The sequence below is a fragment of the Streptomyces sp. NPDC052396 genome (assembly GCF_044593195.1).
Taxonomy (GTDB): Bacteria; Actinomycetota; Actinomycetes; order Streptomycetales; family Streptomycetaceae; genus Streptomyces.
In genome coordinates, this window is sequence record NZ_JBIUAW010000016.1 from 1 (window position 1) to 102,167 (window position 102,167).

Here is a 102,167-nt window from a genome sequence, read left to right on the forward strand (position 1 = left end):
GCCGGAGTTTATGGTGCCGGCGGCTGTTGTGGTGGTGGATGAGTTCCCGTTGACGGCGAATGGGAAGCTGGATCGGGGTGCTCTTCCGGAGCCGGGGTTTGTGTCCGGTGTGGTGTCGCGGTCGCCGCGGACACCGGTGGAAGAGGTGCTGTGCGGGTTGTTCGCGCAGTTGCTGGACGTGCCTGAAGTGGGTGTGGAGGACAGCTTCTTCGATCTGGGCGGTCATTCTCTTCTCGCCACCCGCCTGATCTCACGTATCCGGTCCGTCTTCCAGGTGGATCTGGGCGTACAGGCGCTGTTCGAGGCACCCACTGCCGCCGGGCTCGCCAAGAAGGTCCTGGGGGCCGACCGCAAGCGTCCGGCGCTGGAGCCGGTGGCACGGCCCGAGCGGCTGCCGCTGTCGTATGCGCAGAACCGGCTGTGGTTCCTCAGCCGGCTGGAAGGCCCGTCGCCCACCTACAACATCCCCTTCGCCATCCGGCTCTCCGGTCCGCTGGACCGGTCCGCCCTGGCTGCGGCGGTGGCGGATGTGGTGGTCCGGCACGAGAGTCTGCGTACCGTTTTCCCCGAACGGAACGGTGCCCCGCACCAGCAGGTCCTCGAAACCACGGCGGCCCGGCCGGAGCTCACCGTGACGGAGATATCCGGGGACGAGAGCGAGGGTGAGGCCGCACTGCGGGAGGCGATAGACGCCGCAGTGGCCCACTCCTTCGACCTGGCCTCCGAACTTCCGCTGCGCGCAGAGCTGTTGGCCGTCTCACCGGATGAGTGCGTGCTGGTCCTGGTCGTCCACCACATCGCGGCCGACGGCTGGTCGCTGGCACCGCTGTGGCGTGATATCGCCACCGCCTATGCCGCCCGGCTGCGGGGGAGCGCTCCGGACTGGCGGGCGCTGCCGGTGCAGTACGCCGACTACACCCTCTGGCAGCGCGAACTGCTGGGCTCTCCGGACCAATCGGAGAGCACCATGGCCCGGCAGCTGGACTACTGGCGGCGGACCCTGGAGGGACTGCCCGAGCGGATCGAACTGCCGACGGACCGGCCGCACCCGGCGGTGGCCACCTACCGGGGCGGCACCTATGCCCACCAATGGAATGCCGAACTGCACCAGGGACTGACCGAGCTGGCGCACACCAGCGGAGCCACGGTGTTCATGGTGGTGCACGCGGCGCTGGTGGCGCTGCTGCACCGTTCCGGCGCGGGTGAGGACATTGCCATCGGCAGTCCGATCGCGGGCCGTACCGATGAGGCCCTGGACGAGCTGGTGGGCTTCTTTGTCAACACCCTGGTGCTGCGTACCGATGTCTCGGGTGACCCGACCTTCCGCGAACTGCTCGCCCGGGTCCGGCAGGTGGACCTGGACGCCTACGCCCACCAGGACATCCCCTTCGAGCACCTGGTGGAGGTGCTCAACCCGGCCCGCACCCTGGCCCACCACCCCCTGATCCAGGTGATGCTTGCCTGGCAGAACAACACCCGCGGCGACCTCGAACTCCCCGGGGTCGAATCGCGCGCCGAATTCGTGGAGATGGGCACCTCGAAGTTCGATGTGTCCTTCTACCTCGACGAGCACGGCGGGGTCGTCGAATACAGCACCGATGTCTTCGACGAGGCCACCATCGCGGCGCTGATGTCCCGCCTCGGCAGGCTGCTGACCGCGGTGATCGGTGACCCGGACCAGCGACTGAGCGGCATCGACCTGCTCTCCGCCGAGGAGCGCGAGCAGGTGACCACCGGCTGGAACAACACCGCACTCGAGCTGCCGCCGGTCACCGTGCCGGAGCTGTTCGAGGCCCAGGCGGCCCGCACTCCCGAGGCGGTGGCCCTGGTCGGTGAGGACACCGAGCTGACCTACGCCCAGCTCAACGCCCGGGCCAACCGGCTGGCCCACTGGCTGATCGAACGGGGCGCCGGGCCGGAGCGCACCGTCGGGCTGAGGCTGCCCCGGTCCGTCGAACTGATCGTGGCCATGCTGGCGGTTCTCAAGACCGGAGCCGCCTATCTGCCCATCGACCCGGCCTACCCGGCCGAACGCATCCGGTTGATGCTGGAGGACACCCGGCCCGTAACGGTCATCGACGGACCGGTGCACACCGAAGGCCGCCCGGAGAACAACCCGGCCGTACCGGCCCGCGACCCGCTGCACCCGGCGTATGTCATCTACACCTCCGGTTCCACCGGCACCCCCAAGGGCGTATGCACCACCCACCACAATGTGGTGGCCCTGGCCCTGGACCCGTGCTTCCGGCCCGAGGCCCGGGAGCGGACGCTGGTGCACTCGCCGCACACCTTCGACGCCGCGACCTTTGAGACCTGGGTGCCGCTGCTGGGCGGCGGCCGCCTGGTACTGGCCCCGGAGGGCGGGCTCACCCCCGCCGGCCTGAGCACGCTGGTCCAACAGCACGGCATCACCGGCACCTGGCTCAGCGCCGGCCTCTTCCATGCCTTCGCGGCCGAGGCCGCCGACTGCTTCACCGGCCTGCGCGAGGTGTGGACCGGTGGCGACGCGGTATCGGCGGCCGCCGTCCGGCGGGTCCTGGAAGCCTGCCCCGGGCTGGTGGTGGTGGACGGCTATGGCCCCACCGAGACCACCACCTTCGCCACCTGCCATCCGGTGCGCTCCGCCGCCGAACTGGGCTCCGTACTGCCCATCGGCGCCCCCCTCACCAACACCCGCGCCTATGTGCTCGACGACCGGCTGCGGCCGGTCGGCGTCGGTGTGACCGGCGAACTGTATATAGCGGGCGCCGGACTGGCCCGGGGCTACACCCGGCGCGCCGCGCTGACCGCGGAACGCTTTGTGGCCTGCCCCTTCGGGACCGGCGAGCGGATGTACCGCACCGGTGACCTGGTGCGCCGGCGCCCCGATGGACGACTGGAGTTCATCGGCCGCGCCGACGGCCAGCTCAAGGTGCGCGGATTCCGGGTGGAACCCGGCGAGATAGAGACCGCGCTGGCCGGCCACCCCGCCGTGGCCAAGGCCGTGGTGGTGCCACGCGCCGACCACGCCGGTGAACTGCGGCTGATCGGCTATGTGGTGGGCGCCGCCGGCGCCGGAACGGAGGAGACCGCCGAACAGGTCGGCGAATGGCAGCAGATCTATGAGGACCTCTACGCCGAATCCGCCTCCGCGGCCTGGGGCGAGAACTTCATCGGCTGGAACAGCAGCTATGACGAACGGCCCATCCCCCTTGAGGAGATGAGGGAGTGGCGGGACGCCACGGTGGAATCCATCCGCTCGCTGCGTCCCCGCCGGGTGCTGGAGATCGGCGTGGGCACCGGCCTGCTGCTCTCCCGGCTCGCCCCGCACTGCGAAAGCTACTGGGGCACCGACTTCTCGGCCGAGGTGATCGCCGCACTGCGCACCCAGCTCACCGACGAGCTGGCCGACCGGGTGGAACTGCGGACCCGGCCCGCCCACGATGTCGAGGGCCTGCCCACCGGCCACTTCGACCTGGTGGTGCTGAACTCGGTGGTGCAGTACTTCCCCAGCGCCGAATACCTGGCCGAAGTGGTGGAATCCGCCCTGAAGTTGCTGGCCCCCGGTGGCGCGGTGTTCATCGGCGACGTCCGCAACCTGCGGCTGGCCCGCACCCTGCACACCGCGGTACGCCTCCACCAGGCCGACGCCGACGGCGATGCCACGGCGATCCGGGCCGCCGTGGAGCGGGCCCTGGTACGGGACAAGGAACTGCTGGTCGCGCCCGAGTTCTTCACCTCCCTCGAAGGCGGCCCGGCGGACGCGGTCGAGGTCCGCGTCAAGCGCGGCCGGTTCCACAATGAACTCTCCCGCCACCGGTATGACGTGGTGCTGCGCAAACAGCCCGCGAGGACGCTGCGGCTCGGCGACATCTCCCGGCTGCGGTGGGGGCAGGAGGTCTCCGGGCTCGATTCCCTGGCCCAGTGGCTGAGCGCCGGGCGGCCCGAGACCGTACGGGTCTGCGGAATCCCCAACGGACGGCTGACCGCCGAAGTGGCCGCCATGCGCCGGCTGGCCGCCGGCGATCCCCTGGCCGCCGTCCAGCGGGTGCTCACCGGCCCAGAACACCCCGGAATCGAACCGGAGGAACTCCACCGGCTCGGCGCCGGCCTGGGCTACCGCACCCTGCTCACCTGGTCACCCGACGCCGAGGACCAGCTGGACGCGGTGTTCGTCACGGCCGCGGCGCATGAGGGCGCCGCCCTGGCCGGACTGTGCCGCCCCACGGCCGGAGCGGACGACCCCGCCTCCTGGACCAACAGTCCCGCCGTCTCCCGTGACCTGGGCTCCTTTGTACGGTCGGTGCGCGAACATGTCCGCGGCCGGTTGCCGGAGTTCATGGTTCCGGCCGCCATCGTGATGGTCGACGAGTTCCCGCTGACCGCCAACGGAAAACTGGACCGGGCCGCGCTGCCCGTTCCGGAGTTCCTGGCCGCCTCGGCCGCCAAGGCTCCCAGGACCCCCGTGGAAGAGCTGCTGTGCGGACTCTTCGCCCAGATCCTGGGCGTGCCCACGGTCGGCGTCGACGACAACTTCTTCGAACTGGGCGGCCACTCCCTGCTCGCCACCCGCCTGGTGTCCAGGGTGCGTTCGGTCTTCGGTGTGGAGCTCGGAGTCCGAGTGCTGTTCGAGGCGCCTACGGTGGCGGCGCTGGGCAGGCTGCTGGCCGGTGCGCAGCGGGCCCGGCTGGCCCTGGAGCCGGGGGAGCGGCCGGAGCGGTTGCCGTTGTCGTTCGCGCAGAACCGGCTGTGGTTCCTGCACCGGTTGGAAGGGCCGTCGGCGACTTACAACATTCCGCTGGTGGTGCGGCTGACCGGCTCGCTCGACCAGGAGGCGTTGCGCGAGGCGCTGGCCGATGTGGTGGCCCGGCACGAGAGCCTGCGCACCGTCTTCCGCGACCATGACGGCACGCCCTACCAGCACATCCTGGACGGACCGGCCGCCCGCCCGGACCTCACCGTCACCCAGGTCACACCGGACGCACTGGAACGCGCAGTGGCCTCGGTCGTACGCCATGCCTTCGACCTGGGCGAGGAACTGCCGCTGCGTGCCGAGCTGTTGAACAGCGCACCGGAGGAGTACACCCTCGTTCTGGTCCTGCACCATGTGGTGGCCGACGGCTGGTCGCTCCAGCCGCTGTGGCGCGACCTGGCCACCGCCTACGCCGCACGCTCGCGCGGTACCGCACCCCGGTGGGAGCCGCTGCCGGTGCAGTACGCCGACTACACGCTCTGGCAGCATGAACTGCTGGGCGACGGCGCCGATCCCGACAGTGTGCTCGCCGGGCAGCTGGCCTACTGGCGGCAGCGACTGACCGGGCTGCCGGAGCGCATCGAACTGCCCACCGACCGGCCCCACCCCGCCGTCGCCTCCTACCAGGGCGGCACCCACCCCTTCCACTGGGACGCCAACACCCATGCCGCGCTGGCCGAGTTGGCGCGCGGCAGCGGAGCCACCGTCTTTATGGTGGTGCACGCGGCACTGGCGGCCCTGCTGCACCGGCTGGGCGCGGGCGAGGACATCGCCATCGGCAGTCCGATCGCGGGCCGTACCGATGAGGCCCTGGACGATCTGGTGGGCTTCTTTGTCAACACCCTGGTACTGCGCACCGATGTCTCGGGTGACCCGACCTTCCGTGAACTGCTCGCCCGGGTCAGGGAAACCGACCTTGATGCCTATGCCCACCAGGAGGTGCCCTTCGAGCACCTGGTGGAGGTGCTCAACCCGGCCCGGTCCCTCTCCCACCACCCGCTGTTCCAGACGATGCTGGCCTGGCAGAACACGCCCGACGTCGGGCTGGAACTGCCCGGTATGACCGTGCAGCCCGCCCCGGTGGGCACCGGCACCGCCAGGATGGACCTGGTGATCAGCATCGCCGAGAACCGGAACGGCGATGGCGAGACGGCCGGACTGGACGGTGTGGTCGAGTTCAACACCGATGTCTTCGACAAGGCCACCGTCGCCACCCTGGTGGAGCGGGTGCACCGGGTGCTGACGGCGGTGGCGGCCGACCCCGGCCTCCGGCTGGGCGCCATAGAGCTGCTGGCCGAGGCGGAGCGCAGGGAACTGCTCACCACCTTCAACGACACCGCACACCGGCTTCCCGACCGGATACTGCCTCAGCTGTTCGAGGCGCAGGCGGCCCGGACACCGGGCGCGACCGCGCTGGTCCACCAGGACACCGAAATCGGCTACGCGGAGCTGAACTCGCGGGCCAACCGGCTCGCGCGCCGGCTGGTGGCCCAGGGCGTCGGCCCCGAGACTCCGGTGGCCGTGATGCTGCGCCGCTCACCGGAACTGGCCGTGGCCCTGCTCGCCGTGATGAAGGCCGGTGGCGTCTACCTGCCCGTCGACCCCGGCTATCCGGCCGAGCGGGTGGCCTTCATCCTCGAGGACGCCGCACCGCTGTGCCTGCTGACCTCAGCGGACCTCGCGCCGCCGGCCGGGGCACGGATCCCCAGGCTGCTGGTGGATGACCCCGCCATGGCCCAGGAGCCGGACGGCGACCTGACCGACGCCGAGCGGACCGCGGCTCTCCGCCCCCGGCACACCGCCTATGTCATCTACACCTCCGGATCGACCGGCCGGCCCAAGGGCGTGGCCGTCACCCACCACGGCATCGCAAGCCTCGCGGCCGCTCAGCGGGAACGGCTGGGGGTCTCCGGCACCAGCCGGGTGCTCCAGTTCGCCTCGCCGAGCTTCGACGCCGCGGTCTGGGAGCTGTGCATGGCGCTGCTCTCCGGAGCCGCCCTGGTGATGGCGGCCGAGGACGAGCTCGCCCCGGACCGGCTCGGCGCACTGTGCACTCGCCGGCGGGTGACCCATATGACGCTGCCCCCGGCCCTGCTGGCGGTGCTGTCGCCCCAGGACTTCCCGGCCGGTGGCGTCCTGGTGGTCGCGGGTGAGGAGTGCCCGCGCGAACTCGCCGCCCGCTGGTCCGCCGGCCGGACGATGGTCAACGCCTATGGCCCGACCGAGTCCACGGTCTGTGTCACGGCCAGCGCACCGCTCACCCCGCACACCCTCTCCGGGGCAGTGCCCATCGGCACCCCGGTGACCAACACCCGCGTCTTCGTCCTGGACGCCGGACTGCGCCCGGTACCGCCCGGTGTGGTGGGCGAACTGTATGTGGCGGGCGCCGGCCTGGCCCGCGGCTACCTCGGCCGCCCCGCGCTGACCGCCGAGCGGTTCGTACCCTGTCCGTACGGCGAGCCCGGTGAGCGGATGTACCGCACCGGCGACCTGGTGCGTCACCGGCCCCAGGGCGGGCTGGAGTTCGCGGGCCGGACCGACGACCAGATCAAGGTCCGCGGCCACCGGGTGGAGCCCGGCGAAATCGAGGCCGTCATGGCCCAGCACCCGGATGTCGCCCAGGCCGCCCTGGTGGCCCGGGGCGACCAGCTGCTGGCCTATGTGGTGCCCGCCACCACGACCGTACGGACCGGGCTCACCGCCCAGGTGCGCGAGCAGCTGCGCGGCCGGTTGCCGGAGTTTATGGTTCCGGCCGCCGTCGTGGTGCTGGACGAGTTCCCGCTGACCGCCAATGGAAAGCTGGACCGGGCCGCCCTGCCGGCCCCCGAGTTCACCACCACGGCCACCACCCGCGCCCCCAGGACACCGGCGGAGGAACTGCTGTGCGGACTGTTCGCCGATGTGCTGGGTGTGCCCACGGTCGGCGTCGACGACAACTTCTTCGAGCTGGGCGGCCATTCGCTGCTGGCCACCAAGCTGGTGTCCCGCATTCGCACGGCCTATGGCGTGGAACTGGGCGTCAAGACGCTGTTCGAGGCGCCTACGGTGGCGGCGCTGGGCAGGCTGCTGGCCGGTGCGCAGCGGGCCCGGCCGGCGCTGGAGCCGGGGGAGCGGCCGGAGCGGTTGCCGTTGTCGTTCGCGCAGAACCGGCTGTGGTTCCTGCACCGGTTGGAAGGCCCGTCGGCGACTTACAACATTCCGCTGGTGGTGCGGCTGACCGGCTCGCTCGACCAGGAGGCGTTGCGCGAGGCGCTGGCCGATGTGGTGGTCCGGCACGAGAGCCTGCGCACCGTCTTCCGCGATCATGACGGCACGCCCTACCAGCACATCCTCACCCCCGAGGAGGCCCGGCCCGCACTGCACATCCGGCTGGTGACCGGGACCGGGCTGGAAGAGGCGACCGGCGAGGCGGTCCGTTATGCCTTCGACCTGGGCGGTGAACTCCCGCTCCACGCCGAACTGCTGGTCCTCTCACCCCAGGAATGCGTCTTTGTCCTGGTGGTGCATCACATCGCCGCCGACGGACAGTCGCTGGCCCCCCTGTGGCGCGACCTGGCCACCGCCTATGCGGCTCACACCGGCGCGGCGGAACCGCGATTGCGGGCGCTGCCGGTGCAGTACGCCGACTACACCCTGTGGCAGCACCGGCTGCTGGGCGATGCCACCGATCCGGACAGCCCGCTGGGCCAACAGCTCAACCACTGGAAGAAGGTCCTCACCGGCCTCCCGGAACGCACCGAACTGCCCACCGACCGGCCCCACCCGGCGGTGGCCAGCCACCGCGGCGGTAGCCTCACCTTCCACTGGGACGGCCAATTGCGCGAAAAACTCACCCAGTTGGCGCGAACGGAGAACGCCACCGCGTTTATGGCGGTGCACGCGGCGCTGGCGGCGCTGCTCGCCCGTTCCGGCGCGGGTGAGGACATCGCCATCGGCAGTCCGATCGCGGGCCGTACCGATGAGGCCCTGGACGATCTGGTGGGCTTCTTTGTCAACACCCTGGTGCTGCGCACCGATGTGTCCGGTGACCCGACCTTCCGTGAACTGCTCGCCCGGGTCCGGCAGGTGGACCTGGACGCCTATGCCCACCAGGACATCCCCTTCGAGCACCTGGTGGAGGTGCTCAACCCGGCCCGTACTCTGGCCCACCACCCGCTGTTCCAGACGATGCTGGCCTGGCAGAGCGCCGGGCACCAGTCCCTGGACCTCCCCGGACTGTCCGCCGCACCCGTTCCGGCGGCCACCCGGACCGCCCGCATGGACCTGGTGTTCAGCCTCACCGAAGACCATGGCGCCAACGGCGGCATCGACGGCCTGGTGGAGTACAGCACCGACGTCTTCGACCACAACACCATCCAGACCCTGGTGGCACGGCTGGGACGACTGCTGGCGGCGGTCACCGCCGACCCCGGACAGCGCCTGGGCGACATCGATCTGCTGACAGCCGAGGAACGCCGGCAACTCACCGCCTGGAACGCCACCCACCGCGAGATCCCGCACTCCTCGGTCACCGAACTCTTCGAGGCCCAGGCCGAACGCACCCCCCAGGCGGTGGCCCTGGTGTCCGGCGATGAGCAACTGACCTATGCGGAGCTCAACGCCCGCGCCAACCGGCTGGCCCGGCTGCTGATCGAGCGGGGCGCCGGACCGGAGCGGCTGGTCGCACTGCGGCTGCCGCGCTCGGCCGCCCTGGTGGTGGCCCTGCTGGCGGTGCTCAAGACCGGAGCCGCCTATCTGCCCATCGACCCCGACTACCCGGCCGAGCGCATCCGTTACATGCTCGACGACGCCCGGCCGGTGGTGGTGCTCGACCAGGCGGAAGCAGCGGACGGCCATGCGGAGACCAACCTCACCGCACACCCCGGACACCCCCTCAACCCGGCCTATGTGATCTACACCTCGGGTTCGACGGGACGGCCCAAGGGCGTCACGGTGCCCCGCGGCGCCCTGCTCAACCTGCTGATGGACATGCGCGACCGGCTGGCCCTGGACACCGGCGACCGGTTCCTGGCGGTGACCACCATCGGCTTCGACATCGCCGGACTGGAGCTGTACGTACCCCTGCTCAGCGGCGCCCGCGTGGTGCTCGCCCCTCGCGAGGTGGTACGCGATCCCGCGGAACTCGGCGCCCTGCTCACCCGGTCCAAGGCCACCGCGATGCAGGCGACCCCCAGCCTCTGGCGGTCCCTGCTCGCCGAGGACATACCGCTGGACGGAATCAGGGCCCTGGTGGGCGGCGAGGCACTCCCCGCCGACCTGGCCACCGCGCTGTCCCGGCGCGCCGGCTCGGTGCTCAATGTCTACGGCCCCACCGAAACCACCATCTGGTCCACCTCGGCCCAAGTCCGCGATGCCACACCGGGAATCGGCACCCCCATCGCCAACACCGGGGCCCATGTCCTGGACCAGTGGCTGAACCCGGTGCCGGCAGGCGTGGTGGGCGAGCTCTACCTCACCGGCGCCGGCCTGGCCCGAGGCTACGCCGGCCGCGCGGGGCTGACCGCCGAACGGTTCGTCGCCTGCCCGTACGGCGAGCCCGGCGAGCGGATGTACCGCACCGGCGACCTGGTGCGCCGACGCCCCGACGGCGGACTGGAGTTCCTGGGCCGCGCCGATGGCCAGGTCAAATTGCGCGGTTTCCGCATCGAACTCGGCGAGATCGAAGCGGTGCTGGCCGAGCATCCGGCCACCGGGCAGGCGGCCGCCGTCGTCCACCCGGGCGGCACCCTGACTGGCTATGTGGTACCGGCCAAGCCGACGGACACCGCCGAACTGGCCGCGTCCCTGCGGGACTTCGCCCGGACCCGGCTTCCGGAGTTCATGGTGCCCGCCGTGGTCATGGTGCTGGACGCCTTCCCGCTGACCGCCAACGGCAAGCTGGACCGCGCGGCCCTGCCCGCCCCGGAGTTCACCACTGTGCCGTCCCGGGCACCGAGGACCCCGGCCGAGGAGACCCTCCGCGCGGTGTTCACCGAGGTGCTGGGCGTCCAGGCGGGAGTGGAGGACAACTTCTTCGACCTGGGCGGGGACAGCATCTCCTCGATCCAGGTGGTCGGCCGGGCCCGAGCGGCCGGAGTGCTGATCAGCCCCCGGGATGTGTTCCTCCACAAGACCGTGGCCGCCCTCGCCGCCATCGCCGGCACGGAGGAACCGGCGGGCCCGGCGGAAGCGGCCGGCACCCAGGACGACAGTGCAGCACCCAACAAGCCCCTGGTGAAGATGGACCGGGGCCGGATGTCAAAGCTCGAAGCAGCGTGGAGGAAGCGCAAGTGACCCAGTCGGAACTGATGGACATCTGGCCGCTGGCCCCCTTGCAGGAGGGCCTGTTCTTCCACGCCCGTTATGACGAGGACCAGGCCGATGTCTATGTGCTCCAGGCCGTCTTCGACCTGGACGGCCCCCTCGACCGCCAGGCACTGCGGGACGCGGCGGACGCCCTGCTGCGCCGGCACCCCAATCTGCGCGCCGGCTTCTGGGACGAGGACCTGGAACACCCGGTACAGCTGATCCCCGCCGAGGTCACCATCCCCTGGCAGGAGACCGATCTCGGCCACCTCCGGGAAAGCGCCCAACACCAGGAGCTGGAGCGGCTCCTGGCCGCCCAGCGAACGCTCCGCTTCGACCCGGCCGACCCGCCGCTGCTGCGCTTCGCCCTGGTGCGCCTGGGCGAGCAGCGGCACCGACTGGCGCTGACCGCCCACCACATCCTGCTGGACGGGTGGTCGCTGCCGGTGCTCTACCGCGACTTCTTCCACCTCTACCAGCACCATGGCGACCCCGCCGGCCTGCCACCGGTGACGCCCTACCGCGACTACCTGGCCTGGCTCACCGAACAGGACCCGGAACCGGCCCGGGCCGCATGGCGCAAGGCACTGCACGGAGTGACGCCGACCCGGGTGGTGCGCACCGAGCCCGAGCGGGCCGGCAGCCACCCAGAGCGGCTGGACCTGGAACTCTCCACGGAGCTCAGCACCGAACTGGCCGCCGCCGCCCGCCGCCTGGGCATCACCCTGAACACCCTTGTCCAGGGCGGCTGGGCCGTGCTGCTGCATCAGCTGAGCGGACGCGACGACTTGGTCTTCGGCGTGACCGTCTCCGGACGGCCGCCCCAACTGCCCGGCGTCGAGGGGATGGTCGGGCTGTTTATCAACACCCTGCCGGTCAGGGTCCGGCTCGACCCCGCCCGGCCCATGGCCGAGCTGCTCTCCGGCCTCCAGACCGAGCAGGCCGAACTGGCCGAGTACCACCACCTCGGCCTCACCGAGATCAACCGGCTGGCCGGCCACAATGAACTCTTCGACACCCTGATGGTGTTCGAGAGCTATCCCGTCGGCGACCCCCGACACCAGCCGGAATTCAACGGACTTCGCGTCAGCGGAGTAACCGGGCATGACGCCACCCACTACCCGCTCAGCCTCGCCGTGGTGCCCGGGTCCCGGCTGCGCCTGCGCATCGACCACCGCCCCGATGTGCTTGACCACGAGGCGGCCGAGGCGCTGGCCGGCCGGCTGGAAAGAGTGCTCAAGGCGATCGCCGCCGACCCCTGGACGCCGGCGGGCGCAATCGATGTGCTTTCCGAAGTGGAGCGGTTGCGGGTGTTGGGTGAGTGGGGTGGTGTGGTTGGTGGTTCTTCGGGTGGGTTGTTTGTGGAGTTGTTTGAGGAGCGGGTTGCGGCTGCTCCGGATGCGTTGGCTGTGGTGTGTGGTGGGGTGGAGCTTTCGTATGGGGAATTGAATGCATGGGTGAATCGGGTGGCGCATTGGCTGGTTGAGCAGGGGGTGGGGCGGGAGTGTGTGGTGGGGTTGAAGCTTCCGCGTTCGGTGGAGTTGGTGGTGTTGGAGTTGGCGGTGTGGAAGGCGGGTGGGGCGTTTTTGCCGGTGGATCCGGTGTATCCGGAGGATCGGGTTGCGGTGATGTTGGAGGGTGCGGGTGTGGGGTTGGTGGTGGATGGGCCGGTGGTGGCTGAGGGTTATCCGGAGGGTAATCCTGTGGTGGGTGGTCGTGGTGTGTTGGATGCGGCGTATGTGATTTTTACGTCGGGTTCCACGGGGCGGCCCAAGGGCGTGGTGGTGTCGCATGGGGGCGTGGTGGGTTTCGCGCAGGCCCATGCGGAGGCGTTGGGGCTGGGCGTGAAGTCGCGGGTGTTTCAGGCGGTGTCGCCCAGTTTTGATGTGGCGGTAGGGGACGTGGTGATGGCCTTGGGCTCGGGTGGGGCGTTGGTTTTGGGTGGGGCGGAGGGTTTGGTGGGGGATGAGTTGGCATTGGCGTTGGAGGTAGGTGGGGCGACGCATGTGGCGTTGCCGGTGTCGGTGCTGGCCTCCTTGCCGGTGGGGCGGGCACCGGAGTTGGCGTGTGTGGTGGTGGGCGGCGAGGTGTGTCCGGGGGAGTTGGCGCGGCAGTGGGTGTCGAGTGGTCGTCGGCTGGTGGTGGCCTATGGGCCGACGGAGGCGACGGTGTGTGTGACGTTGGGTGTGGTCAATGGTGAGGGTGATGATGGTCTGCCGTTGTTGGGGCGGCCCATTGATGGGGTGGGTTGTTTTGTGCTGGACGGGTGGTTGCGGCCCGTCCCGGTGGGTGTGGTGGGGGAGTTGTATGTGGTGGGTGAGGGGGCTGCGCGTGGATATGCGGGGCGTGCGGGTTTGACGGCGGAACGTTTTGTGGCCTGTCCGTTTGGTGAGGGTGAGCGGATGTATCGGACCGGGGATTTGGTGCGATGGCGGAGGGATGGTCGGCTGGAGTTCGCCGGTCGTGCGGATGAGCAGGTCAAGATCCGTGGTTTCCGGATCGAACCCGGCGAAATCGAAGCCGTCATCAGTGAATTCCCGCCCGTCGCCAGAGCAGTGGTCACAGTCCACCGTGACCAGCTTGTCGCCCATGTCATACCGGCCGACGACGCCGACCCGGCCGGAATACCGGCGGCCGTCCATGACTTCCTCCGCACCAGGCTTCCCGAATTCATGATTCCGGCGGCATTTGTCCTCCATGAGGAATTCCCGCTGACCGTCAACGGCAAGGTGGACCGGGCCGCCCTTCCCGAGCCGGTATTCGACTCCGGCTCCGCCCTTGCTCCTCGTACTCCGACCGAGGAAATTCTCTGCGGGCTGTTCGCCGATGTCCTTGGCGTGCCCGAAGTGGGCGTGGAGGACAGCTTCTTCGATCTGGGCGGCCACTCCCTGCTGGCCACCCGGCTGGTGTCCAGGGTGCGTTCCGCGTTCGGTGCCGAACTCGGTGTGCGGGCGCTTTTCGAGGCGCCCACCGTGGCCGCGCTGGCGCGGGTGCTGGCCGGAGCCGGCCAGGCGCGTGCGGCGTTGGAGCCGATGGCCCGGCCCGAGCGGCTGCCGTTGTCCCATGCGCAGAACCGGTTGTGGTTCCTCAACCGGCTGGAAGGGCCGTCCGCCACCTACAATGTGCCGCTGGTGGTACGGCTGACCGGCCCGCTCGACCAGGAAGCGTTGCACGAGGCGCTGGCCGATGTGGTGGCCCGCCACGAGAGCCTGCGCACCGTCTTCCGCGACCACAACGACACCCCCTACCAGCAGGTGCTGGACGGCGAGTTGGCCCGCCCCGCCCTGACGGTCCGCCCGGTGTCCCATGACCGGCTCGACGAGACGGTGGCCTCCGCCGTCCGGCACCTCTTCGACCTGGGCACCGAAATCCCCCTGCGGGCCGAACTCCTGGCACTTGGGCCCCAGGAGCACATCCTCACCCTGGTGCTGCACCACATCGCGGCCGACGGATGGTCCCTGGAACCACTGTGGCGCGACCTGGCCACCGCCTACGAGGCCCGGCTGCTCGGCGCCCACCCGAAGTGGGACGCCCTGCCCGTGCAGTACGCCGACTACACCCTGTGGCAACGCGACCGGCTCGCGCAGGCCCTGGAACCCCAACTCGACCACTGGAAACGGACACTGGCCGGACTACCCGAGCGGATCGAGCTGCCCACCGACCGTCCCCACCCGGCCGTGGCCGGCTACCGGGGCGAGACCCACACCTTCCACTGGGACGCCGAACTGCACCGGGGCCTGGTGGAACTGGCGCGCACCGGCGGCGCCACCGTATTCATGGTGGTGCACGCGGCCCTGGTGGCCCTGTTGCACCGATCCGGTGCCGGCGAGGACATCCCCATCGGCAGCCCCATCGCGGGCCGCACCGACGAGGCCCTCGACGAGCTGGTGGGCTTCTTCGTCAACACCCTGGTACTGCGCACCGATGTCTCCGGCGACCCCACCTTCCTCGAACTGCTCGCCCGGGTACGGGAAGTGGACCTCGATGCCTACGCCCACCAGGACGTGCCCTTCGAGTACCTGGTGGAGACGCTGAACCCGGCCAGAGCGCTCTCCCACCACCCCCTGTTCCAGACCATGCTCGCCTGGCAGAACACCACCGGAGCCCGCCTCGACCTGCCCGGCCTCACCGCCGCCCCGGTTCCGGCCGGCACCGCGACGGCCAGAATGGACCTGGTGTTCAGCATCGCCGAGCACCCGGAGGGCGGCCTCGACGGCCAGGTCGAGTTCAGCACCGACACCTTCGACCGCGCCACGGTGGCATCCCTCACGACCCGGCTCGGCAGGCTGCTCACGGCCGTCATGGCCGACCCCGAACTACCGGTCGGCGAACTGGACCTGCTCGACGAGCGGGAGCGCCGGCTGACCCTGGTGGAGTGGAACGACACCACACGCGAACAGCCCACGGCCGGCCTCGCGGAACTCTTCGAGGCGCGGGCCGCACTCACCCCCGACGTTCCGGCCGTGGTCTGCCAGGACACCGAGCTGACCTACGCGGAACTCAACTCCCGGGCCAACCGGCTCGCTCACCTGCTGATGGGCAAGGGCGCCGGGCCCGAGCGGGTGGTCGCCCTGAAGCTGCCCCGGTCCGCCGAGATGGTGGTGGCGATACTGGCCGTACTGAAGTCCGGCGCGGCCTATCTGCCGGTCGACCCCGGCTACCCGGCCGAGCGCATCGCCTACATGCTCGACGACACACGGCCGGTACTGGTCCTCGACCAGCCGCTCGCCACCGAGGACCAGCCCGATACCAATCCCATGGTCACCGGCCGCCATCCCGCCCAGCCGGCCTATGTCGTCTACACCTCCGGTTCCACCGGCCGCCCCAAGGGCGTCGCCATGCCCAGCGGTGCGCTGGCCAACCTGCTGGCCTGGCACGGCAAAGTACTGCCGGCCACACCGGGCACCCGGACCGCCCAGTTCTCCGCGCTCAGCTTTGACGTCTCGGTACAGGAGATCCTCTCCACGGTGCTCTCCGGCAAGACACTGGTGATCCCCTCCGACGACATCCGCTACAGCCCGGAACTCCTGGCGGACTGGCTGGAACGGCACCGGGTGAACGAACTGTTCGCCCCCAACCTGGTCATCGACGCCCTGTGCGAGGCGGCCCTCGCCAACGGCCACGCCCTGCCCGCACTGCGCGAGGTGGTCCAGGCCGGAGAACCGCTGACCTTGAGCCCGCATATGCGCGAGTTCTTCCGGCAGGTTCCCGGACGGCGACTGCACAACAACTACGGGCCCAGCGAGACCCATGTGGTCACCGCGCACACCCTCCCCGAGGATGTCGCCGCCTGGTCCACCCCGGCCATCGGCACCCCCGTGGACAACATCCGCGCCTATGTGCTGGACGAGCGCCTGCGCCCGGTGGGCATCGGGGTGACCGGAGAGCTGTACCTGGCGGGCGCCGGACTGGCCCGCGGCTATGTCCGCCGTCCCGCGCTGACCGCCGGGCGCTTTGTGGCATCCCCCTTCGACGCGGGGGAACGGATGTACCGCACGGGCGACCTGGCGCGCTGGTCCGCCGACGGCGAGCTGCGGTTTGTCCGCCGTGCCGACGACCAGGTCAAGGTACGGGGCTTCCGGATCGAACCCGGCGAGATCGAAGCGGTGCTGGCCGAACACCCGGGTGTGTCCCGGGCACTGGTGTCGGTCCATGAGGGACAACGGCTGGTCGCCCATGTGACCACCGGCCGGCCCGATCCCCAACTGCCCGCCCTGCTCCGCGAGTTCGCCCGTACCCGGCTGCCGGAGTTTATGGTTCCGGCCGCGGTGGTGGTGCTGGACGCCTTCCCGCTGACCGCCAATGGCAAGCTGGACCGGACCGCCCTGCCCGCACCCGAATTCGCTTCCTCGTCCCGCGCGGCCCGCAGCGAGGAGGAGCGGCTGCTGTGCGAACTGTTCGGCGAGGTGCTGGACACCACGGTGGGCGCCGACGACAGCTTCTTCGACATGGGCGGACACTCCCTGCTGGCCACCCGGCTGATGTCCCGGATCAAGGCGGTCCTCGGTGTGGAGCTCGGCGTACGCGCCCTGTTCGAGGCCCCGACCCCGGCCGCGCTGGCCGGCCGCCTGCACGGCGGGACGGCCATGGACGCCCTGGGCGTCCTGCTGCCCCTGCGGACCGCCGGCAGCCGTCCGCCGCTGTTCTGTGTCCACCCCGCCGCGGGCATCAGCTGGCCGTACGCCGGTCTGCTGGGGCATATCGCGCCCGGCCGCCCGGTCTACGGGCTCCAGGCACGCGGCCTCACCGGGGCGCAGCCGCCCGCCGCCGCCATCGAGGAGATGGCCGCCGACTACCTGGCGCAGATCCGCACCGTACAGCCCAGCGGGCCCTACCACCTGCTCGGCTGGTCCTTCGGCGGACTGGTCGCACACTCCATCGCCACCCGCCTGGAGGCCGAAGGGGAAGAAGTGGGACTCCTCGCCGTCCTCGATTCCTTCCCCCCGGCCCGCAGACCCGATGAAGAACTCCCCGAACTCGGCCGGAACGACATCCTGGCCCTCCTCTTCGAGGAGATCACCGGCTATGACCGCGGACAGCCGGGCGAAAAGGACCTGTCCCCCGAGGAGTTGACCGAACTGATCCGCGGCCAGAGCGGCGCGCGGGCCGACCTGCTGCTGGAACAGGACGTCCTCACCCGGGTCATCGGGCTCTTTATGCGGGTGCCGGAACTGCTGGACGCCTTTGCCCCCCAGCGGTTCGGCGGTGAACTCACCCTGTTCACCGCCGAGGAATCCGCGGCCGAATGGCCCTCGGACGACCCCCGCCGCTCCCCGGAAGCCTGGCTGCCCCATGTGGCCGGCGGAGTGCGCGTCCACCCCGTCCCGGTACGGCATGAGCACATGCTCAAGCCCGAGGCGCTTTCCCTCATCGGGCCGCTGCTGAACGCGGCACTGGAACGGCGGTAACGGCAACAGCGTGCCCGGCGGGCGTGCCGTTGACGGCCGCCGGGCGGATCGCTGTTCAGCGGTGCGCACCCGGTCGAACCGGCGCCGCAGACACCAGGCCGTGGCCCGCTGCCGGAGGACTAGGCCAGCGGGTCGGCCCCATAGCTGATGCGCACCACCCCATCCCGGTGCCGCTCGGCGGTGGCCGCCACCCCGAAGATGTCGCGCAGCAGAGCCGGGGTCAGCACCTCAAGCACCCCTCCGGCGGCGGCCACCGTGCCGCGGTGCAGCACCACCAGCCGGTCGCACAGCCGGGCGGCCAGATCCAGGTCATGCAGCACGGCCAGGGTGGTGATCCCGGTGGAGCGGACCAGCCGCAGCAACTCGAAACGGGCCCGGATATCCAGGTGGTTGGTGACCTCGTCCAGCACCAGCAGCCCCGGCCGCTGGGCAAGTGCCCTGGCCAGCAGCACCCGTTGGCGTTCACCACCGGACAGCGAGGTGAACTCCCGCCCGGCCAGGGCCCGTACCCCGCAGCAGTCCAGGGCCTCCGCCACCGCCGCGCGGTCCTCGGCACCGTCCCGGTCCAGCAGCCCATGGTGCGGGGTACGGCCCAGGGCGACCACCTCGGCCACCGACAGACCGGCCGGGCCACCGGCGTCCTGCAGCACGGCCGCGGTACGGCGGGCCGCGGCCCGCGCCGAGAGCGACCACACATCGTCCCCGTCCAGGCGCACCACCCCCGAGCGGGGCCGCAGCGAACGGTAGACGGTGCGCAACAGGGTGGACTTACCGCTGCCATTGGGCCCCACCAGGCCCACGATCTCGCCGGTGCGCACCCGCAGCGAGACGTCCTCCAGCACCGGGTCGTGGTCCAGGGTGATGTGCAGCCGCTCGATGGTGAGTTTCATAGGGAGTCCAGGCTCTTGTTGCGGCGCAGCAGCCATAGGAAGAACGGCGCGCCGCACAGTGCGGTGATGATGCCGAGGGGCAGTTCATCGGGCCCGTGGACGGTGCGGGCCAGCAGGTCCACGGCCACCAGGTACGCCGCGCCGGTGAGCGCCGCCTGGGGCAGCAGACCGCGGTGGTCGGCCCCGGTGGCCAGCCGCACCAGGTGCGGGATCATCAGGCCGGCAAAGGCGATGCCCCCGGCGACGGCGATGACGGTGCCGGTCAGCAGCGAGGACAGCACCAGCAGCACCGCCCGCAGCCGGTGGACGTCCACGCCCAGGGCGGTGGCGGACTCGTCCCCGGCCAGCAGGGCGTTGAGCCGCCGGCCGAAGAGTGTCAGGACGGCGGTGGTGGTGACCACCACGGTGGCCACCACCGGCAGTCGGCTCCACTGCGCCCCGGCGACACTGCCCAGCGTCCAGAAGATCACCGAACGCAACTCGGCGGGCGTGGCCCGTAGTTGCAGATAGCTGGTGGCGGCGAACAGCACCTGGCCGATGGCCACCCCGGACAGCACCAGCCGGGTGGGGGACAGCCGCCCGGCCCGCCGGCCGAGCAGGAAGACCAGCGCCACGGCGGCCATGGCGCCGGCGAACGCGGCCGAGGACACCGCCGGCCCGCCCAGGGCGCCGCCGGCCAGGGTGGTGACCAGTACGGCGCCCAGCGAGGCGCCGGAGGAGACACCCAGCACATAGGGGTCGGCCAGCGGATTGGCCACCACCGCCTGGAGCACCACGCCGGAGGCGGCCAGCCCCGCCCCGGCCAGCGCGGCCAGCAGCACCCGGGGCACCCGGAACGTCCACACGATCTGGTCCAGGGCCGGATCGGCGCCGCTCTCCCGGCCCGTCAGATGGCCCAGCACAATGCGCCAGACCTGGCCCAGCGGCACATCGACCGAACCGACGCCGACCGCCACCAGCATCACCGCCACCAGCCCGACCAGCAGGGCGCCGGTGACCAACCGCGGCCTCAGCGGCCGCGGAAGGCGTCCGGGTGCAGCATCCTGGCGATCGCCCGCACCGCCAGATCGTTGCTGGGGCCGAGGTAGAGGGAGTCGGACAGCACGGTGTAGCGGTTGTTCCGGGCGGCGGGCCACTGCGGGAACTCCTTGAACAACATGCGGGCGAATCCCGCCGGATCGGAATCGTGACAGCCGATGACCACCAGGGCGTCCACCGGCTCGGCGGCCACCCGCTCCTTGCTGAGGTCGGCGAACGGCGCCTTGCCTGCCGAGGCGAAGGCGTTCTGGCCGCCGGCCCGGGCGAGGATGTCATTGAAGACGCCATGAGCGGCGATATAGCTCAGGTCATGGCCGGTACTGGAGAAGATCACCATCACCTTGGGCGCCGGCCTGCCCCCGACCTTGGCGGCGACGCCGTCAATCGCCTTGCGCGAGGCGGAGATCAGCCGCTCGGCGCGATCGCTCACCCGGAAGATACGGCCGAGGTCGCGCAGCAGGGCATAGCTGTCGGCGATGGTCTGATGGGAGGTGTCCTGGTCACAACCTCCCGGTGAGACATAGGAATTGGCGCCGACCGCGGCCAGCTCCTTGCGGGTGGCGACACCATTTCCGGCGTCGAAGCCATAGGAAGTGGGGGAGAGGACCAGATCCGGTCGCAGGCCCAGCATCGCCTCCCGGGGTATCTCCAGGGCGTCGTTGAGCTTCAGCCCTCCGGTGGGCAGCGCCGCGATGGCCCTGGCCCGGCCCTTGACCTCGGACCGGCCATAGGACTGGACATTGGCCACGATGTGATCGCCCAGCCCCAGGGCCAGCAGCGAGGAGACCTCGGCGACGGACGCGCCGTTCATCACCACCACCCTGCGGGGGGCCTTGGTGTAGGCGGTGCGCTGACCACAGTTGTCCATGCTCACGGGATAACCGGCAGCGCCGGCACCCGCGCCCGCCTCGTTCCTGGCATGTGCGGGTGCGGGTGACCCGCACCCGGTGGCCCCCCAGAGCGCCGCCGCGACCAGGGCCGCGACGGCGGAACGTCTGCCGGGCATAAGTCCTCCCCCTCAAGATCCGCTCCTTGTCCCACGGTTAGTCGGCGCGCGGGGCGGCTGGGTTCCCGGAGGGTCGGGGAATGTCATCAACTCGGCCCAGGGGACGCTGCTTTCCGGGTGCGCGTAATTGCTGGTGCAGCAACGAAAGTTGTCGCCCCGGGAGCGGTGGTCGCAGCCTGGTGCGCGGCCAAAGCCCACCTCACTCAACTCAGGAGGCCACACGATGACCACCCACAACGTGCCCCAGAGCAATCGCGTCCACCACGTCCGGTCCGGCGAGTTGGCTGGCTATGCCGCCATCAGCGGCGGCACCGCTGGCTCGAAGAATCTCTGGATGGGCCTGGTGGAGAACCCGCCGTTGAGCGCGACGGACAACCACCACCACGGCGAATCGGAGGCGGGGGTCTATGTGGTCAGCGGCCACCCCGTCTTCGTCTACCACGACGGTACCCAGGAGGTGCGGATCGCCGCCCATCCCGGCGACTTCCTGCTCGTCCCGCCGTTCGTCCCGCACCGCGAGGAGAACCCCGACCCGGAGGAGCCCGTGGTCGTGGTGATTGCACGGACCACGCAAGAGCCGATCAAGGTGTCCGTGCCTGCGCTGTACCAGCTCCAAGAGACGCAAAAGCAGTAGGAAGAGGCTTGCCTCCGAAATAACACCAGCCTGCGGAACGGCCCCGAGCATGTCCGTTGATCACGCCGTCGCACCGGGAAGTCCGAGTTCCCCGACAGCGCCTCTCGGCGTCAGCTTTGTGGACGTGGCGCCAAGGGGATGCGGCGAAGTCGAGCGCTGATCCTTCGCGGCGTTCCTACCGCGACACAAGGAAGTGGACCTCACGGGGCCGGACCTCCAGGTCGCTCAGGCCGTCGGGCGTCGCGCCCATCTCGCGGGCGAGGCCGGCCGTGGCCCGGAAGGCATCCTCGGACTCGAACGCGCCGGTGGTGACGACGGCGCCGCCGTCCGGGGTGACCCAGACCCCGACGGACAGGAATCCCGGCTGCTGCCGCATCGCCTCGGCGACCTGGTGGCACTCGGCAACGAACTCATCGACGTGTTCGGGGGCCGGGTAGTGGAAGGCAACGAAACCGAATGACATGACGGTGTCCTCTCTCGAGTTATACGATGCCGTACAACACGAGGCTAGATGTGTTGTACGGCTCCGTACAACACATCTGACAGGGTGAGGTGAGCCACAGATGGGCGCATTGCGCACACCGCGCGAGAAGTGGGTCGAGGAAGGACTGCGGGCGCTGGCCGCGGGCGGTGTGGAGGCGGTGCGGGTCGAGGCACTCGCCAAGGCGTTGGGGGTGACCAAGGGCGGCTTCTACGGGTACTTCGCCGACCGTGACGCACTGCTGGCCGAAATGCTGGACACCTGGGAGCGCGAGAGCGTGGACGACGTGGTCGACCAGGTCGAGCGGGAGGCTGGCGACGCGCGGGACAAGGTCCGCCTGGCCGGGCAGCTCACCTTCTCCAGCGACCGCCTGCTGCCCATCGACCTGGCCATCCGCGACTGGGCCCGCCGCGACCACGCCGTCGCCGAACGCCTGCGCCGCGTGGACAACAAGCGCATTCAGCTGGCGCGCGACGCCATCGGCACCTTCTGCGACGACCCTGACGAGGTCGAGGCCCGCGCCCTGCTCGCCTTCTGCACGGCCATCGGCAGCCACTTCCTGGCCGCCGACCACCCCGGCACCACCCGCGCCCCGGTCATCGCCCGCGCCGCCGACATCATCCTCGACCTTCCGCGTGGCAACCCCGGCGGATGACCACCTGCCCAGTAAGTGCGCTGCTGGTCCTTGCTGTTCGGCCCGGTCGAGAGCTTGGATTCCGAGCAGGATCAGCACTCGGCTTCGCCGCATTCGCTCAGCGGCTCAGTGCTGCGTGGGGGAGTTGTGGTGCGCGGCGGCCTCGGAGGCGGAGCGGATCCAACGGTATGGGGCACTCGCTGTGCGTTCCTGCACCGGAACGACCGCTTCACTGTGCAAGTAGAGCCTCTGCACCCGCTTGCCGCTGACGTAGGTTTCGGGTGCAGGTCGTTCTGATGGACGCTTCCTTGCCGGCGACATCAGCCGGTGTCCTGCCCAGGATCGCGATGAAGTGAGGGAACCATGATGTCCAAGTCAGTACTGAAGGGCGGGATCGCCCGGATCGCCGCAGTCGCGGTGACCGCTTCGACGCTCGCCATGACGATGGTCACGTCGGCATCGGCATCGCCCCAGGACAGTGGCGACATTGTCTCCTGGAAGAACGATGCCACGCATGCCTGTCTCAACTGGATTGACCACCGCGGCAACTCCCGGCCCGAGGCCGGCGCCTGTTTCCAGGCGAACTCCACCGATTTCTCGCAGTGGAGAGAGACATCGGTGGATGGACAGTACTGGACATTCCGTCCCGCCGGCGGTGACGCGGCCAATATGTGCCTGACGTCCTACAACACCACCGTCTACCTGGAGAACTGCCAGGATGGCAATTGGTGGCAGCAGTGGGAGGAGATCCGGACAGATGCCGGCTGGAAGCTCAAGCATCGGGGCGACGGCTGGGTGCGCGGCTACTACCTCGACACCGACGGCGTGCGCATGTACACGGAGCCCGAGAACAACGGCAAGTACCAGGTCTGGCACTGACCGCACGGTCCCTACCACGGGTACGAGGACGGGCCGCAGCGCCCGTCACGCCGGGCGCGACCTGATTGGTGCCGATGTCCGGTGATTCCGGCCAATGGTCAGCCACCCGGCGGAGGTTGACCGCACGGGCAATGGGTGCCGGGCGGCCGGTGCGCTGAGAGCATGCTGCTCTGGGGGAGCAGCGTGCTCTCGGAGGTCGTTTTCGGCTAGCTTGCTCCGCTTTGCGCACCACAACGATGCACTCGTGCCACAGGCGCATCGAACTTCGTGCGCGATGCGGGGATAACGACCTCTGGGCGGATATGGCCGACCTGCCTGTGGCCAAGGTGCTTCCGGGCCGTGGCAGGCCCTGGGGGAGGGCGGGACACCACGTACCGCCGAGAGCGTTCAATGAGGCAGTCGGTTCTCAAGCCCTATGTACCGAGCCGGAATCCATGCCCCGGCATCGCATGCAGGCCACCAACTCGTCAAACACACGTGGGCGCAGCCTTGTAAAGGCAGCGGGCTGCGTCGCGGCGAAGCGGCCAACGCACCGTATGTCGGCGGGATGTCGGCTCTCCGTCGCGGCTGTCGGTGATCGATGGGGGAGGTGTCGGTGGCCGCTGGAACGGTGGGTGGCGAGTCGCTCTTCCGGGAGCGTCCGTGACCGTCTCGTCCTTCAGGACCAAGGGAGCCTGCCGTGATGTCGTCCGTGTCCTCCACCCCGCCCTGGGATGTCCACCGGCCACCACGCGCGGAGGGCGGCGTCTTCCTCGTCACCGGCGGCAACGCGGGCATCGGGTATTTCATCGCGGAGCAGCTTTCCTCGACCGGAGCCACTGTGGTGCTGGGCAGCCGGGATGCGGCGAGAGCCGAAGCCGCCATGGCCTCGATCCGCTCGCGCGTGGCCGGCGCACGCGTATGTGCCGTACGGCTGGACCTCGCCGACCTGCGGTCGCTCGCCACGGTGGTGGAATCGCCGGCGATTCAACGGCTGGATGCGGTGGTTCACAATGCCGGCGTCGCACTCGACATCCCGCCGTGGCGCGAGACCGAGGACGGTCATGAACTCATGTTCGGCACGAATCACCTCGGGCACTTCGCGCTGACAGGCCGACTGATGCCGCTGCTCTCGGCCGCACCGGCAGCCCGCATCGTGACCGTGGGCAGTTTCGCGGCGAAATCCGAACGCCTGGACCTGGACGACCTCCAGTGCCGGCGGGATTACCGGCCCAAGCGCACCTACGGACGGTCCAAGCTGGCGCAGATGCACTTCGGGCTCGAACTCGACCGCCGCCTGCGCGCCCTCGGCAGCACGGTGGCAAGCGTGGTGGTCCATCCCGGCGGTGCCCTGGACGGCCTCACCCCTTCACGGCCGCCGGTCCATGTGCGGACCGCCGGCGCACGGCTGGGTGCGGCACCTGCCGCCCTCCTTGTCCAGGGCAAGCACGCCGGCGCATGGCCCGCGGTCCGGGCGGTGCTCGATCCGGGCGTGAGCGGAGGCCAGCTGTGGGGACCGCGCCTGTTCGGTCTGCGCGGCACACCTCGACGCGAAGCGGTATGGAGCCACCTCACCGACACCGCCGTCGCGGCACGGCTGTGGGACGCCAGCTGCCACCTGACCGACATCGACCCTGGAAACCCGCACGGATAGGCCGACGAGCAAGCCGCTGCCAACTGGCTTGCTCAAAGTGGCCAACGATACTGGGCCGACCACGAGTTGGGCTGCCAGCGCGCAAGGCCACGACGAGCGTCTTGACGCGCCCCCTTCCAAAGACGGCCGGGCCCCGCCCCTCGGGGCCCGGCCCGAACCTGAAGGACGGTGGCCGACCGAGATCTTCGGCCGCCTCGTCTGATCCGCGAATTCGGGAGGTGACTGATCGGACGGTGACCGCCAATCCTCCGAGCAACTGAGGACTGGCGGTCAGCGGACCGTTCTTCACGGTTGGCCCTCACTCTCGGATACCGGCCGATGGCAGAAGCCTCTTCGCATCTCACGAAAACCCGGCGCCAGGCTCGTGGATACGTTCCCACGCCAGAGAGCCCCCGGCGGGAGCCCAAGGCGAAACTCCCGCGCAGACGTGGGACGGACACTTCGCGATCTGTGGCTCAGTAGCCGCTTTGCTTCTCCTTCGTTTCCGTGGCAGCCCCGGCATTGCGGTCATCCCTCATCAACGCCGGACCGGCAAAGGCCATAGGAACCCGACGCCGTCTCTCCGCCGTACGGAGCCCAAAGCCTTGCTCCACGGACAGGACGGACCAGGAGTGCTGCTCCCGCGTCGACACGGCCACGGCCGCCGGGCATACTCGCCCGATGAGCCACAGCACAACGCCGGGCAGCTGGGACGGACCCTGGTACCGCGTCCACACAGAGCAGTTCGAGGCCGCGTTCCTGCCGAATGCCGGCGAGGACTTGGAGTCCGTGGACAACGTCGACGTCTTCGTGGACCTCAAGGACGGTTCCCGGTGGAGCGCGACCATCATCACCCTCGCCCAGGTCGAGATTCTCATGAAGCGATGGGCCGCCAGTGGGGAAGCCCTCGCGGGCCGCTACTTCCGGTGCTCGGACGGGCTTATCGTCCGCGATGCCGGCATCGGCAACATGACCCAGGTCCTCACCGGTCTGATCGAGAACGGCGAGTTCCCACAGATCCTTCGACGCCTCGACGACTGACAACCGCCCGGCCTGTACGTCTCAATGCGCTCGAGGCCACCGGACTCCGCAAGCTGTCCGGCGACCATAAGGCATTCGCCGGGGTCGACCAGAGACTTCACCAACGAACGATCACCAACATGCCAACGGGCGACGACGGGGAGCGGGCCGAGGGAAACGACAGGGCGATGCGGCACTTCGCGGTCCACCACGATGGCGTCACGATCCCGGTATCCCGCGACGGCCGGGGGCGACCGCTGGTCCTGTGCCCCGGGCTGAGTTCGACACAGGCCGATCTGTACGAGCTGGCCGAACCTGGCGCTGCCCCCGGAGGCGATCGAGTTTCTCGACCGGCTGCGGGCACTCGGAGTCGACGAGCGGATCGTTCAGGTCGAACACGACGGCTGGATCCCGCTGGCCGCACACTCACCCGAGCGAGTCCCGGAGTGGGTGGCACGTAAGCGGGAGCAGCTCGCCGGCCCGCAGCTCATCGACTTCTATCTCACCTTGGGGCAGGCACTCGATCGCGCCGAGGATGACCCACGGCTGGCCGATCGCGCCGACCAACTGTCCACCTGTCTCACACAGTTGACGGACGAGCGGGGCGAAGGCCACATCGATGACGCGGACATCGAGCCATCGCTCGTCAAGCTGATGGATACTCTGGCCTTCGACGCCGCGCCGCAGGCCCGTCGACTGATCGAGCTCCTGATGAAGCGCGGCTGGACCGGCTGGACCAAGTTGGAGCGCGTGGACCACACCCATTACCTGACCGTCCTCAGCCGGTGGCCATCGCGAGTCCGGAGAACCGAATGCGGTAGGGCCGCCGGTACTCGCCCTCGCCGCCAATGATCAGCTCCGAGGCCTCGCGGACACCGGCCGCCCGGGCAGTGCGCACGATCAGGGAGGCCACCTCCGCGGCCGGTACCTGTCCGGGCCCGCCCGCGTCGAGCCGCCACGGGGCCTTCCCGTCGTCGCTCGCCCGGATACGTGCGGGCGGCAGCGACTCCCGGCGGGTCCATCCAAGTGCGGCGGCGTTCTCGCCCTGTGCCGCCTCCTGGACCAGGTACGCGCAGTAATCGATGTAGAGCCGGTCATCGCAGATGATGCCGAACATGATGGGCGAGGCGTCCCCGACCCTCCCGTACAGGGGCACGCACTGCGACATCCCGGTCGCCATGGTCTCGGCGGGCAACGTCCGTAGGAACGCGCCCAGGGCGTTCTCCAGTTGCTGCCAGCTGCCGGCCCGTTCAATGTGCGGGTGCCGCAACGGGTGCCCGGTGTCTTCCAGCACGCCGACGAACCCGCCCCCGGCCTGCGCGTACCAGGACTCCCACGCATCACTGGGCTGCAGCACCAGCTCGGGTCCGGCTGTCCCGGCCCGCAGCTCCAAGGTCACCCGCTCCTCGCGCCAGCGCATAAACGGCCTGCCCCAGCTCGGTTCAGCGGGCCGTCCATAAGGGCCGGCCGATCCGTAGGCCCCGCAGTACGCCGCATCTCCGAGCACCCTGCGCACCGCGTCCGCGGCCCGCCGGAACTCCGCTGCCTGCGCCCGGGGTTCCAAAGCGGGCCGGCTCACCGGCACGACCAGCTCCAGGTACTCCTGCAACGGAGCCCACTCCCGCTCCGCCGCCCCCACGGGGACGACCACGGCGTCCCCGCCCGGCAGCCCGGTCACCGCACCCACCCGGCCGCCCGGCTCCCGACCCCACTCCCAGCCGAGCCAGCCGACGAGCTTGCGCATGTCCTCCTCGGCCCAGCGGAACCCGACGAAACGGCTCGTCAACTGGCGGGCTACGGAACCTATGTCATCACTGCTGATCATGCCCTCATTGCTATCAGCCGGCGACCGGGCAGCCCCCGGCAGGCCGGTGATCCTGCCACCCCCTGAAACGGCAACCATCCGACTGCCCGTCGAGCGGTGCCACGCGACGCCGTTCCCCGGCTGGTGCGGTGGCTTCCTTCGCTCGTCCGCCGAGACGCGCGAGGCCCTTGCCCAGGATGGAGCGCGCACTGGCATTTTCCGACCAGGAACGGGCGGCGGCCATGGGCCAGGTCCGGCTCGATGACGGCCCGGATGGCGAGAGCGTCCCGGACCGCCGGCTGTGGCAGGGGCACCAGGCAGCCGACGCCGGCCTTGCCCTGTGCGGTGTCTCGCTGACGATCTACCGACCCTGACGTTCTCGACTGTCGACACTGCAGGTAGATGCCTGATCGCACCCCGGCTGCCGGGCAGACAAGGGGCCGGGCAGGATAGGTTCCCATGACGGGTGGCAGGGACAAGCTCGTAGAGCTGTTGCAGCGTGCGGGTCTTGAAGTCGTGGGGGACCGGCGTGTTGAGGAGGAGGTGCTGCTGCCCCGGGCCGCATGGCGGCCGGTCATCTCGTTCGAGGCCGAGCCGACCGTGGCCGTGCGGGATGACCGGCCCGATCTGGTAGCCGAGCTCAATGCGCAGTGGCACCGGCTCGCCATCGACAACGGGATCATCGGCGAGGACGGCGTGTTCCTCATCGACGTCGCCGGCCCCGCGACGGGCAGGGTGCCCAGGCGCTGGACGAGAGTGAGGCTCGCCGACCAGTGGGACCTCGCCGGAGTCCTCGGCGAGCGGCCTGGACAACCGGAGTTCATCACTGTCTCAACGGATGGAAACGCCCTGATCGGGGTGACCACCGAAGAGTACGAGGTCTGGCTCGTCATGCTGGACCGCTTGAGAGAGTGGCAGGAGGCGGCCGCGCAGTCAGCGGCCCAGGAAACCGCCCAGGAACGGGAAGCCGCTTGGGTCAGGTTCCTCAAGGCCCCCGTGCTCTCAAAGGCACGGCGTGAGCAGTGGGCACATGGGCTGGCACGTAATGCGGCCACCCCAGACGATCTGCGTGCCCGTCTGCTGGGCCGGTCGCACTTCCTGCTGTGGCGCTCCCTGCCGACAGCGATCGTCGAGGCCGCCATGGCCCACCCGGAGTGGAAGGTGCGGGCGCTGCTGGCCGAGGTCCAGCCGAACATCACGGCGGAACAGTGGACCCGCCTGATCCTGGGCGAGCAGGACGCCCACCACCGATGGATCCTCACTCTGCTCGCGGCAGACCGACGCGCGCAGCTCACCACTGCCGGCTACGACCAGCTTGCCGCGGACCCGTCCGCACGGGTCCGCGCCGAGACCGTTCGCCTCCCCGGGCTGCCCGTACTCATACTCACGGCGCTGGCCGCCGACGCTGATCCGGCTGTGCGGGCGTCAGCCTGTCCGGGAGCCTGGCCTCACCTGGACGGTCCCGCCCGGCTTGAACTCCTCAACGACGCGGAGGGCAAAGTCCGTGTCGAGGCCCTGCTCCAGCACCATCAAGAGCACCCCATGCCCCGGTCGGTCTTCGGCTCCGAAGACCTCAAGGACCGTGCGCTGGAGATCTGTTGCCTGGAACGCAGCCTTGCCGAACACCTTCTCCACCACGGCGAGCCGGCCCAGCGGCGTGCCCTCGCCGGTAATCCGCGGCTGGACCCGGACCTGGTCACCCTCCTTGGCCGGGACCCCGACGACAGCGTCCGCTTCCAGGTGTCCACACGCGCCGATCTCACCGAAGAACAGCGGGCCGGCATCGATATCGACTTCGACCCGCGTATGCGCTCCTACCCACTCGCCTGGGTCGTGGCACAGCATCAAGACGCCGACGCCATGCGCCGCCTGGCCGCTTCGTCCCATCCCCTCGTGCGCCGAAGTGTCGCCCGGGCCAAGCATCTTCCGCCGGATGTCGTGGCACTCCTCGCCCGCGACGAAGACCGTGTCGTACAGCTCTTCCTCGCAGAATCCTGCGACGACGCCCCGGCAGACATGCTGCTTCGCGTATGGCAGTGGTGGACCGGCAGCTTCAGCTTCCCCGACCGACTCCGCAGCCACCCCGACTTCCCCCGCCGCGGCCTGCTCCGCTACGCCGATGACCCGAACCCGCGGATGCGTCAACTCGCCCTGGATGATGAGGAGTCCACGGCTGAATTGGTCGAGCTCTTCAGCTGGGACAGCAGCGAAGAAGTACGATACCGGGCCGCAACGGACCCGCGGCTGACGCCCGCGTCCGCGGTGCGACTGCTCGACGACCCACATGGGCGTGTGCGCCACGCGGCCGCCCTGCACCCACGGCTGCCCGCAGGGGTGCTGGTCCGGCTCCTGTGGGACACCGACACCGCGGAAACCGCGGCCCAGCATCCCGCATTGCCCGTCGCCGTCATGGAACGCATGCTCCAGCAGCGCCGGCTGCCCGGGAAAACCGCATCGGCACCCTGAGCAGGAAGAAGGACGGTTCTTCGGGCACCTCGCCTGCGGACGCGTCGTGGCTGGTCGCGCAGTTCCCCGCGCCCCTACGGGGCACGGCCGAACCGCGCCGGACTTCGACAAGACCGCTTAGCAGCCGCAGACGCCCGCATTCGGCGCCTCACCGAGCAGACCAGCAACTTCGCGCGCAACATGCCCAGGTGCTCGGCGAACATTGCACCGCCACGACTCGCGCAGGCTCGCCCCAGCGCGTGCGTGCAATCCCGGGTCGGTATCGATCGGCCCGTACTGAAAGGACCAGCCGTTGTCCTCATCCACAACGTCATGGACGACCACCGCGATCAAACACACAGGTCAACAGCCCGCCGAGCCAGCGAACTCAAGATAGTCCAGGAGCAAGTCGGCCATGAGCACGCCGGCACCACCGCGATCTACACCTGCGTCAGCTCGGATTTCCGCACTCGCACCCTGCGCCGGCAGCTGGACGCCACCATCGCGGCCTGGAGAGCCAGAACGGGAGGCAGGCATGAAGCGCAAAGTCGGCTACACGTGGAAGCTACGCGAAGTGATGGCCACCCAGGGCACGTTCACCACCACCGCGCTGGTGCCCTTGCTGCGTGGCCGCGGCATCGAGCTGTCCGCCTCGCAGGTCCACCGCCTGGTCTCCGGCACCCCCGAACGGCTCTCGCTCCAGGGTCCTGGCCGCGCTCTGCGACATCTTCGCCTGCACCCCGGCCGACCTGGTGACCACCGACGCCGTCACTGCCGGCGTCCGCAAGACCGCCTCCGATGACGTGCCGGCCCCGCCGACGGCGGTCACGAAGCTCAGGTCACGCCCGGCCCGGACCCTGCCCGACGCATGAGCCCCTCCTGCACCCCTGAACAGCTCGAACGCCGGCAGAAGAAGACCTGCGGCCGCTGCGGACGCCACAGCTGGTTCGCCGCCGGCCGGCCGGACGGCCACGTCTGCCGCATCTGCCACGACAAGGCCCTGCGCGTCCGCGGACACTGTCCGGACTGCGGCACCGACCGAGCACTTCCGGGCCTGGGGCCCGGCGACCGCACCCCCATTTCAACCGTCGCGGGTTCTCCGAGGAACCCAGCCTGCTGGTGACCTCGCGTGATCTCCTGGGACGTATCGGCTTCAGGTTCCGCCGGTCGTTGCGGAGGCGGCTGATGGTCTTGTCGTGGTAGCCGAGAGCGTCCGCGACGACGGGTGCGGGGAGTTCGAGGGGCTCGCCCTGGGCGAGCCAGCTTTGTCCAGGCCCGCAAGCTGCGGCCGATCAGGTTCTGCGCGAGATGACCATGATGTATTCGCAGGGAGCATTCGTTCGGTTGGCGAAGCCGTGGTCCGCGTCGGCCTGGAAGAACAGGGAGTCGCCTGTGTTCAGGGTCTCGCTGATTCCGCCGATCGCGACGGTGAGGGTGCCTTTGAGCACCACGAGTTGTTTCTCCGTACCCGGCGGATACGCGGGCAGCAGCCCGGTGGAGACCTGCGCGGGGAGGCAGTGGACGACCATCTCGGCTGCTCCCGCGCCTGGGGCCGCTGACACGATGTGCCGCTCGAAGCCGGTTTCCGGGTCACGGAAAACGGGGCGTTCGTTCTTGCGCATGACAACGGCCACACCGGACGTGGCAGCAGCCGGCGCACCGATCAGGTCCGAGAGCGACGCGTTGAGCGCGTGGGCGATCCTGGATGCGATGCCGATCGTCGGGCTCTTCTCACCGCGTTCGACCTTGGACAGCATCGCCCGGCTGACCGACGACTGGGTGGACAACTGCTCCAGAGTCAGGCCCGCCTCCTCGCGGCGTCGCCGCACGTTACCGCCGAACGCGCCGGCCAGGTCGTCACCGTGCTGTGGCTCGGCCAGGTTGACGTCTTGCTCGACCACCGTGCTCCTCGATCGATGGGAATCTCGCTGCCCACAGTGTAGGGTTTCTTCTAAAGAAGATTGCGTCTTCTATCGGAGACACGCGATGCGCGCCCGACATGACGGAGGGGTTCCATGCGTTTGATCTCGAGTGGCCGGCACCATGCCACATTCGCATTTGGCGATCTGCAGGTGATCTCGTTGCGAGACGGGTATATCGACATGCCGCCAACGCGGCTCCGCGACGAGGACGGGTGCACGCTCGATGAGCTGCCGGCCGTCGTCCCGCTGGCCGGCGACAACTTGCGGCTGTCGGTCAACGCCTTCTTCGTCACCGACGGCACGCGGTCGGTTCTCATCGACACCGGCGCGTCCAACGCCTGGCACGACCCCACCATGGGATTGATCTACGACGCGCTCGACGAAGCGGGAATCGACCGCGCGCAAGTCACCGATGTGGCCATCACCCACAGGCACGAAGACCACGTGAGCGGCCTGATCGCGCCGGACGGTTCAGAGGCGTTCACCAAACTCGAGCGCGTGTGGATCGGCGAGGGCGACACTTCGGTGTTCACGGGGCGGCTCGAGCCGATCCGCGACCGGGTCGTGCCCGTGTCGGAGAAGGTCGCGATCAACGACTGGACCACCGCGATCCCGACACCGGGCCACACACCCGGTCACACCGTCTACGAGGTCAGGAGTGGCACCGGCCTCCTTCTCGCCTGGGGCGACACCGTTCACGTTCCCACGCTCCAATTCGATCAGCCGAACGTGTCCTGGGAGCTCGACGGCAACCAGTCCCAGGCCCGCGCCGCACGAGCGACGCTCCTCGAACAACTGACCAAACCGCACCACTTCGTAGCCGGCGCCCACCTCGACTCACCCGGCATCGCCCGCGTAACCCCCTCGGGCGACGGTTATGCACTGGAATACCTCGCACCACCGATCGGCTGATCGAACCTGCCGGCACCCGTCTCGCCGGATTCCTCGGAGAGCTGAGCGCCTCGATGTCCGCCGATCAGCAGGACCCCACCCCGGAACAGGGGCGGCAGGCTGTCCAGCAGACGTCCAACCTGCGCATCACGGGCGACAACAATGCGCCTGGGATCGAGGCGCCGCAGGCCGTGTCCAGCGGAAGCGGTACCCCCACGGTGGTCACGACTCCCCACCGGGACGCTGACCATCGATGGTGCCGCTGAACACGCTCGAACTGGTGTGATGTTCCCCTGGTGCTGCCCGCCTCGCGGCACATGTTCGTCCGCCCGGTTGCGCACATGGATCAGCACGCCTGGACCCTCGCGCACGTGGAAGCGTTCCGCTTCTTCGGCGGCATCCCGCGGTGTCTGGTGCCGGACAACCTGAAGACCGGGGTGGACAAGCCGGATCTCTACGACCCGTAGATCAACAAGCCGCATGCCGAACTCGCCTCCTACTACGGCACGTTGGTGGATCCAGCTCGTGCCTCGAAGCCGAAGGACAGGCCCAGGGGGGAGCGGCCCATGCCCTAGGTCCGCGACTCGCTCTGGAGCGGGCGGGGACGATCACCTCGCTGGAGCACATGCAGGCCGAGGCCCTGCTCTGGGCGAGGAACGTCGCCGGGCAACGGCAGTGCCGCCCGCTGGACGGCGCGAAGCCGCTGTCCGTGTTCGAGGCGGTCGAGTCCAAGGCCCTCCTGCCCCTGCCGCCCGAGCCGTTCGTGCTGGCCAGATGGTCGAAGGCGACGGTCGGCCCGGACATCCACGTCAAGGCCGGCCGCACCCTCTACTCGGTGCCCTGGAAGCTGATCGGACGCCGCGTCGATGTCCGCTCCACCGCCACCATGGTGCAAGAACGACTACCCGCCCGAGAAGATCGCTTTCCAGATGAGGACGCCGATCTGGTGCCGCGGCCAGGCATCCCAGGTCGGGGACGCCTGCCGGGAAGTGGTCGACCAACTCCTCGAGGTCAACGCTCTCTACCGGCTCCGCGCCGCCCAGGGAGTCCTCGGGCTGCGGAAGAAGTACGGCGACACCAGACTCGAGGCCGCCTGCAGAAAGGCGATCACGGTCGGCGATCCCTCCTACCGCACCGTCAAGGGCATCCTGGTCGCCGGCACCGATTGACCACCGCCCTGCGCGACTCGCTCAAGACGCTGCGGCTGTCCGGGATGCTCGATACGCTCGACGCCCGCCTCACCAAGGCCCACAACGGCGAATTCGGACACCTCGACTTCCTCCAGGTCCTCTGCCAGGACGAGACTGGAATACCGTTCCGTGGGCGAGGTGAAGCTCTGGCGGTCGAAGGAGCTCCTGGAGGCCCGGCGGATCTCCGGAGGCAGCGGTGCGGGATTCCGTGACTCGTCAGAGGCCGTGCCGGACGCGGAGGTTCAGACGGATTAAGGCGAGCTTGTGCTGAGGCCACGGGCCAGTGGATGGTGATGCGGTAGGTGACCGGGTTCTGGAAGGTGGGGGAGCAGCAGCCGGTGTTCTTGTGCGTGCCGCAGTAGTTGGTGAAGACGGTATGGGCAGCAGTGGCGGGTTTGGAGCCCTGGAAGGTGAAGCACAGGCTGTAGCCCCCGCCTACCGCGTTCAAGTGCTCGATCCGGCAGAAGGCGCACGACGACGAGGCGTTCGCTCTGACCAGCGTCTGCGTGATCCACATGTGGGATATTGACGGCAAGCCACGCGGGGACGACAACTCGCCCGTGAGAGGCCTCCGCTCCTGCGCCGCTACCTGTACTACGTGATGGAGAAGGACAACTCGATCTCCCGCAACCTGTGACAGGAGGCGTCCGGTGTCCGGAGACGGATCTTATGCAGGCCACGACCCCACCGCTGTGCTCTTGATGACTGCGGCGGGCGCCATCACGGTGCTGTGGCTCGTCGTATACGCGGTCAGAGGTCTGGTCCGCGTCCGCACCGTGAAGACAACGGGCGACGTCTTCAAGTCGGTTGCTGCCTTCGGATGGGGTGGGGCGGTTGGCACGTACACCTGGGGATTGCTGCACTTGTTCTTCCTGGACGAGGCGAACCAGGCTGATGCGTGCAGGGCGGTGCTCGGTACAAGACAAGTCACGGGCTACGACGCGACGTTCATTCCACTGCACTTCGGCTGCCGCACCAGTGGCGGCCATGTTGTCGAAGCAGTCATACCCGCTTATGTGAACCCAGCGGTGACCTTGTTGGGAGCGTGTGCGGTGATACTCACCGGATTCGTCATAGCGAAAGGGCGGGAGGAAAGGAAGTGATGTCCCCCGTCTCACGGCGCACCCTTTCTGCATCGTGCTGCCTTCATTGGAAGCGTCGTCGAGATCGCTCTGTCCGAGTTCCTGCATGCCGATGAAGAGCTTTGCGGCTTCCTCGACCCGGATGACGAGAGCATCGAGCTGCTGGAGGAACATGCCGTCCGGCTGCCGTTCCCGGCGTACCCCATCGGTGAGAAGGAGAGCGGGATCCGATGGTTCTTCGGTTAGAACGTCTGCTGCGCGATGACGCCGACATGGCCATCCTCGCCCGTGATCTGATCCCGGGCGACTGGCTCAACGGCTATCGCTGACCACTTCGGGTTCGAGGGTTCTTGGGCCACGGAGCGTCTTGTGTTCTGTCATGCCGTCAGTGGAGCAGCAAGCACTGGCAAAACATAAAAAGCGGCTGATCGGTAACCTGGATGATGCGCAGTCAAGATGGTGAAGGGCGGAGTTCCTGCCCCGGAATTGCGGGCCGCAGCTAGGCGGACCAGGCGGAAGCGCGCACGAGTGGACGGGCTCGATTCGGTGACCGCTGGTCAGCTGGTGGTTTCGGTGTCCTGGAAGTAGGAGTCCAGTACCGTGTCCAGTTCTGTGGCCCACTGCTTGGGCAGGTTCCGGTTGGGTGCTTCGATGTCGGTGTGGTAGCTGCGGTGGTTGGTGGTGTACACGGTGACGGTGAGCCGGCGGCCGAACCGGGGGGTGTTCATTTCCAGCGCGCCGATCTCCGGCCAGCTGAACTCGGCTGTCTCGTCGTCGAGCCGGAAAGTGACGCCGATGCTGTCGGCGGTGATCGAGCCGCGCCGGTCGGACACCTCGAAGACCGGGCCGTCGGCCGTCGGTTGCGGCTCCTCCTCGGCGACAGTCGTCTCCGCTTCCGCTTCCGCCTTCGGTTCTGGTTCGACGCGGGCGTCCGGTATGGCGTACGCCGACACCGGCGGATGTTCCTCCGCCTCAGCAGGGCGTGTTGGGGTCAGGCCGGGGACGAATGCCGGATCGGTGCCGGCGGCGTGCACGGGCGGGCTGTTTGGATCTATGCGGTGCTCCACGGCGGCAGTATGGCCGATGGAGCTGTGCGACGGTAGCCGGGCCGGGCCCGTGCCCCGGACTGGACCAGATGATGGTCACGCGGCGGCCTTCGCCTGGCGCATGGCGAGACGCGGGGCGTCCACGGCGGGGGAGTTTGCCGGGCATGGGCCACGGTGCTCGGCACAGTCCGGAACGTGACCACACGACCGCCAGGGGCCCTTGTTCCTGGGAGCCGCATCTGGATCTGGTCCAGCCTTCGTGAGCGTGGCTCTGGGAAGTTTCGGCGACACCTGATGAAGTGGCTGCCGTGATGGGGTTCCTGGAAGGACGCCCCTGCTACTCGATGCAGGAGCTGGCGGAGGACCCCGGACGCCGTCTGCACATCCACACGGTATGGACTTGTTTCCCCTCCCACGACGGCGGCATCGTCGAGACCGAGGTCGGCCTCCGTACAGGAAAGCGGCGGAACGTCGTTCATTCCCATAAAATATGAATATAAAAATGCTATGCTTTGGGCATGAGTCGTCAAGACACCGCTCCTGGCGCGTCCGCCGCCATCGGGGCAGCCCTCTACAACCTGGCCACCAGGGCCGCGAGACGCCTGCCCCGGGACATGAGCCTGACGTCTGCCGCCACCCTGGCCACCCTGGACCGGACCGGCCCGCGGCGCATCACCGATCTGGCCGAGGTCGAGGGCGTCACCCAGCCCGCGATGACCGCCCTGGTCCGGGTGATGGAGGAGTCCGGCCTGGTCGAGCGGCAGGGCGACGCGTCCGACAAGCGGGTCACGCTGGTATGCCTGACTGAGGCCGGCGCCTCCTATGTCCGGACGCGGCGCCAGGCGGGCGTCCACGCGTTCGAGCGGTTGATCGGCAAGCTCACCGGCGACGAGGTCGAGGCGCTGGTGGCGGCCCTTCCGGCGCTGAAGCATCTGGCAGAGCTCGAAAGCCAGGACCGCGAAGGGCCGAAGCAGTGACCGGGCAGCCGGTCGGCGGGGTCCCGGTGAAGGCGTTCCCGATGGCGCGTTCCGAGGCTCGGCTGCTGGTCCCCGCTCTGATGTTCATCGCTCTGGTCGTGGCGGCGGTCGGCAGCCTCGGGACGCCGCTCATCACCAGCGTGGCGACCTCGTTCCACGTCACGCTCGGCAGCGCGCAGTGGACGCTGACCGTCGCGCTGCTCAGCGGCGCCGTCGCCACGCCGGTCCTGGGCCGGCTCGGAGCCGGCCCGCACCGGCGGGCCACGATCCTCGCCACGCTGGCGGTCGTCGTCGCCGGTAGCGCGCTCACCGTGCTGCCGCTGCCGTTCGCGTGGCTGCTGGCCGGCAGGGCGGCCCAGGGCGTCGGGCTCGGGCTGACGGCGCTGATGATGGGCGTGGCCCGGGACCACCTCCCCGAGGAGCGCAGCACGGCTGTGATCGCCCTGATCTCGGTGGTCTCGATCATCGGGGCCGGCGTCGGCTACCCGCTGGCCGCACTGCTCGCCGAGCTCGGCGGGGTACGGGCCGCCTACGGCCTCGGCCTGGTCGTCACCGCCGCCGCCCTCCTGACCGCCTGGCGCTCCATACCCGAAGCCCCCGAAGGCCGCTCCGCCCACGTGGACGTGGCAGGCGCGGTCGTTCTGGCCGCTGCGCTGCTCCTGGTGCTGTTCCTCGCCGGCGAACGGAATCTGTGGAGCCGGCACCTCGCCGTGGCGGCGGGCCTCGCCGGCGTCGCGGTGGTGCTGCTCTGCGTCTGGGCCGTCATCGAGCTGCGCAGCACGACGCCCCTGGTCGATGTGCGGGCGGTGCGGCACCCGGCGGTCGCCGGGGCGAACCTCGCCATGTTCGTCGGCGGGATCGGCATGTACCTCCTGCTCACGCTCATCACCCGGTACGCGCAGACGCCGCACGGCGCCGGCTACGGCTTCGGGCTGACGACCTTCGTCGCCGGGCTGGTCCTCATCCCGTTCTCGGTGCTGGGATTCGTCGCCGGCAAGCTCACGCCGCGGGTCCGGACGCGGATCGCCGACCCCCTGCTCCTGGGCGGCAGCGCAGTCGTGGTCGGCGGCGGGTTCGCCCTGTTCGCGGCGGCCCGGTCGGACTTGGCCGAACTGTTCGCGGCGATGGGCGTGCTCGGCTTCGGCGTCGGCGGCTTCTCGGCCGCGATGCCCGGCGTCATCCTGGCCGTCACCCCCAAGAGCGAGACGTCGAGCGCCATGAGCTTCAACTACGTCGTCCGCAGCGTCGGGTACTCCCTGGGCAGCGCCATCGGCGGCCTGATCCTCGCCGCGGGCACCGGCCCCGGCCACCTCTTCCCCGACGACAGCGCCTACACCACCGCGGCGCTGGTCGGCATCGGCGCCATGGCGATCACGACGCTGACAAGCCTCGCTCTCGCCCGCCGACGCTCGTCCGAGACCAACCCGTAAGTCAGATGCACTCGTCCCAACACTGGAGGTTCCATGCCCAAGGGCTACTGGGTCAGCGTCTACCGCATCATTTCAGACCCTGAGAAGCTGGCTGCCTACAACAAGCTGGCCGGTCCGGCCGTCCGGGCCGGGGGCGGGCGGCTCCTGGCCCGTGACGGTCGGGTCGCCGTATACGACGCCGGAATCGCCGAGCGCACCATCCTGATCGAGTTCGACAGCTTCGAGCAGGCCGTCGCGGCGCGCGAGAGTGCGGCCTACCAGGAGGCGCTGGTCGCCCTCTCCGACGGCGTTGAGCGCGACTTCCGCATCGTCGAAGGCATCGACTGACCGAGGTCGGGCGTGTCCGGGACTTCGCGTGAACGGTCGGCTTCACCGCGGCTTGTGTAGCGGCGGCCGGGCCGGCGCAGGCACAGGACGACATGGTGGGAGGTGTTGTCAACACCGTCCTCGGCCCTGCCGGAGATCCCTTCGGTTTCGCCGATCTCTCGCAGGTGATTGGGGGGATCTAACGAGCGCTCGTGCGCAGTTGGCCGTGGCGCGTCGTCGGCTGCGGAGGCGTCCGTTTTCATGCGGCGTGGGTGAGCGGCCTGGTGGCACTTTGCTGGTGAGAGACCAGGGCGGCGACGGCTTGGACGGTCTCGGGCAGTTGTTCGCGGCGGCCGTGGTGACGAGCGAGGCATCGCCAGTTCTTCAGGTGGGCGATGCCGTGCTCGACGCGGATCCGTCGGGAAGGGTGCGCGTGCTTGGCCTGGGTGTGTATTTCCTCGTACCAAGGTGGCGGGTTCGTGCGGGACTTGCGGTGTGGCGGGGTGACGACCTGTCCGCCGGTCTGGCCGCCGAGTCCCTGGTAGCCGGCGTCGGCCAGGACCTCTACGCAGGGTCCGGTGTCGAGGAGGCCGACGAGCCCGGATTCGCGGGCCTGGGTGATGTCGGGACAGGCGCCGGGCCGGGTCTCGCCGCAGAACAGCAGTCTGCCGGCCGCGTCCGTGAGGACCATGGCCTTGGTGGCGTTCTGCTTGCTCTTGCCCGAGACGAAGCGGTCCCGGCCGTCCGTTACCCGGGCGGGGCGGCGGACCCGGATCGCGGTGGCGTCCAGGATCGCGGTCTTCCCACTCTCGCCCAGGTGCCCTACGACGTCGGCGAGGGTCCGCAGCCGTGCTCATGCCACAACGGACCGATCTCGGCAACGAGTTCAGCCACCACCGTCGACACCGGTCCTGTGATCCGCTGGTTCCCCGCCATCGCCGCGCGTGTCGTGATCCCCTCCACAACCGACACAACGGTCAAGGAACGGACGTGCCACGGCCAAACCATGCACGCAACTCGTTAGTACTCCGGCAGCGGTTCTCCATGTCTGCTGGTCGGCGCAGTAATTTCGGGCCTGGCGGGCTGACGGGCCGTCATGGTCCCGGTGGTTTGTGACTCACCCGGAGAAGCCGGGTGCGGTGTTGGCAGTGGCAGTGGCGCGCTATGGCTTGGCGCCGTCGTCGCCAGTGTGACCAGCTCGGCGCGTGCTGGTGGTGGTGCGTGGGCCTGGCGCGATATGCCGGTTTGGTGTCAGTGGGCTGGTGCCAGTGATGGCTGAAGTGGCATCTCGATCGCGATGGGGACCTAGGGGATGCGCTTCGTCAGGAAGTGCGGGGCGAAGCGGGTCCGCACGTTCCACCGCCCTGCCAACGCGAGCGCCATCTCCACGAACCGGTGGTTGGGGTAGGTGGACGCGCGGACCTGGCCCGCGGTCCGCATGCCCGGGCCTCGGGTCAGGTCCGTTCCTGCGTCGGCACCTTGATCATCGCCCGGTAGGTGGCGGTGTCGTTGGGTTCGCCTACGGGTTTACCTTCGGCTTCCACCCAGGCGTGGGCCCCGAAGGGCGTGGTGCGCACCCCGCTGCACCAGGTGGGCCAGTGTCCTCGCATGCGGCACAGCAGGGCGGTGGCCAGTGAGCGTGGCAGGCAGTAGCGGCCGGCGCACAGGGTGCTGACGGTCGTCACCTCCTGCCGTGCCCGCAGGGCCTCCTCGTAGGTCGCGGGCCGGGCTCCTCGCCGTACCCGTCCCAGGATGGTTCGGATCCGGCGTGGTGGCTGTCGGGCGAGGAGCCGGCCGGCGACGACAGCGGTGCGGACGGCGATCCGGGAGCCGGGCGTCGGCCGGATGTCACTGGTGTCCAGAATCTGGCTCATGACGAGGAGACCAGCCTTTCCCGGGTGAGGTGTTCGATCACGGCCGTGACATCGGCGGTCGCCTGCTCGCGGGTCACCGGGCGGGTGGCCGCGAGCCGTTCGGCGATCTGTTCCGGCGTGGCGCCATCCAGCAGGGCCTGGATGACGAGGGCGCCGGTGCCGTTCAACTGCCAGTAGCGCCCGTTGCGTTCGTCGAGCAGGACCATGCCGTCGTCCGTGATGCAGGCGTTCACGTCAGCGTGCAGTCGGTGCATCGTTCATCTCCCTTGAGTGGTTCAGGGTTTTCTGATGTTCCACGTCGCGCAGCCACGCCTCCGCGGCCAGCGTCATTTCCAGTTCGCTCACGCTGCCGGCCAGCAGTGCGGGCGAGAGCAACGCCCGGCGCAGCTCTGCCTCGTCGGCTACGCCTGCTGCCACGAGCCGGGAGTCGTCGGCCCAGGCGGCGAGGGTGTGTCGCTGCAGGCGCAAGCCCTCCTGCCATTCCGGCATGCAGTGGTCTTTGGTCGTCCGGCGCAGGATGGGCTCGGGCACCAGGCCGTCCATGGCGGCGGCAAGCAGCGGCTTGTACGACCAGGGGCTCGCGGCCTCGTGTGGCCGAGGCAGCGAGCGCTGCCTCGGCCACGGCATCGTCACAGAACGGTGTGTGCTGAGGCAGTCCCGCGAGTGCCGCGTTGTTGCTGAAGTGCACATCGCCCAGACCCGCCTGCTGCACGGCGGCTATCCAGGCGTGCCGGCCGCGCTCGTGATGCAGCGGTTCGCCGGCGTCCCGGGCCGCCGCACGCAGCAGTCCGCGGGACAGTTCCACGGCCTGGTCGCTCGCCCACGGCGGAAGCTGCGGACGCACGCCCCAGCTGAAGCCCGTCATCGGTGCGGGCGTGCGCAGTTCCTGCCCCGCGGCACGGGCGAGCCAGGAGGCATACGAGCGGCGGTCGAGCAACATCGCCGCGGTCGTCCCGAATGGCTGGCGATAGCGCGCGCGGAGCCCGGCCGCATGCCGCAGACCGGCTACCGGTGAGCGGCGCAGCAGCCCGTGCACATACGCTACCGGCGGCTGGACGACGTGATCTCCGCCGTGTCCCGACAGCCGCAGCCCGGCCCCGCCCGAGCGCATCTTCTCAGCCAAGTACCGCTGTTTCAGCCAGTCGCGCCGTACCAGCGACGGCCCGTCACCCGGGTCAAGATGCTTGTCGAGTCCAGCGAAGAAGGCGGGCAGATCAGCGTCCGGAAACACCAGATGCTCGACGTGAGGCAGGTGTTGGGCGGCCTCCAGCGCGTAAGGGCGATCCTCGTTGGTGGGCGCGCTCCAGTGCAGGGTCATGGTCACCAGCCGGGCCCCCGCCTCGGCCGCCAGGAAACACAGCGAGGTCGAGTCCATGCCACCGGACAGATCCGCGGCCACCACTTCCCCCGGCCGGACCCGCAGCGCGACCGCCCGGCGCAGCGCCTCCCGCAGTCCGGCCGCCGCTTCCCGCAGCGGCAGCTCGGCCGCGGGCGGCCGCCACCACCGCAGGGTGTGCACACCACGTTCCGGTACCAGCTCCACAACCTCCGCGGGCGGTATGGCACCCACCCCACGCCACGGCGTGCCATCGGCGAGCGGATGCGGGATGCTCAGACCCGCGAGCCGCAGCGCCAACTGCGCGGTGTCCACCTCGGCACCGGTCAGCCGTGCCAGGACATGGGCACGATCGGCGCACACGGTGACGCCGTCGACCTCGACCCGGTACACCCGCCGCGTCCCCGAGAAGCTCCCACGGACATAGGACCTGCCTGCCACGGATGCCAGAACGTGGAAGGAGCCGTGGGTGCCCGACAGTGTCGCCTCGATGTCCGAGGTGGCGCGAATCTTCCCGGCGCATGAGGCGAGTCCGGCGGCGTCGAGGGAACAGATCCCGACTACGGCCAGCCGTACCTCACCCACAGCACAGACGGTCATCTCCTCGTCGGACCATTGGCCGACCAGCCAGGGGCGGCCGGAGGCATGCGGGACTTCCCGGGACGCGTCCGGGCCGGACAGGTTCCGCACGCGGTCGAGGAGATCCGGGGACAGATCCTGGTCGGGAAGGACAACGAACCAGCGCGCCGACGTGATGCCCATCAACTTCTCCAAGCAGGGGGTGGGCGATGAAGTGGGGGCGCAGGCCCCGGACCGCAACGGTCCGGGGCCTGCGCCCGATGGGCAGCTCAGAGGTTCCAGGTGCCGTACGTAAGCTCAGGGATGCCGGGCCAGGGACCCTGGGTCGCCTCGGCGTATCCCCCCGCCTCGACGAGCAGCGGCGGCTCGTAGACATCCTCGATCTCGATGTTCTTCAGTGTCTCGCGCACAGCGATCACCTCCAGTCACATCGGAAGTGGAATCTCCACCTCCGTCAGGCCAAATGGCCATGCGACCCTACGTTGGCCGTCATGCCCCTGCTCCCATGACGGCGATGGCGTGTGGTGTCCCGCCGGCGAGACACCACACGCCATCAACCACGCCTACGCTGTGGGGCCGGTCATCAGGCTCACTGCGATCCTGTGCCGGTTGAGGAGCAAGCGTCGGCGTCACAAACGCCCGGTGAGGCCCCGCCGCCGGGAGACGGCTGGATCCGGAGGACCGTCAAATGGTTCGGCGCCGAGAAGGGTTATGGGTGCGGCTCGTTTCGAGTGAAGCTCGTGATCAAGGGACGGCAGGTGCCGATTCTCATCTCGATAATCCCTCCTGGGCGGCGTGACCTGCGGTTACTGTGCTGTCGAGACTCTGACTGACGCCGAGATAGGCGACGTACTCGCACCCGCGGGGCTTCGACTGGTCGAACGGATCCAGCAGGATGTCCGGCTGCCCCCACTGCCGGAGTACGCACGGTCTGGGGTGACGGCAGGCTCAGCACCATCGTCATCCGCCCGTAGCTGTCGCCTTCTTGGACGGCCACTCCCGCTCTGGTCTGCTCGTCTCTACCGTGGTAGCGGGAGAGGAGCGGTGGATGGGCTCGCTGTTCGAGGAATGGGAAGTCCGCGAGGCCGCTGCCCGGACGCGGGTAGGTGCTGGAAGCCGAGCTCGCGGAGGTGTCTGCGCGGCTGAGCGCGGCTCGGTAGGGGCTGGAACGGCCGCGGATCACGCGGGAGACGGTCGCTGAAGTGCTGGCGGAGATGACCCCGCAGAAGCCGGGGGCCGCGGTCGATACCGACCGGTCGAGCGCAGGTGAGCCGGTGGCGTCGGCGTATGCGGGGGCCGAGCGGCAGGTCGTCGGGGTGCTGACGGTGCCGAACTGGCAGCCCGGGATGGGGGCGGAGGTCCTGCCGTGGGTGTATCGGGACATCGTGGAGGTGGTGGCGGACGCACCGGGGCCGGTCCGTGCCAAGCAGATCGTGCCGAGGATCGGACTGCCCGCCGGGACGGGGAAGATCGAGGGCGCCCGGGCGAAGCTGAAGCGGCTGGTGGATCGCGGCTGGCTGGACGAGGACACGCCGGGCATGTTCGCCCCGGCTCGCCGCCGGGGTGGACCGTCGCTCAACTTCCGTTAACAGAAGGGCCCTTCCGCGTCTGCATGCGAAGGTGCGACCCAATCGAAGCTGGAACGGTCTTGTCGTCGGGCGGCAGGCGGCTCGGCAGGACTTGATGTGTTTCCCGGATGTCTGCCGGGCTGGCTTATGCGTTCTGGGTGGTCATGCCGAGCAGGACCAGGGAGTCGTGTTCGGCTGTGCCGGGCATGGCTTGATAGACGAGCAGGCGCTGGCCGTCGTCGGTGGTGCCCAGTACCTCGATGGAGAGGGTGAGCGGGCCGACCACGGGGTGGTGGAAGGCGGTTTCGCCGCCGCGTTTGACCCATACCTCGTGCCGGCGCCATAGCGCGGCGAACTCGCTGCTGGCTTGGGAGAGTTCGGCGGCGAGCGCGGCGGTCCGCTCCGGGTCGGTCAGTTCGGCGGTGCGCAGGTGTGCGACGCAGTTGCGGGTGACCCGGTCCCGGTCGGCGAAGAGCGTTCGTGCGGCGGGGTGCAGGAAGGTGTACCGGAATGTGTTGCGCTGTCCCGGTGGCCAGTCGCCGAGGCCCGGCATCAGTGCCAGGCCTTCGGGGTTCGCGGCGAGGACGTCGTTGACTTCGTTGAGGACGTACGCCGGGCTGGGCCGGACCGACTCCAGCAGCAACCGCAGCCCGGGGCGGGCCGATTGGGCGTCGGTGCGCCGGCGGCGCGGTGTCCGGCCGGCGGTGCGGTCGGCGAGGCCGAGCAGGTGGGTGTGTTCGTCGTCGGTCAGCCGCAGGGCGCGGGCCAGCGCGTCGAGTACCGCATCGCTGGGCGCCGTCTCCCGGCCCTGTTCGATGCGGATGTAGTAGTCCACGCTCACCCCGGCCAGCGCGGCCAGTTCCTCGCGGCGCAGCCCGGGCGTACGTCTGGTGCCCGGCCCGACGGGCAGGCCGACATCGGCCGGGCCGATCCGCCCGCGCCGGATCCGGAGGAACTCTGCCATCGCGTTCATGTCATCGAGTGTGCCATCCGGTGGTCCGCTCGTGGGTGGCCGTGCCACTACCAGGAACGGCGCGGCCTTCCTGCCGTCACCGGACTCGGCGGAACCTCGGACCATGACCAACGCACTGATCATCGGCGGAAGTTCCGGAATGGGCCTGGCCCTCGCACGGACCCTGCTCGCCGACGGCATGGATGTGACGATCGCCGGGCGATCCGAGGACCGGCTCGCAGCGGCCCGGGCCGAACTGCAAGGAAAAATCAGCACGGTACGTGCGGACATCGGCCAGGAGCAGGACGTGGCCGATCTGTTCGCCCGGATGGGACCAGTGGAGCATGTGGCGGTCACCGCGGCGGACGCGACCGGGGTGTACGGCCGGACCGCCGACGTCGCCACCGCGGCCGCCCGGGCCGTGGTGGACACCAAGCTGCTCGGCGCCTGGCTCATCGGCAAATACGCGGCCGGGCACGTGACCGGCTCCCTCACCTACACCTCCGGCATCAACGCGTACCGCCCGAACGGCTCGAACACGATCGTGGCCGCGGCCAATGGCGCGCTGGCCTCGCTGGCGTACGGGCTGGCGGTCGAGCTGGCGCCGGTGCGGGTCAATGTGATCTCCCCCGGCTGGGTGGACACCCCCATCTGGGACCAGCTCGGCATGGACAAGCAGGCGGCCTTCGCCGAGCTGGCCGAGCGGCTCCCCGCCCGGCGCATCGGCACTCCTGAGGACATCGCCGCGGCGTTCGTTTCGGTGATGCGGAACGAGTTCATCACCGCGACAGTGCTGCACGTCGACGGTGGTCACCGCCTCACCTGATGCGGCATCCGATGCGCCCGCCCGGGCAGGTCAGCTGACGCAGGTGGTGGCGGGGACGCGTTCCGCCATGGCCGGGCAGCGGCCTGTCCTGCGCCCGGCATTCCCGAACAGACCCTGGCCCAGCAAGTCAAGGACTACCACCGTCTGATGACCCGCCAACGGGCTCGTGCGCAGTTGGCCGTGGCGCGTTGGCTCCTTGATCGTTGCACCAGCGTGGTGGGGATCAGGACTGCGATTGTCGGGAACCAGCGGATCACGGGGCCGTCGGCGTCGGTGGTCGCCGAACTCGTTGCCGAGGTCGGCCCGTTGTGGCATGAGCGTCACCAGGCCGGGCTTGCCGCCCGGGACCGGAAGCGGGCTGTCGGGGCCGGGGCCCGGCACAAGCTGGTCTTCGTCGACCGGCTGCTGGCCACCCTCGTGCAGCTCCGGCACGGCACGACGCACGATGTGCCGGCTTGCTGGTTCGACGTGGACCGCTCCACCGTCACCCGGGCCATCGGCGAGGCGCGGCCACTCCTGGCGGAACGCGGCTGCACCATCGTCCCGGGGACGCGGCTGCGGACGCTCGCCGACGTTGTGGGACACCTGGGCGAGAGCTGGAAGACCGCGATCCTGGACGCCACCGAGATCCGGGTCCGCCGCCCCGCCTGGGGAACGGACGGCCGGGACCGCTTCATCTCGGGCAAGAGCAAGCAGAACGCCACCAAGGCCATGGTCCTCACGGACGCGGCCGGGGCGAGCAGCATGAAAGGGGACGTGCCGCCGTCGAGGTCGAACCACGGGTTGGCATGCTCTTCCAGGACGGCGGGGGCGAAGGGCCGGAACGGCCCTTGGCGCTTGACGCGGTTGTTGAGGGCGGTGGAGCTGTCGGTGGTGCGGGGGCGGCGAGGATGCTGCGGTGGCCGAGTGCTCGGGGGCCGAGTTCGGCGCCGCCCTGGAACCTGCCGGGAGTGTGCCGCAGTTCCCGTATCCGCCAACCCAGTGTGCGGTGCGGCCTGTTCCGGTGACGTACGGCGTCGGCGTGAGAGTTCAGCACGCCGCGGGCCACCCGTGGTGTGCGGTCCAGCGTCGGGCTCACCCGGTCGGATGTGAGTCCTGGGGGATCCCGGAACCCGGCCGGCATGGGCTCTGCAGCGAGTTCCTCGAAACCGTCCGTGCTCTGCAAGCGCAGCATGTCCGGCAGCGCGGTGTCGTCGATCAGCCGGCCGCTGCCGTAGACGGCTTTCCACAGCAGTAGCGTCAGCACACGCCGATCGGCCGCCCATTCGCGTTCTGCTGCGTGCCCATGCTGGTAGACGAAAGCGAGGCGGCCTTGCTGATCGAGGTCGAGGTCATGCTCGAGGTGCCAGTCAAACAGCAACCGGCTCTGGGCCAGGGCGCGCTCCCATGGCCCAAGGCCGTACCGCTGCCGGTGCGCTGACTCCCTCTGCGCCATGGCCAACCAGTGTCCGCCCTAGGGACGGATGCTGAGCCGGGTCAGTCCAGTGGTGTGGCGGATGCCTCCACCGATCGCACAGTCGGTAGGGAGGTTGCCCGGTACCGTCTGGATGATCTTCTCCGCGGCCGCCCCCTGGCCGCGGCCGCCGACGACGTCGCCCTTGAGGAGGGCGGTGTTGACCCCCGCCACGCGGACCGAGGGCCCGGCCTGGTAGGCGATGACCGTAGTGGCGCCGTCCGCGTAGTGCAGGACCTCCTTGGACCGGTTCCAGGCGAGGAGCAGGCAACTGCCTCCGGTCTCGCCCTCGGTGTGGTACGTGGCCGTGCTGCCGTGACCCGAGCCGTCCGTGCAGCGGTACGTCCCGTCGACGGAGACCTTGGCGGATCCGGCGGAGGACAGGCCGAGCCCCGGCCCGTAGGTGATGTTCTCCTGACCCGTGCACTCCACGGCGGTATGTGCCCGGTCCTGATCCTGGCCCTGGGCCTGTGCCGCAGGAACCCCACCGGCGCCGGTCACGAGCAGGACGAGGGAGGCCAGGGCGATTCCTGCGCCACGAGTGCCGATCACGGTAAGTCCCTTCGTAGCCCGAACCACGGTGTGGCCAACGCGACTTGGATACCCCCTGGCATCGCCGGCCGCACCGCTTTCCTGGACGGTCAAGAGCGACGCAGTCTCCCCACACCCCGGTGTGCGCCCTCGCGCCCGCCGCACGCCCTACCCGGGGGCAGCGCGCCGGCGTCACCGTGAACCGTCACGGGACGCACGCGCAAAAGGGGTTGAGGAGTTACGGATGAGTGACGTGCGCCCGGCGGCGCCCCGGGTGGCCTCCGTGGCGGTGACCACACCGCCCTACAGGCACCGGCAAGAGGGGATCGCCGCCGTGTTCGCCGAGGCGTTCCTCGGTGCCGACGCGTCCGTGCGCCGGAAGTTCGTCGGCCTCGCGGCCCGTTCTGGCATCAAGTACCGCCACCTCTCCCTGCCGTTGGGCGAATACCGCAAGCCGCGTGACCTCACCGCGTACAACCGGACATGGGTCACCACGGCCAGTCAGGTCGGGCAGCAGGTCCTGACCCGTGCCCTTCAGACGGCGGAGGTCTCACCCGGCGAGGTTGGGGCCATCGTCACGACCACGACCACCGGAGCCTCGGTCCCGTCGTTCGACGCCGGCCTCGTCCAGCAAGTGGGCCTCCCACGGCATGTAATCCGGATGCCCCTGTTCGGTCTGGGCTGCGCAGGCGGCGCAGCCGGGCTGGCGCGGGTGCACGACTATCTGCGCGGCCATCCCGACCAGGTGGCCGTCCTGGTCTCCGTCGAGCTGTGCTCGCTCAACTTCCAGTGCGCCGGCACCTCGGTGGACAACCTGGTGGCCACCGGCCTGTTCGGCGATGGCGGGGCCCGTCGTGCTCCTCGGCGCCGACCTGGCGCGGCAGGCCGCCGGACCGGAGCCGATCGCCACCCGCAGCTGCCTGCACCCGGGCACCGAACATCTGATGGGCATGCGCCTGGGGACCGGGGGGATTCACGGTCTTCCTGGCCCCGGACGTCCCGGACGCCGCGGAGAAACACCTGCCCGGCGAGGTGCCCGGGGTGTCTGGCTGACCGGGCGGTGGAGGAGGTGCGCCAGGCGGAGCGGGATGCGCGGCGTGCGGCCCGCCGGCCTGTGGGCGGGCGGAACCTGGACCACTGACTGTCGGTCGGGACGGGATACGGGGCCCTGTCAGGAGTTCCGCATTCCCTTGGTCCGGAGGCCAGGCGCTAGGCGCATTTCTGAGCTTTAATCTCCGGATGTGATGCATTATTTGCATCAACTTTGGGTATGATGGGGCCATGGGATTGAGTCTGGAGGAGTCTCTCCGGCTGACGGTGGCCGCGTTGATGCAGGCGACGGGGGAGTCGCAGCGGGTGCTCGCTGCGGTGCTCGGGCTGACGCAGACGCAGGTCTCGCGCCGGCAGTCCGGGGCCACCTCGTGGACCTTGCGCGACGTCGATGTCCTGGCCGAGTACTACGAGATTGCCGCGCTGGATCTGCTGGCGGGGCCGACCCGGGCGTGCGAGACGCTGCCCGCCGCCCGGCGCCGCAACGCAGGCGCCGGGAAGGGAGTGCCCCGGTGAGTGACTTCGACGCGATCGACTCGCTGCTCGCCGCCGTCGGCCCGGAAGCCGAACTCCCCGCCCCCAAGGTCCGTCAGGAGCTGCGGGAGCGGGCCCGGTTGTCCAAGGCCCAGGTTGCCCGGGCGCTGGGGGTGAGCCCGTCCACGGTCACCGGGTGGGAGAGCGGCCGGGACCCGGTCGGCGAGATGCGGACCAAGTACGCGTATCTGTTGGACGGGCTGGTCGCCAAGTTCACCGCCGACACCGCCCCATCGGCGCCGCCTGCCACCGAGCCGGCCGCGCTGCAGGCCCCTGCCGCGGCCGAGGCTCTTCCGCCTTCTCCGGCGCCCGATGAAGGCGGTGAGGGTGACGAGGTGGAGGTCCTCGCGGTGTCCGAGCCGTGTGTGCTGTGCGGGCATCCCGCCAGGACCCGGGTGGCGGGCTTCGCCCAGCACCTGGACCCCGCCGACTGTCAGGCCACCGTTGCCGCGCCCGACAAGCTCACCACGCAGCCCGCCCAGCCCGAGACCGCTCCGGCCGTGAAGCCGCCGTCGCGCACACCGCGTACGTCGGCGCGTCCCGCCGAGCGTTCCAAGGGTCCGGCCCGGCGTGCGTTCCAGGAGCCGTCCGGCCCCGGCGACTTGATCAGCGAGGCGGTGAAGGCCGCGCTCGCCGAGCACCACGGCGACGTCGAGGCGGCGACTGCCGTGCTGCTGAAGCGGGCGATTCCGGATGCGATGCGGCTGCTGGACGAGACCCGCAAGGGTGCTCGTTACGACGTGATCGCCCACCCCTGGATCCCCGACATCCTCAAGAAGCAGACTTCCCGCGGCGCGGACCAGATCTGGGAGGCCCGCCCCAAGTGGACACGGCGTGAGCTGCCGCCTGGCCGGCACGAGGTGACGGCGCTCGACATCAACGGCGCCTACCTTTCCGCACTCAAGACGCACCTGCCGCTCGGCCAGTTGGAGCACTCCGCCGGCCTCCCTCACGACCGCCGCCGCGCCGGTGTCCACTTGATCACCCCGCCGGAGTGGGAACACGAGGCGGTCCTGCCGAACCCGATCGGTCAGCGGGACGAGCCGGGACCGCTGTGGGTGACCGAGCCGACCCTGCGTCTCCTGCTGCGCCTGTCCGGTCCGAAGTACGGGCTGTGCGCGCCCCCGGAGATCCACGAGTCCTACACCTCCGGTGCCACCGAGAACCTCCTGGAAAAGTTTCGCATCGCCCTGAAGGATGCCCGCGACACCGCGATCGCCGAGGGCGACGAGGTGACGCTGGAGTATGTGAAGGCGATGTACGCGAAGTTCGTCTCGACGATGGGGGAGTCGAACTACAACCGGGAGCTGTACCGCCCGGACTGGATGCATATCATCCGCTCGCAGGCGTTCTCCAACCTGTGGCTCAAAGCGCTCAAGGCCCATGACGAAGGCCTTATGGTCGTGCGCGCGATGGGTACCGACGAACTCCATGTCACCGGCGACTGGCGCGGTGTCTTCCCTGAAGGCCGGGGCGTTACCGAAGTGAAGGTCAAGGACACCTACACCGCCGGCACCGCCGGGCACACGGAAACGGAAGAGGAGGGGTAATGCCGGAGAAGAACCTCGACTTCGGAAGGTTCGGCGCCCAGGGCATCAAGGGCAGCGACGCCGTCGCCCGCAAGCTGGACGAGCTCGCGGGCGGCATCGCCACTCCGGTGACCGCCAGGCGCGGCCTGATAGCGCGCCTGCACTACCTGACGAAGTCGGGCAAGAGCCGCCAGGCCGCGCGGAAGGCAGGGCTGACGGTCACTGACCGGACGCTGAAAGCATGGCTGGAGGGCAAGCGCCGGCCGTCGAAGGCCAGCCTGGAACGCATCGACGCCGCATACCGGGCGGTGCGTCGGCAGAACGTCGCCCGGCACCTCCTCAAGCGCCTGAACCGCGAGGGCCGCGGGACCCGTGTGGAGATCCACCCCCTCAACCAGTCCCAGGTCGCCCGGCCGCACCAGCGCGTCATCGAGTATCGGACGATGAACGTACGCCGCTGGGACAAGATCGTCGGTTCCTGGGCGGCCGGTGACTACCGGGGCCTGGACGATGCGTGGACCACCGATGTGCTCCCGGACCTGGGATCGCAGTGGGGCCAGTACGAGTACGTCACCAACGTCGGCTTCGCCGCTTGAAGTTCTTGTAGGTTCTCAAATTCCGTGTCACTTTCTCGGGTTCGTTGTCGGGCGGATGCCATGTTCTGAGAACGTGCTGGTCGCGGTGTGACAGCGGCCGCCAGGAACTCCCCACGGACGGCCAGTTACGAATGTGACCGAGGGCGACTGGTGAAGGCGATGGGGCATGGGCCTGGCCGGGACTCTGTCCTCTCCTACCGCGGCGCCAGCCAGGTCGCGATCTCGTCCACCACTGCGAGAGCGACATGTCCTGGCTTGGTGTAGTCGGCTGGGGTGGGAGCGCCGCTGCCGGAGAAGAAGACGTGGTTGAGGTCCTGGTGGATCCGGATCTTCACCTCGGGCCGGTGTGCCAAGGCCTGCTGCCAGAGTGCCAGGTCGTCGGTGACGGTGACCTGGTAGTCTCGCCCGCCCTGCAGGATCAGCATCGGGTGGGTCAGTGCGGCCGCCGTGGTCAGCGGGTCGTAGGCGCGCAGGTCGAGCCAGTAGGCGGCGGAGAGGCCCAGGGGCAGAAGTTCCGGCGGTGTGCCGGGGGTGAGTTCTGGTCCTGCCACCAGCTCGGCCTTGCGGGTGAGCGAGGCCACCGCCTGGTCGGTACTCGGGCCGGGGATGAGGGCCGCGAGGTGGCGGGCGACCCTGACGGCCGCCTGGTGCATCGGCTGTGCGTCCGCGGCGAGTAGGACGAGGCCCGCGATCGACGGATCGGCGGCGGCGATCCGGGGCGCTGCCTTGCCGCCCATGCTATGGCCGAGAAGATGGATCCGGTTGGGGTCTATTTCGGGGTGCTGCCGCAGCAGTTGGAGGGCGGCGAGCGCGGGAGGCAGGTACTCGTCGGCCATGGTGAAGTCGGCGGGCAAGCGGCCGGGGTGTGCGAAGGTCGGTTTGTCGAAGCGCAGCGTGGCCACCTGCCGGGAGGCGAGGCCCCAGGCGAGGTCCTTGAGCGGCTTGTTCGGGCCGCTGGTCTCGTCCCGGTCGAACGGTCCGCCGCCGGCGAGTAGGACCGCGGCGGGCCACGGGCCGGGGCCCTGGGGGAGGGTGAGCGTGCCGGGCACGGCGAGCGGCCCAGTTCCGAGCAGGACTTCCCGTTCGGTGAACCGGTCCTGCTGGGTGTAGTGCGGAGGCTGCCACACGGCGCCACCGTGCGGATCGAGTCGTAGCCCATGCAGCCGGCCGTCGTCACCGACTGATGTGACCGCGGTGAAGCTTCCGTCTGCGCAGGTGATCGCGATGCGCACGCGGACCGGGTCGGCTTCGCCGGCCTCGATCTCCGGCTCCTGGACCGCCTGGATCCCGCCGTGCGCGGCGGCCTCGGCCGCCCAGGCCAGCCGCAGTGCCTCGGAGGAGACCGCGGCCCGCAGCGGGGGCGCGAAGAGTTCCACGGTCTGATCGAAGTGCTCGGCCCGCAGCAGTGCGGCGAAACGGCGCGCCACCTCCAGAGCCCCATCCCCATTCATTCTCATGATTGAGAACGGTAGCAGTTGTGAGAAGGTTTGAGTATGGACTCCCTGAGATTGCTCGCCCACCCCATCCGGCTGCGGATCGTGCACGCGATGGGCGGTGGACGGCTGCTGACCACCGCTCAGCTGTGCGCACGTATCCCGGAAGCCTCCAAGGCCACCGTCTACCGGCACATCGATCTGCTGGTGAACGGCGGGATCCTGGAGGTGGCCGAGGAGCACAGGGTGCGTGGGGCGGTGGAACGGCACTACCGGCTGCGCCAGGACCGGGCCGTCATCGGGGCCGAGGTGGTCCGCACGCTCACCCCCGAGGACCATCGGCAGGCGTTCGCGACCGCTATGACCGCCCTGCTGGCCGAGTTCAACGCCTACCTCGACCGCGAGGAGGCGGACCCCGTGGCCGACCAGGTGGGCTACCGACAGCACGCCCTCTGGCTCAGCCCGGCGGAACTGGCGGAGCTGATCGGCGAACTACGTGTGGCCATCGTGCCGAGACTGGCCAACTCGCCCGGCCCCGAGCGGGCGCAGTACCTGCTCAGTCCGATCCACTTCCCGGTCGAAGCCCCGCAGTAGCCAGCCGGCCCGGCGACCGACAACCGGAGCCCGACACCGACTCCGTTGACGACTATGCATGGTGACATCCGCGGCCAGATGACTCCCCGCCAACTGGCCGCGCGCGGGGAATCTGAACGGCTCTGATCACCATCTCGGGATGACCGAGCGTGACTGCCCGCCAGGTCGGCCCTTGATCAGGTGTGTTGCGCGATCAGCTTCTCGACCTGTTGCTTCCCCACCTGGCCGCTGTGGCCGTCGACGGCATCCGCGTCGTCGGGTCAGGGCTGAGAGTTGCGGCCTCGTGTACCGCCCTCGTCGCGTGTTGTCCGGACTGCGGGGCAGGGTCGCGTCGTGTCCATGACCGCTACCGTCGTCGCCTCGCCGACGTCGCCGCAGGCGGACGGCCCGTGACGATATCCCTGACCGTCCGGCGATTCTGGCTTTCCGATACGGGCGGCGGAGCTGCCTTCAGCAGGCGATGCCGGAGGCGGTCGGCCGCCTGCTGGCGGGCCGGGCCGGCGCCCGTCTCGCCCGGATGCTGCACTGCCCGGTCAGTCCGAACGCCCTGCTCAGCAGGGTGTGGGCCTCGTCGACGGAGCCTCCTGCCGACAGTCCGCGGGTGCTGGGCGTTGACGATTTTGCTCTCAAACGCGGTCACGTCTACGGCACCGTGCTGACCGACATCGAGACCGGTCGTGTCGTCGACGTGCTCCCCGACCGGACCGCGGAGACCTTCGCTGCCTGGCTCCGACAGCACCCTGGCGCTGAGATCGTCTGCCGCGACCGGGCCAGTGCCCACGCCGAGGCGGTCCGTATCGCAGCACCGGACGCGGTCCAGGTCGCCGACCGTTTCCATGTGTGGCTGAACCTGTGCAAGACGGTCGAGAAGTGCGTCGTCGCTCACCGCCGCTGCCTCGTCCCGCCCGAGGACGAGGGCCAGGGCGACGTGGTGGAACCGCCCGTCGGGCCGCCGGATGCCGAGGGCAAGCGCGCGGCGAACACCCGGCGCCACTTCACGGCCGTGCACGAGATGTACGACAAGGGCGTCGCCATCGAGGTGATCTCGAAAGCGCTGCGGATGGACCGCAAGACGGTCCGCAAGTACGCCCACGCGACCACTGTGGAGGAGTTGTTGTCACCGCCGCGGCAGAACCGCCGGATGCTGCAGCCCTGGGCCGAGTACCTCAACATGCGCTGGCACGAGGGCTGCACCGACAGCGGCCGGCTCTTCCGCGAGATCCAGCAGCGCGGCTACCGCGGCACCAGCCGCACCGTCCGCCGCTGGCTCGAACCCCTGCGCTCCGCAGAGGCTCCGACGCCCAGGAGATCCGAGGCACCCACCATCAGGCATATGGTCGGCTGGCTCACCCGCCACCCCGACAACCTCACCTCCGGCCAGCAGCTCCAGCTCAAGCGCGTCCTTACCCGCTGCCACGAACTCGCCGACCTGCAAAGGCACATCGCAGACTTCGCCCACCTGATGAAGACCCTCGACGGCCATCTCCTGCCCAGCTGGATCAAGGCCGCAGAGGGCACGCCAGCCGCCGTTCCGTCCCCAGCGCCCCGGCATGGAGCGTGCGCCGCGTCCGCTTCTGCCGACGGAATGGGGACACCTGCCGCCTGCCAGCACTGTACGGAGCCGTCCGCAACGCCAAACATCGGATGTGTCAGAGCCGTCTCGTGGTGAACAAGGTGGTCCCGTACACCGTGTCCACTTCCTTCCGCTCGGTCTCGGTGAACCCGACCTTGGCCAGCACACGGCGAGAAGCGGTGTTCCAGTCCCAGACCGTGGCCCACAGACGTTCGTACCCAGACGATCTCGCCCATTCCAGAACTGCCAACGAGGCCTCGGTCGCATATCCCTGACGCCAAACTCGACGTAGCAGCTCGAATGCCAGTTCCGGTTCCCCTGTCGGTCCTCGCCCGCTGTCGACCAGCCCGCAGTAGCCGATGACGTCACGTGAGGCCTTCCGTTCGACCGCCAGCAACCCGATCGACCACAGCCGGTTGGTGCGGATCGAATCCCCGAGCTCCGAGACCGTGGGGTGTCCGTCCGCGTCGATTCGGCGGTGCGGCGGCACTCGTGGATCACGTTCGGTCCACAGCTCGCGCTGGACGACAGCCTCGGCTACCCGCCAAGGTCTGAGCAGCAGGCGACTCGTCTCGAGTGCGACCTCGCTGCCCGGTGCGCCAACTGTCATGACAGCAACCGTCTCACGGGCGACCGCTCTGTCGTGCCACGGAGCGCGCGGTCGGTCCTGCCGATCGTGGACGCTCGATATGCGGGACAATCGAGATCAATCCCTGGGCGCCGACTTGGACTTGTGCACGCTCGGCTGTACCCGGTGGGACACGTTGACCTGTATGCCGACACCAGTCACGCTCGGTCATCCCGAGATGTTGAACAGAGCCATCTGAACTGGCCACTAACACGGTTTTGGGGCCGGGCGCCGGAGCGGGGACCTGACACGGAATAGGAGAAGTCCCCGCCGGTGACGTGGTCTGAGAACTGGGGATCAGCCCTGGTCGTGGCGTCGGCGGATGACATGGCCGATGAGAACCTACTGACCGAACATCGCTGTGCCGCACGCCTGCCCCGCCACATGAGGAGGCGCACTCGCGCACGTGTTATGCCGCGGGCTTCTGCAGCCAGTCTGCTTCGGTGGTCCAGAACATGTGGCGCGCGCCGAGGTAGCCGTGGGCGAAGTCCGTGAACCGTTCGCGGGTGTACGGCTTGCCTGTCCTGGGGTCCTTGGCGTTGATGTCGGGTTCCTGGACGGCCATCGCGACGAGAGGAAGGGCATCCTTGTATTCGTGGAGGAACTTGTAGGAGTTCTCCATCTGGTACTTCCGGTCCGGCAGGGTGTCCGGTCCCCCGATGCCGATCTTCTTGTGCCTGGCGAGGTCGAACATCTCCTTCATGCGCTTGTGGTCGTCGTCATCCGGCAGGAAGTTGATGTACTGGATGAACTGCGTCTTGGTGAAGACCTTCTTGCCGTAGCGCATGTTGTCGATCTCGGCATCGATGTAGGACTTCGAGGTGTATTTGGTCTGATCCGTCTTGGTGTCCACCTCGACCGCGGTCTCCGGAAGGTTCACCCCGGCGAGCTTTCCGTCGAACTTCCCCGCCATCGCCTTCAGCATGGCCTGGAAGTCGGCCCGCACATTCTTGTTCCACTGCGCGACCATGGCCCCGTGGGTGGTGGGATTGTCAGGGTTCTCATCGATCGTCGGCGCCACCCCGCCCTCGTCCTTCACATACTGGGGGACGTTGGCGTCCTTCATGGCTACGTCGAAGAACCGGTCCTGGACCTGGACGAACAGCTTCTTGTGACGTTCCTGGAGATACTTCAGGGCATTGTCCAGCCGCGACCACTTGTACTCTCCCTTCTTCCCCTCAAGGGCCTTCCAGGGCACCACCACCTGCACGCCTCCGATGTCCGAACGGTCAATCATGGCCTTGATCTTCGGGTTCTCGCCGGACACGGCATCCTCGAAGTTGCCGAGCGACATGTACAGATCGTCCGTCACCTTGCCGTGGCCCACGGAGGCGGCGGCCTTGGCGGGGGCGGGAGCCGCAGCGGCGACCCCGGCGCCAGCCGTCAGGGCGACGGCCGTGAGGACAACAGATCCAACTGCACCACGTTGCGTCATCATGAATGAGACGCTAGGGGAACGTTCTTAGTGAAAGATAAGAGCATCTACCCATGGGTGTGGGCACCTTCGGCTTCAAGCTGGGCAGGTCCGGGAAGCGGCTTCATCCTCATGCGGTGAAGTGGTAGCTGAGGCCGATGGAGCGTCTGAACCGCGAGGGTCGCGGGACCCGGGCGGAGCTCCACTCTCTCGATCAGTCCCAGGTGTCGCGGCCGTTGCGGCGGGTGGTGGAGTACCGGACGCTGAACGCGCGCCGCGAATCTCCGGGCGTCATGCCACGAACCTGGCCTGGATCGTCTGTTCGGCTGTCCTGTCGCATGGCAGATGGCGGATTCTCACGCGGTCTCATCCACGCTGTCGGATTCTCATCGTTTCGCGGGCCGGGCGGGGCCTTTGTCTCGCTCAGGTGGTTTGGTCTCGCTTCGTGGGCCGCGTTCTCATCGTTCCTGTCGCGGCCGCTTGTGGCTGTACGCGAGGGCCGGAGGTACCGGCTCTGGGCACAAGCGGTACACGGTCCAGCAGGGAGCCGCCACCACCATGGTTGCGGCCGTCGCCCCGCAGTTCGCCCACTCCGGAGGCCACTAACTCGATGACTCGCAGGAGGCCTACACCGTGCCGAACGACGCCGGCCTCGCGCAACACCCGCACGGCGTCAAGGAATGGGCGCTCGATCCCGCTGTCGCCGAGCGCCTATGGGCGTTTCGACCGACCTGCTCCGCACCTGACCTCCCGGCGCCACGACCCCCCGCGCCCGACTGCCCAGGCAGCGACGAGCCGAGCGCCCCCGGATTCCGCGGAAGCCAGGCGCACTGAGAATCCCGCGTCGAGCTTTCTCGCTCCACCTGGCAACCCCGCAGCTCACCACAAGATCCACGGACAGACTCAACGCGACGGGACATCGGCATCACCGGGCAGACCGGCATGGGTCACCCCGGCGCGGCCCGCCCGAAACGCACCGCCGGGCTGCTCGGACAGCCCGCCTGGTTCAGCTCTGAATCGTGGCGAGCCAGTCGGTCAGCAGGCTGTTGACCTCGTCGGGGCGTTCCTGCTGGATCCAGTGGCCGCAACCTTCCAGGAGGTGGGAGGCCGACAGGCGGGGGAGGGTGGTGGGGTAGGCGTCGATGGCGTCGGACATCCACGTGATGGAGGCGTCCAGGGCGCCGCCGATGAACAGGGACGGCTGCTTGATCGGGGCTCCGCGGTGCGGGGCGAGGTCTTCCCAGTCGCGGTCCATGTTGCGGTAGCGGTTGAGGGCGCCGGTCAGGCCGGTGCGCTCGAACTCCCCGGCGCAGATGTCGAGGTCGTCCTCGCTCAACCATGCCGGGAGCGGGCCGACTGGGAAACGGTCGCGCAGCCGGCCGCCGCGGGCTACGAAGTGCGGGCCGGGCTCGTGCTCGGCGGGCATGGTGTCGGCGGACAGGGCCGCGTAGAAGCCCGCGAGCCAGCCGCGGACGTCGGGCTCGATCTCCGCCTCGGCGCGGCCGGGCTCCTGGAAGTAAGAGACGTAGAACTCCTGCTCGGGTCCGCCGATCTGGCCGAAGACGTCGGTGGGGCGGGGGCCGCCGGGCGGCGCGTACGGGACGCTCAGCAGGCCGACAGCGCGGAAGATTCCGGGGTGGAGCAGGGCGGAGGCGGCGGCGATGTTGGAGCCCCAGTCGTGGCCGATGATCACCGCGTTCTCCTCGCCGAGGGCGTGCACGACGGCGACGTTGTCCTCCACCAGGTCCAGCATGCGGTAGGCGTCGGTCTCCGTGGGCTTGGAGGAGCGGCCGTAGCCGCGCACGTCGATCGCCACCGCCCGGTAGCCGGCCGCGGCCAGGGCCGGGAGCTGGCGGCGCCAGGAGTACCAGGACTCGGGGAAGCCGTGCACAAGCAGGACCAACGGGCCGGTGCCCTGCTCGACCAGGTGCAGGCGCCCGGCCGGGGCCTCGACGGTGCGGTGGCGCAGTGCGGCGGACGGCTCGGATCGCATGGCGGACTTCTCCTCGGTTCGGGCGGCCGGCGGGAACCCGTCGATCATGCGGCGTTGCGGCCACTCGGCGCGATCAGCGTTGCCATTCTGGCAAGGTTGCAGGACAGGGCGGTGAAGAGGCACGACGGGAAGGAACGGGGACGGTGGCAGGTGACCATGTGACCCAGACGCTGGCGGCGATGGGGCCGCGGCTGCGGGTCGTGCGCGAGCGCCGTGGCGTCACACTCGCCGATGTCAGCCGCGCGACCGGCATCTCGCCCAGCACGCTGTCACGGATCGAGACCGGCCGGCGCAAGCCCACCCTGGAGGTGGTGCTGCAACTGGCGAAGGAATACGCAGTCGCCCTGGACGAGCTGGCCGACACCGCACCCGCCCCTGCGGCCGAGCCCCGCAGCACGGCGCCGCACAGCTTCGGCGACGACAAGGCGGTGTTGCCGCTGACCCCGTACGTCGGCGGCCTGCACGCCCACAAGCACGTCCTGCCTGCCGTCGCAAAGCCGCCTGGGCGGCCCCGACAGGTGTCCCACGAGGGCTACGAGTGGCTGTGCGTCCTGTACGGGCGGCTGTGGCTCGCACTCGGCAACCAGGACCTCGTCCTGACTGCCGGGGACGTCGCCGAGTTCGACACCCGCATCCCCCACGGAGTCGCGAACGCCGGATCCGCCGGACCGGTCGAGTACCTGATCATGTTCGGGCCCCAAGGAGAACGTCTACGGCTGCGCACCCCTCCAGCCGCCGGCCGCGGGATCGGTGACAGAAAGGCTGCTGAATGAGCAGTTCTGACAAGCCGCGTGCCTCGGCGGGGACAACCAGGCTGCTTCGTTCGGTCCCCTTCGCCACGTCATCCGGCTTTGCCGGTGACAACTACCGAGCTTCGGCTCAGCCCGTTGTGATGGCGTACTGTGGGGATCACCGACGCGGGGTGGAGCAGCTCGGTAGCTCGCTGAGCTCATAACCCAGAGGTCTTCTCTGAACTACTGAAGTTGAATGCGTGATGTCGGTCAGCCATGTGTGCTCAGGGGCGTCCTGGTCCCAGCTCCGACTCGATCCGCACTACTTCTGACGGGTCAGCATCCTCGGTCGTAGATCGCCCGCAGCCACGGTTCCTTGACAGCGGGCATCCGCGCGAGCGTGTACCGGAACGCCTCCCTGGACGGCTGGAACGGGTACCACGGGTACGGCGGCAGCGGGTCATCCCGCTCGACGCCTGCCGGCAGCCCGCCGACCACCGGCAGCCTGGTTCTGTGGGGCGGGAAGGCGAGTTCGGCCCAGAGCGCGGCATCCATAGGTACCGGTACCGCCCCGGCACGCGGCTGCCACATCTCTCCGGTTTGCGGATGGACTGGCACCAGCACCAGGTCAGCGGTCGGCTCGCCGAACTCCGGTCCCGCCAGGTTCAGCCGCTTCGCGCCTTCCCCGGCGGGCAGTAGCGCGCCGAGTGCCCGGCCGAGGAGCCCCGCGACCGGTCCGGGCGCGACGGCGACCGGCGCGCCCCCAGCGGCCACCACCACCTGCGCGAGGGCCACGCCCGCCGGGATGTCCCGGTACTCGCTCAGCCGGTGCCACAGCGCGCCGGTGGCCAGCAGTTCCGCCCACTCCATGACCGGCCGCTCCGGGGGGCCGGGCAGCCGCACTACTGCCTGGGGGATGAGCCGGACGACCTGCCAGCACCCGCAGTCGTCCATCCGCGTTCCGACCGGCAGATCGCAGCCCAGGCAGGCGAGGTTGGGCCCGTCCCTCCCATCGATCCCCATGCAGTAGCCCCCGGCTCGCTCAAGGATCAGCCTGGTGCCGCGTATGTCGCCGGGCGCGAGGAGGACGGTGTCCGACGGTCCGTCGGACAGTGCGCCGAACGGCGCGAAGCGCCCCCGCTCCGCCGCCTCGCGCGCTCCGACCTCGTCCCACTGCCGCCACGGCGGCCCGTACGGGGCGGGGTCGACTGCGTAGGCCCCGGCCTCCAGCAGTGGCGGGTGCAGTGTCTCCCAGTGGGTGTCGGCCAGGTGGATCGGCAACGCCACCTCCGATACCGCCGCCGTCAGGACCGCACCGCAGCCCGCACACCCGAACACCGCCAAGCTGTCCCCTCCCACGGTCGAAGCCCCTGCATCCCACCAAGCAGGCGGACCGGGGAGCAAGGGGTTTTCAGGCGACGCCATGCGACGCGGGGCGAAGTGCGGGCCCTGGGACCCTGTACCGTCACTTCGCGAACCGCCAGGCCCTGCTGACCGCAGTACTTGGAGACCGAGTTCAGGCCCTGTGCGAGCAAGCAGAGAAACTGCGCACCTCGGACTCCGTCGATGACGCCCTGTCGCAATGGTTGGGTGCGTTCCTGGCCCATGCCCGCGCCAACCAAGGCATGGGCAGTGCGTTGACCATCAGCTGATCCTGAACGCGGCAGACAGCCTGCTTACTCGGGCGCAACAGCACGGAACCGGCCGTGCCGACCTGACCGCCGGGGACCTGGTCCAACTCATCACCGGGATTGCGCTGTCCACGGCCCGCGACGAGCATGCCGAACAGGCCCACCGGCTGCTGGCTCTCGTGCTTGATGCCATGCACGGGGCACCACGCCGAAGCGAGTGATCCCCGCCGGTCCGTGCACGCGGACTTCTGTCTGCCGGAGCCACCTTGCCGAGTACGCCGCCACGAAGTTGGTGTCAACTGGACCGAAAACAGGCGAAGATGTCAGCAAAGAACGACCTTCGAGTGCCAAGCAGAGCGACCAGACCGACCACAGGCCCCAGGTCAGCCCACCATCTCGGTGTCATCTGACTCGATAAGTCGCACCATGTGAGACAAACGCTGGCGTCTTGTCGCGTTGAAGTAGTCAGGTTCTCACTGGTTCTCGTTCGTGCCGGCGGATTGACTCGTGGCAAAGACCGTCGCACGTCGACGAGATGGCAGGCCCGTGCCGCTCTCCCTGATGAGCGCGGAGCCATCAGGGCTGCGGGCCTCTGCCCGTTACTACCCCTGGTCTGAGGCCTCGGTCATCCGACCGGAAGGCGCCGGATTTCTCATTTGCTACCTCCCGTGTTACCTCCAGAACAGGCCAGTGTTGCGGATCGGACGGAAGAACTGGAACGTCGCCTTGCTGTCCGGAATCGCCGCCGCTATGAGGCGCAACGGACACGGTCCCCCAGCAGGCGCCCTGGTCTGCAAGCCCTGCCCTGCAACTACTGTGCAGCACTAAGGTGTTCGACGTGACAGAAGTGAACGGGGAGTTGATCGGCGGCCGGTACCGACCGATCGAGCTGATAGGCCAGGGCGGCATGGGCCGCGTCTGGCGGGGTCGGGACGAGACGCTCGGGCGGGATGTCGCCGTCAAGGAAGTGATGTTCCCGCAGGGCATCACCGCCGAGCAGCGAGACGTCCTGCTCCAGCGTGTGACACGGGAGGCGCGCGCCGCAGCACGGCTCAACCATCCCGGGATCATCACGGTGCACGACGTGGTCGAACACCAAGGCGCGCCCGTGATCGTCATGGAATACGTGACCGGCATCTCCCTGGCCTCGTCGATCGCGCAGAGCGGAGGGCTGCCGGTCCGCACAGTCGCCGAGATCGGCACGAAGATGCTGCAGGCGTTGAACCGCGCCCACGCATCCGGCATCGTCCATCGCGACCTCAAGCCGGACAACGTCCTGCTGATGGACGACCGGGTCATCATCACCGATTTCGGCATCGCGCACATGGCGGACTCGACCATGGCGCTCACCCACACAGGCACGATCATCGGCACACCGGCCTACATGGCGCCCGAGCAGTTGGCGGGCAAGGCTCCCTCAGCCGCCACCGACCTGTGGGCGTTGGGGGCCACGCTCTACAGCGCCGTCGAGGGGCAACCCCCCTTCAGCGCCGAGACCTTCACCGCACTGGTACTCGCCGTGGTCACCGAGGACCCGCGCCCTGCCCTGCGTGCAGGGGGCCTGGAGCCGGTTCTTGCGGCCCTGCTGACGAAGGATCCGGCGCAACGTGCCACGGCCGCGCAAGCGCAGGCCGCGCTGGAGCAGGTGCAACGGACAGGAGCGGCCGTTCCCGTTCCGATTCCCACTCAGGTCGAGCCCGCGCCGTCGCCGGCCTTCGTTCCCACGCCCGACGCCTTCACGATCACCGCGCCTGCCCGTCCCAGCAGTCCGCCTCTCAGCAGTTTCCCGCCGCCGGCGGGGTCCCCCTACCCACAGAGCACCGCTCCTGCCGGGCCCGGCACCCGAACGCTTCCGGGCCCTGGCATGGCGCGAACCTGGCGATTCGTCGGCTGCCTCGCGCTCCTGTGGATCACGGGCCTCGCGCTGCCGTGGAACGACCTGGCCGACACAGTGCGGTTCGGGTATCTCTCGCTGGACATCGTCTTCACGCTCGTGGTCGCCCTCGTCCACGCCTTGCCGCGACCGGGCTGGCACCCGGGGGCCTGCTGGGCGGCGGTCGTGGTCCTCGACACGGTCCTGCTCTTCCTCACCAAGCAACTCGTCGCCCAGTTGCTCGGAATGCAACCGGAACACGTCACGATCGGGTTCAGCCTCGCGCCATTGCCCCTCATCTTCAACGTCCTGATCCTCGCCACCGGCGCGTGGCTCCTGTGGTGGAAGGTCCCCGGCAGCCGCCCCGCCTGAGATCGCCCCCCGGTGACGCAGGGCGGCTTCCTCGCGGGACCGCCCTCCCCATCAAGATCAACGCTCATGCACGGCGCGAGGGTCGCCAAGCCCTGCCTTCGTGCTCGTACAGAGAGTCGCTCAACACGGTAGAGACGGCGGCCTGAGGCGAGAGATTTCCCCGCCCGGCCCCAGAATCGGGCAACGAGACGCTCCAAGGGACAAGAGCACGAGACAGATCGGCGTGACCCTTGGATGAGACAGCCAAGCTCAGGCCGCCGTAACAGAATGGGACATTCCGAATGTGAACCCACAAGATCAGCCCCGGCAGGGCCCGGATCCTGGATTGAGCCGAAGCGCGATAGTTGTCACTTCAGCAGGCTTGCTCGGCCGTGGGGACCAACGGAACAGCCAGTATCGGTGAGATTGATCTTGGTCGCGTAGCAGGTCAAGCGCATGGTTGTGGTCATGTGTCCGTGCGCTGTGCGGCGGCTTCGGCAAGGGTGCGGTACAGGGTGGGCAGGCTGGGGGTGCTTGCCCTTGTGCTTGCCCCGGGTGATGACGGTCTTCTGCTGGATTTCCTTCATGGGGGTGCCCTTGGCGCGCAGGGTGAAGGCGTACTCGATTCCTGTCAGCGCCTCGGGAACCTGTCGTTGTCTGTTTCCCTGGGAGGGCGATGCCCGGTTGTGTGTCTTGATGGGTGTGCGCGGTGGTGTCGGTGTCTCGGCTCGGGCTGTGGCGTGTCTGGGGGCCTGTGACCGGTGCGTCATCTGAATATGCCCGGGTGTTGGTGCCGGGGTGCATCGGGGTGTGTGTGGGTTGTTGTTGGGCTGGGTTGGTTGGGGTGTGGCGGGGGTTTGTGTTGGTGGGTGGTCCGTTGAGTGGACCGGATCGTTGCTTGTGTGTGGTGGTCGGGTCAGTGTGTTTGTTGTCAAGGGACGCGTCGCCGGTATTCCTGTGGGATTCGGGCGGGGGTCTGTTCGCAGTTCACAGGGGAGGTCTGTATGAGTGCGGTCAAGTCGAGCGCGAAGCAGTTCAAGTACGTCATGGGTGCGCTGACGGCGGTGTTCTTCGGCGCTTGTTCGGCCAGCTGAGGTTGAACCCCGGGGGTGGGGGCGGTTTGCCGTCCTCACCCCCTTTTCTGTCTTGTTTGAGGTGTGGGGGAGGTATCAGTGCTGGAGACGGCGCTGCGGCAGGTGCGGGTGGCCACGGCGATGGTGTTCGGCCGGCGGTTGAACGTGCGGGCTGTGGAACGGCTGGTCGCCGATGCGCTCGTCACGCTGGAGGAGTTCGGTTCGCTTGGTGATGACGTCGATGAACTGGCCGATGGGCCGTTCACCGATCCGGCTGAGCGCCGTGATCTGCAGAACCGGGCGCTGCAGCGTACCGTGCGCAGGCTTGCCATACGCTCGCCTTTCTACCGGGAACGGCTTGCCGGAGTGGATCCGGCCGGGATCACGACGGAGACGCTGACCCGTATCCCGGTGACGCGCAAGGCGGACCTGATTGCCCGCCCCGCCGATTTCCTGTGCAGCGACCCGTACTTGGTGACGCAGACCACCGGCACGACCGGCGCGCCGGTCCGGATCTGGCTCTCGCGTTACGAGATGGAGCTGTGGCCCGCCCTGATCGCGCTGTCCCTGGTGCTCCGTGGTGATCTCGGCCCCGGTGACCGGATGCAGATCAACCTCAGTTCGCGGGCGACTGCCGCTGTCCAGGAGGACGTTGAGGTGTGCCGCCTCGTCAATGCCGCCTGTCACGTTGTGGGGCAGGTGCCGCCCGAGGAGTCCGTCGAGCATCTGCTCGGCCGCTCGGGCCCCCGGCCGACGGTGCTCACGGGCAATCCCAGTTATCTTGCCCGTCTGGTGGGTGTTGCCCGTGAACGCGGATACGGGCCACAGGATTTCGGGCTGCGCGCGGTCTATGCGGGAGGGGAGATGCTGTCGCGTAATCTGGCGGCCGCTTTCCGTGAGACCTTCGGTGCACGCACTGTCGGTGACTCTTTCGGGATGACCGAGCTGCTGCCCGTCAGCGGCCGTACCTGTACGCACCATCATCTGCACATCGACCCCAACATGGGGTACACGGAGGTCCTCGACCTTCGGACGGGCGAGGCGGCCGGGCCGGGCCGTCTCGGTGAGCTGACGGTCACCCCGTACTTTCCTTACCGGGAGTGCATGCCGGTCCTGCGGTACAACACCGGTGATGTGGTCCGTACCCTTCACGGCGAGCCGGCCTGTGAACTCGCCTCGGTCCCTGCGGTCTCCCATATCCTCGGCAAGGCGGGGCAGTTGTACCGCACCGCCGATGCCGTCGTCACCCCGCGCGACATCGTGGAGGCGCTGGACGGCACCCCCGGCCTGCCGTGGCCGCTGCGCCACCGGGCGGAGGTCACCGCCCGGGGCCGGCTGCGCATAGAGGTGGCTTCCAGGGAACTCGGTGCGGCCGAGGTGACCGAACGGCTGCGGGCCGAGGGTATCGACGCCGACGTGAGCGTCCTGCCGCTGGACGACACGGAGGCGGCGCTGCGCTTCCCGCTCCGCTGCGATCTGCTGGAGCACACCTTCACCCGGAGCCAGGCATGACGGTCTTCTTCCAGCTCGCGGTCAGCTGTGTCCTGGCGCTGGCGGTGTGCGCCGGTGCTGTGGGCTATTTCCGCACGGTGCGCACCATCCGGCCGCCGATCGGCGTCTTCAACGGCGCCGACATCTTCGTGATGATGGGCTTTGTCCTGGCGCTGCCGTACCTCTATCTGGCGCTGCCCGGCGGGGTCCTGCCGGTGGTGCTCGCGGTGGCTTTCGCGGGTGGGCTGTCTGTCGGCTACCAGCCTGTCATCGGCGATGCAAGGCTGCGCTGGGCGCTGATCGCCGTGCTGATTGCGGCCGTGTTCGGCGCTCATCTTGCCTTCGGTGACACCGCCGCGCCGTACTGGATCGCCAACAGCTGTGTTGTCGGCCTGGTTGTCGTCTCCGCCACCAACCTCAATGTCCAGGGCGGGATGCGGCTGAAGAACGTCGCGTGGTTCCTGCTCGCGCTCGCCGCCTACGACGCGTTCTTCGCCTGGGTCGTGCCCCTGACCGAGGAACTGTCCGACGCGGTCCAGGGCTACCCCTTCGCCCCCGCGGCCGGGCTGCGTATCGGGGAGGACCTCGGCGCCGTGCTCGGCATGGGCGACCTGCTGGCCTACGCCCTGTTCACCACTGCCGCCTACAAGGCGTACGGGAAGGCGGGGCTGCGCACCGGGATCGTGCTGGTCGTGCTCTTCGGCGCGGTGGCCCCGGTGGCTGCCTTGCACATGGTCGGTGCGGTCACGGGGCATGCCGTGGCGGTGATCCCGGCCCAGGTGTTCTTCGGCCCGGCGGCTTTTGCCGGCCACCTGCTCCTTGGCCGCCGGGGCCCGGAACGGCGGATGGCCGAACTCGTCTTGCGCCGCGGCCGGATCGCGGCCCCAGGGGCGGCGGCCGGCCCGCGCCGCGGCCTGGGCGGGGTGGCGCGGTGATACGGGTGCGGGAGGCGGACGGGGCCGGTGCCGAGGCCGGTATCGGGGCCGGTATCGGGGCTGTCTGGGCGGCCCGGGTCCTGCGGCGGACGCTGCGCGGCACACCAGAGGCGGCCGCACACGAGACGGTGCGGCCGGCGCCCGGGGCCCGCCCCGCGAGCCCCGGGCGCCGGGCGCCGGGCGCCGGGCGCCGGCCGGTTCAGCGGCCGGGGCCGGCTGTGCCCGCGGAGCCCTTCACGGCTCTTTTGGGGGCCGGGCCGGTCCTGCGGGGCCTGGGCGCGGGTTCCGGCAGGCGGGCCAGCCTCCCGCTGATCGCCGACGCCGCGCGGCTTACGGCGTCGCGCAGTGGGGGGATCAGCTTCGCGTCCGGGGCGGTCACCGCGAGGGCGGCCACCACCTGGCCGGACGCCGAGTGCACCGGAGCCGCCACGCATGACAGCGACTCCACGCACTGCTCGTAGTCGAACGCGAGCCCGCGCTCCCGGATCCCTGCGGCCTCACGCGCCCAGGCGGCCTGTGTCCGCCCCGCGGGCCGCTGCGGCACCGGGGCGGCCGCCGCCAGGACCAGTTCGGCCGCGCTGCCGGGCGGCAGGACGGCCCCGGAGCGCAGCGGGAAGACCTTGTCCACCTCGCCCCGCATGCCCCCGACGACGACGATGTGTCCGGCTTCGGGCACCGACAGGCTCAGGCTCACCTCGCCGCTGACCGCCGCGAGTTCCCGTAACGGCTGGGCCGAGGCGGCCCGCAGCGCGCGCGCCGGATGCCAGGCCTGCCCGAGCCGGAACGTCCGCGGGCCCAGCCGGTAGCGGCCTTCATGACTTTGCACCGCGCCCAGTGCGACCAGCTGCCCGAGCAGCCGGTGGGCGGTGGCCTTCGGCAGCGCGGCGTCACTGGCCAGCCGGGTCAGCCCCACCTCGTCATCGTGCGCGAGTACCTCCATGAGTGCGAACGCGCCTTCCAGCACGCCGCGTCCCTCAGCGCCGGATCTCGCCATGAGGGTCCCCCTCTCATGCCGGGCCGTCGACCGGACGGCCCGCAATTCCCCCGTGCAATTCCCCCGTGCAATTTCCCCGTTCACGCCCTTCGGCCTGCTGGTCGCCGACGAGGCACACGGCCCGTCCGGCTTGGCGGGCAGACCCATGAGGCAGCCGGGGCAGCACGCTTTTCAGTGCCAGAGCTGGTACGGGCCGTCGTTCCAGTCCGACAGGTACACATCCTTGTTCCAGTTGCTGTCCAGGTAGCGCTGTGTCGCCTTGTTCTTGAGCTTCCACCCCCCGTTCGGCTGCTGTTCCTCGGACCACTTTTCATAGTCGTTGTTCTTCTGGCAGCCTTCGAGATACACGGACGTGCCGTAGCCCGTGAGGCACGAGCCGTCACCATAAGCCGTCTGCAGCGCGTAGGTGCCGTCGCCGTTGTTCACCTCATGCCATGTCGGTTCCTGGCCACTGCAGCCCCCTGTGCCGACCACAGTGGCGGTGTTTCCCAGCCAATTGGTCTGCCAGCGAAGGCAGTAGCCGGTCGCGTCGTCCTGCCACTTGATGTTTCCGTCGGCGTGTGCGGCTGCCGCTGTGGCGAAAAGCAGTGCGGGGGCAGCCGAAAGCACCGCCAATACCCGCAGGGTCCGGTTCTTACGCACGTAACGTCTCCTATCGCAATGACTTGCCATCGAATCCATCAGCCGAATCCATCGGCCGAATCCATCGGCCGAATCCATCGGCCGAATCCATCGGCCGAATCCATCAGCGAATGAGCTGATGCGGTTCCCGGTACGCGTATACGGCGAGCGCCGGCATCGGGCTGAACACCGGCAGCGGTGAACCTAGTTCAGCCTCTGCCCGATGAACAGTTGACGTCTGCACAGTGACGCCCCCCGCTGGTAACACAATGCACAGCGAGCCAAGGCCCGCCCCTGCCCGCCCTGGCCGGCGTACGCCGGGACGGCCGTCCCGGCGGCACCCGGCGGTAAAGGCGCCGCACGCGACGAGAACCATGGCCGCCGCGTCCGTGCCGTCAAACAGGCAGCCGCGGGCAAGCGGGCCAGGGCAGCGGTATGCGCAGGTGCCACGAGAACTCCCGAGAGGTGAGCGGTTTCGCGTACGACGCGAAGTGACCCCATGGTGCTGGCCGGTTCATGAGAAAACCGTGAGCGTATGATCATCATCGATCGGGCCCTGAGGGGAGGGGCCGGCGCGTGGCTGGGGGGCCTGTGCGAGTGCTCGTGGTGGAGGACGAACCGGATCTGCGGGCCATCATCGGATCGGGCCTTCGCAGCAAGGGCTTCGTCGTCGACTACGCCGGCGACTGGCTCCCGGCGGACGAGCTGATCACCCGTACCGCATACGACTGCGTGGTCCTGGACCGCATGCTCCCGCACGGCGACGTCCTGCACGAGCTGGGCGAGAAGCGCCGCCAGGGATGGTCGACACCCGTGCTCTTCCTCACCGCACTGCATAGCCTTCCCGAACGCATCGCGGGATTCGAGCACGGCGCAGACGACTACCTGCCCAAACCGTTCGCGATGGCGGAACTGGTCATGCGCGTGAGCAGCCTCGCCCGGCGCGCCCCAGAACGGCTCCCGGTGATCCTGCGCTGCGCCGGTCTCGAACTCGACCTGCCCCGGCGGGAAGTCCGCCGGGACCAGGTGCTGCTCTCGCTGTCACCCAAGGAGTTCGCCGTGCTGCATGTCCTGCTGGTCCGCCAAGACCAGGTGGTGAGCTAGAGCGAGCTCTTCCAGCACTGTTGGGACGATCTCGCCGACCCGGTATCCCATGTGGTGGACGCGGTGGTGGCCGGACTGCGCCGCAAGCTCGCAACCCCGCCGCTGGTCCACACCGTCCGGGGGCAGGGCTTCCGGTTGAGCGCCCCATCAGGCCTGGCGTGACCCCCGCCCGCCGGGGCCGCGACCGGGATCGCCCGCCGGCTTGCTCCCCGCCCTCTTCCCCGGCCCGCAAAGCCCTCGCCCGCCTGCGCATACGCCTGACCATCGCCTACACGGTGTTCACCGTCATCGGCCTGGGCGCGCTGTCCGCCGTGGCGATCCACACCGATGCCCGCTCACGGCAGACCGCGGAGCTCGATGAGATGAAGCGCCGTGCCACCGTCGCCCGGTCGCTCATCTGCACCACCAACGGCCATCTCGACTTCGACGCCCTGAGCGACGACGACATCACGGACAGCACAGCCGTGCTGATCGTCCTGCAGAGCCGGCCCAACGGCACCCTGCGCCCGGTCTTCAGCGGCGGCCACCCGCCATTCCACGTCTCCACACCGCGTCTGCTGCCGGTGGCCGCTTGGCATTGAGCCGCGACGACACCGCCACATCCATGGGCCGGGACGACACCGGCCACTCGGTCTACTACCTGGCGACACCCTTCTACGACGACACCACCCGACGGCAGGCCGGCGTGGTCGCCATCGCGGGAGACGCCTTGCGAGGGGCCCCGGCGCACCACCGCCTGATCGCCGCCCTGCTTGCCGGCTGCGCCGCACTCACCGCCGCCGGCGCGGCCACCGGTCATCTGCTGTCCCGCCGCAGTATGCGCCCGGCCTGGCAGGCCTATGAGCAGCACGAACGTTTGCTGGGCGACGCAGCGCATGAACTGCGCACCCCCGTCACGGTCATCCGCGGGGCCGTGGACCTGCTGGACCACTGCCCAAACGCCCTGCCCGAGCACCTACTGTCCGATGTGGTGGACAACCTGCTGACCCGCAGCCGCCTCCAGGCCGGCGCGCATACGCCCCGGCTCGGCCCGCTGCGGCTGGACCAACTGATCGAGACCGTCTGCGCGGAGCTCCCGGCCGGCGGCCACCAGGTGTCCCTGGACCTGCAGGAGGCCGTCGTCACGGCCGACGCGGCGCTGGTCCGCACCGCAGTGCGCAACCTGCTGGACAACGCCGTACGCCATGGCACGACAACACCGGGCCAGGACAACGCCGACATCACCGTGACCGTACGGGGCGCCGAGGTGTCGGTGGCCGACCGCGGCCCGGGCATCCCCTGCGCCGATGTACCGGCCGTCTTCGCGCGCTACCACTCGCTGCGCGCAAGCACCGGCATCGGGCTGTCCCTGGTGCAGTGGGTGGCCGACACACACCACGGGAGCATCGGCGTACGGCCGAGACCCGCAGGCGGCTCGGTGTTCACCCTGCGACTGGCGCCCGGGCACACCCGCTGGTGGGGGCGCACGCCCGGCCGCCTGGGCCACCGCATGGGCATCGATGACCCCTTCCGGCTCGGTCGGCATGTGGTTCAGCATGCGGCGGACCATGACGATCTCCAGGGGCATGCGCATAGGGTCCGGCGAGGACGCCCGCCTGCCCGGCGGAACCACCACTGATCCGCACCCGGTTCTTCGCCAGGCCCGTTGCTCTCAACGAGCCGCACACCGCAGGGCATTGCCCGCAGGTACGCGGCCGAGCGCCGTGAAGACCCGCCGTGACCAGCTCGTTGAGCATGCCGTCGGCACACCAAGGCGGGACACCATCGGTGATGCAGCCAACGATCACCGCAGGAGATCATGGCGGGGTACTGACATCGCATCAGCGCGTCCTGCAGCCAATACCACAGAGGTCCTGTACGCCGGCTCATCCGGCCTCGCCGGTGACAACCATCGTGCTTCGCCCGGCGCAGGCTCGGCGGCGGCTTCCGGGTCCGCGCGCGCATCCCGCTGGACCGGCCATGACGAGGGCGGTTCCCCAAGGCGACGTGGAGCACGGCGAAGTGGAACGCCGGCCCAGGGTGGTGATCGCGGACGACCAGGAGCTGGTGCGCACCGGTTTCCGGATGATCCTCGCCGCACGCGGCATCGACGTCGTCGCCGAGGCCGCAGACGGCGCCGAGGCGGTGGCGGCGGCGGTCGTGCACCGGCCCGATGTCGCACTGCTGGACATCCGGATGCCCACCATGGACGGCCTGGAGGCCGCCCGCCGCATCCTCGGCCTGCTCCCGCGGTGCAGGGTGATCATGCTGACCACCTTCGACCTGGACCATTACGTGTACGCGGCCCTCGCGGCCGGTGCGAGCGGCTTCCTGCTCAAGGACGTCACATCCGCCCATCTCGCCGCCGCCGTACGACTGGTGGACACCGGGGACGCACTGCTCGCGCCGTCGATCACACGCCGCCTGGTCGAACGGTTCGCGGCCGGCAGCCCACAGCCCTCCGCCGCCGACGCCCCGGCGCTCCACCTCCACCTGGCCCCGCTGACGCCGCGCGAGGTGGAGGTGCTCACGCTCCTCGGGCGCGGGCTGTCCAACACCGAGCTGGCGGGCCAGCTGACACTGAGCGAGTCGACAGTGAAGACCCATGTGGCCCGGATCTTCGCCAAGTTGCACCTCCGCGACCGGGCGCAGGCGGTGGTCCTGGCAAAGGAGACCGGGCTCGTCGCGCCGGGAGGAGGGTGAACGGGCCACCGCCCGCGCGACCGAGACCGGCCACCGGCCCTGCAGCAGGTCCGCGAGCCGGCAGCCCCCCTTCGGACCGTCCACACACTTCGTGAGGTGCCCCCTAAACCCTCCCGGCGAGCCCGGACTCGATGGTCCACTGGTCTATGACCGATGCCATGGCCCGCACGAAAGCTCACAACACCCACTGAGGCGTGAGTGAGCATCACGGGGCCCGGCACGGTAAGGCCTTCGCGGGCACGGCAACCGGTGAGCGGTGGTACGCATCATCGTGCAAAGGGGCTGCACATCCGACTGCCGTTCACCTGCTCAGTGCGGTTTCCGCCCCCAAGCGGAGATCAACGGCGCCGTCGCGGTGTCGAGGTGACCGGATGCGATGTTCGCCAGATGCTCCTCGATCTCCTCGGCCGTCGCCAGCCCGCCCTCGATCAACCGATCGCGGATCTGCCGTACGGTCGCCGCCTCCAGCGCACTGCCGGCCGGGGAAGTGATCGGGAAGTACGCATCGGCCTCGACTTCGGCCAGCCCGGCCGTACGCAGCAGCCGGGGGAGCGTCCGCCCGAAGGCGAGCTGCGCGCCCCGCTCCGCGAGCAGTGTGCGAAAACCGCGCCGGATCCGGTTCGCAAGCTCCTGCTCAGGGCCGTACTCATCGGGGCAGGCCAGCGGCTGCAGCGCCGGATCGGCATCCTCCACCAGCAGCCAGCCACCGGGCCGCAGGGCCCGCACCATCTGCCGCAACGCGGCCTCACGCTGCGGCACATGCACCAGGACGAGCCGCGCGTGCACCAGGTCGAACGGCCCCTCCGGCGCCTCGTCGACACCCACATCGTGCCGTACCACCTCGTACGGAGCCCCGGCCTCCGTTATCCATGACGTATCCAGATCGGTGGCCAGCACCCGGCCCTTCTCCCCGACCCGCTCGGCCAGCCACCCGGGCACGCTCGGGCCGCCCGCCCCCACCTCCCAGCAACTCCACCCGTCCGCGACCCCCAGCGCCCGCAGCCGCCGGAACGTCACCGGATCGAACAAATCTGCCAACGCCGCAAACCGCTCCCCCGCCTCGGCCTGCTGGTTGTCGAGCAGATACCCCTCGCCGCGCTCCGCGGCCGCTTCATCACCCGTCACCGCCCGAAACTATCAGGAGGTGATCCGGCCGGACCTGTGCCGCAGATCGGGCCTGGGGTTGTCGACCTGGGCGTATCCGCCGGGACTTGTGGACCGGGTGGTGGTCACGTACGGGCGGAGTGAGCAGCACAGACGGCCGCTGCCTGCGCGGCTGGTGTGCACTTCGCCCCGGCTCCGGCGTTGTTCCCGCCCGTTGCGTATCCGGCGGCTCCGCGGCACCTGCCCGGCCGGCAACCCTCACCGCTGCCGCACACGGCCCACCAGATCGAAGGCGGCATGCCGCCACTGTTCGTAGTCGAAGGCGAAGCCGGACTCCCTTGGACGTCCTGGAGCGACGTGGCGGCTGTTGAGCAGGAAGCGGCGGCCGAGGCCGGGACCCCGGGCGTGGGGCGCCCGGGCCGGGCCCGAGGAGGCGTTCATGCGCCGCTACGACCAGCGCACCCCGCACATGCCGTTCCCCGACGACGCCAAGGCCCTGCTCGTCATCGGCCTGCACGCCGACCGGCGATCAGTTCAGGCCCGCGCCCGCGAGCGCGGCCTGAAGATCTTCTACCTCGACACCGAGGGCGTCACCGAGAACGGCGTCCACAAGCCGTACCTGATCGAAGGCGCCCGGGAGGGCGACGTCGTGGTCCGCTCCGAGGCCACCCCCGCCCTGCTCCACCTGGCCAAGCTCCTCAACGTGAACGCCTGAGCGAATCCCGGCCGACCCCGGGGCTGTTCCGGGCTTGGGGAACATCGGTACAGCGGTTGGCGCTGAGATTGATCATGGTCGGCTAGCGCACCGGATGCCCGATCGCGGGACGTTGTTTTGATTCCGGGCGGCGGGCTGTGACCAGGGGCTAGGGTCGCCGGGTCTACTTGTCGTACGAGAGGGATCGCGCGATGCCTGAGCGGATCTGGCACCCCATCAGCAAGCTGGAGTTCTTCATCGACCACACCCGGCGCTGGGCGGTCGACGTACGAGAGAACCTGGAGACGCTGGAGGAGGCCCGCGCCAAGCCGCATGTCCTTGCCGACGCCGACGTGGCGCGGATCAAGCGGGTCTACACCGAGCAGGCCGGCGATCTGACCCTGTTCGAGGAGCAGGCGGAGGCGTGGGGCCAGCTCGCGGACCTCAGCCCGTCGAGGCGCCAGAAGCTGGAGGCCCTCAACGGGCAGCTCGCCGGGCTGCGGGAGCTGAACAAGCAGGTGCTCGATCTCGCCGACGAGCTGGCGAAGGGCACCATCGACACGGTGATGGCGACTTCGGACGCGGAGCTGGGCCTGGCCGCGCTGCTCGGGCAGAGGCCACAGGTGTAGATCGTCAGCGGTCGATGCTGGCCCGTACGGTGCGTACGAGGGCGGCGTCGTCGCGCATGACGGCGGGGACCGCGGCATCCGCGCGGACCTGGCCGTGGTCCTCGCCGCACGGGCAGACGCTCCACCCGTCCTTCTCGATCTTGTCCGCGACGCGGTCCAAGACCTGCGCGGTCTCGTCGAGGACACCGGCCGGGACGGGCGCGAGGTCGCTGTCCAGCTCCGCGATGGCGGAGCCGATTTCGCAGATCAGGTCGATGGCGTGCTGTGCGGTACGCGAGTCGCCGTTGGTGGTGGCGTACTTGGCGGCCTGGGCCAGGGCCATCAGGGGGCGTCCGGTGACGCACCGGTCGGTGGGTACCGTGCGGTTGTCCAGACGGAAGGGGCGGATGCCGTGGGCCCCTTCGGCGCCTTCGGTGGACTCGGCACCGGCCTTGGCGATCTTGTCGGCGATGACCGATGGGTCGATGTAACGCAGCGCGGAGCGGGGCTGGATGTCCATGCGCTCGGCAACGGTGTTCACCGCGTGGGCGAGCACGTTGCGCACCCCGACGGGCACGACGTCCAGGCCGCGGGTGAGCAGTTCGGCCTCGGTCTGCGCAAGGAGTGCCTTGAAGCCCTGGGTGTTCTTGATGTCCGCCACGGCACCGAGCCTACGGCCCGGCGCTGATCGGCCGGGCCCCGCCGTGGGGAACTCACGCCGTGAACGCGGCCTGTCGCGGGGACGGTGGGGCCTCGGCGTTCGATGCCGACGTACACGGCGCGTGCGGCCTTGGCCGCCTGGTAGGCGGCGTTGAAGGCAGCGAGGCCCGTGGCGACGGGGATGCGGTCGGCGGGACAGGGAACCGGCAGTAGCTGCACGAGGGGCATCGTTCCGGCTGAGCGGTCCTGGGTGGCCATGACGGGCCGGTGATCCGGCCGAAGTCCCGCGTTCGGGCGTGGGTGTCCGTGCTGCTGACTACCGTGTCCGTCTGCGTGCCCTGCGACGAGAGGACAGCCGGTGACCGAACTGCCCATCCCCACACGGTTGACGCCGTTACGCGATGACCATCTGTGGTCGTTCCCGGACATCAACGGCTACCGCATCCATGTGCGGCTGCGGGTGTGGCCGACGAAGGAGGGCGGGCACCTGGTGGTCGCCACCGATCTGCAACTGGGCGCCGGGCTGATCAACGCGGCGGAGAGCCTGGTGCGGGCCTGCGTGCGGGAGTTCGGCCCGCAGGTGACGGTGGTGCGGCACTTCACGCCGTACACGATGAGCGCGTTCGAGCGGGACACCTTCGACGCGCTGCCGCTGGACGAGAAGGGCGTTGCCCGGCCGAAGCGGTGTACCGAGGAGATCCTGAAGCTGCTCGGGGCGGGTGTGGTCGGTTTCCCCGGGGATGCCCCGCCCGGCCCGGCCGACGCAGGCGCCTCGGTGGTGGCGCCGGAGAGTGTCCAGCTGGCCCGGCTGGTGGCCGCCGTGCTGCGGCTGACCCAGACCAAGGTCACCGAGCGGCGGCCCAACGGCTACCCGACGAAGCACGGCCCGGTGGCCGAGCGCGACCTCGATGCGCTCAGCCGGCTGCGGCTGATCTCCCCGGTGCTGAACCACCTCTCCCACTTCATCGGTGAAGTCGTGTTGGACCCGTACGAGACGAGGGCCGGCGCGAAGCGGGAGAAGAAGCTGGAGCGGGTCATCGAGACGCTTCAGGAGCAGGCGTGGCAGCTGCAAGAGCTGTTCGACGACTTGGTGAACGAGGAACGCGAGCGCGGGACGGACTGAGCCGCAGCGGCCTGACTGCCCGGCGATCTTCAAGAAACCAACGTTTAATGAAGATCGCCGCGCGTGTCGATTTCCGAAGTCCTCTTCACTGGCGAGCTGGTCAAACGCCACCGATTGCAGAGGACTTCGGACGGCCGGACTGTCCGTACTCCTCTGCGCGGCGGTGCACGCAACGGCCTGAGTCCGGTAGCCGGTAGACGGAGCGGAGCTCCTGCCCGGCAGGGAGGGCGGGCAGGTACGGATCGGTCGTACTCAGGGAACCATCACCCGCGTGCCGCTGAGAGCGATGCGGACCTCGACGTCGGGGGCGCGGCGGGCGACGGCGTCGGCGTAGTGGCGGGGGTCGGGGTCGGTCTTGGTCATCATCTGGTCGCCGAGGCGGCCGCTGTGGAAGGCGTAGTGGTGCGGGATCGCGAGCGTGGGGCGCAGTGCCGCGGTCAGATCGGCGGCCTGCTCGGCGTCCATGACGGTCTGCCGCATTCCGAATTGGCGGACGCACAGGCCGTTGGTCGGCAGGATGGCGAGATCGACCGGGCCGATCCGGTCGGGAATCGTGTCGAGCTCGGGGACGTGAAGTGAGTCGCCGCCGAAGAACACGGTGCGCCCGCCGGCCTGGAGCACGAAGGTCACCTCGTGGACGCCGTGCTCGCCCGGTGTCGCGGTCACCACCAGGGGGCCGACGGTCGTGCTCTCCCACGCCTCGATGGCGCGAACGTCGCGGAAGCCCTTGTCGCGGGCGATCCCGGCGACGGTGCCGGGGCCGATCAGCGGGACGGACAGGTCGAAGCCACCGTCGACCAGGGCGTCGAGGTCGCAGTGGTCGTAGTGCTCGTGGCTGACGACGACCGCGTCGATCCGGCCGAGGCCGGCGACGTCCGCGGCGACGTGCTCGCCCTGGTGGTAGGTGGCGGTCTCGGTGAACCAGGGGTCGGTCAGGATCCGGGTCTCGCCGATCTCGATCAGCTGACAGGCGTGCCCGATTCGCGTAGCGGCCAGTGCGGTCTTCATGATTTCCCCTTCGTCTGTCTCGCGTATGGCTGGTGGTCGGGGAAGCGGTCAGGCACCGAGGTCGAGGATGGCACCGAGGAGTTCTTCGGGGGTCTCCACCTGCGGGAGGTGGCCGGTGCGGGGCAGCAGCGTGAACATGGCGCCGGGGATGGCGGCGGCGTAGGCGCGGCCGTACTCCGGGGCGACGATGCCGTCACTCTCGCCCCAGATGACGTGGACGGGCAGGTGGAGGTCGGCCAAGCGGTCGATGAGGGTCTTGTCCGACATCGTGGGCCCCGTGTACCCGATGAGGGCCTGGATGTCGGGGCTCGGCCCGGCCTGTTCGGCGGGCGGGACGGGCGCCTTGCGCGGGTCGTGGAAGGAGTAGGTGCTGATCTGCTGCGGTGTCATCCCGGCGAGGTTGGTCATGGGGTGGCCGTCCACCTCGATGCCGATTCCGTCGATGATGACGGCGCCGCTGACGCGCGGGCTTTCCAGCAGGGCGATCTCGGCGGCGAGCCAGCCGCCGAAGGAGTTGCCGACGACGGTGACGTCGGTGAGGTCGAGCTCCTCCAGCAGTGCGACGTAGGCGTGGGCCAGCCCGGCGACGCCGACGAGACCGTCGGGCTTGGGGGTGCCGGCGAATCCGGGGTGGGTGGGCAGCAGTACCCGGGCGTGGGCGCGCTCGGCGAGGAGGTCGGCGAATCCGGCCATGGTGGGGACGCCTCCTCCTCCGTGCAGGAGCAGGAACGGGCGGGTGCGGTCGCGGTCCTGGACGGTCACTTCGACCGGGCCGACGTGGGTCGTCACGGTGTGGGCCGTGGTGCGAGTGGGCCCGAGAGTCCCGGCGGGAACTGAGGTGTTCGCCATTTTCCATCTCCCCTGAGACGTCGGTCTAAGGTTCCTTATAAAAGGAACCTTAGATCAAGGCTCGTATATAAGCAACCTTATTTATGCGGTAGGCTGCTGCCATGCGTGAACCGTCAGAGGTCGGCCTGGCCGTCAAGCGTCTCCAGCACCGGCACCACCGCGCCCTGAGCAAGGCGCTGTCGCCGCTCGGCCTTTCGGTGGTCCAGTGGGACACCCTGCGCCACCTGGACCGCAATCCCGACGCCTCGCTGCACGACCTGGCGGTGCTGACCTTCCAGACCGACCAGTCCTTCGGGTCGCTGGCCGTACGGATGGCCGAGCGCGGCCTGATCGAGCGGGTGCCAGGGCCCGGGCGCGCGGTGCGACACCGGCTCACCGACGAGGGCGCACGCCTGCGGGCCGAGGGTCAGGCCGCGGCCGACGCCATCGTCGCGGCCTCGTTCGACGCCCTGACCCCGGAACAGCTCGACGACCTCGGCGCACTGCTCGACGCCGCCCTGGGCGCCGATCCGACCGCCTGACCACGACGGTGTCGGCCACCTCCGGCGCATTGATCGTTTCCGGCTCGGCTGTCGACGCATCGGCGACCTTGGCCAGTGCCCTCCAGCGCCCCAGTGAAGACGACTTCGGGAATCAGCGCAGCGGACTCTGGGAACCGACACGCGGACCGCTGCAAGGCCCCCAGGGCCTTCAAAAACTCCTTCAACAACCCAGAGGCTTCAAGAACCTCGAAGCGCCGTTTTCTGACAGAATTCCGGGCGTGACCACGCCCCTTGAGCCCGACACCTTTCGAACTGCTGGCCGCCGAGCCCGCCGTTCGCACGGAGATCCGCATCGGATACGCACGCGTGTCCACCGGCGGACAGAAACTCGACCGGCAGATCGACGCCCTGAAGGCGGCCGGGTGCCGGAAGATCTTCGCGGATAAGAAGTCTGGCAAGAACGATCTCCGCCCCGAGCTCAAGGCATGCCACGCCTTTCTCGACGCCGGGGACACCCTGGTGGTCCCCGCTCTCGACCGCTACGGCCGGTCCCTCCAGGACCTGATCAACATGGTTGCCGAGCTCCGCCGCCGCGAGATCGGCTTCACCTCGCTGCACGAGAACCTCGACACCACCACCCCCGGCGGTCGGCTCGTCTTCCACGTCTTCGCCGCCCTGGCGGAGTTCATCCGCGAACTCATCGTCTCCGGCACCCGCGAGGGCCTGGCCGCCGCCCGCGCCCGCGGCAAGGTCGGCGGCCGGCCCACCGTGGTCGACGAGAAGATCCTGAACATGGCCCGGGACCTGCTGCCCAACCCCGAGCACTCCATCACCGCGATCGCCAAGATGCTCGGAGTCTCCCCGGGCACGCTCTACAACCACATCCCGGACCTGCGTGAGCTGCGGGCCAGCCGCATCCCCGCCCAGCTCGAAGGCGGCAACCGGTGATCCCCGGGTACCACCGCGCCAAGGGAGGCGCCCCGCAGCTGGGCGCGAAACCGGGCGAGGAAGGCCCGTTCGGGCCGTACGGCGGAGACGAGGACGGGGAACGCGGGGAGGAACCGGGCCAGGGCCCGTCACAGCCCCGGCCCGGCAGCTGACGCACCGACCGGCGGCTGGTCGAGCCGGATGCGGGCGGCGGCCCACAGCAGACGGCCGTCGGCCCGTACGGCGTTGAGCTTCGTGCGGTGGGCGGCACAGGCGTCGGGGGCGTCGGTGCGGTCGGCCTGCTCGGGCATCTCCTCGTCGAAGGTGCCGGGCGGCACCACCATGACCACCGCCTCCAGGGAGTCCAGCGCCGCCTTCAGCCAGGCCGAGGACAGCGGCACCGGCTCCTTGGGCACCACCACGGTGGTGGTGCCGGTCAGTGTCAGCGCGTGGAAGCAGCCGCCGGCCACGTGAACGGCGGCGGTCACCACGGGCATCGCCTCACAGCCCCAGGCGAAACCGGAAGCCAGCGCGCCCTGGACGAGGTCGCTGTAGGCGTCGGGATCGGGCTGGTGGACGACTTCAGCGACCCGCATCCGCGGCGTGGCGATGGTGGAGAAGGACCAGGTGCGCTGTGCTGTCGCGCTCAGCTCGTCGGTCACAAAAGGTGCAACGAGCCCGGCGGGGCACAGGGCACGGGCGAGGGGGGCTATTGGTCGTACGCCCACGAGCGGCCGGTCTGCCGGTACTCCTCCACCGGGATCGGCTCGACGCCGGGCCGCATGCGGGAGGTGTAGAGCAAGCCGTCGAGATGGTCGATTTCATGCGCGATGAGCCTGGCGAGGCCGCGCTCGTACACCGTGGTCACCTCGGTGCCGTCCAGCTCGGTGGTCACTACCGTGATCGTCAGGGGGCGGGGGACCATGCCGCGGACGTCGAAGAAGCTCAGGCACCCCTCGTACTGCTCGTCCATCTCCTGCGAGCGGGCGGTGATGCGCGGGTTGAGCAGGACGATCGGGGCTGCGGCGAGGTCGGCCGGCTGGACGACGGCCGCAGCGCGGCCGATGCCGATCTGCGGCGCCGCGATCCCCATGCCCTTGGCGAAGGGGTGCACCCGCGCGATCCGCTCCATCGAGGCGAACAGCGTTTCGACGGTCTGCTCGGCGGTGTCCTTCTCGGCGGGCAGGTCGAAGGTCCGGGCGACTTCGGCGAGGACGGGGGCGCCGTACTGCACGACGCCGAGGTCACGCATCTGCTCGCTGGGCCGCACCGTCGTCACGTCAGCTCCCTGTCGCTCGTCTGGGGTTCGGGCCGGGCCGCTCGGAAGCGCCATTCGAGACGGTACCGGGCGTGCAGGGGCGGTGTGGAGGTCGTCCAGGAGAACAGCCTCGTCCCATTCTCGTCCCGCCGCACGGGTGCGGTCCGCAGCGGGGACGCCTCGGCGGTCATGGAGGTCTCGGTGCCCCACACCACCGGGTCGAGGGCAGCGGGGAAGGCGAGCTGGACCTCCAGGTGCTCGGTGGGCAGCCGCACCGCCCGCTGGAACCACCGGCCCCACTTCTCATCCCCCACCGAGTAGGCGTACTCGATCCACACCGATTCGCCGGGGTAGAGGGGGAAGCGGCCCTGGTTGTTCTCGAAGAGCAGCCAGACCTCTTTGAAGGCGTCGCGGTCGTGTTTGGCCTCCCACCGCATCGCCTCACCCCGGCACGTCGCGCCCAGTGCCAGCTCGTCCCAGGTCAGCGGGTGGGTGCGGTAGTGGGCGTTGGACCGTTCCGGCTCGCCCGGGTACCGGTCGACGGAGATGCGGATCAGGTAGCGGGTGACCGGCTCGGAGCCTGTGTTCCGCAGCAGCCGGCGCATCGTCAGCCGGTACAGGCGCCCGTCGTAGTCGAGCCTGGCGGCGTCGTGCTCGACAACGAGCGCCGATCCGGTCGCGTACGGCTGCTCGGCCGCTGCCCGCGGGACCGGCGGCGCTGTCGCTGCCCGCCCGCCTCGGGCCTTGGCCGCCTCGTAGTCGCACCATCGCTTCCAGATGGCCTTGCCGGCGCCGAGGGCCTCGTCCGCGCGGCGGGCGAAGTCCTCGGTCGGCTTGTGCCGTCCGGACTCCACGTGGCTGACGTACGACGGATCGAAGCCCATCGCCGCTGCGAGGGCCCGTTTCGACAGGCCCCTCACCTCGCGCCAGTAGGCGGTCTCGGCCGCGAACGCCTCGGCCGCCTGCTCCGTGGTCATCGCATCCTGCTGGTCTCCCATCAAGGCCCCCGCCCGGCTGGCTGGTTGGTGACGAGAGTGAGTGAACCGTGAGTGAGAGCCATTCACCATCCCGTCACCGTCATTGACCCCGGTTTCCTTCCCATCAACCGGCCCGGACGACCCGGGCCCGGCGGGAGGAGACCGCCGTGCGGCTGCTGTATCTGCTGAACATCTCCAACCCCGGCCGGCTCTCGGCCGACTCCGGCTTCACCTTCGCCGACCTGCTCACCCCGGCCCTGGCCGACGCCGGGGTGGACGTGACCGTGGCCTCCCCGGCCCCCGCCGGCGACGAGCGGGTGGGGTTCGCGCCCATGCTCTCGCCGTCCACGAAGTACCGGGCCCGCCTCGATCCCGGCCTGGACGAACTTGCTGCCCTCGTCCGCCGGACGCGGCCCGAGGTGGTGGTGGCCAACCAGATCGAGACCGCCCCCGCGATCCGCGCCGCCCTCCTCGAAGCCGGCACCGAGGCCCGGATCGCCGGGTACTGCCACTACCTGCCCTTCTCCTTCACCGACGACGGCGACCTGAAGCTCGACCCGTCCCTGGACGACAGCGGTCTCGGACGGAGCGTGCTGCTGGCCTTCGCCGCTGGCCTCGCCGCCTGCGACCGCGTGCTCGTCCACTCGGCCACCGCCGCGTCCTGGACCACAGCGGCCGCCGACCACATGAGCGTCGAACTCGCCGAGAAGCTCCATGTCGTGCCCGCACCGCGCGACGAGCGCCTGGTCCGCGATCCCGCCGACATCCCTCCGCCGGACGGCCGCACGACCGGCGTCTACAACCACCGCCTGTACGCGCACTACGGCACCGCCCGCTTCACGGCCCTCGTCCGCCGCCTGACCGCCGAGGCTCCGGTGAACCTGATGGTGATGGACCTGTTCGGCACCCGCAGCCCCGAGCGCGTGCGCCTCGACCCCAGCCCCGAACGCCACCGCGACGAACTCGCCGCCCTCGACGGCGTCACCATCGCCTCCGACCGTGGCGACCGGGTGCGCTACCGGAACCTGCTGGCCAGCGCCCACTTCGGGATCGCGCCGTTTCGGCCGGGCTGCCCGTGGTCCATGAGCGTGGTGGACTGCCAGGGCATGGGCCTGCCGGTCATCGCCCCGCGCACGGGCTGGCTGGCCGAGCACATCGACGACGACCTGCTCTTCGACACCGATGACGAGGCCGTACGGATCGCGGCCCGGCTGGCCACGGACAGCGAGTTCTACCGGGTGCACGCCAAGCCCGTTGCTCTCAACAAGCCGCACACCGCAGGGCATTGCCCGCAGGTACGCGGCCGAGCGCCGTGAAGACCTGCCGTGATCAGCTCGTTGAGCATGCCGTCGGCACACCAAGGCGGGACACCATCGGTGATGCAGCCAACGGTCACCGCAGGAGATCATGGCGGGGTACTGACATCGCATCAGCGCGTCCTGCAGCCAATACCACAGAGGTCCTGTACGCCGGCTCATCCGGCCTCGCCGGTGACAACCATCGTGCTTCGGCCCACATTCACCAGCAACTTGAGGCACCGCTTGTTCAACGACGGACCCCGGCTGCCTTCCACAGAGGAGGCTGGCCGGGGCCCGCTTCGGGCCCGGGGCAGATCAAGGCATCTGCCGGCGCCAGGTGCCCAGGACGGTACATCCCCGCACGCCCCGAACGCGCCAACGAACTCATCGACATCTTCGACCTGCGGCAAGCCTCAAGCCCCCACCACATCCGGGACATGGCCTTCGAACAAGCTCGAACCGGCAGCTGACATGGTGGCCGTGGCGCGGGCGGCGCGGGCGGCCGGATACAAGATCGCGATGCTCTCGAACAGCTTCGGCCTGCACCCCTACAACCCGTACGAGGCCCTCGGCGTGTGGGATTTGTTCGACGTGACGGTGGTCTCCGAACGGGAGCGGGTCGCCAAGCCGGACCCCGCGATCTACCGGACGGTGCTGGACCGTCTGGGGCTGCCGGGCGAGGCGTGCGTGTTCGTCGACGATTACGAGCGGAACCTGCCGCCTGCCCGCGAGGCCGGCATGACCACGGTGCTCGCCCGCCCGGGAACGGGAGCCGTGGCGCGCCTGGAGACGTTGCTGGGCATCGACGGCGGCTGCACAGCCTGACGTCGCCGTCCGGAATTGAGCATCAGGGGAACCGGCGACCTGGGAACCTGGACGGGCTAGGTGAGGGGGTATAGGTCAGCTGCTGGTCCGCGGTGGAGCGGTCGGCACCGATCGCAGCCCAGTCTCCATCGAGGCGCTTGACGAACTGCAGCAGCAAGACAAGCCTGGCGCAAGTCCGCGCAACGTGCTTGGTACGGGAGTCAATTGTGGACCTACAGTTCATGGGCATAGACCCGGACACACCCAATGGCGGGTCGCCGCAGGTGTGGCTAGAGACGGAGAAGGCCGAGATTCTCGTCCAGGGCTGGCGTCCCGACGATGAGACGTACACCAAGATCAGTGAGACGGAGTGGGTGCCGGGTCACCCCATCGGTGTGCCCGACCATGAGGCCGTGGTGCGCATCCCCGTCCGGATGATCCCGATTTTGAGGAAGGCGTGCGATGCAGCAGAAGGTGCCGGACTTTTCCGCCCTGCTGAGGAGTGCTGAGCGTTCGGCGGCGCACCTGGAAATGCGCGACTCCTACATGGACGACCCGGTGTTCGCCGCCTGGCGCGATGGGCGCCAGATCGAGCTGCCGGAGGAGTACCGGGAGTGGTCCCGGCTGGTGAAGGAGACCGTGGGGCGGGACGTGACCCTGCGCCGGGCCCGCATCGTCTCAGAGCCGGTCACCGACTACATCCGGTGGGAGCACTCCATCACCGCCGAGCACAACATCGCGGCCGGCGAGCAGGTCCGCTGGCTCCCGCGCTGTGTCGCGTCCGACATTGCGCTGCCCGGGAACGACCTGTGGCTGATCGACGACCGGCAGGTGATGTTCCACTGGTTCACCGGGGACGGCGACTGGGCGGGGCACGAGTTCAACGAGGACCCCGCCGTGGTGAAGATGGTCACGACCGCCTTTGAAACCGTGTGGGAGCGTGCCGTCCCGCACGAGCAGTACACCGTCTGAGCAGCATCCTCCGACCGCACTCGGTAGTCAGCCATGTCCTCGTCCTCCAGCGTCGTTGAAGCGCGTCAGGCGCTCGCACGCCGCCTGTCCGAGATCCGTAAGGACTCCGGTCTCAGCGGGGACCAGCTGTCTGCCCAGTGCGGCTGGCACCCCGCCAAAACGAGCCGCATCCAAAGCGGGAAGTCCGCCCCGTCCAAGGCCGACATCAAGGCGTGGTGTGCCGCGTGCGGGGTCGAGGACCAGGTCCCCGACCTGATAGCCGAGGCCCGAGCGGTGCAGACGATGTACACCGAGTGGCGCCGGATGGAACGCACCGGACTGCGCGCCGCGCAGGAGTCCGTGAACAGCCTCTACCAGCGCACCAGCCTCTTGCGCGTCTACGCGAGCCGCGTGATGCCCGGCATGGTGCAGACCCGCGCGTATACCGCCGCGGTGCTGCGCTCCATCCAGCGCGAGCGCGTGGCCGTCGATGACGTCGACGAGGCAGTCGAGGCCCGCATGGACCGGCAGCAGATGCTCTTCTCGGGCCGGCACCGGTTCGGACTGCTCATCGAGGAGTACGTGCTGCATGCGGCGGTGTGTGACGCCGAGACGTTGGTGGGCCAGCTCGGGCACCTGATCAGCGTCAGCGCCCACCCGTTCGTCAGCCTCGGTGTCATACCCACCGCATGCGACCGCCCCCACCTGCCGGTCGAAGACTTCTACATGTTCGACGAGGCCGAGGTCGCTGTGGAGCTGACCTCCGGATACCTGCGCATCACCCAGCCCCGCGAGATCGCCGCCTACACCAAGATGTTCACCGACCTGGCCAGCATGGCCGTCCACGGCGCACAGGCCCGGCAACTGATCACCACGGCGATCAACGCTCTTGGGTGAGTTTCCGCAATCAGCCGCAATTTCATTGAGGGGCCCAGCCAGCTCTTCCTACCTTCAAGGAAGCCGCCGGGCCACAGAATTCGGCACGACGCCCCGCTTCCGGCGGCACCCACGTTGGCAGCCCTCCCGTGATTCTCCCCTGCTGCGATCAGGGTTGCCCTCCCGCTTGGAGGCCACCGCCGTGAACAACCGTGTGCCGTCCCACCAGTCGCTCCCCGCATGGCTGCACGAGGGAGCGCGAATCTTCGACTCCGGTGCGGAGATGGAGGCGATCGTGCAGTTCATCGGGGATTGGGAGGACCCCAACACGCGGCGCCGCATCCCGCAGGCCATCTTCCTGCGCCCCGTGAGCGGCGGCCGGGAATGGGTCGTGGAGAACCCGAAGGCGCTTACGAAGGCGGCCGTACTTCCCGCGACCGGAAGGCGCCTGTCACTACCTGGACGGACCCAGCAGGACAACTCTGGTAGCGGTGACGCGTCCGGCTGGATGCCGGTTCACTCGAAGCCAAGCCCGGGGCAGCCCCACTGACCTGCTGTCAGGAGGGGGGAGACGTCGGGTTGGATGCCGGTCGAGGAGGGATGATCGTGGCCGTAGCCGGTGGTACGGACTCGGCGCTCAAGCGGGCCCGGCTTGCGCGGAACATGACGCTGGAACAAGCGGCCGATGCCCTGAACGCGATCACTGGGGGCGCGACGGATGCGAGTCTGGTGAGTGCGTGGGAATCGGGCCGGCGTCGTACGGGCAAGCGGAACCGGGCCGGGCTGTGCGCGTTGTACCGCGAGCGCCCGGAGGTGCTGTTCGCTCACCAGGACGGTGCGGCCACCAGCGTGCTGGAGGCATCCGGTACCGCGGTGGTGGTCGAGGTGCTCACGCGCTGGACAGACCTGGTCGAGGCGATGGTTGGCGTTGCTGCCGGCGCGCGTGAGCAGCTGGTTGTCACCGGATCCCGGAGCCGGGAGAAGGCATACCTGGCAGCGATCGAGACGGCGGTGGCCCAGCACCCGGATCTGGTCCACTACCGGGTGTTGTACGGGCCGCCGCGGCACCAGGCGCTGGCTGACCACTTGCTGCGGTTGTTGGAGCTGCGTGATCCGGCCGCGCGCCGTAACGGTGTCAAGACGCTGCATCTGGGGCTCGTTGAAACGGCCGAGGCCCTGGAGCGCTTCTTCATCGCCTCCGAAGCTGCCGCGGTGGTGCCGCTGCCCTCCTTCCACGGCGCGGACGGGTTCGACTGCGGCGTCCTGCTCGGTCGCGAGGCGGCGGTGGGGCTGGTCCACCATGGGCGGGAGGCATGTGCCTCGGCGCGGCCAGTGGAAACGATTGACGCCATCCGCGCGCTACCAGTACGGCAGAGCTGATGTGGTGGGGGAGAGGCATGGACCTTCAGCAGACCAGGGCCCGTACGGCATCCGTGGTTGAGCTCGCCCAGGAGCTCATCCGGCGGCCGAGCCGGGGCGGGATCGACGGCTACGAGCCCGTCCTGGGCGTGCTGGAGGACTGGCTGGCCGCCCGTGGCCTTCCACATCGGCGTCTGCACGACGACGCCGGGGATCTGATGGGGTTGCTGGTGGAGATCCCCGGAGGCCGGCCCGGCTCCTGGTGGGCACTGGACGCCTGCGTGGACACCGCCCCGTACGGGGGTGAGTCCGCCTGGTCGTTCCCGCCGGATTCTGCGGAGGTGGTGGACGGCTGGCTGCTGGGCCGGGGCGCGGCCGACTCCAAGCTTGCCGCGGCGATGTTCTGCCACATCGCCGCCGACCTCGCGCCCCGCGCTGAGAATCTGCACGGCGGGCTCGCCGTGCTGCTGGATGCCGACGAGCACACCGGCGGCTTCGGCGGCGCCCGTGCCTACCTCGCCGACGCGGCCGCGACGCGGCCGGCCGGGGTGATGATCGGTTACCCGGGTATGGACGAGGTCGTGGTCGGTGGCCGTGGACTGTGGCGGGCCACTATCACCGTGCACGCCCCTTCCGGGCACTCCGGCTCCAGCAGAGCCGTGGTGGGCGCGATCTCCCGCGCCGCCCATCTCGTCCGCCGCCTGGACGCTGCCGAACTACCCGGCGCGGACAAGGCGTCCGGCTTCCCGCTGCCGCCGAAACTGTCGGTCACTTCCTTCCACGGCGGCGAGGGCTTCTCGGTCACTCCCGACCGGTGTGACCTCAATATCGACATCCGCACCGTGCCGGCGTTCGACGCCCACGACGCCGAAAACCTCGTCCGCAAGGCCGTCGCTGAACTCGATGCACAGATGCCCGCTCCACGCCCGACCCAGATCGCGCCGATCACCGCCTGGCCGCCGTTCCGGCTGGCTGAGAACGAGCAGCCCGCCGCCGCCCTGCTGGACGCCGCCGCAGCAGCAGGGCTGAGAGTGCGGGCGAAGACCGCCGGTCCGTCGAACATCGGCAACCTGCTCGCCAAGAAGGGCATCCCGGCGACCGCCGGCTTCGGAGTGCCGTACGAGGGACTCCACGGCATCGACGAGCGCGCCAGCCTGGCCGAGCTGCCGCAGGTCTACGCCGTCTACCAGCGGGCCGTGCTGGACCTCCTGCGGAAGGGCTGACGTCCCAGGGGCATCCCAGTTTCCTCCCAGATCCACTCCTGGTAAGGGCCCAACTCCGACTCTGGGAACCGGCCTTCTGCCGCAGTGACATAGAAGGAGCACCACCCGCCATCGAGTGCTATCGCCACGCACGGAGAACTTGCAGATCATCACGTCGATTTTGACGCTGTCTGGTCCTGTGACAGCGCCAACGCCCAAGTCATCAAGGACAAGGTCAACCGACAGGAGAGGCTGAATGGATCTCGGTCAGCACATCGGTTACGTGGACTTGGTCTCGCTGGTGGGTGAGACCAATCGTTGTCCTGGCGGGAAGCGTGCCATATCCCGCCTCGCCCAGTCCCTGCACGTTGGGCCGCACCACCGGGTGCTCGAAGTCGGGTCGAACACCGGCTTCACCTCCATCGAACTCGCCGCCATCACCGGCTGCCGCGCAGACGGCGTGGAGATCAGCGCGGCGGCCGTCGAGGAAGCCCGACGCAGCGCCGCGGCGCTCCCCGCACGGATCGCTGAACGGGTCTCGTTCCGCGTTGGCGACGTGCGGAAGCTGCCGTGGGACGAGGAGACGTTCGACGTCGTGGTCTGTGGGGGAGCGCTCGGGTTCGTCGAAGGCAGGGAGCTGGCGTTCAGCGAGATCCGGCGGGTGCTGCGCCCGCTGGGCATGGTCTCGATCACGCACCTGTACTACCGGAGTAATCCGCCGGCGTCCCTGCCGGACCGGCTGGCGGACGTGCTCGGGTTCCGTGTCCCCGTCTACGGGTGGAAGGAGTGGCTGGAGGAACTCGCCCCTGCCGGATGGGAGCTGTACGACTTCACCCGGCGTCCCCTGGCGGCCCGGCCGACGGAGGTCGTCGATGCCTACGCCGAGCACCTCACCAGCAGCGCCCGCATCCAGGCCCTCCCCCCGGAGCAGCGCGACCGGGTCCGCGAGCAGTGGCGGCACGCCTGCCATGTGTTCAACGACAACCACCGCCACCTCGGGGTGATGGACCTGGTCCTGCGCCGCCCGCTCGCCACCGGTGTCCCCGAACAGCCGGAGCTGTTCCTCGAACCCGGCGTGTACGACCGGTACTTCACCCACGAGTTCGTGCCCTTGACCGGAACGGAGAACCGCTGATGCCCGCCACCGCCGTAGGCAAGCCCCCGCTGTGGTCCGCGCCTACCCGCTACCTGGAACTGATCGGCTCCCCGTGGGGCCGCACCCTGGTGACGCTGCAGGACGCTGTCTCGTACGCGACGACCGCGTTCTGGGCGGGCCGCCGGGTGCCGACCTTGCACCTTCCGGTGACGACCGGCGCGGTGTCCTCCCCGATGGGGCTGGGCTCCGACTCCGAGCCGGTCGAGGTCGAGATGTTCGGCAAGAACGTCTACCTGGCCGACTCCATGCAGTTCGCGCTGGAGTACGGCTGCCGGCTGGCCGGGCGCGGCTGCTACTACCTGATGCCGTCCTTCCGCGGGGAGGACCCGGACGAGTCCCACCTGTGCCAGTTCTTCCACAGCGAGGCCGAACTTCCCGGATCCCTCGACACGGCCATGGCCACCGTGGAGGACTACCTGCGTCACCTCGCCCAGCACCTCCTGGTCACGTGCGCCGACACCGTGCGCACCGTGGCGGGGACGGTCGTCCACCTGGAGGATGTCGCCGCGGGCGCGGGTCCGTTCGAGCGGATGCCGTTCGCTGAGGCGGACCGGCTGCTGAGGTCGGATCCGGAGCTGGTCCGGACGGGGACCGGGGCGGGCGGGCGCACGTGGCGGACGCTGACCCGCGCGGCGGAGCAGCGCCTGCTGGCCTTGTGCGGGCGGCCGGTGTGGGTCACCCACTACGACCACCTGGCCGTGCCCTTCTACCAGGCGTACGCCGACGACGACCATCTCACCGCGTTGAACGCCGATCTCCTGCTGGGGGTCGGGGAGGTTGTCGGCGCGGGGGAGCGCCATGCCACCGCCGAGGAGGTGCGCGGTGCCCTGGCCGACCATCAGGTCGGCCAGGAGCCGTACGGCTGGTACATCGAGATGCGCGAGCGCCGGCCGCTTCGGACGTCGGGGTTCGGCATGGGGGTGGAGCGGCTGCTGCTGTGGGTGCTGGACCACGACGACATCCGGGATCTTCAGATCCTGGTGCGGCGCAACGGCCTGGACTGCACCCCCTGACCTAGACGGCGGGAGTGCGGCCGAGGGCGGCCGCCGCGCGCTGCACGCCCTGGAGCGTCCACGCCGGGCAGCTCTCGTCATCTTCGAGAGAGGGCAGGGTCTCCCACCGGAGCCCTGCCACTTCCTCGGGCGAGGCGATGCGCGGCTCGGCGCCGACAGGGAGCTCGGCCGCCAGCACGACGTTGACGACCGGGCTGCCGGTGTCGGTCACGAAGAACACGCTCTCGGCGTAGGCGAGCGGCACGCCGCTCAGATCGATGCCGATCTCTTCGAGGACTTCCCGGCGCGCGGTCTCCAGAAGGACATCGCCCCCGCCGGGGGCGTCGGTGTCCACCGTGCCGCCGACCAGGGACAGGCGGCCGGCCGCGTGCTCCTCGTTCAGCCCTCTCACGATCAGCAGCCACTTGTCCCCGCGCTTCAAGGCGACATCCACATTGATCGCGTACTTCAAGTCGACTCCTCCATCGGGCGGTTCGAGCGTCCGATGGTAGCGCCGAGCCCGGGAGGTGCACCCAGCGTGCCGATTCTCCGCAAACCACAGCAGTACGGATTCTTCTCGTTCGATGGCGGGCTGCTCCACCAGCTCTCGGACGCCTACGGGCTCGGCCCCCTGACCGGGTTCCGGCCGATCCTCCTGGACGGCGACCACTGCACGCTCATCGACGTCCGGTCGCAGACCAGCCGGAAGATGGTCGTCGAAGGCAGCGACGGGACCAGGCTGTTCCTCAAGCAGATCCCCTGGTACTGCGAGCGGGACGCCCTGGTCCTGGCCACCCGCTGGCAGACCCAGGCCCACGACGCCGGTGCGCCGGTGCCCCGCCTGCTCCACACACTCACCGGCCGGCCCTGGTTCGAGATCGCCGGTTCCTACTTCACCCTCACCGAGTACGTCCCCGGCCGCCGTTACTCGAGCACCCCTGCCGACCGGGCCCAGGCCGGCGAAGCGATCGCCCGTCTCCACGCGGCCGCCGTGGACGTACCGGACGAGCCGGCGGAGAACACGTTCGCCGTGGCCGTCGAGCACGTCGCCCTCGCCCGGGAGAGCACCGCCGTCCCCACCGCCGTACTCGACGTCATGGAGCTCGCCGTACGGTCCTGGAGGGAGCAGGCCGAAGCCGCCGGGTGGGACGGACTCACCGGCCAGCTCACCCACGGCGACACCAACCCGTGGAACCTCATCTACGGCGAGCGCGCCATGCTGATCGACTTCGACAACGCCCACCGCGGCCCCTGCCTGCGCGACATCGCCGAGGCACTGCTGTCGTTCTGCTCCGTGCACTACCAGCAGGACTCGACCAACTTCGCCCCCACCCTGCCCGGCCCCATCAACCACCCGGCCGCAGCCGACATCCTCACCGCCTACACCCGAGTGCGCCGCCTGGAGGCGGCCGAGATCACGTGCATCCCGCCCGCCAGCGGCGCCGTCGCCGTGGGCCTGGTATGCCTCGGGCTCCTGCGCGGCGACTTCCCCACGACCATGGCGGCCGCACTCGCCGCCTGGGCAACCACCATCCCCGCCGACATCGCCGACCTCGTCCACGAGCGTCGGCGGTGACGCCCCCACCGCGCCTCGCCCCGGCGCTCCAGCACGGCGACACCCTCGCCGTCCTCACCCTCTCCTCACCCGGCCCCGCCCAGTACCCCGACACCTTCACCCGCGGCATCCGCAACCTCCAGGCCGCCGGATACAACACGGTCACCGCCCCCACGACCTTCGGCCGCTTAGGCTGGACCAGCGGCACCCCCGAGCAGCGCGCGGCAGACCTGAACGCGGCCTTCGCCGACCGGTCGGTCCACGGGATCATCACCACCATCGGCGGCAACCACACCGCCCAGCTCCTGCCCCACCTGGACTGGGACACGATCACCGCGAACCCCAAGGTGCTGTGCGGCTACTCGGACACCACCGTCCTGCACCACGCCATCCACCAGATCACCGGCCTGGTCACGTTCTACGGCCCGGCGCTCATCCCCCAGTGGGGCGAGCACGGCCAGCCGTTCCCCTACACCGCCGGCCACTTCCGCACCGTCACCTCCGCCACCACCGCGCCCGGCCCCATCCCGCCATCCGGCTACCTCGTACACGAGGAACACACGAGTGCCCAGGCTGATCGGCGGCCCCGCCTCGTCCGCCCCGCCCCGCCGCGCCGGGCCTTGCGCGAGGGCCAGGGGAGCGGGCCCCTGGCCCCGTTCTGCCTGCCCTCCCTGCGCCACCTGGCCGGGACACCCTGGCAGCCGGACCTCACCGGCCACGTCCTGCTGATCGACATCCCGGACCACGCCTACCGCCCCGAGGACGCCGACGCCGACCTCACCCACCTTAGGCACGCCGGGATCACCACCGACCCCGCCGCGGTCGTTCTCCTGCGCACCCCCAACCACCTGCCCGCCGAGGAGTTCGAGAACGTCCTCGCCGCGCACACCCGAGGCGGCCACTACCCCGTGACCACCGGGATGGAGGGCGGGCACGTCGACCCGCTGCCCACCTACCCCCTCGGCGTGACCGCCACCGTGGACGGAACCCACCTCGCCCTCGACACCGCCCCCACCCACAAGAAGGAGCCCCGCCGTGCCTGAGGAACAGAGCCCGAAGGCGGTGTACGTCTGCAGCGGCAAAGGCGGCGTCGGCAAGAGCACCGTGGCCAAGGCCACCAGCCGGGGCCTCAAAGCCCGCGGCCTCAACGTCGGCCACTTCGACGCCGACCTCACCGGCCCCAGCGCCCCCACCCTCTTCGGAGCCGACACCCGCCTGCGCATCCTCAACCAGCGCATCCAGCCCGCCATCAGCGGCGGCATCCCCGTCGTCTCCACCGGCTTCCTCGCCGACGCCGACCACCCCTACATCTGGCACGGCCCCCTGCTGCGCGGCGCACTCCACCAGCTCTTCCACGACACCGACTGGGGCCCCCTCGACCTGCTCGTCATCGACATGCCCCCGGGCACCGGGGAAACCCAGCTCGCCGTCCTCGACGAGTTCCACTGCATCGCCGCGGTCATCGTCACCACCCCGCACGAACTCGCGCTCGTCGACGTGCGCCGCTCCCTGCGCATGCTGCAAGAGGCCGACATCCCCATCGCCGCGATCGTCGAGAACATGGCCGCCGCCACCTGCCCCCGGTGCTCCCACAGTTGGCAGCCCTTCCCCGGAACAGCCGGAGACCAGCTCCAACAGCTCCTCCCCGACAGCCGCCTCATCAAAGTCCCCATCGACAGCGGGGCCTCCGCCATCGACGGCCAGGGCAACGGGGACGCCGCACTCGTCCAGTACCTGGACGACGGCGGCCTCTTCACCGACCTGTGCACCCTCCACACCAACACCCTCCAGGCCACCTGACCCTGCGAAGAGGAGAGGAAACCCGATGCCCGAGATGGACCCGCGCGTCATCGCCCACTACGAGACCCACGACCAGACCGACCGACTACTCACCCCGGCCGCCGGCCGCCTCGAGTTGCTCCGCACCCAGGAACTGCTGCGCCGCCACCTCCCCGCAGCCCCAGCCCAGATCATCGACGTGGGCGGCGGCCCCGGCACACACGCCCGATGGCTCGCCGACGACGGCCACACCGTCCACCTGGTCGACCCGGTCGCCCGGCACCTGGCCCAGGCCGCCGAGTACGCCGCATGCACCACCGAACTCGGCGACGCACGGCTCCTGACCGCCGAAGACGACACCTACGACTGCGCCCTCCTCCTCGGCCCGCTCTACCACCTCCCCAACCGGGAAGACCGCATCACCGCCCTGCATGAAGCCGGCCGCATCGTACGGCCCGGCGGCCTCATCGCCGTCGCCGTGATCAGCCGCTGGGCCCTCCTCCTCGACTACGGAACCGTCAGCAGCCTCACCGACGCCGGAATCCGCAACCGCCTCGGCGACCGGCTGCGCACCGGCTACGTTCCCGAACCGGACAACGACCCCACCGGCTTGTTCACCGCCGCGTACTTCCACACCAGCACCGAGCTGCGCGCCGAGGTCGCGGACGCCGCTCTCCCGCTCACCGCCATGTACGGAATCGAGGGACCCAGCTGGCCCGTGATCAAAAGCATCGAACGGCACACCGGCCAGTCCGTCGCGGACACGACCCTGTTCGATGCGGCCGTCGAAGCAGCCCGGCTGTCTGACGCTTACTCAGGCCAAATCGACATGTCGGCGCACATACTGGCCATCATCGAGACCTGACCAACGACGAGCCCAAAGGAGCCTCTGGAACGCGGTGAAGGCCCGGCAGACAAGCTGCTGGCGCCGCGACGGCGTTCCCTCCTGGCGCCCGGCCCTCGAACAAGCCCGGCGCTGGGCGTACACCCCGCCGATCTGACCCACGCCGCCCATCCCGAGCCGTTACTGTCCCCTCGTGCATGCACCGAGGGGACTGACGGACAGCCCGCAGACGGCCGGCACCGGACCGAAGCACAAACCGCCCTTGGTGCTCTTCGATCTCGACAACACCCTCGTGGACCGTGCGGAGGGCCTGCGGCAGTGGGCCGAAGAGTTTACTCGCGACCGGGGACTGGGCACGGCGGCTGTTGAGTGGATCGTCGAGGCCGACGACAACGGCCTCAAGTCCCGGGACCGCTTCTTCGCCGAAGTCCGGGACCGGTTCGCGATCGGCGACAGCATCGAAGCCCTGCATCACGCCTACCAGCAGCGGTATCCGCTCTTCCTCCGCTGCCCCCAGCACGTCCTCGACCAGATCGCGCAGCTCCGGGAATCCGGGTGGAGGGTCGGCGTCGTCACCAACGGCCTGACCCTCACCCAGGGCGCCGTACTCGAACACACCGGACTCGTCCGGCACCTCGACGGCTGGTGCATCTCCGAGGAAGCGGGCGTCCGAAAGCCCGACCCCGAAATCTTCACCCTGGCCGCCGAACGCTGCGGCAGCGACCTGACCGACGGCTGGATGTGCGGCGACTCCCCCGAGGCCGACGTCATCGGCGCGCAGCTCGCCGGACTGCACACCATCTGGATCCGGCACGGACGCAGCTGGTCTGACTCCCTGCCGGCACCCGACCGCACCGTCGACAGCATCGCGGAAGCACTCCAGGCCCTACGCCCGATCGGCTCGCCCGTCATCCCCCGATAGCGGGCGTGGTGGCGGAGGTGAGGAAGTAGGTCACCGAATACAGGAACTGGCCGCTCTCGATCGCGTGGTCGAGGAGGGTGTTGAAGCGGCGTGCTTCGGTGCGGTCGATGTAGCCGCGGTCGGCGAAGACGTCGGCCCAGTCGCGGATGCCCATCGTGTCGTCGACGGTGCGCTTGTCACGGACGACCAGGGTGTGCGGCTCGACCTGGACGTCGAGCAGGCCGCGTGCGGCGAGGATGCCGGGGACACGGCGGGCGAAGGTGCCATGCCGGATGCTGGCCGTCTGACGCAGGCCCAGGATCCTGGCGGCCAGGCGGTGGTCCTCGATGTTGAGAGCCTGGGTCGCGGTGTCCGGATCGCAGACGACGATCCGCCCGCCAGGACGGACGACGCGCAGCATCTCCTCCAGGACCCGGTCGGGATCCTCGACGTGCTGCAGGACGCGGTCCGCCCAGGCCCCCTCGAACGCCGCGCCCTTGAACGGCAGGCGGTGGCTGTCGGCCACGGCCACCTGCCGCAGCCCGGTGTGCTTCATCGTCTCGCACATGATCCGGGACAGGTCACAGGCGACGACCTGGGCGCCGGACTCCTCGGCGAGTTCGCGGGCGGCGTCTCCGGTGCCGGCTCCGACGTCGAGGAACCGCCGGCCGGGCTGGGCCCGCAGCAGGTGGCGTAAGCGCTGTTTGTAGGAGACGAAGAACGCCTCGGTCCGCAGACGGAACAGCGCGTTGACCAGCCGGACCGGGTAGGGATGCGCGTCGATGTTGGAGAAGGCATGCGGCACGTAGAAGTCGCCCATGGCCGGACCCTACGGCCCACAGCCCTGCCGCATGGGCCAAACCATCCGAGCCATCAGCAGCCCCCGCCGCCTACCGAGAGCGGGCGGTGGCTCCGATGCCCTTCCACCCGTGACCGAGCCCCCGCCGCCGCGCCTTTTCGTCCTGACTCCTTGGCCGTCAGGGCAGCGGCGACTTGCTGCGCGGCTTCGGGGCTCATGCCGGCGGTGACCTGTCCCGAGTCGAGGGTGCGGGCGTAGATGCTTGGCCCGTACGCGGTGAGCGCGTCGCCCAGGGCGACGGCCGCGGTGGCCACCGGCCCCGCTCCCCACCCGCTCTCCTCTCCCATGGTCGGCGGGCGCTGTTGGCCGGGCTGGGTGAGCAGGACGGCCAGGGCCTGGGCGCCGGCGGCGTCCGCGGTGACCGTGACGAGCGCGGCTCCGAGCTGGTAGACCCGCCCGGCAATATGGTGCGTGGCCAGCGCCCGCCGCAGCTCCGTCGTCGCTCCCGGCCCGCCGCCCCGACCGCCGCCCGCAAACAGCGCAGCCACTGTCGTTTGAGGCGTTCACCGAGGAACTGCTGGCCTGGGCGCAGTGGTGGAACACCGAGCACCGTCCCGCCGAGCTGCACGGCGCGACACCGGTCGAAGCGTGGCAGGCCGATCCGACCCCGCTCAACGACATTCCTGCCAAGGACGTGTGGTCGTTCACGCTCGAGGACGACGGCCGCACTCGCACCATCACCAGCCACGGAGTCCGCTTCCGTAACCGGGACTACATCGCCGACTGGATGACCGGACAGGCAGGCCGTGAGGTCACAGTGCGGTTCATGCCCCACCACACCCACGAGATCGAACTCTGCACACCCCACGGCCGCCACCTGGGCACCGCCCACCTCGCCGACCAGGCCACTGACGAACAGCTCGCCGCGCTACGCCGTGCCCGTACCCGCCGCGCCCACCGCCTGCGGGCCGACGCCAAGGCCGCCGAGCAACTACGCCAGAACCGCTTCGCCCCAGCCACGCTCCCCACCGCAGCTCACCGCCTGACCGCCCTCACCCGCACCGCCCTCCAACGCACCGGCCGTACCCGCGTCGACCAGGAAGTCCTGCGCTGGGTCTTCAGCAAGCTCGGCTCCACCCACTGACCGACCCTCACCACCACATGGGCCCTCAGCAGAAAAGTGGTCTTTGGCGCCCGCCATGATGGCGTACGATGGGGGCTACCGACGCGGGGTGGAGCAGCTCGGTAGCTCGCTGGGCTCATAACCCAGAGGTCGCAGGTTCAAATCCTGTCCCCGCTACTGCTGAAGAGGGCCCGGATCCGATGGGATCCGGGCCCTCCCGCATTCCCTAGCCGCCCCTACCAGGGCCACGCCGCCGGCCCGGCGCTTGGCCTGGGCAGTCTGCGCCAAGAGGCCGGGGCGGAGACGTCTGGCTGATTCGAAGGCACTACTGCGCCCCGACGTCTGTGTTTCGAAGGCGACTTGGCGATCTTGGCATTTGTTTCGCTGGTGGTTGAGGGGAAGGAAGGGGGAGAGCGGGGCGTCGGCGCATGGTCGAGCGGCCTGGTACTCGGGCTGGGCCCCGTGCCACTCACAGGCCGCAGGTACCTATCGATCCCTGGCAACTACCCGAGAGGCTGGATCCATACAGACCCAGCCCCTGCTGTCTTTCTACCGGGGCCGTGCCGCCGACCCGGCTGTCCAGCGCATGCCGAGCCGGTCGAGGTCGGTGCGGCGTTGTGCGGTGAGTTTGTCGGCTCGTTTCCTGATGTTGTCGAGGACCATGCCGAGCTTCACTGCCGCAAGCTCCTCAGCGCCTTCCTGACGGCCTGTCGGTCCGCCTTCTGGCTCTACGTGTTCGATGTGTTTCCTGGGGACGCTGAGGTGGCCTTCGCGGGCACGGTACTGGCGTGCAGCGCGAAGGTTGAGTGCCCATTTGTCTTCCTGCGTGCGTTTCACCGGCCGCTCGTCCTGTCCGGCCGGGGTGAGGCCGAGGATGTGTTCGAGCAGCCATTGCTGGACGGGCATGAGGCTGTCCCAGCCGAGGCGGCATGCCCAGGCCCAGCGGCCGAGGTCTTCGCCCTGCACGATCACCTCACCCGCTCCTGTCGGCACCGCACCGCCGCCCTCGACATGAGCCTGCGCGAGACGGAAACAGCGCTGCCACCCGGTGTCCCACGCCGGGCACCAGCCCGGGTCGATCTCCTCCAGCGCCTCACGCCGTGCCCCGGTGAGGGCTTTGGCGCTGGATCCGGTGGGAAGGCCGGCCTCGCGGCGCTCCGCGATGGCATCCGCGAGCCGGGCGGCGGTGCGTTGATTTTTCGCCCAGGTCCCGACAGGGTAGCCGTCCCAGACGGCGGTGGCGGGCGGCAGGAAGTGCCCGTGCACTGCTGCCCAGTTGCGGGCAGCGGTGAGTCCTTCCTCGAACGCGACGTCCTGGTGCGACCACACCATCCCGAGCCCGTCGAGCTCGGCGGCGCGGGCCGGAGCCAGGCGTCCGGCCTTGTGAAAGCGCCGCTGATCGGCCAGCCACGTACCCAGCGGAAACCCCGCCGGCAACCAGTCGTCCGGCGTGACGAAGTCGTACGGCACCTTCAGCTGCTGAGCGCCAGTCTCCTCCACGTACCGCGCGACGGCCTCGATCCCACGCCTCCAGAAGCTGTTCTCCGGCTCTATCACCCGCAGCTTCACGAACCGGGCCAGCTGCGCCGGATCCCGCGGCGTGCTGAACTTCAACAACTCCCGTGCGGACACACCCGGACCCAGCTCGCCCTCCGGCTGCTCCTGGTCGCCTTCACCGGTTTCCTCCTCCGGCATGTAACTGCCGCTGCGCCGCCGGGGGTCGGTGAGAGCTTCGATGGTGTCGGTGTCGTGGGCGCGGAGTGCTTCGAGGACCTTGGCGAGGGTGTTGTAGGCCGGAGAGGTCAGCATTTCGTCCGGAGTTTCGCCTGGCGCGAGGAATACGGGAACGATCAGTGACGCGATTTTTCCTTCACTGGGCTTGATGCGCAGAGCACGGCCGACCATTTGCACGATGTCGATCATCGAGCCCCGCGCATCGCAAAAGGCGACGGAATCACAATTCGCTGTATCGACCCCTTCACCCAGAACCTTCACAGAGCTGAGCACGCGCAGTGCCGCAGGCAGCAGCTCCTGCTCCCCGCCGCTGCGCCCCGGGCGCTCGATGACATCGGAGGCGAACTCGGCGAGCACGGCCCGTCGGTGGCCGGGGGCGTGCTCGCCGCACAGCCAGTCGGCCCACACCCGATCCGGCACGGGGAACCGTCGTGGATCGTCCTGCCACAGCCGCTCGGCGACATCGATGACTCCGGTGGCCATGGCCTCGGCCTCGCTGACCTTGCTGTGGAACGTCAGTACCTTCCGCAGCCCCTCCTGCGCCGCCGCTGTCAGGATCCCGGTCTGCAGTGCCGCCAGCCGCGTCCCTCGCACCGCGTCCGAGCCGAGGCCGGCGACCTGGTGCGCGTCGTGGAGCTCGGGGTCGCTGATGTCGACGCACAGCACCTGGTAGGGGGCGACCAGTCCGCGGCTGATGGCATCGGACAGGGTCAGCTTGAACGCCACGGGCCCGAAGACGGCGGAGCCGGGGTCCATGCTCGCGATCAGCCGCGGCACCTCGTCACGACCGCCCCCGGCTGCCTCCCAGACGCGAGCTGTGGCGGTCATGTAGAGGCGGCGGGCTGCCGGGATCTTGGCCTGGTCGTGCACGGCCGCCCACGGCTTGCCTGCGTCTCCGCTGGTGCGGTGCGCCTCGTCGACGACCATCAGGTCCCACACGGCCAGGCCCTTGGCGTGTGCGCGTTGGAGGACGCCGATGCCGACGGCGGCGTAGGTGGCGAAGACCGTCACCCGCTCCAGTCCCCGTACCCACGCCACGAGTTCGGCCGGATCCGTCGTGCAGGGCACGCTGTCGGAGTCCTCGGCCCGTAGCGAGCAGACCCCGATCATCGCCCCGGTACGGCCGTCCTCCCGCCATACGGCCGCGGTCTGTGTCAGTAGATCCAGGGTTGGCACCAAGACCAACACCCGCCGCGCAGCCAGCTTTTGGGCAACCTCGGCGGCGATCAACGTTTTACCCGAGCCGGTCGCGGCGATGACCTGGGTCCGCAGCCCCTCAGCCGGCATGTGTCCGTCGGCAGGTGTCTGCAGAGCGCGGAGGACGGCGTCGACGGCCTCCACCTGATGCGGAAACAGTTCTTTCCCCGGCATGCAATTTCCCTTCCTCGCTCGCGTCTGACGTTTTATTGGGTCCGCTAGAATCCGGTTATGCCGGAAACCAGAGGGCCGGATGATTGGCTTTCTGTCCTCTTCGTGAACGGTTTTCCGGGCCGCGCGTTGTGTCCCCGTTCCGGTCTCCGGACCCTGTGGTGGGGGTGGCTTATCTCTCCATAAGGTAGCGGGCCTGGCAGGATGACGCACGCTGCTTGTTGGGGGTGTTCTGGTCTGTTCGTTTCTGCCATCCTGGGACCCTTGTAGTGAGCGTTTCCTGGCACATCCGATCCGCACTCCATCCCAACGACAGGTCGAAATAAGCCCTCTGAGTCCCCGTCACCCGAGGCACCGCCACCCCTTCTCCCTCTAGCCAGCCCTAGGAACGCGCGGAGCGTGTTCCGTCAGGCCGGATCGCGGAGCGATCCGAGCCCGAGGTCAACGGAGTTGACCTCCCGGGCCACGGAGTGGCCCGGATTCCCGGGACGAAGTCCCGGAATACCGAACGGAGTTCGGTGCTGTCTTTCCGTCGCGTAGCGACGGCGCGTCGTGTCTGCGGAGCAGACCGCGCG

At 69.4% G+C, this 102,167-nt stretch carries 88 protein-coding genes, 1 tRNA gene and 8 pseudogenes; 61 read left to right on the forward strand and 36 right to left on the reverse strand.

Annotated features, from left to right (window positions below):
* The first annotated feature begins 100 nt into the window (after positions 1 to 100).
* Both ACIHFE_RS30235 and ACIHFE_RS30240 read left to right on the forward strand, forming a co-directional pair.
* A complete protein-coding gene (locus tag ACIHFE_RS30235) occupies positions 101 to 11,005 on the forward strand; it encodes an amino acid adenylation domain-containing protein (protein ID WP_400111611.1) in 10,905 nt (3,634 codons plus the stop codon).
* Positions 11,002 to 17,925 (forward strand): amino acid adenylation domain-containing protein, encoded by a 6,924-nt coding sequence (locus ACIHFE_RS30240; protein ID WP_400111613.1) that lies wholly within the window; start codon positions 11,002 to 11,004, stop codon positions 17,923 to 17,925. The genes ACIHFE_RS30235 and ACIHFE_RS30240 overlap by 4 nt, the downstream gene beginning before the upstream one ends.
* Before the next feature lie 119 nt (positions 17,926 to 18,044).
* Here the strand turns inward: ACIHFE_RS30240 and ACIHFE_RS30245 are convergent, their stop codons facing one another.
* From ACIHFE_RS30245 to ACIHFE_RS30255, 3 genes are read right to left on the reverse strand one after another with little or no spacing between them, the layout of a single operon-like run.
* Entirely contained in the window at positions 18,045 to 18,815 is a 771-nt protein-coding gene (locus tag ACIHFE_RS30245) for an ABC transporter ATP-binding protein (RefSeq protein ID WP_400111615.1), read from the reverse strand.
* Positions 18,812 to 19,777: a FecCD family ABC transporter permease gene (locus ACIHFE_RS30250; protein ID WP_400111760.1), complete on the reverse strand. Its 966-nt coding sequence runs from the start codon at positions 19,775 to 19,777 to the stop codon at positions 18,812 to 18,814. Before ACIHFE_RS30250 ends, ACIHFE_RS30245 begins: the two co-directional genes overlap by 4 nt.
* 47 nt (positions 19,778 to 19,824) lie before the next feature.
* The gene (locus tag ACIHFE_RS30255; RefSeq protein WP_400111618.1) at positions 19,825 to 20,859 is read right to left on the reverse strand and encodes an ABC transporter substrate-binding protein; all 1,035 of its coding nucleotides are present in this window, start codon (positions 20,857 to 20,859) and stop codon (positions 19,825 to 19,827) included.
* 223 nt (positions 20,860 to 21,082) lie between these two features.
* Between ACIHFE_RS30255 and ACIHFE_RS30260 the strand changes: the two genes are divergently transcribed.
* Positions 21,083 to 21,493: a cupin domain-containing protein gene (locus ACIHFE_RS30260; RefSeq protein ID WP_400111620.1), complete on the forward strand. Its 411-nt coding sequence runs from the start codon at positions 21,083 to 21,085 to the stop codon at positions 21,491 to 21,493.
* A 175-nt stretch (positions 21,494 to 21,668) separates the two neighbouring features.
* Here ACIHFE_RS30260 and ACIHFE_RS30265 read toward each other — a convergent pair whose 3' ends face one another.
* Positions 21,669 to 21,956, reverse strand: coding sequence for an antibiotic biosynthesis monooxygenase family protein (locus ACIHFE_RS30265; RefSeq protein ID WP_400111621.1), 288 nt, complete (start codon positions 21,954 to 21,956; stop codon positions 21,669 to 21,671).
* A 100-nt stretch (positions 21,957 to 22,056) separates the two neighbouring features.
* On the opposite strand from ACIHFE_RS30265, the gene ACIHFE_RS30270 reads away from it, so the two are divergent.
* The 5 genes from ACIHFE_RS30270 (at position 22,057) to ACIHFE_RS30290 (ending at position 26,971) form a co-directional block, all read left to right on the forward strand.
* Positions 22,057 to 22,629: a TetR/AcrR family transcriptional regulator gene (locus ACIHFE_RS30270; protein WP_400111623.1), complete on the forward strand. Its 573-nt coding sequence runs from the start codon at positions 22,057 to 22,059 to the stop codon at positions 22,627 to 22,629.
* A gap of 345 nt (positions 22,630 to 22,974) precedes the next feature.
* A complete protein-coding gene (locus ACIHFE_RS30275; RefSeq protein WP_400111624.1) occupies positions 22,975 to 23,487 on the forward strand; it encodes a hypothetical protein in 513 nt (170 codons plus the stop codon).
* Positions 23,488 to 24,169: 682 nt separating this feature from the next.
* Positions 24,170 to 25,120: an SDR family NAD(P)-dependent oxidoreductase gene (locus ACIHFE_RS30280; protein WP_400111626.1), complete on the forward strand. Its 951-nt coding sequence runs from the start codon at positions 24,170 to 24,172 to the stop codon at positions 25,118 to 25,120.
* 660 nt (positions 25,121 to 25,780) lie between these two features.
* Entirely contained in the window at positions 25,781 to 26,140 is a 360-nt protein-coding gene (locus ACIHFE_RS30285) for a hypothetical protein (protein WP_400111628.1), read from the forward strand.
* Positions 26,141 to 26,569: 429 nt separating this feature from the next.
* Positions 26,570 to 26,971 carry a hypothetical protein gene (locus ACIHFE_RS30290; protein ID WP_400111630.1) on the forward strand — a complete coding sequence of 134 codons (402 nt, stop codon included), beginning with the start codon at positions 26,570 to 26,572 and terminating at the stop codon, positions 26,969 to 26,971.
* On the opposite strand, the gene ACIHFE_RS30295 is transcribed toward ACIHFE_RS30290, so the two are convergent.
* The gene (locus tag ACIHFE_RS30295) at positions 26,898 to 27,944 is read right to left on the reverse strand and encodes a hypothetical protein (RefSeq protein WP_400111632.1); all 1,047 of its coding nucleotides are present in this window, start codon (positions 27,942 to 27,944) and stop codon (positions 26,898 to 26,900) included. The two genes, ACIHFE_RS30290 and ACIHFE_RS30295, sit on opposite strands and share 74 nt — an antisense overlap.
* A gap of 176 nt (positions 27,945 to 28,120) precedes the next feature.
* Between ACIHFE_RS30295 and ACIHFE_RS30300 the strand changes: the two genes are divergently transcribed.
* The 3 genes from ACIHFE_RS30300 to ACIHFE_RS30310 all read left to right on the forward strand — a co-directional run bounded on the left by ACIHFE_RS30300 (position 28,121) and on the right by ACIHFE_RS30310 (position 31,170).
* Positions 28,121 to 28,297, forward strand: a complete 177-nt coding sequence (locus ACIHFE_RS30300) for a hypothetical protein (RefSeq protein WP_400111633.1) — start codon at positions 28,121 to 28,123, stop codon at positions 28,295 to 28,297.
* Positions 28,298 to 28,382: 85 nt separating this feature from the next.
* Entirely contained in the window at positions 28,383 to 30,389 is a 2,007-nt protein-coding gene (locus ACIHFE_RS30305; RefSeq protein ID WP_400111635.1) for a PE-PGRS family protein, read from the forward strand.
* Positions 30,390 to 30,903: 514 nt separating this feature from the next.
* Positions 30,904 to 31,170, forward strand: a complete 267-nt coding sequence (locus tag ACIHFE_RS30310; RefSeq protein WP_400111637.1) for a helix-turn-helix domain-containing protein — start codon at positions 30,904 to 30,906, stop codon at positions 31,168 to 31,170.
* A gap of 490 nt (positions 31,171 to 31,660) precedes the next feature.
* On the opposite strand, the gene ACIHFE_RS30315 is transcribed toward ACIHFE_RS30310, so the two are convergent.
* Positions 31,661 to 32,269 carry a helix-turn-helix domain-containing protein gene (locus ACIHFE_RS30315; protein ID WP_400111639.1) on the reverse strand — a complete coding sequence of 203 codons (609 nt, stop codon included), beginning with the start codon at positions 32,267 to 32,269 and terminating at the stop codon, positions 31,661 to 31,663.
* A gap of 114 nt (positions 32,270 to 32,383) precedes the next feature.
* Here ACIHFE_RS30315 and ACIHFE_RS30320 point away from each other — a divergent pair, with 114 nt between their 5' ends.
* From ACIHFE_RS30320 to ACIHFE_RS30330, 3 genes and pseudogenes are all read left to right on the forward strand, one after another.
* Entirely contained in the window at positions 32,384 to 33,202 is an 819-nt protein-coding gene (locus ACIHFE_RS30320) for an MBL fold metallo-hydrolase (RefSeq protein ID WP_400111641.1), read from the forward strand.
* Between the two features lie 272 nt (positions 33,203 to 33,474).
* Positions 33,475 to 34,347 (forward strand): annotated as a pseudogene (locus ACIHFE_RS30325) (Mu transposase domain-containing protein); the annotation flags it as partial.
* Positions 34,348 to 35,021: 674 nt separating this feature from the next.
* Positions 35,022 to 35,474: a hypothetical protein gene (locus tag ACIHFE_RS30330; RefSeq protein WP_400111643.1), complete on the forward strand. Its 453-nt coding sequence runs from the start codon at positions 35,022 to 35,024 to the stop codon at positions 35,472 to 35,474.
* Positions 35,475 to 36,010: 536 nt separating this feature from the next.
* On the opposite strand, the gene ACIHFE_RS30335 is transcribed toward ACIHFE_RS30330, so the two are convergent.
* Positions 36,011 to 36,520: a hypothetical protein gene (locus tag ACIHFE_RS30335; protein ID WP_400111645.1), complete on the reverse strand. Its 510-nt coding sequence runs from the start codon at positions 36,518 to 36,520 to the stop codon at positions 36,011 to 36,013.
* Positions 36,521 to 37,113: 593 nt separating this feature from the next.
* On the opposite strand from ACIHFE_RS30335, the gene ACIHFE_RS30340 reads away from it, so the two are divergent.
* From ACIHFE_RS30340 to ACIHFE_RS30350, 3 genes are read left to right on the forward strand one after another with little or no spacing between them, the layout of a single operon-like run.
* Complete coding sequence (locus ACIHFE_RS30340) at positions 37,114 to 37,476, forward strand: MarR family winged helix-turn-helix transcriptional regulator (RefSeq protein ID WP_400111761.1); 363 nt, start codon at positions 37,114 to 37,116, stop codon at positions 37,474 to 37,476.
* Complete coding sequence (locus ACIHFE_RS30345) at positions 37,473 to 38,906, forward strand: MFS transporter (RefSeq protein WP_400111647.1); 1,434 nt, start codon at positions 37,473 to 37,475, stop codon at positions 38,904 to 38,906. The genes ACIHFE_RS30340 and ACIHFE_RS30345 overlap by 4 nt, the downstream gene beginning before the upstream one ends.
* Before the next feature lie 33 nt (positions 38,907 to 38,939).
* Positions 38,940 to 39,233 (forward strand): DUF1330 domain-containing protein, encoded by a 294-nt coding sequence (locus tag ACIHFE_RS30350; protein WP_400111649.1) that lies wholly within the window; start codon positions 38,940 to 38,942, stop codon positions 39,231 to 39,233.
* A 238-nt stretch (positions 39,234 to 39,471) separates the two neighbouring features.
* Here ACIHFE_RS30350 and ACIHFE_RS30355 read toward each other — a convergent pair whose 3' ends face one another.
* The 6 genes and pseudogenes from ACIHFE_RS30355 to ACIHFE_RS30380 all read right to left on the reverse strand — a co-directional run bounded on the left by ACIHFE_RS30355 (position 39,472) and on the right by ACIHFE_RS30380 (position 43,411).
* Complete coding sequence (locus ACIHFE_RS30355; protein ID WP_400111763.1) at positions 39,472 to 40,059, reverse strand: transposase family protein; 588 nt, start codon at positions 40,057 to 40,059, stop codon at positions 39,472 to 39,474.
* A 607-nt stretch (positions 40,060 to 40,666) separates the two neighbouring features.
* Positions 40,667 to 41,086, reverse strand: coding sequence for a lasso peptide biosynthesis B2 protein (locus tag ACIHFE_RS30360; protein ID WP_400111651.1), 420 nt, complete (start codon positions 41,084 to 41,086; stop codon positions 40,667 to 40,669).
* Positions 41,083 to 41,340, reverse strand: coding sequence for a lasso peptide biosynthesis PqqD family chaperone (locus ACIHFE_RS30365; RefSeq protein ID WP_400111653.1), 258 nt, complete (start codon positions 41,338 to 41,340; stop codon positions 41,083 to 41,085). The genes ACIHFE_RS30360 and ACIHFE_RS30365 overlap by 4 nt, the downstream gene beginning before the upstream one ends.
* On the reverse strand, positions 41,321 to 41,776 hold the full coding sequence (locus tag ACIHFE_RS30370; protein WP_400111765.1) for an asparagine synthase-related protein: 456 nt from the start codon (positions 41,774 to 41,776) through the stop codon (positions 41,321 to 41,323). Before ACIHFE_RS30370 ends, ACIHFE_RS30365 begins: the two co-directional genes overlap by 20 nt.
* Positions 41,700 to 43,184: pseudogene (locus ACIHFE_RS30375) on the reverse strand (asparagine synthase-related protein); the annotation flags it as partial. The pseudogene ACIHFE_RS30375 and the gene ACIHFE_RS30370, both read right to left, overlap by 77 nt.
* Before the next feature lie 86 nt (positions 43,185 to 43,270).
* A complete protein-coding gene (locus tag ACIHFE_RS30380) occupies positions 43,271 to 43,411 on the reverse strand; it encodes a lasso RiPP family leader peptide-containing protein (protein WP_400111655.1) in 141 nt (46 codons plus the stop codon).
* 792 nt (positions 43,412 to 44,203) lie between these two features.
* Here ACIHFE_RS30380 and ACIHFE_RS30385 point away from each other — a divergent pair.
* Entirely contained in the window at positions 44,204 to 44,590 is a 387-nt protein-coding gene (locus tag ACIHFE_RS30385; RefSeq protein ID WP_400111657.1) for a hypothetical protein, read from the forward strand.
* A 124-nt stretch (positions 44,591 to 44,714) separates the two neighbouring features.
* Here ACIHFE_RS30385 and ACIHFE_RS30390 read toward each other — a convergent pair whose 3' ends face one another.
* Positions 44,715 to 45,542, reverse strand: a complete 828-nt coding sequence (locus tag ACIHFE_RS30390; protein WP_400111659.1) for a helix-turn-helix domain-containing protein — start codon at positions 45,540 to 45,542, stop codon at positions 44,715 to 44,717.
* A gap of 103 nt (positions 45,543 to 45,645) precedes the next feature.
* Here ACIHFE_RS30390 and ACIHFE_RS30395 point away from each other — a divergent pair, with 103 nt between their 5' ends.
* A complete protein-coding gene (locus ACIHFE_RS30395) occupies positions 45,646 to 46,347 on the forward strand; it encodes an SDR family oxidoreductase (protein WP_400111661.1) in 702 nt (233 codons plus the stop codon).
* 30 nt (positions 46,348 to 46,377) lie between these two features.
* Here the strand turns inward: ACIHFE_RS30395 and ACIHFE_RS30400 are convergent, their stop codons facing one another.
* Complete coding sequence (locus tag ACIHFE_RS30400) at positions 46,378 to 46,779, reverse strand: hypothetical protein (RefSeq protein ID WP_400111773.1); 402 nt, start codon at positions 46,777 to 46,779, stop codon at positions 46,378 to 46,380.
* Between ACIHFE_RS30400 and ACIHFE_RS30405 the strand changes: the two are divergent.
* Positions 46,765 to 46,821, forward strand: a pseudogene (locus ACIHFE_RS30405) (hypothetical protein); the annotation flags it as partial. The gene ACIHFE_RS30400 and the pseudogene ACIHFE_RS30405 overlap by 15 nt on opposite strands.
* A 311-nt stretch (positions 46,822 to 47,132) precedes the next feature.
* Here the strand turns inward: ACIHFE_RS30405 and ACIHFE_RS30410 are convergent.
* Positions 47,133 to 47,521: pseudogene (locus ACIHFE_RS30410) on the reverse strand (carbamoyltransferase C-terminal domain-containing protein); the annotation flags it as partial.
* Between the two features lie 111 nt (positions 47,522 to 47,632).
* On the opposite strand from ACIHFE_RS30410, the gene ACIHFE_RS30415 reads away from it, so the two are divergent.
* Positions 47,633 to 47,767, forward strand: a complete 135-nt coding sequence (locus ACIHFE_RS30415) for a hypothetical protein (RefSeq protein WP_400111662.1) — start codon at positions 47,633 to 47,635, stop codon at positions 47,765 to 47,767.
* Positions 47,768 to 47,800: 33 nt separating this feature from the next.
* On the opposite strand, the gene ACIHFE_RS30420 is transcribed toward ACIHFE_RS30415, so the two are convergent.
* On the reverse strand, positions 47,801 to 48,352 hold the full coding sequence (locus ACIHFE_RS30420) for a hypothetical protein (protein ID WP_400111664.1): 552 nt from the start codon (positions 48,350 to 48,352) through the stop codon (positions 47,801 to 47,803).
* 223 nt (positions 48,353 to 48,575) lie between these two features.
* Here ACIHFE_RS30420 and ACIHFE_RS30425 point away from each other — a divergent pair, with 223 nt between their 5' ends.
* The 4 genes from ACIHFE_RS30425 to ACIHFE_RS30440 all read left to right on the forward strand — a co-directional run bounded on the left by ACIHFE_RS30425 (position 48,576) and on the right by ACIHFE_RS30440 (position 52,040).
* Positions 48,576 to 49,472, forward strand: a complete 897-nt coding sequence (locus tag ACIHFE_RS30425; RefSeq protein ID WP_400111666.1) for a hypothetical protein — start codon at positions 48,576 to 48,578, stop codon at positions 49,470 to 49,472.
* A gap of 140 nt (positions 49,473 to 49,612) precedes the next feature.
* A complete protein-coding gene (locus tag ACIHFE_RS30430) occupies positions 49,613 to 49,897 on the forward strand; it encodes a helix-turn-helix domain-containing protein (RefSeq protein ID WP_400111668.1) in 285 nt (94 codons plus the stop codon).
* Positions 49,894 to 51,465: a helix-turn-helix domain-containing protein gene (locus tag ACIHFE_RS30435; protein ID WP_400111670.1), complete on the forward strand. Its 1,572-nt coding sequence runs from the start codon at positions 49,894 to 49,896 to the stop codon at positions 51,463 to 51,465. The genes ACIHFE_RS30430 and ACIHFE_RS30435 overlap by 4 nt, the downstream gene beginning before the upstream one ends.
* Positions 51,465 to 52,040 (forward strand): transcriptional regulator, encoded by a 576-nt coding sequence (locus ACIHFE_RS30440; protein ID WP_400111672.1) that lies wholly within the window; start codon positions 51,465 to 51,467, stop codon positions 52,038 to 52,040. Before ACIHFE_RS30435 ends, ACIHFE_RS30440 begins: the two co-directional genes overlap by 1 nt.
* Before the next feature lie 194 nt (positions 52,041 to 52,234).
* On the opposite strand, the gene ACIHFE_RS30445 is transcribed toward ACIHFE_RS30440, so the two are convergent.
* Positions 52,235 to 53,497: an alpha/beta hydrolase family protein gene (locus tag ACIHFE_RS30445; protein ID WP_400111673.1), complete on the reverse strand. Its 1,263-nt coding sequence runs from the start codon at positions 53,495 to 53,497 to the stop codon at positions 52,235 to 52,237.
* 36 nt (positions 53,498 to 53,533) lie between these two features.
* Here ACIHFE_RS30445 and ACIHFE_RS30450 point away from each other — a divergent pair, with 36 nt between their 5' ends.
* From ACIHFE_RS30450 to ACIHFE_RS30460, 3 genes and pseudogenes are all read left to right on the forward strand, one after another.
* Positions 53,534 to 54,067 carry a helix-turn-helix domain-containing protein gene (locus ACIHFE_RS30450; RefSeq protein WP_400111675.1) on the forward strand — a complete coding sequence of 178 codons (534 nt, stop codon included), beginning with the start codon at positions 53,534 to 53,536 and terminating at the stop codon, positions 54,065 to 54,067.
* Between the two features lie 230 nt (positions 54,068 to 54,297).
* A pseudogene (locus tag ACIHFE_RS30455) lies at positions 54,298 to 54,474 on the forward strand (transposase family protein); the annotation flags it as partial.
* Positions 54,475 to 54,527: 53 nt separating this feature from the next.
* Positions 54,528 to 55,736 carry a transposase gene (locus ACIHFE_RS30460; RefSeq protein WP_400111677.1) on the forward strand — a complete coding sequence of 403 codons (1,209 nt, stop codon included), beginning with the start codon at positions 54,528 to 54,530 and terminating at the stop codon, positions 55,734 to 55,736.
* Here ACIHFE_RS30460 and ACIHFE_RS30465 read toward each other — a convergent pair.
* Together ACIHFE_RS30465 and ACIHFE_RS30470 are read right to left on the reverse strand one after the other, a co-directional pair.
* Positions 55,717 to 56,250 (reverse strand): GNAT family N-acetyltransferase, encoded by a 534-nt coding sequence (locus ACIHFE_RS30465; protein WP_400111679.1) that lies wholly within the window; start codon positions 56,248 to 56,250, stop codon positions 55,717 to 55,719. The two genes, ACIHFE_RS30460 and ACIHFE_RS30465, sit on opposite strands and share 20 nt — an antisense overlap.
* Before the next feature lie 427 nt (positions 56,251 to 56,677).
* The gene (locus ACIHFE_RS30470; RefSeq protein WP_400111681.1) at positions 56,678 to 57,706 is read right to left on the reverse strand and encodes a hypothetical protein; all 1,029 of its coding nucleotides are present in this window, start codon (positions 57,704 to 57,706) and stop codon (positions 56,678 to 56,680) included.
* 134 nt (positions 57,707 to 57,840) lie between these two features.
* Here ACIHFE_RS30470 and ACIHFE_RS30475 point away from each other — a divergent pair.
* Both ACIHFE_RS30475 and ACIHFE_RS30480 read left to right on the forward strand, forming a co-directional pair.
* A pseudogene (locus ACIHFE_RS30475) lies at positions 57,841 to 57,960 on the forward strand (transcriptional regulator); the annotation flags it as partial.
* Between the two features lie 253 nt (positions 57,961 to 58,213).
* Positions 58,214 to 58,428: pseudogene (locus ACIHFE_RS30480) on the forward strand (oxidoreductase); the annotation flags it as partial.
* Between the two features lie 260 nt (positions 58,429 to 58,688).
* On the opposite strand, the gene ACIHFE_RS30485 reads toward ACIHFE_RS30480, so the two are convergent.
* Positions 58,689 to 59,675, reverse strand: coding sequence for an alpha/beta fold hydrolase (locus ACIHFE_RS30485; protein WP_400111683.1), 987 nt, complete (start codon positions 59,673 to 59,675; stop codon positions 58,689 to 58,691).
* 143 nt (positions 59,676 to 59,818) lie between these two features.
* Between ACIHFE_RS30485 and ACIHFE_RS30490 the strand changes: the two genes are divergently transcribed.
* A complete protein-coding gene (locus tag ACIHFE_RS30490) occupies positions 59,819 to 60,448 on the forward strand; it encodes a helix-turn-helix domain-containing protein (protein WP_400111685.1) in 630 nt (209 codons plus the stop codon).
* Positions 60,449 to 60,742: 294 nt separating this feature from the next.
* Here ACIHFE_RS30490 and ACIHFE_RS30495 read toward each other — a convergent pair whose 3' ends face one another.
* Complete coding sequence (locus tag ACIHFE_RS30495; RefSeq protein ID WP_400111767.1) at positions 60,743 to 61,750, reverse strand: hypothetical protein; 1,008 nt, start codon at positions 61,748 to 61,750, stop codon at positions 60,743 to 60,745.
* A 238-nt stretch (positions 61,751 to 61,988) separates the two neighbouring features.
* Between ACIHFE_RS30495 and ACIHFE_RS30500 the strand changes: the two genes are divergently transcribed.
* The 4 genes from ACIHFE_RS30500 to ACIHFE_RS30515 all read left to right on the forward strand — a co-directional run bounded on the left by ACIHFE_RS30500 (position 61,989) and on the right by ACIHFE_RS30515 (position 67,760).
* A complete protein-coding gene (locus tag ACIHFE_RS30500; protein ID WP_400111687.1) occupies positions 61,989 to 62,258 on the forward strand; it encodes a hypothetical protein in 270 nt (89 codons plus the stop codon).
* Between the two features lie 617 nt (positions 62,259 to 62,875).
* Entirely contained in the window at positions 62,876 to 64,282 is a 1,407-nt protein-coding gene (locus ACIHFE_RS30505; RefSeq protein ID WP_400111689.1) for a serine/threonine-protein kinase, read from the forward strand.
* A gap of 1,136 nt (positions 64,283 to 65,418) precedes the next feature.
* Entirely contained in the window at positions 65,419 to 66,846 is a 1,428-nt protein-coding gene (locus ACIHFE_RS30510) for a phenylacetate--CoA ligase family protein (RefSeq protein WP_400111690.1), read from the forward strand.
* Positions 66,843 to 67,760, forward strand: coding sequence for a hypothetical protein (locus tag ACIHFE_RS30515; RefSeq protein WP_400111691.1), 918 nt, complete (start codon positions 66,843 to 66,845; stop codon positions 67,758 to 67,760). Before ACIHFE_RS30510 ends, ACIHFE_RS30515 begins: the two co-directional genes overlap by 4 nt.
* A 199-nt stretch (positions 67,761 to 67,959) precedes the next feature.
* Here ACIHFE_RS30515 and ACIHFE_RS30520 read toward each other — a convergent pair whose 3' ends face one another.
* A complete protein-coding gene (locus ACIHFE_RS30520; protein WP_400111693.1) occupies positions 67,960 to 68,700 on the reverse strand; it encodes an IclR family transcriptional regulator in 741 nt (246 codons plus the stop codon).
* 225 nt (positions 68,701 to 68,925) lie between these two features.
* The gene (locus ACIHFE_RS30525) at positions 68,926 to 69,396 is read right to left on the reverse strand and encodes an RICIN domain-containing protein (protein WP_400111695.1); all 471 of its coding nucleotides are present in this window, start codon (positions 69,394 to 69,396) and stop codon (positions 68,926 to 68,928) included.
* A gap of 570 nt (positions 69,397 to 69,966) precedes the next feature.
* On the opposite strand from ACIHFE_RS30525, the pseudogene ACIHFE_RS30530 reads away from it, so the two are divergent.
* From ACIHFE_RS30530 to ACIHFE_RS30545, 4 genes and pseudogenes are all read left to right on the forward strand, one after another.
* Positions 69,967 to 70,641, forward strand: a pseudogene (locus ACIHFE_RS30530) (response regulator transcription factor).
* Positions 70,638 to 71,060: a hypothetical protein gene (locus tag ACIHFE_RS30535; protein WP_400111697.1), complete on the forward strand. Its 423-nt coding sequence runs from the start codon at positions 70,638 to 70,640 to the stop codon at positions 71,058 to 71,060. The pseudogene ACIHFE_RS30530 and the gene ACIHFE_RS30535 overlap by 4 nt, the downstream one beginning before the upstream one ends.
* Positions 71,051 to 72,097 (forward strand): sensor histidine kinase, encoded by a 1,047-nt coding sequence (locus ACIHFE_RS30540; RefSeq protein WP_400111699.1) that lies wholly within the window; start codon positions 71,051 to 71,053, stop codon positions 72,095 to 72,097. The genes ACIHFE_RS30535 and ACIHFE_RS30540 overlap by 10 nt, the downstream gene beginning before the upstream one ends.
* 446 nt (positions 72,098 to 72,543) lie before the next feature.
* Complete coding sequence (locus ACIHFE_RS30545) at positions 72,544 to 73,161, forward strand: response regulator (protein WP_400111769.1); 618 nt, start codon at positions 72,544 to 72,546, stop codon at positions 73,159 to 73,161.
* A gap of 309 nt (positions 73,162 to 73,470) precedes the next feature.
* Here ACIHFE_RS30545 and ACIHFE_RS30550 read toward each other — a convergent pair whose 3' ends face one another.
* The gene (locus ACIHFE_RS30550) at positions 73,471 to 74,286 is read right to left on the reverse strand and encodes a methyltransferase domain-containing protein (protein ID WP_400111700.1); all 816 of its coding nucleotides are present in this window, start codon (positions 74,284 to 74,286) and stop codon (positions 73,471 to 73,473) included.
* A 237-nt stretch (positions 74,287 to 74,523) separates the two neighbouring features.
* Positions 74,524 to 74,706 carry a hypothetical protein gene (locus tag ACIHFE_RS30555; RefSeq protein WP_400111702.1) on the reverse strand — a complete coding sequence of 61 codons (183 nt, stop codon included), beginning with the start codon at positions 74,704 to 74,706 and terminating at the stop codon, positions 74,524 to 74,526.
* On the opposite strand from ACIHFE_RS30555, the gene ACIHFE_RS30560 reads away from it, so the two are divergent.
* Positions 74,705 to 74,980 (forward strand): hypothetical protein, encoded by a 276-nt coding sequence (locus ACIHFE_RS30560; RefSeq protein WP_400111704.1) that lies wholly within the window; start codon positions 74,705 to 74,707, stop codon positions 74,978 to 74,980. The genes ACIHFE_RS30555 and ACIHFE_RS30560 overlap by 2 nt on opposite strands.
* Before the next feature lie 191 nt (positions 74,981 to 75,171).
* Positions 75,172 to 75,588, forward strand: coding sequence for a hypothetical protein (locus tag ACIHFE_RS30565; RefSeq protein ID WP_400111706.1), 417 nt, complete (start codon positions 75,172 to 75,174; stop codon positions 75,586 to 75,588).
* A gap of 4 nt (positions 75,589 to 75,592) precedes the next feature.
* On the opposite strand, the gene ACIHFE_RS30570 is transcribed toward ACIHFE_RS30565, so the two are convergent.
* Positions 75,593 to 76,228, reverse strand: coding sequence for a hypothetical protein (locus tag ACIHFE_RS30570; RefSeq protein ID WP_400111708.1), 636 nt, complete (start codon positions 76,226 to 76,228; stop codon positions 75,593 to 75,595).
* Between the two features lie 357 nt (positions 76,229 to 76,585).
* Between ACIHFE_RS30570 and ACIHFE_RS30575 the strand changes: the two genes are divergently transcribed.
* On the forward strand, positions 76,586 to 77,350 hold the full coding sequence (locus tag ACIHFE_RS30575) for a hypothetical protein (RefSeq protein WP_400111710.1): 765 nt from the start codon (positions 76,586 to 76,588) through the stop codon (positions 77,348 to 77,350).
* A 252-nt stretch (positions 77,351 to 77,602) separates the two neighbouring features.
* Here the strand turns inward: ACIHFE_RS30575 and ACIHFE_RS30580 are convergent, their stop codons facing one another.
* Together ACIHFE_RS30580 and ACIHFE_RS30585 are read right to left on the reverse strand one after the other, a co-directional pair.
* Complete coding sequence (locus tag ACIHFE_RS30580; RefSeq protein WP_400111712.1) at positions 77,603 to 78,358, reverse strand: MBL fold metallo-hydrolase; 756 nt, start codon at positions 78,356 to 78,358, stop codon at positions 77,603 to 77,605.
* Between the two features lie 48 nt (positions 78,359 to 78,406).
* Positions 78,407 to 79,147 carry an alpha/beta fold hydrolase gene (locus ACIHFE_RS30585; protein ID WP_400111714.1) on the reverse strand — a complete coding sequence of 247 codons (741 nt, stop codon included), beginning with the start codon at positions 79,145 to 79,147 and terminating at the stop codon, positions 78,407 to 78,409.
* Between the two features lie 161 nt (positions 79,148 to 79,308).
* On the opposite strand from ACIHFE_RS30585, the gene ACIHFE_RS30590 reads away from it, so the two are divergent.
* Positions 79,309 to 79,728, forward strand: a complete 420-nt coding sequence (locus ACIHFE_RS30590; RefSeq protein ID WP_400111715.1) for a MarR family winged helix-turn-helix transcriptional regulator — start codon at positions 79,309 to 79,311, stop codon at positions 79,726 to 79,728.
* A 252-nt stretch (positions 79,729 to 79,980) separates the two neighbouring features.
* Positions 79,981 to 80,637, forward strand: coding sequence for a recombinase family protein (locus ACIHFE_RS30595; protein ID WP_400111717.1), 657 nt, complete (start codon positions 79,981 to 79,983; stop codon positions 80,635 to 80,637).
* Between the two features lie 128 nt (positions 80,638 to 80,765).
* Here the strand turns inward: ACIHFE_RS30595 and ACIHFE_RS30600 are convergent, their stop codons facing one another.
* From ACIHFE_RS30600 to ACIHFE_RS30610, 3 genes are read right to left on the reverse strand one after another with little or no spacing between them, the layout of a single operon-like run.
* Positions 80,766 to 81,278, reverse strand: coding sequence for a hypothetical protein (locus ACIHFE_RS30600; RefSeq protein WP_400111719.1), 513 nt, complete (start codon positions 81,276 to 81,278; stop codon positions 80,766 to 80,768).
* Positions 81,279 to 81,325: 47 nt separating this feature from the next.
* Positions 81,326 to 81,895 carry a peptide deformylase gene (locus ACIHFE_RS30605; protein WP_400111721.1) on the reverse strand — a complete coding sequence of 190 codons (570 nt, stop codon included), beginning with the start codon at positions 81,893 to 81,895 and terminating at the stop codon, positions 81,326 to 81,328.
* On the reverse strand, positions 81,892 to 82,851 hold the full coding sequence (locus tag ACIHFE_RS30610) for a multiprotein-bridging factor 1 family protein (protein ID WP_400111723.1): 960 nt from the start codon (positions 82,849 to 82,851) through the stop codon (positions 81,892 to 81,894). The genes ACIHFE_RS30605 and ACIHFE_RS30610 overlap by 4 nt, the downstream gene beginning before the upstream one ends.
* Positions 82,852 to 83,018: 167 nt before the next feature.
* Between ACIHFE_RS30610 and ACIHFE_RS30615 the strand changes: the two genes are divergently transcribed.
* From ACIHFE_RS30615 to ACIHFE_RS30660, 10 genes are all read left to right on the forward strand, one after another.
* Positions 83,019 to 84,167: a glycosyltransferase family 1 protein gene (locus tag ACIHFE_RS30615; protein ID WP_400111725.1), complete on the forward strand. Its 1,149-nt coding sequence runs from the start codon at positions 83,019 to 83,021 to the stop codon at positions 84,165 to 84,167.
* Between the two features lie 63 nt (positions 84,168 to 84,230).
* Entirely contained in the window at positions 84,231 to 84,974 is a 744-nt protein-coding gene (locus ACIHFE_RS30620; RefSeq protein ID WP_400111771.1) for an HAD family hydrolase, read from the forward strand.
* A gap of 221 nt (positions 84,975 to 85,195) precedes the next feature.
* A complete protein-coding gene (locus tag ACIHFE_RS30625) occupies positions 85,196 to 85,462 on the forward strand; it encodes a hypothetical protein (RefSeq protein ID WP_400111727.1) in 267 nt (88 codons plus the stop codon).
* Positions 85,416 to 85,925, forward strand: coding sequence for a DUF6879 family protein (locus ACIHFE_RS30630; RefSeq protein WP_400111729.1), 510 nt, complete (start codon positions 85,416 to 85,418; stop codon positions 85,923 to 85,925). The genes ACIHFE_RS30625 and ACIHFE_RS30630 overlap by 47 nt, the downstream gene beginning before the upstream one ends.
* Before the next feature lie 33 nt (positions 85,926 to 85,958).
* The gene (locus ACIHFE_RS30635; protein ID WP_400111731.1) at positions 85,959 to 86,801 is read left to right on the forward strand and encodes a helix-turn-helix domain-containing protein; all 843 of its coding nucleotides are present in this window, start codon (positions 85,959 to 85,961) and stop codon (positions 86,799 to 86,801) included.
* A 181-nt stretch (positions 86,802 to 86,982) separates the two neighbouring features.
* Positions 86,983 to 87,330, forward strand: coding sequence for a hypothetical protein (locus ACIHFE_RS30640; RefSeq protein ID WP_400111732.1), 348 nt, complete (start codon positions 86,983 to 86,985; stop codon positions 87,328 to 87,330).
* Positions 87,331 to 87,380: 50 nt separating this feature from the next.
* Positions 87,381 to 88,160, forward strand: coding sequence for an XRE family transcriptional regulator (locus ACIHFE_RS30645; protein WP_400111734.1), 780 nt, complete (start codon positions 87,381 to 87,383; stop codon positions 88,158 to 88,160).
* Positions 88,161 to 88,177: 17 nt separating this feature from the next.
* Entirely contained in the window at positions 88,178 to 89,362 is a 1,185-nt protein-coding gene (locus tag ACIHFE_RS30650; protein WP_400111736.1) for a M20 family metallopeptidase, read from the forward strand.
* A gap of 235 nt (positions 89,363 to 89,597) precedes the next feature.
* The gene (locus ACIHFE_RS30655; RefSeq protein ID WP_400111738.1) at positions 89,598 to 90,476 is read left to right on the forward strand and encodes a class I SAM-dependent methyltransferase; all 879 of its coding nucleotides are present in this window, start codon (positions 89,598 to 89,600) and stop codon (positions 90,474 to 90,476) included.
* Positions 90,476 to 91,510, forward strand: coding sequence for an amino acid--tRNA ligase-related protein (locus ACIHFE_RS30660; RefSeq protein WP_400111740.1), 1,035 nt, complete (start codon positions 90,476 to 90,478; stop codon positions 91,508 to 91,510). The genes ACIHFE_RS30655 and ACIHFE_RS30660 overlap by 1 nt, the downstream gene beginning before the upstream one ends.
* Before the next feature lies 1 nt (position 91,511).
* Here ACIHFE_RS30660 and ACIHFE_RS30665 read toward each other — a convergent pair whose 3' ends face one another.
* Positions 91,512 to 91,961: an NUDIX hydrolase gene (locus tag ACIHFE_RS30665; protein ID WP_400111742.1), complete on the reverse strand. Its 450-nt coding sequence runs from the start codon at positions 91,959 to 91,961 to the stop codon at positions 91,512 to 91,514.
* A gap of 66 nt (positions 91,962 to 92,027) precedes the next feature.
* On the opposite strand from ACIHFE_RS30665, the gene ACIHFE_RS30670 reads away from it, so the two are divergent.
* From ACIHFE_RS30670 to ACIHFE_RS30690, 5 genes are all read left to right on the forward strand, one after another.
* Positions 92,028 to 93,065, forward strand: coding sequence for a phosphotransferase enzyme family protein (locus ACIHFE_RS30670; protein ID WP_400111744.1), 1,038 nt, complete (start codon positions 92,028 to 92,030; stop codon positions 93,063 to 93,065).
* Positions 93,062 to 94,087, forward strand: coding sequence for an LD-carboxypeptidase (locus tag ACIHFE_RS30675; RefSeq protein WP_400111746.1), 1,026 nt, complete (start codon positions 93,062 to 93,064; stop codon positions 94,085 to 94,087). Before ACIHFE_RS30670 ends, ACIHFE_RS30675 begins: the two co-directional genes overlap by 4 nt.
* A complete protein-coding gene (locus ACIHFE_RS30680; protein WP_400111748.1) occupies positions 94,080 to 94,844 on the forward strand; it encodes an ATP-binding protein in 765 nt (254 codons plus the stop codon). The genes ACIHFE_RS30675 and ACIHFE_RS30680 overlap by 8 nt, the downstream gene beginning before the upstream one ends.
* Positions 94,845 to 94,869: 25 nt before the next feature.
* Positions 94,870 to 95,688 (forward strand): class I SAM-dependent methyltransferase, encoded by an 819-nt coding sequence (locus ACIHFE_RS30685; protein ID WP_400111750.1) that lies wholly within the window; start codon positions 94,870 to 94,872, stop codon positions 95,686 to 95,688.
* Between the two features lie 172 nt (positions 95,689 to 95,860).
* On the forward strand, positions 95,861 to 96,589 hold the full coding sequence (locus ACIHFE_RS30690) for an HAD family hydrolase (protein ID WP_400111752.1): 729 nt from the start codon (positions 95,861 to 95,863) through the stop codon (positions 96,587 to 96,589).
* Here ACIHFE_RS30690 and ACIHFE_RS30695 read toward each other — a convergent pair.
* Together ACIHFE_RS30695 and ACIHFE_RS30700 are read right to left on the reverse strand one after the other, a co-directional pair.
* Entirely contained in the window at positions 96,576 to 97,388 is an 813-nt protein-coding gene (locus ACIHFE_RS30695; protein WP_400111754.1) for a methyltransferase domain-containing protein, read from the reverse strand. The genes ACIHFE_RS30690 and ACIHFE_RS30695 overlap by 14 nt on opposite strands.
* Before the next feature lie 53 nt (positions 97,389 to 97,441).
* Positions 97,442 to 97,915 (reverse strand): hypothetical protein, encoded by a 474-nt coding sequence (locus tag ACIHFE_RS30700; RefSeq protein WP_400111756.1) that lies wholly within the window; start codon positions 97,913 to 97,915, stop codon positions 97,442 to 97,444.
* Between the two features lie 146 nt (positions 97,916 to 98,061).
* Between ACIHFE_RS30700 and ACIHFE_RS30705 the strand changes: the two genes are divergently transcribed.
* Positions 98,062 to 98,511: a Mu transposase C-terminal domain-containing protein gene (locus ACIHFE_RS30705; protein WP_400111758.1), complete on the forward strand. Its 450-nt coding sequence runs from the start codon at positions 98,062 to 98,064 to the stop codon at positions 98,509 to 98,511.
* 82 nt (positions 98,512 to 98,593) lie between these two features.
* A tRNA-Met gene (locus ACIHFE_RS30710) sits at positions 98,594 to 98,667 on the forward strand.
* Between the two features lie 372 nt (positions 98,668 to 99,039).
* On the opposite strand, the gene ACIHFE_RS30715 is transcribed toward ACIHFE_RS30710, so the two are convergent.
* Positions 99,040 to 101,595: a Helicase associated domain protein gene (locus ACIHFE_RS30715; RefSeq protein ID WP_400111759.1), complete on the reverse strand. Its 2,556-nt coding sequence runs from the start codon at positions 101,593 to 101,595 to the stop codon at positions 99,040 to 99,042.
* Positions 101,596 to 102,167: the final 572 nt, after the last annotated feature.

Coding starts and splice junctions, on each gene's coding strand:
- ACIHFE_RS30485 (WP_400111683.1), bottom strand. CDS start 59,675: ATGCGATCCGAGCCGTCCGCCGCACTGCGCCACCGCACCGTCGAGGCC.
- ACIHFE_RS30565 (WP_400111706.1), top strand. CDS start 75,172: ATGCCTGAGCGGATCTGGCACCCCATCAGCAAGCTGGAGTTCTTCATC.
- ACIHFE_RS30660 (WP_400111740.1), top strand. CDS start 90,476: ATGCCCGCCACCGCCGTAGGCAAGCCCCCGCTGTGGTCCGCGCCTACC.
- ACIHFE_RS30300 (WP_400111633.1), top strand. CDS start 28,121: ATGGAGCGCGCACTGGCATTTTCCGACCAGGAACGGGCGGCGGCCATG.
- ACIHFE_RS30445 (WP_400111673.1), bottom strand. CDS start 53,497: ATGAGAATGAATGGGGATGGGGCTCTGGAGGTGGCGCGCCGTTTCGCC.
- ACIHFE_RS30645 (WP_400111734.1), top strand. CDS start 87,381: ATGATCGTGGCCGTAGCCGGTGGTACGGACTCGGCGCTCAAGCGGGCC.
- ACIHFE_RS30470 (WP_400111681.1), bottom strand. CDS start 57,706: ATGATGACGCAACGTGGTGCAGTTGGATCTGTTGTCCTCACGGCCGTC.
- ACIHFE_RS30580 (WP_400111712.1), bottom strand. CDS start 78,358: ATGAAGACCGCACTGGCCGCTACGCGAATCGGGCACGCCTGTCAGCTG.
- ACIHFE_RS30265 (WP_400111621.1), bottom strand. CDS start 21,956: ATGTCATTCGGTTTCGTTGCCTTCCACTACCCGGCCCCCGAACACGTC.
- ACIHFE_RS30365 (WP_400111653.1), bottom strand. CDS start 41,340: ATGCACCGACTGCACGCTGACGTGAACGCCTGCATCACGGACGACGGC.
- ACIHFE_RS30465 (WP_400111679.1), bottom strand. CDS start 56,250: ATGACAGTTGGCGCACCGGGCAGCGAGGTCGCACTCGAGACGAGTCGC.
- ACIHFE_RS30390 (WP_400111659.1), bottom strand. CDS start 45,542: ATGAACGCGATGGCAGAGTTCCTCCGGATCCGGCGCGGGCGGATCGGC.
- ACIHFE_RS30545 (WP_400111769.1), top strand. CDS start 72,544: ATGATCCTCGCCGCACGCGGCATCGACGTCGTCGCCGAGGCCGCAGAC.
- ACIHFE_RS30320 (WP_400111641.1), top strand. CDS start 32,384: ATGCGTTTGATCTCGAGTGGCCGGCACCATGCCACATTCGCATTTGGC.
- ACIHFE_RS30250 (WP_400111760.1), bottom strand. CDS start 19,777: ATGCTGGTGGCGGTCGGCGTCGGTTCGGTCGATGTGCCGCTGGGCCAG.
- ACIHFE_RS30360 (WP_400111651.1), bottom strand. CDS start 41,086: ATGAGCCAGATTCTGGACACCAGTGACATCCGGCCGACGCCCGGCTCC.
- ACIHFE_RS30630 (WP_400111729.1), top strand. CDS start 85,416: ATGCAGCAGAAGGTGCCGGACTTTTCCGCCCTGCTGAGGAGTGCTGAG.
- ACIHFE_RS30415 (WP_400111662.1), top strand. CDS start 47,633: ATGCTGGTAGACGAAAGCGAGGCGGCCTTGCTGATCGAGGTCGAGGTC.
- ACIHFE_RS30245 (WP_400111615.1), bottom strand. CDS start 18,815: ATGAAACTCACCATCGAGCGGCTGCACATCACCCTGGACCACGACCCG.
- ACIHFE_RS30655 (WP_400111738.1), top strand. CDS start 89,598: ATGGATCTCGGTCAGCACATCGGTTACGTGGACTTGGTCTCGCTGGTG.
- ACIHFE_RS30610 (WP_400111723.1), bottom strand. CDS start 82,851: ATGACCACGGAGCAGGCGGCCGAGGCGTTCGCGGCCGAGACCGCCTAC.
- ACIHFE_RS30260 (WP_400111620.1), top strand. CDS start 21,083: ATGACCACCCACAACGTGCCCCAGAGCAATCGCGTCCACCACGTCCGG.
- ACIHFE_RS30460 (WP_400111677.1), top strand. CDS start 54,528: ATGCCGGAGGCGGTCGGCCGCCTGCTGGCGGGCCGGGCCGGCGCCCGT.
- ACIHFE_RS30520 (WP_400111693.1), bottom strand. CDS start 68,700: ATGGAGGTACTCGCGCACGATGACGAGGTGGGGCTGACCCGGCTGGCC.
- ACIHFE_RS30685 (WP_400111750.1), top strand. CDS start 94,870: ATGCCCGAGATGGACCCGCGCGTCATCGCCCACTACGAGACCCACGAC.
- ACIHFE_RS30425 (WP_400111666.1), top strand. CDS start 48,576: ATGAGTGACGTGCGCCCGGCGGCGCCCCGGGTGGCCTCCGTGGCGGTG.
- ACIHFE_RS30560 (WP_400111704.1), top strand. CDS start 74,705: ATGCGCCGCTACGACCAGCGCACCCCGCACATGCCGTTCCCCGACGAC.
- ACIHFE_RS30350 (WP_400111649.1), top strand. CDS start 38,940: ATGCCCAAGGGCTACTGGGTCAGCGTCTACCGCATCATTTCAGACCCT.
- ACIHFE_RS30255 (WP_400111618.1), bottom strand. CDS start 20,859: ATGCCCGGCAGACGTTCCGCCGTCGCGGCCCTGGTCGCGGCGGCGCTC.
- ACIHFE_RS30450 (WP_400111675.1), top strand. CDS start 53,534: ATGGACTCCCTGAGATTGCTCGCCCACCCCATCCGGCTGCGGATCGTG.
- ACIHFE_RS30620 (WP_400111771.1), top strand. CDS start 84,231: ATGCAGCCAACGGTCACCGCAGGAGATCATGGCGGGGTACTGACATCG.
- ACIHFE_RS30395 (WP_400111661.1), top strand. CDS start 45,646: ATGACCAACGCACTGATCATCGGCGGAAGTTCCGGAATGGGCCTGGCC.
- ACIHFE_RS30625 (WP_400111727.1), top strand. CDS start 85,196: ATGGGCATAGACCCGGACACACCCAATGGCGGGTCGCCGCAGGTGTGG.
- ACIHFE_RS30280 (WP_400111626.1), top strand. CDS start 24,170: ATGTCGTCCGTGTCCTCCACCCCGCCCTGGGATGTCCACCGGCCACCA.
- ACIHFE_RS30305 (WP_400111635.1), top strand. CDS start 28,383: ATGACGGGTGGCAGGGACAAGCTCGTAGAGCTGTTGCAGCGTGCGGGT.
- ACIHFE_RS30370 (WP_400111765.1), bottom strand. CDS start 41,776: ATGTGCACTTCAGCAACAACGCGGCACTCGCGGGACTGCCTCAGCACA.
- ACIHFE_RS30715 (WP_400111759.1), bottom strand. CDS start 101,595: ATGCCGGGGAAAGAACTGTTTCCGCATCAGGTGGAGGCCGTCGACGCC.
- ACIHFE_RS30590 (WP_400111715.1), top strand. CDS start 79,309: ATGCGTGAACCGTCAGAGGTCGGCCTGGCCGTCAAGCGTCTCCAGCAC.
- ACIHFE_RS30275 (WP_400111624.1), top strand. CDS start 22,975: ATGTCCAAGTCAGTACTGAAGGGCGGGATCGCCCGGATCGCCGCAGTC.
- ACIHFE_RS30695 (WP_400111754.1), bottom strand. CDS start 97,388: ATGGGCGACTTCTACGTGCCGCATGCCTTCTCCAACATCGACGCGCAT.
- ACIHFE_RS30555 (WP_400111702.1), bottom strand. CDS start 74,706: ATGAACGCCTCCTCGGGCCCGGCCCGGGCGCCCCACGCCCGGGGTCCC.
- ACIHFE_RS30500 (WP_400111687.1), top strand. CDS start 61,989: ATGGTTGGGTGCGTTCCTGGCCCATGCCCGCGCCAACCAAGGCATGGG.
- ACIHFE_RS30270 (WP_400111623.1), top strand. CDS start 22,057: ATGGGCGCATTGCGCACACCGCGCGAGAAGTGGGTCGAGGAAGGACTG.
- ACIHFE_RS30515 (WP_400111691.1), top strand. CDS start 66,843: ATGACGGTCTTCTTCCAGCTCGCGGTCAGCTGTGTCCTGGCGCTGGCG.
- ACIHFE_RS30440 (WP_400111672.1), top strand. CDS start 51,465: ATGCCGGAGAAGAACCTCGACTTCGGAAGGTTCGGCGCCCAGGGCATC.
- ACIHFE_RS30650 (WP_400111736.1), top strand. CDS start 88,178: ATGGACCTTCAGCAGACCAGGGCCCGTACGGCATCCGTGGTTGAGCTC.
- ACIHFE_RS30340 (WP_400111761.1), top strand. CDS start 37,114: ATGAGCCTGACGTCTGCCGCCACCCTGGCCACCCTGGACCGGACCGGC.
- ACIHFE_RS30285 (WP_400111628.1), top strand. CDS start 25,781: ATGAGCCACAGCACAACGCCGGGCAGCTGGGACGGACCCTGGTACCGC.
- ACIHFE_RS30635 (WP_400111731.1), top strand. CDS start 85,959: ATGTCCTCGTCCTCCAGCGTCGTTGAAGCGCGTCAGGCGCTCGCACGC.
- ACIHFE_RS30295 (WP_400111632.1), bottom strand. CDS start 27,944: ATGATCAGCAGTGATGACATAGGTTCCGTAGCCCGCCAGTTGACGAGC.
- ACIHFE_RS30310 (WP_400111637.1), top strand. CDS start 30,904: ATGAAGCGCAAAGTCGGCTACACGTGGAAGCTACGCGAAGTGATGGCC.
- ACIHFE_RS30430 (WP_400111668.1), top strand. CDS start 49,613: ATGGGATTGAGTCTGGAGGAGTCTCTCCGGCTGACGGTGGCCGCGTTG.